Origin of the sequence: Streptococcus mitis (assembly GCA_001560895.1) — a bacterium.
Taxonomy (GTDB): domain Bacteria; phylum Bacillota; class Bacilli; order Lactobacillales; family Streptococcaceae; genus Streptococcus; species Streptococcus mitis_Q.
In genome coordinates, this window is sequence record CP014326.1 from 260,001 (window position 1) to 375,343 (window position 115,343).

Here is a 115,343-nt window from a genome sequence, read left to right on the forward strand (position 1 = left end):
TTGGAGATAAACTGGTCACAAGCGGTCAAGTATCCATCCAAGGCTTGTCAGTGACGAGTTCTCAGTTAGACTATATTAGAGGTTATCTGCCTCAAGAAAATGTCATCGTTCAGAAATTAAAGGTCAAAGAGTTGATTGCTTTCTTTCAAAGTATTTATCCAAATCCCTTGAGCAACCAGGAGATCGATCAACTATTGCAGTTTGACAAGCAACAAAAAGAGCAATTTGCAGAAAAATTGTCAGGCGGGCAAAAGCGTCTCTTCTCTTTTGCCTTGACCTTGATTGGCCGACCAAAACTTGTCTTTTTAGATGAGCCAACTGCGGCCATGGATACCTCAACACGCCAACGTTTTTGGGAAATTGTTCAGGATCTAAAAGCGCAGGGAGTTACCATTCTCTATTCGTCCCATTACATCGAAGAGGTAGAGCATACAGCGGACCGAATCTTGGTCTTGAATAAGGGAGACTTGATTCGCGATACAACACCTCTAGCCATGCGTAGTGAGGGAATTGAAAAGCATTTTATCCTTCCTCTGGCATACAAGGAAATTGTTGAGCAGTCTAACTTAGTTGAAAACTGGGTACAAAAACAAGATGCTCTGCAAGTAGTCACACGAGAGGCAAATACTTTTTGGGAACTGTTAGTTCAAGCAGGATGTAGCATACAAGAAATCGAAGTTAATAACCGTAGTTTGCTAGATACCATCTTTGAAGAAACACAGAAGGGAGATGACGAAGATGAAACGATGGATCGCATTAAATAAGATAGAATTTCTATTGACCAAACGGCAACTCGTCTATTATTTATTATCAGTAGGGGTGCCGACAGCTTTCTATTTATTCTTTTCAGGAATGTACCAAGAAACACCAGGTGGACCGGCTAATTTTATGCGCGACTACCTCATCTCCATGACGGCTTTTTCCATGATGTCGACAGCTATGTTTTCATTCCCAGTTGTTTTACATACAGACAAAATCAACAACTGGCAGAAAACATTGCGCCATACTCCGGTAAATATGGTAGAATATTATCTATCAAAGATAACAAGTATGATGGTTGATTATCTGGTCTCAATCTTGGTTGTTTTCTCAGTTGGGCACTTGGTCAGAGGTGTGGATATGCCTTTAGGAAGCTGGATTGGGGCTGCGCTCTTGCTGATAGTAGGAAGTGTAGCTTTTGTAGCGCTTGGCTTGACCTTGACACTTTTGCCTTCTAGTCAGCTGATGTCTGTCGTGGGCAATCTTCTCTATCTAGGCTTGGCTGTTTTAGGCGGACTCTGGATGCCCATCTCTTTATTTCCAGACTGGATGCAAGCAATCGGGAAGTGTCTACCAACTTATCAGTTGATGGAGTTGCTCAAGACCTTCTTAAACGAGGGTAGCATCGATCTATCAACCATAGTTTATCTACTTGTTTTTTCAGCAGTTTTGTTTGGTTTGACCATTTACCTTCAAGGTCATAAGGAGAATGCTTAATGCTTGAAAGACTGAAAAGCATACATTATATGTTTTGGGCCAGTTTAATTTTTATGATTTTCCCCATCCTACCTGTAGTGACTGGATGGCTTTCTGCCTGGCATTTATTGATTGATATTCTATTTATAGTGGCATATTTGGGTGTTTTAACAACTAAGAGCCAGCGCCTGTCTTGGCTATATTGGGGTCTCATGCTGACTTATGTAGTTGGGAATACTGCCTTTGTTGCTGTTAATTATATCTGGTTTTTCTTTTTTCTATCCAATCTCTTAAGTTATCATTTCAGCGTAGGTGGTTTAAAGTCTTTACATGTCTGGACTTTTCTTCTTGCTCAAGTCCTTGTTTTGGGCCAACTTTTGATTTTTCAGAGAATCGAAGTTGAGTTTTTATTCTATCTACTTGTAATTCTTGCTTTTGTCGATTTAATGACTTTTGGCTTGGTTCGGATTCGTATTGTGGAGGATTTGAAAGAAGCTCAGGCTAAGCAAAATGCCCAGATAAATCTATTGCTTGCTGAAAATGAACGTAGTCGTATCGGTCAGGATTTGCATGATAGTCTGGGACACACTTTTGCTATGCTGAGTGTCAAGACAGATTTAGCCTTGCAGTTATTCCAGATGGAGGCTTATCCACAGGTGGAAAAGGAATTAAAAGAAATTCACCAGATCAGCAAGGATTCCATGAATGAAGTGCGAACCATTGTGGAAAATCTTAAGTCTAGAACTTTGACATCCGAACTAGAGACTGTAAAAAAGATGTTAGAAATTGCTGGAATTGAAGTGGAAATAGCTAATCAACTAGATACAGCTAGCTTAACTCAGGAATTGGAGTCAACGGCTTCCATGATTTTGCTTGAATTAGTGACCAACATCATCAAACATGCTAAAGCGTCTAAAGTCTACTTAAAATTAGAACGGACAGAGAAAGAACTCATTCTAACAGTGAGAGATGATGGCTGTGGCTTTACTTCTATAAAGGGGGATGAGCTCCATACAGTTCAAGATCGTGTTCTTCCATTTTCGGGAGAAGTAAAGGTAATTAGTTGGAAACAACCGACAGAAGTTCAGGTTCGACTACCTTATAAGGAGAGAAAATAGATGAAAGTATTAGTCGCAGAAGATCAAAGTATGTTGCGGGATGCCATGTGCCAGTTGCTCACGCTTCAACCGGATGTAGAGTCTGTCTTTCAAGCCAATAATGGGCAAGAAGCAATCCAACTATTAGAAAAGGAGTCTGTAGATATCGCCATCCTTGACGTAGAAATGCCTGTTAAGACAGGTCTTGAAGTCTTGGAGTGGATACGAGCAGAAAAGCTTGAAACAAAGGTGGTTGTAGTGACGACCTTCAAGCGCTCAGGGTATTTTGAACGTGCGGTCAAGGCTGGAGTAGATGCTTATGTATTAAAAGAAAGAAACATTGCAGACCTCATGCAAACCTTGCACACCGTCCTAGAGGGACGCAAGGAGTATTCGCCTGAATTGATGGAAGTGGTGATGACGCATCCCAATCCATTAACGGAGCAAGAAATCTCAGTTTTAAAGGGAGTCGCTCAGGGTTTATCTAATCAAGAAATTGCAGACAAACTTTATCTATCCAACGGAACAGTCCGAAACTATGTCACCAATATTCTTTCGAAACTAGATGCTGGTAATCGAACAGAGGCAGCTAATATCGCGAAAGAATCTGGTTGGTTGTGATACTATCATATCTCGAAAACTATTATGTGCTAAAATTGATGGGATTGAATGGAACAATACTAACTTTAGGAGGGAGGGATTCCTCCTTTTTCTTTTTTTAGGGAGCACTACAAAAGAGCTAAAATTAAGAATAAAAAAGAAAAATATCTTGACAACCAAGGGAAAATTTTGTTACAATAATAGACGGTACTTTTTACTTTTGGTCTCTCAAGAGTGTACAGGGACGTGCTGACAAATGTTGCAAAAGTACACACAGATGATAGCTGTCACCAAGTGTATCATCACCAAAAATAAAAAAACACAGGAGAATGTAGATGCCTACAATTAACCAATTGGTTCGCAAACCGCGTAAATCAAAAGTAGAAAAATCTAAATCACCAGCTTTGAACGTTGGTTACAACAGTCATAAAAAAGTTCAAACAAACGTTTCTTCACCACAAAAACGTGGTGTTGCAACTCGTGTTGGAACAATGACACCTAAAAAACCTAACTCAGCCCTTCGTAAATTCGCTCGTGTACGTTTGAGCAACCTTATCGAAGTTACTGCCTACATCCCAGGTATCGGACACAACTTGCAAGAGCACAGCGTGGTGCTTCTTCGTGGTGGACGTGTAAAAGACCTTCCAGGGGTACGTTACCATATCGTCCGTGGTGCACTTGATACTGCAGGTGTTAACGATCGTAAACAAGGCCGTTCTAAATACGGTACTAAACGTCCAAAAGCATAAGGAAAGGGGATAAAGAGAAATGAGTCGTAAAAATAGAGCTCCAAAACGTGACGTATTGCCAGATCCGCTTTACAATTCACAACTAGTTACTCGTCTTATCAACCGCGTTATGCTTGATGGTAAACGTGGTACAGCTGCTTCAATCGTTTACGGTGCCTTTGAGCAAATCAAAGAAGCTACTGGAAACGATGCACTTGAAGTATTTGAAACCGCTATGGAAAACATCATGCCTGTACTTGAAGTACGTGCACGTCGTGTTGGTGGTTCTAACTACCAAGTCCCAGTTGAAGTTCGTCCAGAACGTCGTACAACACTTGGACTTCGTTGGTTGGTAACAATCGCTCGTCTTCGTGGTGAACACACAATGCAAGACCGTCTTGCAAAAGAAATCTTAGATGCTGCTAACAACACTGGTGCAGCTGTTAAGAAACGTGAAGACACTCACCGTATGGCTGAAGCTAACCGTGCATTCGCACACTTCCGTTGGTAAAATCATGATGCTAGGAACGGTAAGGATGCAAGGTGAAAATAGGAAACTGACGCAGTATTCGACGAATACGAATACAAGGAAGTTTATCTTTTTCACACAGCATCCCGTTCTGGCTCAAATCGGCTAATTAACTTTAGCCCGAGTTCAATTCAACTTGTAAATTTACAAGTTGAAACCAACAATAGCATGAAAACATTGAGAACGGGTAGGTCCTGCCTATCCGTTTTTATTAAAATCGTGTTATAATAGAATAGAAATCAAAAATAAATAGGAGAAACAAACCTCATGGCACGCGAATTTTCACTTGAAAAAACTCGTAATATCGGTATCATGGCTCACGTCGATGCTGGTAAAACAACAACTACTGAGCGTATTCTTTACTACACTGGTAAAATCCACAAAATCGGTGAAACTCACGAAGGTGCGTCACAAATGGACTGGATGGAGCAAGAGCAAGAGCGTGGTATCACTATCACATCTGCTGCGACAACAGCTCAATGGAACAACCACCGCGTAAACATCATCGACACACCAGGACACGTGGACTTCACAATCGAAGTACAACGTTCTCTTCGTGTATTGGATGGTGCGGTTACCGTTCTTGACTCACAATCAGGTGTTGAGCCTCAAACTGAAACAGTTTGGCGTCAAGCAACTGAGTATGGAGTTCCACGTATCGTATTTGCCAACAAAATGGACAAAATCGGTGCTGACTTCCTTTACTCTGTAAGCACACTTCACGATCGTCTGCAAGCAAATGCACACCCAATCCAATTGCCAATCGGTTCTGAAGATGACTTCCGTGGTATCATCGACTTGATCAAGATGAAAGCTGAAATCTATACGAACGACCTTGGTACAGATATCCTTGAAGAAGATATTCCAGCTGAATACCTTGACCAAGCTCAAGAATACCGTGAAAAATTGGTTGAAGCAGTTGCTGAAACTGACGAAGAATTGATGATGAAATACCTCGAAGGTGAAGAAATCACTAACGAAGAATTGAAAGCTGGTATCCGTAAAGCGACTATCAACGTTGAATTCTTCCCAGTATTGTGTGGTTCTGCCTTCAAGAACAAAGGTGTTCAATTGATGCTTGATGCAGTTATTGACTACCTTCCAAGCCCACTTGATATCCCAGCTATCAAAGGTATTAACCCAGATACAGACGCTGAAGAAACTCGTCCAGCATCTGACGAAGAGCCATTTGCAGCTCTTGCCTTCAAGATCATGACAGACCCATTCGTAGGTCGTTTGACATTCTTCCGTGTGTACTCAGGTGTTCTTCAATCAGGTTCTTACGTATTGAACACTTCTAAAGGTAAACGTGAACGTATTGGACGTATCCTTCAAATGCACGCTAACAGTCGTCAAGAAATTGATACTGTTTACTCAGGTGATATCGCTGCTGCCGTTGGTTTGAAAGATACTACAACTGGTGACTCATTGACAGATGAAAAAGCTAAAATCATCCTTGAGTCAATCAACGTTCCAGAACCAGTTATCCAATTGATGGTTGAGCCAAAATCTAAAGCTGACCAAGACAAGATGGGTATCGCCCTTCAAAAATTGGCTGAAGAAGATCCAACATTCCGCGTTGAAACAAACGTTGAAACTGGTGAAACAGTTATCTCAGGTATGGGTGAGCTTCACCTTGACGTCCTTGTTGACCGTATGCGTCGTGAGTTCAAAGTTGAAGCGAACGTAGGTGCTCCTCAAGTATCTTACCGTGAAACATTCCGCGCTTCTACTCAAGCACGTGGATTCTTCAAACGTCAGTCTGGTGGTAAAGGTCAATTCGGTGATGTATGGATTGAATTTACTCCAAACGAAGAAGGTAAAGGATTCGAATTCGAAAACGCAATCGTCGGTGGTGTGGTTCCTCGTGAATTTATCCCAGCGGTTGAAAAAGGTTTGGTAGAATCTATGGCTAATGGTGTTCTTGCAGGTTACCCAATGGTTGACGTTAAAGCTAAGCTTTACGATGGTTCATACCACGATGTCGACTCATCTGAAACTGCCTTCAAGATCGCGGCTTCACTTGCCCTTAAAGAAGCTGCTAAATCAGCACAACCAGCCATCCTTGAGCCAATGATGCTTGTAACAATCACTGTTCCAGAAGAAAACCTTGGTGATGTTATGGGTCACGTAACTGCTCGTCGTGGACGTGTTGATGGTATGGAAGCACACGGTAACAGCCAAATCGTTCGTGCTTATGTTCCACTTGCTGAAATGTTCGGTTATGCAACAGTTCTTCGTTCTGCATCTCAAGGACGTGGTACATTCATGATGGTATTTGACCACTACGAAGATGTACCTAAGTCAGTACAAGAAGAAATCATTAAGAAAAATAAAGGTGAAGACTAATCCGTCCTCACTCTAGAAGGAAGTCACTTAGTGGCTTCCTTTTGTCTTTAGAAAATACCTCTAAATATGGTAAAATAGTAGGAGAATAATGTGAGGAAAATGAATGTCAAATAGTTTTGAAATTTTGATGAATCAATTAGGAATACCGTCAGAGATAAGGCAGCATTCTGCTTTAGCTCAGGCTGATATTGAAGGTGTTGTGGTTCATAAAATCAGTAAGTTATGGGAGTTTCACTTTGTATTTTCTAATATTTTACCTATTGAAATCTTTTTAGAATTAAAGAAAGGGCTGAGTGAGGAATTTTCTAAGACAGGCAATAAAGCTGTTTTCGAAATCAAGACTCTGTCTCAAGAATTTTCCAATCATCTCTTGCAGGCCTATTATAGAGAGGCTTTTTCTGAAGGGCCATGTGCTAGTCAAGGTTTTAAGTCCCTTTATCAAAATTTGCAAGTTCGTGCTGAGGGTAATCAACTCTTTATTGAAGGATCTGAGGCGATTGATAAGGAACACTTTAAGAAAAATCACCTTCCTAATTTAGCCAAACAACTTGAAAAGTTTGGTTTTCCAACTTTCAACTGTCAAGTAGAGAAAAATGATGTGTTGACCCAAGAGCAGGAAGAGGCCTTCCATGCTGAAAATGAGCAGATTGTTCAAGCGGCCAATGAGGAAGCGCTCCGTGCTATGGAACAACTAGAACAGATGGCACCTCCTCCAGCGGAAGAGAAACCATCCTTTGATTTTCAAGCTAAAAAAGCTGCAGCTAAACCGAAGCTGGATAAGGCAGAGATTACTCCTATGATCGAAGTGACGACGGAGGAAAATCGTCTGGTCTTTGAAGGTGTTGTGTTTGATGTGGAGCAAAAAGTGACCAGAACAGGGCGTGTTTTGATCAACTTTAAAATGACAGACTACACTTCCAGTTTTTCTATGCAAAAGTGGGTTAAGAACGAGGAAGAGGCTCAGAAATTTGATCTAATTAAGAAAAATTCTTGGCTCCGAGTTCGTGGGAATGTGGAGATGAATAACTTCACACGCGATTTGACTATGAACGTGCAGGATGTGCAGGAAGTTGTTCACTATGAGCGGAAGGATTTGATGCCAGAAGGTGAGCGTCGGGTTGAGTTTCACGCTCATACTAACATGTCGACTATGGATGCTCTACCCGAGGTAGAAGAGATCGTTGCGACAGCTGCTAAGTGGGGACACAAGGCGGTTGCCATAACGGACCATGGGAATGTCCAGTCTTTCCCACATGGCTATAAGGCGGCTAAGAAAGCGGGAATTCAGCTAATCTATGGAATGGAAGCCAATATCGTGGAGGATCGTGTCCCTATCGTCTACAATGAAGTGGAGATGGACTTGTCCGAAGCAACCTATGTGGTCTTTGACGTGGAAACGACGGGGCTTTCAGCTATCTATAATGACTTGATTCAGGTTGCGGCTTCTAAGATGTACAAGGGGAATGTTATTGCTGAATTTGATGAATTTATCAATCCTGGGCATCCCTTGTCAGCTTTTACTACTGAGTTGACTGGAATTACAGATGATCACGTCAAAAATGCCAAACCACTGGAACAAGTGCTACAGGAATTCCAAGAATTCTGCAAGGATACAGTCTTAGTTGCCCATAATGCTACCTTTGACGTTGGCTTTATGAATGCCAATTATGAGCGTCATGGTCTGCCAAAGATTAGTCAGCCAGTTATTGATACACTTGAGTTTGCTAGAAATCTCTATCCTGAGTATAAACGTCATGGTTTGGGGCCTTTAACTAAGCGTTTTGGTGTGGCTTTGGAACATCACCACATGGCCAACTACGATGCGGAAGCTACTGGTCGTCTGCTCTTTATTTTTATCAAAGAAGTAGCAGAAAAACATGGTGTGACCGATCTAGCTAGACTTAACATTGATTTGATTAGTCCAGATTCTTATAAAAAAGCTCGGATCAAGCATGCGACCATCTATGTCAAGAATCAGGTGGGTCTAAAAAATATCTTTAAGCTGGTTTCTTTATCCAATACCAAGTACTTTGAAGGGGTGCCACGGATTCCGAGAACGGTTTTAGATGCCCATCGGGAAGGTTTGATTTTAGGCTCAGCCTGTTCTGAAGGTGAAGTTTTTGATGCAGTCGTTTCCCAAGGTGTGGATGCGGCGGTTGAGGTGGCCAAGTATTATGACTTTATCGAGGTCATGCCACCAGCTATCTACGCTCCCTTGATTGCTAAGGAGCAGGTCAAGGATATGGAAGAACTACAGACCATTATCAAAAGTTTGATAGAGGTTGGAGATCGTCTTGGTAAGCCTGTTCTGGCTACGGGAAATGTCCACTATATCGAACCTGAAGAAGAGATTTACCGTGAAATTATCGTCCGTAGTTTGGGACAGGGGGCAATGATTAACCGAACTATAGGTCATGGGGAACATGCTCAACCTGCTCCTCTTCCAAAAGCTCATTTTAGAACAACTAATGAGATGTTGGATGAATTTGCCTTCTTGGGAGAGGAATTAGCTCGGAAATTGGTTATTGAAAACACCAATGCCTTGGCAGAAATCTTTGAACCCGTTGAGGTTGTTAAGGGTGACTTATACACGCCTTTCATCGACAAGGCTGAAGAAACAGTTGCTGAGTTGACATATAAGAAAGCTTTTGAGATTTATGGAAATCCGCTGCCAGATATTGTTGATTTGCGGATTGAAAAAGAATTAACTTCTATTCTGGGGAATGGATTTGCTGTGATTTATCTGGCTTCCCAGATGCTGGTACAACGTTCCAATGAACGGGGCTACTTAGTTGGTTCTCGTGGGTCTGTTGGATCTAGTTTCGTTGCGACCATGATTGGGATTACAGAGGTCAATCCTCTTTCTCCTCACTATGTCTGTGGTCAGTGTCAGTACAGTGAATTTATCACCGATGGTTCTTACGGTTCAGGATTTGATATGCCCAATAAGGACTGTCCAAACTGTGGTCATAAACTCAGCAAAAACGGACAGGATATTCCTTTCGAGACCTTCCTTGGTTTTGATGGGGATAAGGTTCCTGATATTGACTTGAACTTCTCGGGAGAAGACCAGCCTAGCGCCCACTTGGATGTGCGTGATATCTTTGGTGAGGAATATGCCTTCCGTGCAGGAACGGTTGGTACGGTGGCTGCCAAGACTGCCTATGGCTTTGTCAAGGGTTACGAGCGAGATTATGGGAAGTTTTATCGTGATGCAGAGGTGGAACGTCTTGCTCAAGGCGCTGCCGGTGTCAAGCGTACAACAGGACAACACCCCGGGGGAATCGTTGTTATTCCTAACTACATGGATGTCTATGATTTTACGCCTGTCCAGTATCCAGCAGATGACGTGACGGCTGAATGGCAAACGACCCACTTTAACTTCCACGATATCGATGAGAACGTCCTCAAACTCGATGTACTGGGACATGATGATCCGACCATGATTCGGAAACTGCAGGACTTGTCTGGGATTGACCCTAATGAAATTCCTATGGATGACGAAGGTGTGATGGCCCTCTTTTCAGGGACTGACGTGCTTGGGGTAACACCTGAGCAAATAGGAACGCCGACGGGTATGCTGGGGATTCCAGAGTTTGGGACCAACTTTGTACGTGGAATGGTAGACGAGACCCATCCGACAACTTTTGCAGAGTTGCTTCAGCTCTCAGGTCTATCCCATGGTACCGACGTTTGGCTGGGCAATGCCCAAGATCTGATTAAGCAAGGAATAGCAGACCTATCGACTGTTATCGGTTGTCGGGACGACATCATGGTTTACCTCATGCATGCTGGTCTCGAACCTAAGATGGCCTTTACTATCATGGAGCGAGTACGTAAGGGCTTGTGGCTGAAGATTTCAGAAGAGGAACGCAATGGCTACATCGAAGCCATGAAGGCTAATAAGGTGCCAGAGTGGTATATCGAGTCCTGTGGGAAAATTAAGTACATGTTCCCTAAAGCCCATGCGGCAGCCTACGTTATGATGGCCTTGCGTGTAGCTTACTTCAAGGTTCACCATCCTATTTATTACTACTGTGCTTACTTCTCAATCCGTGCTAAGGCATTTGATATTAAGACCATGGGGGCGGGCTTGGATGCTATCAAGCGCAGAATGGAAGAAATATCTGAAAAACGGAAGAACAATGAGGCCTCTAATGTGGAAATTGACCTCTATACAACTCTTGAGATTGTCAATGAAATGTGGGAACGTGGTTTCAAGTTTGGGAAGTTAGACCTCTACCGTAGTGATGCGACTGAATTCATCATTGACGGAGATACACTGATTCCACCATTTGTCGCTATGGATGGTCTGGGAGAGAACGTTGCCAAGCAGTTAGTGCGAGCGCGTGAAGAGGGAGAATTCCTCTCTAAAACAGAACTTCGTAAGCGTGGCGGGCTCTCATCAACCTTGGTTGAAAAGATGGATGAGATGGGGATTCTCGGCAATATGCCAGAGGATAACCAGTTGAGTTTGTTTGATGAGTTGTTTTAAGGTCTTGGAGGGAAAAAGACGAAACTCAGAATTTTTGCGGAAGACAAGCCGGCTGAGAAGGTGTTTGAGTATCAATTGGAACTTGCTGACCAGACAATGCTTCTATCGACAGTACTATTGCACTAGCAGGACTACTTTCTGCTTTGAAAGAAAAATAAAAATAGAAAAGAGAAAATAACATGGTTTTACCAAATTTTAAAGAAAATCTAGAAAAATATGCGAAATTGTTGGTTGCGAACGGAATTAACGTGCAACCTGGTCACACTTTGGCTCTCTCTATCGATGTGGAACAACGTGAGTTGGCTCACTTAATCGTCAAAGAAGCTTATGCTTTGGGTGCGCATGAGGTTATCGTTCAGTGGACAGATGATGTCATCAACCGTGAGAAATTCCTCCACGCACCGATGGAGCGTCTGGACAATGTGCCAGAATACAAGATTGCTGAGATGAACTATCTTTTAGAGAACAAAGCTAGCCGTCTTGGGGTTCGTTCATCTGATCCAGGTGCCTTGAACGGAGTGGATGCTGACAAGCTCTCAGCTTCTGCCAAAGCTATGGGACTTGCCATGAAGCCAATGCGTATCGCGACTCAATCTAATAAGGTTAGCTGGACTGTAGCAGCCGCTGCTGGACTTGAGTGGGCTAAGAAAGTCTTTCCAAATGCTGCGAGCGATGAAGAAGCAGTCGATCTCCTTTGGGACCAAATTTTCAAAACTTGCCGTGTCTATGAAGAAGATCCTGTTAAGGCTTGGGAAGAGCATGCAGCTATCCTCAAGAGCAAGGCAGATATGCTTAATAAAGAACAATTTTCAGCCCTTCACTACACAGCGCCAGGGACAGATTTGACCCTTGGTTTGCCGAAGAACCACGTTTGGGAATCAGCTGGTGCTATCAATGCACAGGGAGAAGGATTCTTGCCAAATATGCCGACAGAGGAAGTTTTCACAGCGCCTGATTTCCGTCGCGCAGATGGTTATGTCACTTCTACAAAACCGCTTAGCTATAATGGAAATATCATTGAAGGAATTAAAGTAACCTTTAAGGATGGGCAAATCGTAGATATCACTGCTGAGAAGGGTGATCAGGTTATGAAAGACCTCGTCTTTGAAAATGCAGGTGCGCGTGCCTTGGGTGAATGTGCCTTGGTACCAGATCCAAGCCCAATTTCTCAGTCAGGGATTACCTTCTTCAACACCCTTTTCGATGAAAATGCGTCAAATCACTTGGCTATCGGTGCAGCCTATGCGACTAGCGTCGTTGGTGGAGCGGAGATGAGCGAAGAGGAGCTTGAAGCTGCGGGGCTTAACCGTTCAGATGTTCACGTAGACTTTATGATTGGTTCTAACCAAATGGATATCGATGGTATCCGTGAGGATGGGACACGTGTACCACTCTTCCGTAACGGAGATTGGGCAAATTAAGGAGATAATATGTTAGGAAGTATGTTCGTTGGTCTCCTAGTGGGATTTTTAGCAGGTACTCTGACCAATCGTGGAGAGCGAATGGGATGTTTTGGAAAAATGTTTCTCGGCTGGATTGGTGCCTTTATAGGCCACTTGCTTTTTGGGACTTGGGGACCGATAATAGCAGGAACTGCCATTATTCCGGCAGTACTAGGTTCCATGATTGTCTTAGCGATTTTCTGGAGACGAGGAAGTTAATTTCTTAAATCTGATACTCAATGAAAATCAAAGAGCAAACTAGGAAACTAGCCGCAGGTTGCTTAAAGCACTGCTTTGAGGTTGTAGATAGAACTGACGAAGTCAGCTCAAAACACTGTTTTGAGGTTGTAGATAGAACTGACGAAGTCAGTAACATATATACGGCAAGGCGACGTTGACGCGGTTTGAAGAGATTTTTGAAGAGTATGAAACGAAAAGGAGGTTGGTCATTGTACCAGCCTCCTTTTGAGTATGATATAATAGTTCTATGAGATTAGATAAATTTTTAGTTGCCTGCGCTGTGGGGAGCCGGACTGAGGTCAAAAACTTGCTCAAGGCTGGGCGCGTGACGGTAAATGGTAAAAAAGAGAAATCAGCTAAATTGCAGATTGATGAAGAAAGAGATGACATTCGCTTTGATGGGCAAGTGTTGGAGTATGAAGAGTTTGTCTACTACATGATGAACAAGCCCCAAGGAGTTATCTCAGCGACTGAGGATCCTAAGCACAGAACCGTTCTGGACTTGCTGGATGATATTGCTCGGAGCAAGGAAGTTTTCCCAGTAGGACGCTTGGATATTGACACGCATGGTCTTTTGCTCTTGACTAATGACGGCCAGCTGGCCCATGCTCTTCTTTCACCTAAGCGTCATGTGGACAAGACATATCTGGCTCAGGTCAAGGGAATGATGGCCCAAGAAGATGTGGAGATATTTGCTGAGGGTATTCCTCTCAAAGACTTTACCTGTCAGCCCGCTAGACTGGAGATTCTTTCCACAGATGCAGAAAAGAATCAAAGCCAAATCCGTGTGACCATTGCAGAAGGGAAGTTTCATCAGGTCAAGCGTATGGTGGCCTACTGTGGCAAGGAAGTAGTAGACTTGCAACGTTTGACTATGGGAACGCTAGTATTGGATGAGAACTTAGAACGAGGGGAATGGCGTCGCTTGATCAAGGAGGAATTGGAAAATCTTCTTGCTAGTATTGATTAATTTGGTTTATATTCGAAAAAGGTGAGGGAGAATGTCCTTGCCTTTTATGTTTTTCAGTTGCTTACTTTGTGAAAAGAGTTATAATAGACTGTAGAATAAAAGGAGGAATCTATGAACGCGATTCAAGAATCATTTACAGATAAACTATTTGCCAATTATGAAGCAAATGTCAAATACCAAGCGATTGAAAATGCTGCCAGCCACAACGGAATTTTTGCAGCTCTAGAACGTCGTCAGAGCCATGTAGACAATACCCCTGTTTTCTCATTGGATTTGACCAAGGACAAGGTAACCAACCAGAAGGCTTCTGGTCGTTGCTGGATGTTTGCGGCCCTCAACACCTTCCGCCACAAACTCATCTCGCAATACAAATTGGAGAACTTTGAGTTATCACAAGCCCACACTTTCTTCTGGGACAAGTATGAGAAATCAAACTGGTTTTTGGAGCAAGTCATTGCGACTGCAGACCAAGACTTGACGAGCCGTAAGGTTAAATTCCTACTTCAAACTCCACAACAAGATGGCGGTCAATGGGATATGGTCGTTTCTCTCTTTGAGAAATACGGTGTCGTGCCTAAGTCAGTTTACCCTGAGTCTGTTTCATCTAGCAGTAGTCGTGAGTTAAATGCCATCCTTAACAAATTGCTTCGCCAAGATGCTCAAATCTTGCGTGACTTACTAGCTTCTGGCGCAGACCAAGCGACTGTTCAAGCTAAGAAAGAAGACCTCTTGCAAGAGATCTTTAACTTCCTTGCCATGTCACTAGGTCTCCCACCACGTAAATTTGACTTTGCTTATCGCGATAAGGATAATAATTATCAAAGTGAAAAGGGTATTACACCACAAGAGTTTTACAAGAAATATGTCAATCTTCCGCTAGAAGACTATGTTTCTGTTATCAACGCCCCAACTACTGACAAACCTTACGGCCAATCTTACACAGTTGAGATGTTGGGCAATGTGGTTGGTAGCCGTGAGGTTCGTTACATCAACGTGCCTATGGAACGCTTGAAAGAATTGGCGATTGCTCAAATGCAAGCAGGTGAGACTGTTTGGTTTGGATCAGATGTCGGCCAACTCAGCAACCGTAAAGCAGGAATCCTTGCGACAGATGTTTATGACTTTGAATCAAGCATGGATATTAAACTCACTCAAGACAAGGCTGGACGTTTGGACTACAGCGAAAGCTTGATGACCCATGCTATGGTTTTGACAGGTGTTGATTTGGACGAAAATGGCAAATCAATCAAGTGGAAGGTTGAAAACTCATGGGGAGACAAGGTTGGTACAGATGGTTACTTTGTTGCCTCAGACGCTTGGATGGACGAATACACTTACCAAATCGTTGTTCGCAAAGAATTGTTAACAACCGAAGAACAAGCTGCCTATGAAGCAGAACCAATTGTGCTTGCACCATGGGATCCAATGGGAGCCTTGGCAGAATAATACTCTTCGAAAATCTCTTCAAACCACGTCAGCTTCGCCTTGCCGTAGGTATATGTTACTGACTTCGTCAGTTTTATCTGCAACCTCAAAACAGTGTTTTGAGCTGACTTCGTCAGTTCTATTTACAACCTCAAAGCAGTGCTTTGAGCAATCTGCGGCTAGCCTCCTAGTTTGCTCTTTGATTTTCATTGAGTATAAAAACATAGAAAAAAGGAATCAGGTTTAGAACCTGATTCCTTTTAAGTTACTTGATTACATGATGTGAAGAACATGTGCTACAATACCCACTGCGAAGAGTGCAAGGATAATAGTGATTGGAGATACTTTTTTCTTAAGTAAGTACATGCAAAGGAAAGTAAGGAGTAGTCCTGATAGTCCAGGAATCAACATATCCAAGTTTTGTTGGAAAGTAGTAACTTTTTCAGGTGTTTGAGACAATCCTTGTCCTACTTGTGCGAATGCTTCTTGAATACCTTTAGATCCTTCTGGCAATTTATCCCAATGGATATAAGCTTTTTCATCTAGTTGAACTTTGGCAACATCGAAAGCAAATTTAATATTTACCCAACGTTGAACAAGGACAGCAAGAATGAACATACCAAGGATAGAAGCTCCTTTAGTGATGTCTTGAAGGATACCGCCAGACATGTCTTTAGTGATTTCTGATCCAGCCTTGTATCCAATCTCTTGTGTATACCACAAGAATGACATACGAATCAAGTTCCAAAGAACGAAGAAGAGGATTGGACCTAAGATATTACCAGTAAGGGCAAGTGAAGCACCGAGTGATCCAAGGATTGGGCGTACTGTAAACCAGAATACTGGGTCACCGATACCAGCAAGAGGTCCCATCATACCGATTTTAACACCTTGGATAGCAGCGTCATCAATTTCAACACCGTTAGCACGTTCTTCTTCAAGTGCAAGAGTAACCCCCATGATTGGAGCGGCTACGTATGGGTGAGTGTTGAAGAACTCAAGATGGCGTTCAAGAGCAGCGATTTGATCTTCTTTTTTAGTGTAGAGTTTTTTAAGAGCTGGAATTAATGAGTAAGCCCAACCCAAGTTTTGCATACGTTCATAGTTCCAAGAACCTTGTAAGAAAGTTGAACGCCACCAAACTTTTTTACGATCTGATTTAGTTAATTGAAGTTTTTCAGTCATGATGTTTTCAGTCCTTTCTTATCTTAGTAGTCTTCTAGGATATCGCCGATTGGGTCGTTAGAAGTTGCGGCTCCTCCGCCACCATTTCCACCAGTTTTAGAAAGGTGAAGGTAGATAAGAGCGATAGCAACACCGATAGCACCAAATCCGATTAGAGTAATATCTGACACGGCAGCAAGCACAAAACCTATAGCGAAGAATGGCCATACTTCACGAGTTGCCATCATGTTGATAACCATAGCGTAACCAACGGCAACAACCATACCACCACCGATAGCCATACCATCTTTGAGCCAATCAGGCATAGCATTTAGAATGCTTTGTACTGTTTCAGTTGGTACCATTAGAAGGAGTGCTGCAGGGACTGCAATACGAAGACCTTGAAGAAGAAGTGCGACAAAGTGAGCACGTTCAACTGCTTTGAAGTCACCTTTTTTAGCAGAAGCATCAGCAGTGTGAACCAATCCGACAGAGAGTGTACGGACAATCATAGTCAAGAATAGACCAGCAACTGCAAGAGGGATAGCAACCGCTTGGGCAACACCGATACCTGTCTTAGTAAAGTCGCCACCAAGAACCATGATAATGGCAGCAGCAACAGAAGCAAGAGCAGCGTCAGGAGCTACGGCAGCTCCGATGTTAGCCCAACCAAGGGCGATCATTTGAAGAGAACCACCAAGGATAATCCCTGCTTCAAGGTTACCAGTAACAAGACCGATAAGGGTACAAGCTACGATTGGTTGATGGAATTGGAACTGGTCGAGGATACCTTCAAGACCTGCTAGGAAGGCTACAACGACTACTAAAACCATAGAAATAATAGACATCTTTAAAATCCTTTCATAAAATCGATTATTGCACGTTTGCTTTGTTGATCAAGTCAAACAAATCTTTTTTCGTGTCGTTTGGTACTTTACGTACATCAAATTCAACACCAAGGTCACGCATTTTTTCAAATGTAGCAACGTCTTCTTTATCCATAGACAAAACGTTGTTAACCATTGTTTTACCAGTTGAGTGAGCCATTGATCCAACATTAAGAGTTTTGATTGGCACGCCACCTTCGATTGCACGAAGGGCATCTTGAGGTGTTTCAAACAAGATAAGGGCATGTGTTTCTCCGAAGCGAGGATCTTTTGCAACGTCGATTAGTTTTTGGATAGGAACAACGTTTGCTTTCACTTTACCTGGAGCTGCTTGTTTAATCAATTCTTTACGTAATTCGTCTTTAGCTACGTTATCTGAAGCAACGATGATACGGTCTGCTTTTGAATCTGGAGTCCAAGCAGTTGCAACCTGACCGTGAAGTAAACGAGTGTCTAGACGGGCAAGGTTGATTTTGAGTTTACCGTCTCCGATGACAGTTCCTTCTGGAATAGCAGCTTGGGCAACTGGAGCAGCTGTAGCGCTTGCTACCTCCTCAACTGGGTTTAGCTCTTCTGGAAGAGCCTTGATGCCATCTTTGGCTTCTTTGATAATATTCGCAGCGACCTTTTCCACACCTGCAGTAGCATCCATCAGGCGCTCTGTGTAGGCTTGAATTAACATCGGTAAGTTAAGTCCTGTGATGATGGCAAACTTACGATCAGGATTTTCTCCCATCACGCGGCTAGCTTGGTTAAATGGAGATCCACTCCAAAGGTCAGCCAAAACTAGAACCTCATCTTCTGCGTCAAATGCAGCAACAGCGTTATTAAACTTAGCGTATAGATCATCAGGGCCTTCATTTGACATAAAGGTTACAACTTGAACCTTTTCTTGTTCACCAAAGATCATAGTTCCTGACTGATGAATACCCGCAGCAAATTCGCCGTGGCTCGCAATAATGATTCCGATACTCATTATTGTCATTCCTCCTTTTTTGTTTTAGTTTTCGTTTAAGAAAACTTTAAGACTGTTTAAGTATAAACCGTTTTCATATAAAAAGCAACTATTTAACATAAAAAAGGAAAAAGGTTTTCTTTTTAAATGTTGATATATTAAGTTTTTGAGAATTTTTTTTGAATCCCTATTTTAAAATTTAATATAAAAAAGTTGGAAGCGCATTCCAACTTTTAAAATAGGTTTCTATTAAATTATCAGTGTGGCAAACACCACAGTATTCAATTTCTACAAGTGCTTCCCCAGTTTCAAGTGGACGGAGTACTTTTTCTTCAACAGCAACACCAGTGCTTTCTGGATTAACAACAACAGCTTTCATAGCTATCCTCCTTGATATTGACCGAGAACAGGGATAACGGGACTGGATTGATTTTGTGTCAACAGAGTCGAGTATGACGAGCTCTCTTGTATTTATATGTGAATTATATCACAAAAGAAAGCCTTTTCCAAGGTTTTGGAGGTAAAAAATAGAACAATCGATTAACTGGTTGATGAGACTGTGAAAAGAACACAAAGACCAGCTTGCAAGCTGGTCATACTCTTCGAAAATCTATTCAAACCACGTCAGCTTCGCCTTGCCGTATATATATGTTACTGACTTCGTCAGTTCTATCTGCAACCTCAAAACAGTGTTTTGAGCTGACTTCGTCAGTTTCATCTACAACCTCAAAGCAGTGCTTTGAGCAACCTACGGCTAGCTTCCTAGTTTGCTCTTTGATTTTCATTGAGTATCAGTATAGGTTATAAGAATAAATCTTGCAGGGTTTTGGCAACCCCATCTTGGTCATTTGTCAGGGAAATTTGCTCATCTGCATAAGGGAGTAAGTCTGGATTGGCATTTTTCATGGCATAGCCCTTACCAGCAAAAGCTAGCATTTCGGTATCATTGTGTTCATCTCCAAAGGCAATCAAATCCTTTTTGTCACGGTTCATTACCTTGAGCAAGTAGTCCAAAGCAAAGGCCTTATTAACCCCTTTGGGTGTACACTCAAGGATATTGAGCGGACCTCCCCAGGTATTAATAGAAAGTTGATGCTGGTAGAAGGCGTTCATTTCTTTTGCCAAGGCATATTTGTCACTGGCTCTGGTCTGCAACAGGATACAGTTAGGATCCTTGGTTACCAACTCAGGCTGAAATCGATCTTCAGGCTGGAAAGCTTCTACACCAAATAGTTTGGGATTGGCAATTTCTTCATTAGGATTTGTAATGTAGAATTTTTTACGATATTCTCCAGCGATAAAATCGGCTTGAATGTCCTCTGAACGTTGAACCATATCTAGCAGATATTTTTTGTCTACCGTCAAACACTTTTCAAAGTTCCAAACTTGGTCTGGTAAATGAGTAAGGGAGCCGTTGAAATTAATCATAGGAGTGTCTAAGCCTAGTTCACGGTAGAAATCTTTTGACATGCGGTAAGGGCGACCTGTCGTAATAATAACCTGATGCCCTTTTTCAGTAACTTTTTTAATAGTTTCTTTGGTGAAGTCAGAAATCTGACTGTCTGAGTTGAGTAGGGTTCCATCCAGGTCAACTGCAATAATTTTCTTCGTCATATGGACCTTTCTAGTGTCTTTCCAGATAATACTCTTCGAACATCTCTTCAAACCAAGTCGGTTTCCATTTGCAACCTCAAAACACTGTTTTGAAAAGCCTGCAGCTAGTTTCCTAGTTTGCTCTTTGATTTTCATTGAGTATAAGATGTCTTCTATTATAACAAAAAGCAGACAGAAAAGCAGATTCCAAACAAAAATTGGAATTCCATCAATTTCTTAAATAAATTAAACAAAGATATTGAAAAAGTGAATGATAAATGATATAATACAGATATTGTTCGTAAAAATTAAAAGGAGATTGATAATGGACAAATTATTTAAACTAAAAGAGAACGGTACAGACGTTCGTACAGAGGTTCTCGCTGGTTTAACAACTTTCTTTGCAATGAGTTATATTCTCTTTGTAAACCCACAAATTCTTTCGCAAACAGGAATGCCTGCTCAGGGTGTATTCCTCGCAACAATTATCGGTGCAGTTGCTGGTACCCTGATGATGGCCTTCTACGCCAACTTACCTTATGCTCAAGCACCAGGTATGGGTCTTAACGCCTTCTTTACATTTACAGTTGTATTCGGGCTTGGTTATTCATGGCAAGAAGCCTTGGCTATGGTCTTCATCTGTGGAATTATCTCATTGATTATTACCTTGACAAATGTTCGTAAAATGATCATTGAATCGATTCCAAATGCCCTTCGCTCAGCTATTTCAGCTGGTATCGGTGTTTTTCTTGCCTACGTGGGAATTAAGAATGCTGGACTTTTGAAATTTACGATTGATCCAGGAAACTATACTGTTGTAGGAGAAGGGGCTGACAAAGCTCAAGCAACGATTGCAGCAAACTCTTCAGCAGTTCCAGGATTGGTCAGCTTTAATAATCCAGCTGTTTTGGTGGCTCTTGCAGGACTTGTCATTACTATCTTCTTTGTTATCAAAGGGATTAAAGGGGGAATTATTCTCTCTATCTTGACAACAACTGTTCTTGCTATTGCAGTTGGTTTGGTAGATTTGTCTAGTATCGATTTTGCTAACAACCATGTTGGTGCAGCCTTTGAAGACTTGAAGACAGTCTTTGGTGCGGCTCTTGGTTCAGAAGGTTTGGGAGCTTTGATTTCAGATACAGCTCGCTTGCCTGAAACTCTGATGGCTATTCTTGCCTTCTCGTTGACAGATATTTTTGATACAATTGGTACTTTGATCGGTACTGGTGAAAAAGTTGGTATCGTAGCGACAAATGGTGAAAATCACCAATCAGCTAAGTTGGACAAGGCTCTTTACTCTGACTTGATTGGTACTTCAATTGGTGCCATCGCTGGTACTTCGAACGTAACGACTTATGTTGAGTCTGCTGCTGGTATCGGTGCAGGTGGACGTACTGGTTTGACAGCCTTGGTCGTGGCAATCTGTTTTGCGATCTCAAGCTTCTTTAGCCCACTTCTAGCGATTGTACCAACAGCCGCTACAGCTCCAATCTTGATTATCGTTGGAATTATGATGTTGGCTAGCTTGAAAAATATCCATTGGGATGATATGGCTGAAGCGGTTCCTGCCTTCTTCACATCTATCTTTATGGGATTCAGCTACTCTATCACTCAAGGGATTGCAGTTGGTTTCTTGACTTACACTTTGACTAAGCTTGTCAAAGGTCAAGCTAAAGATGTTCATGTAATGATTTGGATTTTGGATGCCTTGTTTATCCTTAACTACATCAGCATGGCCTTATAATAGGATAACCCAGGGGGACTTTCCCCCTTTTTTAATACAAAGGAGATAGGTGATGAAAGAGAAAAGTATCTGGAAAGAATTATTGAATCGTGCAGGTTGGCTGTTAATCTTTCTGCTAGCGACAATTTTATATCAGATTCCTATAGGGGTTACTGCTATTTTAACTTTAAATGCAGTACCATTGTTACAGTCAGGACTGATGGTTGCTGGTATTTCGATTGTGGTTTTGGGACTATTTATTTTTGGAGCTCGTAAAACGCAATTAGCTAGTTTTAATTTTTCTTTTTTTAAAGCTAAGGATCTGGCACGTTTGGGCTTGAGTTATTTAGTTATTTTAGGGTCAAATATACTAGGTTCTATCTTGCTACAACTGTCAAATGAGACGACAACAGCTAACCAGTCTCAGATTAACGATATGGTTCAGAATAGTTCGTTGATTTCTAGCTTTTTCTTGCTGGCCTTGCTGGCTCCGATTTGTGAGGAAATCTTGTGCCGTGGGATTGTCCCTAAAAAGATTTTCCGAGGCAAGGAGAACTTGGGATTTATAGTAGGTACGATTGTGTTTGCTTTATTGCACCAACCAAGTAATTTACCTTCTTTATTGATTTATGGAGGTATGTCAATCGTTCTATCTTGGACAGCTTACAAGACACAACGTTTGGAAATGTCTATCTTGCTTCACATGATTGTTAATGGGGTAGCCTTCTGTTTATTGGCACTTGTGGTGATTTTGAGTCGGACATTAGGGATTTCTGTTTAAGATTTTTGACAATTGCTTACTTGTTTCTACTGGGAAAAAGATGAATGCAATCGTGTCCATCTTTTTCTTTTTATGGTAAAATAGAGAAATAATATGGTGAAAAGCCTTGAGGGAGTGACCGATATGTCAAGTAAAACCAATCATGCAAAGACAGCTATTTGCGGAATTATCAATGTAACCCCAGACTCCTTTTCGGATGGTGGTCAATTTTTTGCTCTTGAGCAGGCGCTCCAGCAGGCTCGTAAATTGATAGCAGAAGGGGCTAGTATGCTAGATATCGGCGGAGAATCGACTCGGCCGCGGCCGGGAAGTAGTTATGTTGAGATAGAAGAGGAAATCCAGCGTGTTGTTCCAGTGATCAAAGCTATTCGCAAGGAAAGTGATGTCCTCATCTCTATTGATACTTGGAAGAGTCAAGTAGCAGAAGCTGCTTTGGCTGCTGGTGCCAATCTAGTCAATGATATCACTGGTCTTATGGGTGATGAGAAAATGGCCCATGAGGTTGCTAAGGCTGGTGCGAAAGTAGTCATTATGTTTAATCCAGTCATGGCACGACCTCAGCACCCTAGCTCGCTCATCTTCCCTCATTTTGGCTTTGGTCAAGCTTTTACAGAAAAAGAGTTAGCTGACTTTGAAAAATTGCCAATCGAAGAGTTGATGGAGACTTTTTTTGAACGAGCACTAGCGAGAGCAGAGGAAGCTGGGATTGCTCAAGAAAACATCCTGCTGGATTCAGGAATTGGCTTTGGTCTGACCAAGAAAGAAAATCTGCTTCTTTTACGGGATCTGGATAAACTACATCAGAAAGGCTATCCAATCTTTCTCGGAGTGTCGCGCAAGCGGTTTGTCATCAATATTCTTGAAGAAAATGGTTTTGAAGTCAATCCTGAGACAGAACTTGGTTTCCGCAATCGAGATACGGCTTCGGCTCATGTAACTAGTATTGCTGCAAGACAGGGGGTAGAAGTGGTACGAGTGCATGACGTAGCTAGTCACAAGATGGCGGTTGAAATTGCCTCCGCTATTCGTCTGGCTGATGAAGCGGAAAATTTAGATTTAAAACAATATAAATAAGATGAAAGAAATTGAAAACAATCAGTGGATTACTAATTATCGGACGGACCAACCGCATTTTGGCTTGGAACGCATGGTGGAACTGTTAGCTTTGCGAGGCAATCCCCATCTCAAACTCAAGGTCATCCATATCGGAGGGACCAATGGCAAGGGTTCGACCATTGCTTTTTTGAAAAATATGCTAGAAAAGATGGGGCTGAGAGTTGGCGTGTTTAGCTCGCCCTATCTCATTCATTACACAGATCAGATTAGCATCAATAGGGAATCTATCCCAGAGGCTAGACTAGAAGCCCTCATGGCAGACTATCAGTCTTTGCTGGAAGGGGAAGCGGCCGCTAATTTACAGGGCACAACCGAGTTTGAGATTATCACAGCCATAGCCTATGACTACTTTGCCTCAGAGCAAGTAGATGTGGCTATTATGGAAGTCGGCATGGGTGGACTTTTAGATAGTACCAATGTCTGTCAGCCCATTTTAACAGGAATTACGACTATTGGACTGGACCATGTAGCCCTACTTGGTGACACCCTGGAAGCCATAGCAGAGCAGAAAGCTGGTATTATCAAACAAGGTATTCCCTTGGTGACAGGTCGTATCGCTCCAGAAGCTTTGGCTATGATTGACCGCATTGCGGAAGGGAAAGATGCGTCGAGACTTGCCTACGGGGCAAATTATCATGTCAGTCATCAAAAGAGTGTGATGACAGGGGAAGTCTTTGATTATACTAGCTCTCTCAGACAAGGTCGCTTCCAGACTGGCCTGCTTGGTTTGCACCAGATAGAGAATGCTGGGATGGCCATAGCTTTACTTGATACTTTTTGTCAAGAGGATGGTCGAGAACTAGCAAGTAATGACTTGCTTGCTCAGGCCTTGGAAGAAACAAGTTGGCCGGGGCGCTTGGAAGTTGTGTCTAGAGACCCCTTGATGATTTTGGATGGGGCCCATAACCCTCATGCCATCAAGGCTTTATTGGCAACCTTGCAAGAACGCTTTGCAGATTATCACAAGGAAATCCTCTTTACTTGTATCAAAACCAAGGCCTTGGAGGATATGTTGGACTTGCTGGGGACCATGTCAGATACTGAGCTTACCCTGACACATTTTGACGATAGTCGGGCGACTGATGGAAGCGTGCTGGAAGAGGCAGCTAAGTCTAGAAATCTCAGCTACAGAGATTGGCAGGATTTTCTAGAGCAGAAATTGATATATAAAAAAGAAGAGAAAAAAACAGTTAGGATTGTCACAGGTTCCTTGTATTTCTTGAGCCAAGTGAGAGCCTATCTGATGGAGAGGAAGAACGAAAATGGATACACAAAAGATTGAAACAGCTGTAAAAATGATTATCGAGGCTGTAGGAGAGGACGCTAATCGCGAGGGTTTGCAGGAGACACCTGCTCGTGTCGCTCGTATGTACCAAGAGATTTTTTCAGGTCTTGGTCAAACAGCGGAGGAACATTTGTCAAAATCCTTTGAGATTATCGACGATAATATGGTGGTAGAAAAGGATATCTTTTTCCATACTATGTGTGAGCACCACTTCTTGCCATTTTATGGTAAAGCGCATATTGCCTACATTCCAGATGGCCGTGTGGCAGGTTTGTCTAAGCTAGCCCGTACGGTTGAAGTTTATTCGAAAAAGCCACAAATTCAAGAACGTTTGAATATCGAAGTGGCCGATGCCTTGATGGACTATCTAGGTGCTAAAGGAGCCTTTGTTGTCATTGAGGCGGAACATATGTGTATGAGCATGCGTGGTGTCAGAAAACCAGGTACTGCAACCTTGACGACAGTAGCTAGGGGTCTATTTGAAACAGATAAGGACCTCCGAGATCAGGCTTATCGTTTAATGGGACTGTAAAAAAGAATCCGCTTTGGGCGGATTTTTCTAGAAAGGACTAGTTATGGATCAACTGCAGATTAAGGATTTGGAAATTTTTGCCTATCATGGTCTTTTTCCCAGTGAGAAGGAATTGGGGCAGAAATTTGTCGTTTCAGCCATCCTATCCTATGATATGACCAAGGCGGCGATAGACTTGGATTTAACGGCCTCTGTCCATTACGGAGAATTGTGTCAGCAGTGGACGACTTGGTTTCAGGAAACAACTGAGGACTTGATTGAAACGGTAGCCTACAAACTGGTAGAACGTACTTTTGAGGCTTATCCTCTGGTTCAAGAGATTGAACTTGAACTCAAAAAACCTTGGGCACCGGTTCATTTGCCACTAGATACTTGTTCGGTGACTATTCATCGTCGTAAGCAACGGGCCTTTATCGCCCTAGGGAGCAATATGGGGGATAAGCAAGCGAACTTGGAGCAAGCCATTGACAAACTGCGAGCTCGTGGCATCCATATTCTCAAAGAATCCAGTGTCTTAGCGACGGAGCCTTGGGGTGGAGTGGAGCAGGATAGCTTTGCCAATCAAGTGGTTGAGGTGGAAACCTGGCTACCAGCACCAGTCTTGTTAGAAACCTTGTTGGCTATTGAGGCAGAGCTGGGACGGGTGAGAGAAATCCATTGGGGACCTCGTTTGATTGATTTGGACTTGCTCTTTGTGGAGGACCAGGTCATTTATACAGACGACCTCATCTTGCCCCATCCTTACATAGCAGAACGCCTTTTTGTTCTTGAGTCTCTACAAGAAATTGCGCCTCATTTTATCCATCCGACATTAAAGCAACCTATTCGCAACTTGTATGATGCTTTGAAAAAATAGAAAAACTCTAGTTTTCAGTCATGTAACTGAAGGCTAGAGTTTTTAAAATAGGTCATTTTCTTCTGGGAGAAGGATAGTTTCTCTACCATCCATGTCTAAAACCAGTACTCTTGGCGGATAAAGAGGGTCAAAAGGATGGTTAAAGTCAAAATCAATGGCTGTAGGGAGGTGTTGGCTTGAAAAGTGGAAGGTAATTTTTCCTTGGTTATTGAGCAATTGAAACTCGAGTTCTTCTTCCAATTCAAAGACATTTTTTAAGAAATGGTCGATGATATACCAAAAAGAATCAATGACATCATCAGGCAAGCTGGTAACAATGCCAAAACTAGCCGATCGCATCTGGGTATTGGTAAAAGCCATATCTCTGCCCCCTTTCTTTTCCCTTATCATACAGCAAATAGGATTAAAAATCAAGAAAAGGCGATTTTTTCTTCATAAACATAGTTTTCTATGAAATTTTTTTCAAACAATCTTCAAAAAATGCTTGAAAGTGTTTACAAATAGTGATAAAATGGAATAAGTAGAATCATGAAAACGAAATTTTCATACCGTCTCTTTTTTGGAGTCTCGTGAGGTATGATATAGAAAGGAAATGGAATGAATACAGACGATACAGTAACGATTTATGATGTCGCCCGTGAAGCAGGGGTTTCAATGGCGACGGTTAGCCGTGTAGTCAATGGCAATAAGAATGTAAAAGAGAACACCCGTAAAAAAGTGCTTGAGGTAATTGATCGTTTGGATTACCGTCCAAATGCCGTGGCGCGTGGTCTTGCAAGCAAAAAGACAACCACTGTCGGTGTTGTGATCCCAAATATTACCAATGGCTACTTCTCAACGCTTGCTAAAGGGATTGATGATATCGCTGAAATGTACAAGTACAATATCGTCCTTGCTAATAGTGATGAGGATGATGATAAGGAAGTTTCAGTTGTCAATACACTGTTTTCTAAGCAAGTGGATGGTATCATCTTTATGGGTTACCACTTGACTGAAAAAATTCGTTCAGAGTTTTCTAGATCTCGGACACCGGTTGTTCTTGCGGGAACAGTGGATGTAGAACACCAACTTCCGAGTGTTAATATTGACTACAAACAAGCTACGATTGACGCAGTGACCTACCTTGCTAAAGAAAACGAACGCATTGCTTTTGTTAGCGGTCCACTAGTAGATGACATCAATGGTAAGGTTCGTTTGGTTGGCTACAAGGAAGCCTTGAAAAAAGCAGGTATTTCTTATAGCGAAGGATTGGTATTTGAGTCTAAATACACTTATGAAGATGGCTATGCCTTGGCAGAGCGTTTAATTTCATCAAACGCAACTGCAGCAGTTGTAACCGGTGATGAATTGGCTGCAGGTGTCTTGAATGGTTTGGCTGACCACGGTGTATCAGTACCGGAAGAGTTTGAAATCATTACTAGTGATGATTCACAAATCTCACGTTTTACCCGTCCAAACTTGACAACTATTGCCCAACCTCTTTATGACCTTGGTGCTATTAGTATGCGTATGTTGACTAAGATTATGCACAAGGAAGAGTTGGAAGAACGTGAAGTTCTCTTGCCTCATGGTTTGACAGAACGTCGTTCAACACGAAAACGGAAATAGAAAAAATCAGGGAATCGTGAAGATTTCCTGATTTTGTTTTCTAGAGAAGGAGTTATACGCAATGAAAATCAAAGAGCAAACCAGGAAGCTAGCCGCAGGTTACTCCAAGCACTGCTTTGAGGTTGTAGATAGAACTGACACAGTTAGTAACCATACATACTGTAAGGCGACGCTGACATGGTTTGAAGAGATTTTCGCAGAGTATTAGCCTTCCATATAGTCTTTTAAGGCTTGCCCTGTTAATCCGGCATTGAGGGCGATGAGGAGTTTCAAGCGGGCTTTTTGGGCATTGAGTTCTTTAACAAAGAAAACGCCTGCCTTTTGCAACTGTACGCCTCCGCCTTGGTAGGCATAAACAGGTTCTGCAATACCGTTAAAGCATCGTGAAACCAGGGCTACTGGGATTCCTCTCTGCAGAAGGCTTTCTAATTTTTGAGCCGTTTCTTTGGGAATATTACCAGCTCCGAAGGCTTGGATAATCAAACCGTCCAATTCTTCCAAATCCAGCATATCAATCAGCTCATCTGTCATACCAGCATAAGCCGAGATGATAGGGACTAAGCCTTGTATGTGATCAAGGTCAAAGCGAACACGGGGTTCAGCTGTTTTAAAGTAGAGTATTTCCTGTTTCATAATCAGACCAAGTGGCCCGTGAGTAGGAGTCTGGAAGGTGCTGACGTTGGTCGTATGTGTTTTAGTAACATATTTGGCAGCGTGGATTTCATCGTTCATAACGACCAAAACACCTTTGTCAGCAGCCCTGTCATCGCTAGCCACCCTTAAAGCACTCAGATAATTATAAACACCGTCACTACCGAGTTCGTTGGAGCTGCGCATGGCCCCTGTTAGTACGATAGGCATGTGGGGAACTTCCATGGTGTCAAGGAAATAGGCTGTTTCCTCTAAAGTATCGGTCCCGTGTGTGATCACCACCCCATCGTAGTTAGCAACTTCCTCTTTGATTTTTTTGTAGAGGGCCAGCATATGCTTGGGTTTGATATGGGGGCTTGGCAGGTTAAAAAAGTCTAAGGCGTGGACTTGGATTCCTTCGAGGGGATTGGTGACATGGTTCATGGGATTATCTGAACTAGTCACAACAGCGCCAGAAGCATCGGCCTGCATGGAAATAGTCCCACCCGTATGTAAAACAAGGATTTTCTTAGGCATGATTTACTCACTCTTTCTGAAATGTGGTATAATCATTGTATCACAAAAGGGGAGATTGGGATAGGATGGAAGTCAAAGCTGTTTTTTTTGATATCGATGGAACCTTGGTCAACGATCGCAAGAGTGTTTTGAAATCCACTAAGGACGCGATTAAAATCGTCAAAGAACAAGGGGTACTTGTCGGCGTAGCGACAGGTCGAGGACCTTTTTTTGTTAAGGAATTGATGGACGATTTGGATCTGGACTTTGCGGTAACCTATAATGGACAGTATATCTTTACTAAAGAAAGAGTCTTATTTACGAGCCCAATTTCCAAGTTACATTTGCGCCAGTTAATTAGCTATGCTAAAAAAGAGGGCAAGGAGATTGCCCTAGGGACCAAGGATGCCATGCTGGGGTCTAAAATCATGTCTTTTGGTCTGGGAACTTTTTCTCAACGAATCAGTCGCTTCGTTCCCTCGGTTTTAACTCGGACAGTGAGTCATTCCTTTAATCGTATGGTCAGCAAGGTTGTTCCCCAAAAGGAAGAAGACCTGCTTCACCTGATGAATCAACCTATCTACCAAGTTTTGATGTTGATGACACCAGAAGAATCTGAGAAGGCGGCAGCAGATTTTCAAGACTTGAAATTGACACGTAGCAATCCATTTGCAGCGGATGTCATTAATCAAGGTAATTCTAAATTGGAAGGCATTCGCCGAGTTGGAAAAGAATATGGCTTTGACCTCAACCAAGTCATGGCCTTTGGTGACTCGGATAACGACCTTGAAATGCTGGCTGGTGTCGGTATGTCCGTTGCTATGGGAAATGGTAGTAGCAGTGTTAAGGAAGTGGCCAAGCATATCACAGCCAGCAATCAGCAGGATGGGATCCACAAGGCCTTGGAACATTTTGGTGTTTTGTCTTCAGAAAAAGTCTTTGTCAGCCGTGACTATCATTTCAATAAGGTCAAGACCTTCCACCACATGATGGATGAACGGACCCAAGAAGAGCCTCGAGCTTGGGATTTAGAAGGTGCAACCCATAGGGCTGGCTTTAAGATAGAAGAATTGGTGGAGTTTGTTCGGGCTGCTAGTCCTTCTGAAGAGGACTTTGGTCAAGCTCTATCGCAACTTCATCAGGCCCTTGATAAGGCAGCAGATAAGGTAGCCAAGAAGACACCTGCTCAGCAAGATTTGGTAGGGCAGGTGGATGCCTTGATTGACACGCTTTACTTTACTTATGGCAGTTTTGTCTTGATGGGGGTGGACCCAGAACGTATTTTTGACATTGTCCATCAGGCTAATATGGGGAAAATTTTCCCAGATGGTAAGGCTCATTTCGATCCAGTGACCCACAAAATCTTAAAACCAGATGATTGGGAAGAAAAATATGCTCCAGAACCTGCTATTAAAAAGGAACTGCAGCGCCAACTCAAGGCTTATGAACGCCATAAAGAGAGAAATAATACTCAATGAAAATCAAAGAGCAAACTAGGAAACTAGCCGCAGGCTGCTCAAAGCACTGCTTTGAGGTTGCAGATGAAACTGACGAAGTCAGTAACATATATACGGCAAGGCGACGTTGACGTGGTTTGAAGAGATTTTCGAAGAGTATAAATAGTAAACAAAAAGGAGCTCTGGGCTCCTTTTCTTCATGATTATAAGGTTTTTTCTTGTTCTCTCACAACCAGCAAATCGACCTTAGCATGGCGGAGAATGTATTCAGATGAAGATCCGACCAAGAGGCGTTCAAAGGCGTTGAGACCGGTTGCGCCAACGAGGATGAGGTCCACTTCCTCAGCATCTGGAATAGTACGTGCCAAGAGGGTCTTTGGATTTCCCATTTCAATGACGATATGAACATCTGTCACACCAGCATCTTTCGCACGTTTTTCGTACTCTTTCATCAGACTTTCAGCGTCGACTTGGAGTTCTTCGTAAACTTCAGCATCAAAGGTGGATACGCTTTGGAGTGCGCGTGTGTCAATGACATGAGCGATGGTGAGTTTAGCGTCGTTTCGTAGAGCAGAATGAACTCCCTTGACAAAAGCCAAGTCCGCTTCCTTAGAACCATCGATTGCGACCATAATATTTTGGTAACGTTGTGCCATAATGAAACCTCCTGAAATTTTCTTACTATAATTGTAAACCTTTTCACTATAGAAGTAAAGCAAAAAAAGTATTTTTCAAAAGAATGTTAGCACTTAAAAACTATATAAATATATGATGAAATAAAAGAAAGGATAGTAGGCAAGAAGTGAAGGGAGGAAGAATGATGAAAAACTCTTTTCAAGAAACAAAAAAAATCAAATTTCCTTTATTATGGAATCATCCTAGCTTCAGTCTTGATAGAAGTGATTATGATATGACAATTAGAGAAGCTAATTCCGCTTCTCTATCCAGGTTTTATTGGCTTTTTAGTCTTTCACCTACTCTACCATCTGATATTATTCCTAGTTGCAAAAAGAAGTGGTCGCTGGGATTACTTGATGATATGGGGGCTTTTCCTCATGTTCAATCTTCTCTATGACTCCTTTCTAGGCTTGCTTTTTCTAGGTTTATCTTTTGGTATGTGATGTTTTTTGGCAAAACACCTGCTATCTCTCCTGTCTTGACTTCGCTTTTAGTGAGGCTTTTCTTCCATCTGAATCTAGTAACACATTTCAGTAAACTTGTCGCATTCTCTTTCTAGTGGTATAATGTTACTATCCTGATGAATTGAGGAAACAAGATGAAAGAATATAACAAGTCTAGTAAGTTAGAGCATGTTGCTTATGATATCCGTGGTCCTGTTTTGGAAGAAGCCATGCGAATGCGAGCAAACGGAGAAAAGATTTTACGTCTGAATACAGGAAATCCAGCAGAGTTTGGCTTTACAGCGCCAGATGAGGTCATTCATGACTTGATTATGAATGCGCGTGATAGTGAAGGGTATTCTGACTCTAAAGGGATTTTTTCAGCCCGTAAGGCCATCATGCAGTATTGCCAATTAAAGAAATTCCCAAACGTAGATATTGATGATATTTACCTTGGAAATGGTGTCAGTGAGCTGATTGTTATGTCCATGCAGGGGCTTTTGGATAATGGAGACGAGGTCTTGGTGCCTATGCCAGACTATCCTCTTTGGACAGCTGCTGTCAGCCTAGCTGGGGGAAATGCTGTTCACTACATCTGTGATGAAGCTGCAGAATGGTACCCAGATATTGACGATATCAAGTCAAAAATCACTTCCAATACCAAGGCAATCGTCCTTATCAATCCAAATAACCCAACTGGAGCCCTTTATCCTAAAGAACTCTTGCTGGAGATTATTGAGATTGCCCGTCAAAACGATTTGATTATCTTTGCGGATGAAATTTACGATCGTATGGTAATGGATGGACATGTGCATACGCCTGTGGCAAGCTTGGCACCAGATGTCTTCTGTGTCAGCATGAACGGTTTGTCAAAATCGCACCGTATCGCTGGTTTCCGTGTGGGTTGGATGGTCTTGTCTGGACCTAAGACTCATGTCAAGGGCTATATCGAAGGGCTCAATATGTTGTCCAATATGCGCCTTTGCTCTAACGTTTTGGCCCAACAAGTCGTACAAACTTCTTTGGGAGGCCACCAATCAGTCGATGAATTACTTCTTCCTGGTGGACGAATCTACGAGCAAAGAAATTTCATCTACAATGCTATTCAAGATATTCCAGGTTTGTCTGCCGTTAAACCCAAGGCTGGACTCTATATCTTCCCTAAAATCGACCGCGATATGTACCGCATTGATGATGATGAACAGTTTGTCCTTGATTTCTTGAAGCAGGAAAAGGTTCTCTTGGTTCATGGTCGTGGTTTTAACTGGAAGGAACCAGACCACTTCCGTATCGTTTACCTTCCTCGTGTTGATGAGCTGGCCCAAATCCAAGAAAAGATGACTCGTTTCTTGAAACAGTATCGTAGATAGGGCTTACATCAGAAAAAGCGTTAAAAAGCTGGAAACATTTGCCTAGAGCTATTGACAAAAGTGAAAGAATCAGATAGAATAGTAAAGTATGTTTAGTAACTGATCACTTTATAGCCGGCTAAACGAATACAAAATCTATGAGGAGGTATTCATCGTGAAACGTACTTATCAACCAAGTAAACTTCGTCGTGCGCGCAAACACGGATTCCGTAACCGTATGTCAACTAAAAACGGTCGTCGCGTATTGGCAGCTCGTCGTCGTAAAGGACGCAAAGTTTTGGCTGCATAATCCAAACGAACTATATCAAAAATCAGTAGGAACTCGAGTCTACTGATTTTTATTTTTGTAAAAATGTTCAAAAGGCTTTATATTTTTGCTCAAATGGTGTATAATATTTCACATACTGTAAAAAATGGAGAATAATCATGAAGAAATCAAAAGTTATGCTGTTTGGAGCTATGGCTTTGACAGCAGGTCTAGCTCTAGCAGCGTGTGGATCATCTCAATCAAGTAATGCTGACAAGACTTACTCTTATATCTTTGTCAATAACCCAGATACCTTGGATTATATTACCTCTACCCGAGACTCTACATCTAGTATCACAACCAACTTGATTGATGGTTTGTTGGAAAACGACCAGTATGGCAATCTCATTCCATCTATGGCTGAGTCATGGACTGTGTCAAAAGATGGTTTAACATACACTTATAAGATCCGTCAGGGGGCAAAATGGTACACTTCTGAAGGAGAAGAGTATGCGGATGTAACGGCTCATGACTTTGTGACTGGTCTTAAGTATGCTGCTGATAAAAAGGCTGAAAACTTGTACTTGGTACAAGACTCTATCAAGGGTCTAGCAGACTATGTTGAAGGGAAATCATCTGATTTTGGAACTGTTGGTGTAAAGGCAGTGGATGATTACACTCTCCAATATACCCTCAACCAACCTGAAACTTATTGGAACTCTAAAACAACAGCAAGTATTCTTAGTCCTGTGAATGAAGCCTTCTTGAAGTCTAAGGGAGATGACTTTGGAAGTGTGACACCATCAAGTATCTTGTCAAATGGTCCTTACTTGTTTAAGTCCTTCACATCAAAATCTTTGATTGAGTTTGACAAAAATCCTAATTACTGGGATAAGGACAATGTGAAAATCGAGAAAGTGAAACTCTCTTTCTTTGACGGATCTGACCAAGACAGCATTGCAAGAGGATTCTTGGAAGGCAACTATACAGATGGTCGTATTTTCCCAACAAGTTCAGTCTTTGCTGAACTCAAGAAGGGAAATGAAGACAAGATTACCTATACACCACAAAACTCAGTTACTTTCTATTATCTTTTCAACGTGAATCGTCAAAGCTACAAGCAGACTATGAAACAGTCTGACAAGGAAAAGACAGATTCACGTGTAGCTATGCAAAATAAGGATTTCCGTCAGGCTATCAACTTTGCCTTTGACCGTCATGCTTATGCAGCACAGACAAATGGTGAAGATGGAGCAGACCGTATCTTGCGTAACACGATTACACCAAGTAACTTTGTCCAAGTTGGCGATAAGAACTTCGGTGATATTGTCAATGAAAAAATTGTCAACTATGGTAAAGATTGGGCAAATATCAACCTAAATGATGGTAAGCAAGCCTTCTTGAACCCTGACAAGGCCAAAGAGAAATTTGCCAAGGCCAAAGAAAGTCTGCAAGCTCAAGGAGTAACCTTCCCAATTCATTTGGATATGCCAGTTGACCAGACTGCTAAGTTGGATGTGCAACAGGCCGGATCTTTCAAACAAACAGTGGAAGAAACTCTTGGTAAGGAGAATGTAGTCATCGATGTTATCCAACTTTCTCCAGATGAAAAAGACCAGGCAACCTACTTTGCAGATACAGCAGAACAAAAAGACTACGACATCGACATCTCAGGATGGGGTGGAGACTACTCAGATCCTAAGACTTACCTAGCGATCCTAGATCCAGAGACAGGTTCTCAGTTGAAAAATATGGGCTTGTCTGAAGGAAAAGACAAGGAAGTTAAGGATAAGATTGGTCTTTCTGACTACAAGAAACTCTTGGATGAGGCCGACGCTGAAATCACAGATACTCAAGCCCGCTATGAAAAATATGCTGAAGCCCAAGCTTGGTTGACAGATAGCGCCTTGTTCCTACCAGTTCAAAGTGGTGGAGCCAACCCAATCTTCCGTAAGACTGTACCGTTTACAGGCCCATTCTCATTTGTGGGCCATAAGGGAAATGCAGACAACTATAAATATGTTGAATTGCAAAAAGAGCCAGTAACTGCTAAACAGTACCAAGAACTCTATGAAAAATGGTTAAAAGAAAAAGCTGAGTCAAATAAAAAAGCTCAAGAAGATTTAGCTAACCACATTCAATGATATTCCTAGTCACGCTTTTCAGTTAATACTCTTCGAAAATCTCTTCAAACCACGTCAGCGTTGCCTTACCGTAGGTATAGTTACTGACTTCGCCAGTTCTATCTGCAACCTCAAAGCAGTGCTTTGAGCAGCCTGCGGCTAGCTTCCTAGTTTGCTCTTTGATTTTCATTGAGTATAAGCATAGTGGATGGATTCAGAAAAAGGCCTTACCAGAGCTTCTTGGTTCTGGTAGGGCCTTTTCTTTATTCTTTTAAGTGATAAGAGTAGCTAGCTACAACGACGTCTTGGTGCCAACGGAGGGCGTATTTGAGTTTGAGACTCATTTGATTGTGCAGGATATTTTGCCAAGGTTTATTAGGGATAAACTGGGGAACGAGGACAGTGACTGTATAGTTCTTTTTCTGGGCATCCTCGGAAATACGTTTGACATACTTGACAGTAGGCGTGATGATGTCACGGTAGCTGGTCTTGATATTTTTCAGAGTAATGGTTGGGAAGTAATCGGCAAATTCTTGGAGAATTTCTTGGTCTTTTTCTGCTGTTTCCTTGGTGGATATATGCATGGCTAAGACTTCGTCACCGATACTTTGAGCGTAGTTAATGGCTCCAACGCTGACTCGGGTGACATTTCCTACTAGGACCAGAACCAGATTGCCGTCGTAAGTACGTTTTTCGATTCCTTCATAGAGACGCAGTTGTTGGGCCGCTTTTTGGTAATGACTGTGAATGGCCAAGAAGAGTAGGGTGAGTGCGAGAATAATCGGGAAGAAAGGCCAGATATCACTGAGACGGAAAAAGAGCAGGATCAGCACGATAGCGTAGCAAATGATAGCTCCGAGGATATTGGCAAGGGCAGGTTTTAAGAAATTTGCCCCCTTTTCTTTTTTCCAATGACGAATCATCCCAGTCTGAGAAAGGGCAAAGGGCACGAAGACACCGATAGTATAAAGAGGAATCAAACGTTCGGTATTGCCATTAAAAATGAGAAGAAGAATCATAGCCCCAAATGCAAGAGTTAAAATTCCATTGGAGTAGCCTAGGCGGTCTCCTTTTTCCATAAAGAGGTGAGGCATGTATTTGTTTTTAGCCATATTGTAAGCCAGCATAGGGAAGGCTGAAAAGCCAGTATTTGCTGCTACGGCCAAAATCAAGGCTGTGGAGAATTGGAAGGTATAATAGCCAAGGTGACCTAAGAAGGAATTTCCAAGGATGCCTTGAGCCATCTGTGAAAGGATGGTTTCTCCGTGTTGAGGCAGAATCCCCATCCAGTAGTTTAGGAAGGTGATACCAGCAAAAAGAAAACCTAAAATCAGTGACATGATGGTCAAGGTCTGAGCAGCATTCTTTTCTTTTGGAGCCTTGAAGAAGGGAACGGCGTTTGAAATAGCTTCAACCCCTGTTAGAGAGGCAGAACCACTGGTAAAGGCTCTTAGAATGAGAACGATAGACAGACTCGGTACAGCATGGCCGATAGGTGAAGTCGCCTGATAGCTAAGAGTACCTATCATTAGTTGAAAGATTCCATAGAGCAAGAGAAAGACAGTACTGATGATAAAGAGATAGACAGGAATCATCAGTGAACTGGCAGATTCTTTCAACCCCCGTAAGTTCAAGAGCATGAGCAAGCAAACTAGAAAAATAGAGATGTGGAGGTTGTAAGGGTGAAGGGCAGGGAGGGCTGCTGTGATAGCGTCAGCTCCAGATGATACAGATACCGCCACAGTCAGCATGTAGTCAACCAGCAGACTACCTCCAGCAATCAAGCCTAGCTCGGGCGATAGATTTTCTCGAGTAACCATATAGGCCCCTCCTCCTTGAGGATAGGCGTGGATGATTTGACGGTAGGAAACAGTCAGACTGGCCAGGAGTAGGAGGACAAAAAGGCCGATAGGGAGGCTCCACCATATAGCAAGTGGAGAGAGGCTAGCCAAGACGAGGACTACTTGCTCAGGTCCATAGGCAAGCGTATTATAGAGATTCTACGAAAAGAATTAAAAAATTTATAATCTCTTCCGAATTCTGTTGAAATTTCTCCTAATAGATAAGGAGGTGTAATTTTAAACGTTGTTATCTGTAATCGTCACAGTGTTTATTTGCTTAAAAGTAGACGATTTACTTTTAAGTTTAGAAAGAAGGTATTGAATTATGGCACTTAAGAACTTAACTTATTTTACAGAGTTTAATACGTCACTTTTCCTTTCTCGCAAAGAACTACGTTTTGTGTCCGCAACAAGGTGGATAGAAAAAAGTGAAACTGGTTCGGAAACGGAGAAAGGTGTAAAAGTTTGCGTGCTGGTCTTTGCGGATGAAAGTGACTATCCCAACGAAAAAAATAATACTGGGGAGCAGCTCACTGTAAAAGTTCCATTTGCATCTATGAAGGATTATGATACGTTTCAACCAATGCTGACATCTGTAGAAATTGTAGACATTGAGAAAGCAATTGTATACGGAGAATATCGTAACCAACTTAGTTTGACTGCAAAAGTCATTGAAGTTGTAGCACTTTAAAGGAGGCAAATATGCCATCGATTATCGAAGAATTACCTATGAAGATTTTTGAAGGTGCTAAGGAAGTTTATCATCTTTTTAGTAGAAAACTTGAGGAGTACCAGATGAAAGTCCAGATAGAAGAAAATCAAAAAAACTGGAATAGATTTCTAGCTTCTACGCAAAATGTATTGGTAGAATTAGTGAAAGAAAATATTCAGGAAAATCAGTTTGCATATAAGCTATCTCCGATTTATGAAGAGCAGGAAGTTGATCAAGCTGATGGGAGTAAGTCAATTCAGAGAGTGCATGTAGCAGATGAAAGAGTTCCTTTATGTGCAATTGATAACCATGGGATTCGAGAATTTGAAGCTAGGTGTGTAGTTTTCCGGTTTCAAGTTTTTGGAGAGCTACCCCCAGAAGTTCTATTACGAATACAGGATACTTGGATTTTTTATTTGCACAAATATGCTCTTCATGGTCTCGCTGATCTATATGTAAAGCATGGGTTACGCTATCTAGTATTCATCATATGTAATGAATCAGATAAACGAACGATTAAAGGGGCGTTGTTCAAGTTGAAACATCCGTGGTCTTAGATGGTTAAATTCTTTATGCCGTGAAAGTTTATTGGCTATAGGTTAAGATAGATTAGACTGGTTGGGGCGGTGCGGTCGAACTTTGTTCGCCGCGCCGACACAATCAGTTTTATAATCTTAGGGTCCCTATTGTCAATAAATCATGGAATAAATCTGAATTTAATCATCGATAGTGCGATGCCTTAACTTGATAAGCGTCAAACAAAAGCACGATAAGTATAAATATATATGTATAAAATAGATTCAACTAAACTTGTTAAAAGTTACTTGTATGGTGATACGATAGAAATGACAACTGCGAATGGACAACAGGAGCAGACCATCAAGGTAATATCTGGAAAACGTTATGTAAATCTGGAGACGGGAGAAATTCATGACATGGATACTTCCAGTAGTACACGACTCGATAATTTGAAGTCTACTAAACAGACTATGAAAAAACTACGCCGTCTAGTAGCTCACAATTTTACGGGAGGTATCAACCAGTTATGGATAACGTTGACTTATCGAGACCATGTTACCGAAACAGCAATAGTTTACATGGATTTCAAAGCGTTCATTCGACGCATTCGTAATCAGTTTGGAAATGTTGATTATATTACGGTCATTGAACCGCAAGCTAGTGGAAGGTGGCATTTGCATGTGTTATTAAAGAACGATTCTGAACTAACAATTCCTAACAATGACCTTGCTAAGATGTGGGGGAAAGGTTTTACAAAGACCAAGAGGTTAAAGAGAGCTGATAAGGTTGGGAATTATTTGATTGCTTATTTATCTAATTTGCAGATAGGTGATGAGGGTTCACAAAACAAAGCAATTATAAAAGGTGCTCGCCTACATATGTATCCCAAGGGTATCAGAATTTATCTAACTAGCAGAGGAATTGAAAAGCCTTTGGAAATTACAACAACAAAGGGTGAGATTATGGAAACTTATAAAATTAACAGTCCTCCGACATTTTCACGTACCACTAAACATGAAACTCCTCATGGTGTGAAAGAATATACTACCGAGTTTTACGATAACATAAAAAGCTTGTCAGACACTTTTGGCGGAGCAACTGACAAGCTAAGTAGGTAATAAAAGAAAATGTCTTTTACCATCCCTATTATATCAAAAATAGGAGAAATTTATGGAAAATATATATATAAGCAAGAAAGGGATTACGGAATTATTTGATGTTCCGTTAAAAACCTTAAACAATGATCTAACAGAAATGCGAAGAAATGAAAAATTCCAAGGATACATTTTGAAGCCTTCTCATAAGAGAGTATATATAAATGTTGAAGGTTATAAGGAATTTCTGCTTTATAAACAAAAGAAATATGAGGAAGCTATGTAGTTATGTTATAATTAAGCTATGCTACATAGCTTTCCTTTGCTTTAAAAGTACAAGGAGAAGAAATGTTTTTTAAAAAATTGGATAATGGTAAATACCGTTATTATGAGAAATTCTATCATGAACGAGAGGGAAAGTGGAAGCAAGTCTCTGTGACTCTAAAATCAAAATCTAGAATTTCTCAAGCAGAAGCAAAACGTCGTTTGGCGCTAAAAATCGAAAAACTTCTAACCGCCCCTACAAAAGAGGAAGTTGAAAAGAAACAGCTAGAAGAAATGATTTTTAGTCAACTATTGGAAGAATGGAAAACGATTCGTTCCAGTGAGATAAAATCTTCTAGTTATAGAAGTGAGATGAAAAGTTTAGAGCTTTTCATGGGAGCAGTAGGAAATTTGAGAATATCAGATTACACCACTCAGATAGTTCAAACATATCTAATGAATTTGAATGTTCAAAATTCAACAAGAAAAAATCGAAAAATATACTTGAATGCTATCTTTGATTATGCTGTAAAGGTCGGATATATTTCTGACTCACCAGTTAAAGGGGTGGTAATTCCGAAGCAGAAAGCGGACTATGAGAAGTTGCAAAAAGCAAAGGATAATTTCATTAGTAGAGAGGAACTAGGACAGGTTTTATCGTATTGTGAAAGTCACAATAAAGATAAGCGTTATGCTTTGGCAATGGAATTTATCTTTTTAACTGGTCTTCGTTTTGCAGAGTTTATAGGGGTTCGCTATCAAGATGTAAACTTCAAAGCGAATCTTTTAACAATTGATCATACAATAGATTATGTTGCTCATGGATATGATGAGAGAATCTTACAGACAACGAAAACAGTAGGTTCTGTCAGGACGATAGTACTAAGTGAACGTTGCTTGGATATTATCGAGTACTTTCGTAGTAACTGTTTTGATGAGGAATTCATCTTTGTGACTGAGCAAGGTAACATTATGAGACAGCCTTTGTTATATAGATTTATCAAAAGTATTTGTGAAGTAGTGTTGGGTGGGCACAGATCCTATAATATTCACATGCTTAGACATTCGCATATTAGTTTATTGGCTGAACTAGGGATACCCATAAAGGCTATTATGGAGCGAGTTGGACATAGAGATGAATCTATCACTTTAAGGATCTATAGTCATGTAACAAAAAATATACAAGATGAATTGAGAGAGAAACTTAATCAAATTCATCTGTAGATGCTAACCATAGAACTAACCAAGTACTAACCAAAGTGAATAGAAACTAGGGGAAATATAGGGAAGTATAGAAGAGAGAAAGTCTTTTCTTTTGGTAGCTAAGGAACATTGAGGAAAGAGAAGGAAATATAGTTTGGATATTTTTGATACACATACACACTTGAATGTAGAAGAATTTGCGGGTCGTGAGGCAGAAGAAATTGCCTTGGCTGCTGAGATGGGTGTGACACAGATGAATATTGTTGGTTTTGATAAACCGACGATTGAGCGTGCTTTGGAGTTAGTAGATGAGTATGACCAGCTCTATGCGACAATCGGTTGGCATCCGACAGAAGCAGGGATTTACACGGAGGAGATTGAAGCCTATTTGCTTGATAAGCTCAAGCATCCCAAGGTTGTGGCTTTAGGTGAAATTGGATTGGACTACCATTGGATGACAGCTCCAAAAGAGGTTCAGGAGCAGGTTTTTCGCCGTCAGATTCAGCTATCTAAGGGCTTGGATTTGCCTTTTGTTGTCCATACCCGTGATGCGCTGGAAGATACCTATGAGATTATCAAGAGCGAGGGAGTTGGACCTCGAGGTGGCATTATGCATTCTTTCTCAGGAACTCTTGAGTGGGCAGAGAAGTTTGTCGAGCTTGGTATGACCATTTCCTTCTCAGGAGTGGTGACTTTTAAGAAGGCAACTGACATCCAAGAGGCTGCTAGAGAACTTCCTCTGGACAAGATTTTGGTGGAGACGGATGCGCCCTACCTAGCTCCTGTTCCTAAACGGGGTCGTGAAAATAAAACAGCCTATACTCGCTATGTAGTGGACTTTATCGCTGACTTGCGTGGCATGACGACAGAAGAGCTAGCAGCAGCAACGACTGCAAATGCAGAGCGAATTTTTGGATTGGACAGCAAGTAATGAAAGAAAAAATTTCTCAAGTCATCGTGGTTGAAGGTCGCGATGATACGGCCAATCTCAAACGTTATTTCGAGGTAGAGACCTATGAGACTAGAGGTTCTGCCATTAATGAGCAGGATCTAGAGCGAATTCAGCGTCTACACCAACGTCATGGAGTCATTGTCTTTACAGACCCAGATTTTAATGGGGAGCGGATTCGTCGTATGATTATGACGACCATTCCAACAGTTCAGCATGCCTTTCTCAAACGAGATGAAGCTGTTCCCAAGTCCAAGACCAAGGGCTGTTCTCTTGGAATTGAGCATGCCAGCTATGAAGACCTGAAAACGGCTCTAGCTCAGATTACAGAACAATTTGAACATGAGAGTCAGTTTGATATCAGTCGTAGCGACTTGATTCGCCTTGGTTTTTTAGCAGGAGCAGATAGTCGTAAGCGACGAGAATATCTAGGAGAGACTCTCCGAATTGGCTATTCCAACGGCAAGCAACTCCTCAAACGCCTAGAGTTGTTTGGAGTCACCTTAGCAGAAGTGGAAGAAGCTATGAAATCTTATGAGAACAGCTAAGTAGACCCCAAAATACAAGGGGAATGTGTTACAATAGTAGTAACAGATAATAGAAAAGAGAATAGATGAGAATTGCAGATTATAGCGTGACCAAGGCAGTGCTGGAGCGTCACGGTTTTACCTTTAAAAAGTCCTTCGGGCAAAATTTCTTGACGGATACCAATATCCTTCAAAAAATCGTGGATACGGCTGAAATTGATGACCAAGTCAATGTTATAGAAATCGGGCCAGGGATTGGCGCCTTGACAGAATTTTTGGCTGAGCGTGCAGCTCAAGTCATGGCCTTTGAGATTGACCACCGTTTGGTACCGATTTTGGCAGATACTCTTCGTGATTTTGATAATGTGACAGTGGTCAACGAGGACATTCTCAAAGTGGATTTAGCGCAACATATCCAGAATTTCAAAAATCCTGAATTGCCGATCAAGGTAGTAGCCAACTTGCCTTACTACATCACGACGCCTATTCTCATGCACTTGATCGAGAGTGGCATTCCTTTTAGTGAGTTTGTGGTCATGATGCAAAAAGAAGTGGCGGATCGGATCTCAGCACAGCCCAATACCAAGGCTTATGGTAGCTTGTCGATTGCGGTGCAGTATTACATGACTGCCAAGGTTGCCTTTATCGTTCCTCGTACGGTCTTTGTGCCAGCGCCAAATGTGGACTCAGCCATTTTAAAAATGGTGCGTCGTCCAGAGCCAGCTGTAGCAGTAGAAGACGAGAACTTCTTCTTTAAGGTTTCCAAGGCTAGTTTTACCCATCGCCGCAAGACCTTGTGGAACAACTTGACAGGTTACTTTGGCAAAACTGAAGAAGTTAAGGATAAATTGACCAAGGCCTTGGATCAAGCGGGCTTGTCACCAAGTGTGCGTGGGGAAGCCCTCAGCTTGGCAGAATTTGCCAGTCTAGCAGACGCACTTAAAGGGCAAGGATTCTAAGATGCAGGGACAAATCATTAAAGCCTTGGCTGGGTTCTACTATGTAGAGAGTGATGGCCAGGTTTATCAAACACGCGCGCGTGGGAATTTCCGTAAAAAAGGCCATACACCCTACGTTGGGGACTGGGTAGACTTTTCTGCCGAGGAAAATTCAGAAGGTTATATCCTTAAGATTCACGAACGGAAAAACAGTCTGGTTCGTCCGCCTATTGTCAATATCGATCAAGCTGTGGTGATTATGTCGGTCAAGGAACCTGATTTTAACAGCAATTTGCTGGATCGTTTCTTGGTTCTTCTGGAGCACAAGGGTATCCATCCCATCGTTTATATTTCCAAAATGGACTTGTTGGAAGATAGAGGAGAACTGGATTTTTACCAACAAACCTATGGAGCTATTGGCTACGATTTTGTGACGAGTAAAGAGGAACTCCTGCCTTTGTTAACAGGCAAAGTGACGGTCTTTATGGGACAGACAGGTGTTGGGAAATCAACCCTTCTCAATAAAATCGCACCGGACCTCAATCTCGAAACAGGAGAAATCTCAGACAGTCTAGGTCGTGGCCGTCATACCACTCGAGCTGTTAGTTTTTACAACCTCAATGGGGGTAAAATCGCAGATACACCAGGCTTTTCATCACTGGATTATGAAGTATCAGCGGCTGAAGACCTCAATCAGGCCTTTCCAGAGCTTGCTTCTGTCAGTCGCGACTGTAAGTTCCGTAGCTGTACCCATACCCATGAGCCGTCTTGTGCTGTCAAGCCAGCTGTAGAAGAGGGGACCATTGCGTCTTTCCGTTTTGACAACTACCTGCAATTTCTTAGCGAAATTGAAAATCGCAGAGAAACCTACAAAAAAGTCAGCAAAAAAATTCCAAAATAAGGAGAAACCTATGTCGCAATACAAGATTGCTCCGTCAATTCTGGCAGCAGATTATGCCAACTTTGAACGTGAAATCAAACGCCTAGAAGCAACTGGGGCAGAGTATGCCCATATCGATATTATGGACGGTCACTTTGTGCCACAAATCAGTTTTGGTGCAGGTGTGGTTGAAGCACTTCGTCCACATAGTAAGATGGTCTTTGACTGTCACTTGATGGTGGCGAATCCAGAGCATCATCTAGAAGACTTTGCTCGTGCAGGAGCAGATATCATCAGTATCCATGTAGAAGCAACGCCTCATATTCATGGTGCTCTCCAAAAGATTCGTTCGTTCGGTGTCAAACCTTCGGTTGTCATCAATCCTGGTACGCCTGTTGAAGCCATTAAGCACGTCCTTCATCTAGTTGACCAAGTCTTAGTCATGACAGTGAACCCTGGCTTCGGTGGGCAAGCTTTTCTACCTGAAACCATGGATAAGATTCGTGAGTTGGTTGCCCTTCGTGATGAAAAAGGCTTGAACTTTGAAATCGAAGTGGATGGTGGGATTGATGACCAAACTATTGCTCAAGCCAAAGAAGCTGGTGCGACTGTTTTTGTAGCAGGTTCTTATGTCTTTAAGGGAGATGTCAATGAGCGAGTACAAACTCTCAGAAAAGAACTGGACTAGGGTTGCCGTTTTTGCAGGCGGAGACCGAGGACACTACAGGACAGATTTTGATTGCTTTGTCGGTGTGGATCGGGGCTCGCTCTGGGTCTTGGAGGAAAAACTTCCTCTCGCCCTAGCAGTTGGGGATTTTGATTCTGTAACGGAAGAAGAGCGACAGGTGATTCAAAAACGTGCTCAGCATTTTGTTCAAGCGCGACCAGAAAAAGATGATACGGATTTGGAATTGGCTCTCTTAACCATCTTTGAACAAAATCCTCAGGCCCAGGTTACTATTTTCGGTGCTTTGGGTGGCCGTATTGACCATATGTTGGCCAATGTCTTTCTGCCTAGCAATCCCAAGTTGGCACCTTATATGCGCCAGATAGCGATTGAGGATGGGCAAAACTTGATTGCCTATTGTCCAGAAGGAACCAGTCAGCTTGAACCGCGTTCAGACTACGACTATCTAGCCTTTATGCCAGTTCGGGATAGCCAGCTGACCATTCTTGGTGCCAAGTATGAGTTGACAGAGGAAAATTTTTTCTTTAAAAAAGTGTACGCTTCTAACGAATATATAGATAGGGAAGTTTCGGTGACTTGCCCAGATGGCTATGTGGTTGTCTTGCATAGCAAGGACAGGAGGTAAGATGGAAAGTTTACTTGTTCTATTATTAATTGCCAACCTAGCTGGTCTCTTTCTGATTTGGCAGAGGCAGGATAAGCAGGAGAAACACCTAAGTAAGAGCTTGGAGGAACAGGCAGATCATTTATCAGATCAGTTGGATTATCGTTTTGAACAAGCCAGACAAGCCAATCAGTTAGATCAAAAAGATTTGGAAGTGGCTGTCAGTGACCGCTTGCAAGAAGTGCGAATGGAATTGCACCAAGGCCTGACTCAGGTCCGTCAAGAAATGACAGATAGTCTCCTCCAAACCAGAGACAAGACCGATCAACGCCTGCAAGCCTTGCAGGAATCAAACGAGCAACGTTTGGAACAAATGCGCCAAACGGTCGAGGAAAAGTTAGAAAAGACCTTGCAGACGCGCTTGCAAGCTTCCTTCGAGACAGTTTCCAAGCAATTGGAGTCGGTCAATCGTGGTCTGGGAGAAATGCAGACAGTTGCCCGTGATGTCGGTGCTCTTAATAAGGTTCTCTCTGGAACCAAGACGCGAGGGATTCTGGGCGAATTGCAACTGGGGCAGATTATTGAAGACATCATGACCCCTGCCCAGTATGAACGAGAATTTGCAACGGTTGAAAATTCTAGTGAGCGAGTAGAGTATGCCATCAAGTTACCTGGCCAAGGCGATCAAGAATATGTCTACTTACCGATTGACTCCAAGTTTCCACTGGCGGATTATTACCGCTTAGAAGAAGCTTATGAAGCAGGCGATAAGGATGAAATCGAACGTTGTCGTAAGTCGCTTTTAGCAAGCGTCAAGCGCTTTGCCAAGGATATCAGGAACAAGTACATAGCACCACCTCGGACAACCAATTTTGGAGTCTTGTTTGTTCCGACAGAGGGACTCTACTCAGAAATCGTCCGCAATCCGATCTTCTTTGATGATTTGAGGCGGGAGGAGCAGATTATTGTCGCTGGACCTAGTACCCTGTCAGCCCTGCTTAATTCCCTATCAGTTGGCTTCAAAACCCTCAATATCCAAAAGAGTGCCGACCATATCAGTAAGACCCTTGCTAGTGTCAAGACCGAGTTTGGCAAGTTTGGTGGCATTCTGGTCAAGGCACAAAAACATCTTCAACATGCCTCTGGCAATATTGATGAATTATTAAACCGTCGCACTACAGCTATCGAGCGAACGCTCCGTCACATTGAGTTATCAGAAGGTGAGCCTGCGCTTGATCTACTCCATTTCCAAGAAGATGAGGAAGAATATGAAGATTAGTCACATGAAAAAAGATGAGCTGTTTGAAGGCTTTTACCTAATCAAGTCAGCTGATTTGAGACAGACACGAGCTGGGAAAAACTACCTGGCCTTTACCTTCCAAGATGATAGTGGCGAGATTGAAGGGAAACTCTGGGATGCCCAACCTCATAACGTTGAGGCCTTTACCGCAGGTAAGGTTGTTCACATGAAAGGGCGCCGAGAAGTTTATAACAACACCCCTCAGGTCAATCAAATCACCCTACGCTTGCCTCAACCTGGCGAACCCAATGATCCAGCTGATTTCAAGGTCAAGTCGCCAGTTGATGTCAAGGAAATCCGTGACTATATGGCGCAAATGATTTTTAAAATTGAAAATCCTGTTTGGCAACGGATTGTCCGAAAGCTCTACACCAAGTATGATAAGGAATTTTACTCCTATCCAGCTGCCAAGACCAACCATCATGCCTTTGAAACGGGTTTAGCCTATCATACGGCGACCATGGTGCGCTTGGCCGATGCCATTAGCGAGATTTATCCTCAGCTCAATAAGAGCCTGCTCTATGCGGGGATTATGTTGCATGACTTGGCCAAAGTCATTGAGTTGACGGGACCAGACCAGACTGAGTATACAGTGCGAGGCAATCTCCTTGGACATATCGCTCTGATTGATAGTGAAATTACCAAGACAGTGATGGAACTCGGCATCGATGACACCAAGGAAGAAGTCGTTCTGCTTCGCCATGTTATTCTCAGCCATCACGGCTTACTAGAATATGGAAGTCCGGTTCGTCCACGTATCATGGAGGCGGAGATTATTCATATGATTGATAATCTGGATGCTAGCATGATGATGATGTCAACAGCTCTGGCTTTGGTGGATAAGGGAGAGATGACCAATAAAATCTTCGCTATGGACAATCGTTCCTTCTATAAACCAGATTTAGATTAATGATTTAAGAAAAATGAGCATTTTTTAGGATAAGAATGTTCGTTTTTTTATGTGAATATGGTATAATGGATAAAATATCAAAATTAAATGAAATGGGAAATAGAAATGAAATTAAGAAGAAGTGATCGGATGGTTGTCATTTCCAACTATTTGATTAATAATCCTTATAAACTAACTAGTCTCAATACTTTTGCTGAAAAGTATGAATCTGCTAAATCATCCATCTCAGAAGATATCGTGATTATCAAACGTGCCTTTGAGGAAATCGAAATCGGCCACATCCAGACAGTTACTGGGGCTGGTGGAGGTGTCATCTTCACACCATCAATCTCAAGCCACGATGCCAAGGAAATGGTTGAGGACTTGCGTGCTAAGTTATCAGAAAGTGACCGTATCTTGCCTGGTGGCTATATCTACTTGTCAGATTTGCTTAGCACACCAGCTATCTTGAAAAATATTGGACGCATTATTGCCAAGAGCTTTATGGACCAAAAAATTGACGCGGTTATGACAGTAGCGACCAAGGGTGTGCCACTTGCAAATGCAGTTGCCAATGTCCTCAATGTTCCTTTTGTCATTGTGCGCCGTGACTTGAAAATTACCGAAGGTTCAACTGTCAGCGTCAACTATGTATCAGGTTCAAGTGGAGACCGTATTGAGAAAATGTTCCTTTCAAAACGCAGTCTCAAGGCAGGCAGCCGTGTCTTGATTGTGGATGACTTCTTGAAAGGCGGAGGGACGGTCAACGGGATGATCAGTCTTTTGCGTGAGTTTGATTCAGAATTAGCTGGTGTAGCCGTCTTTGCAGATAATGCCCAAGAAGAACGTGAAAAGCAATTTGACTACAAGTCACTCTTGAAGGTAACCAATATTGATGTCAAGAACCAAGCCATCGATGTTGAGGTTGGTAATATCTTTGACGAAGATAAATAAGAGATAGAACTAAAGGTTGGAACGATTGTCCCAGCCTTTCTTTGCAAATAGAATAGAAGGAAGCTTATGAAAACACCATTTATCAATAAAGAAGACTTAGAAGCGATTGTTGCCGAGTTCCCAACTCCCTTTCACTTGTATGATGAGAAGGGAATTCGTGAGAAGGCAAGAGCCGTCAATCAAGCCTTTTCGTGGAACAAGGGCTTTAAGGAATATTTTGCAGTTAAGGCTACTCCAACCCCAGCTATTTTGAAAATTCTCCAAGAGGAAGGTTGTGGTGTGGATTGCTCTAGCTATGTAGAGCTTTTGATGAGTCATAAACTGAATTTCCCTGGTTCTGAGATCATGTTCTCTTCAAACAACACGCCAGACAAGGAATATGCCTATGCGCGTGAATTAGGTGCGACCATTAACTTGGATGCCTTTGAAGATATTGAACATCTGGAGCGTGCAGCAGGCATTCCAGGAATCATCTCTTGTCGTTACAATCCAGGCGGTGTTTTTGAATTAGGGACAGACATTATGGACAATCCTGGAGAAGCTAAGTTTGGAATGACTAAGGCGCAGCTCTTTGAAGCCTTTGCCATCTTGAAGGAAAAAGGAGCCAAGACGTTTGGGATTCACTCCTTCCTAGCATCCAATACGGTGACCCATCTCTATTATCCAGAGTTGGCGCGTCAGCTCTTTGAATTGGCTGTTGAAATCAAGGAAAAGTTGGGCATTTCTCTAGACTTTATCAATCTTTCTGGCGGTATTGGTGTCAATTATCGTCCAGACCAGGAACCAAATGATATCGCCTTGATTGGTGAGGGAGTTCGTAAGGTATATGAAGAAGTCCTTACGCCAGCAGGTCTTGGTCAGATTAAGATTTTCACCGAATTGGGTCGTTTTATGTTGGCACCTCACGGTGCTTTGGTTACAAGAGTGACTCATAAGAAGAAAACTTACCGTACCTATCTAGGTGTGGATGCATCAGCAGTCAATCTCATGCGTCCAGCCATGTACGGAGCCTACCACCATATCACCAATCTGACTCACCCAGATGGACCATCTGAATTGGTAGATGTGGTCGGTTCACTCTGTGAAAACAATGATAAATTTGCAGTGAATCGCGAGTTACCTCATACAGAAATCGGTGATTTGCTGGTAATTCATGATACAGGTGCCCACGGTTTTTCAATGGGCTACCAGTACAATGCCAAACTTCGTTCTGCGGAAATCCTCTATACCGAAGAAGGTAAAGCCCGTCAAATCCGCCGTGCAGAGCGCCCTGAGGACTACTTTGCAACCTTGTATGGCTTTGATTTTGAAGAATAAAATGATAAGTCATTGAAAATGAAATTGAAAAACAGATTGCTTTCTAAAAAATAGGCAAAAATCTTGTTTTTCCTTCAAGTCGTGATATAATAAAACTATAAAACGTTTTCAAGGAAGGTAACGATATGTCTGAAGAAACAATTGATTATGGACAAGTGACAGGAATGGTGCATTCGACAGAAAGCTTTGGGTCAGTAGATGGGCCTGGTATTCGCTTTATTGTCTTTTTGCAGGGCTGTCACATGCGTTGCCAGTATTGCCACAATCCGGACACTTGGGCTATGGAGTCCAATAAATCACGTGAACGGACGGTAGATGATGTCTTGACAGAGGCCTTGCGCTACCGCGGTTTCTGGGGAAATAAGGGTGGGATTACAGTCAGTGGAGGAGAAGCCCTCTTGCAGATTGATTTCTTGATTGCCCTCTTTACCAAGGCCAAGGAACAAGGTATCCACTGTACCTTGGATACCTGTGCCCTTCCTTTCCGTAATAAACCACGTTACCTTGAGAAGTTTGACAAACTCATGGCTGTCACTGACTTGGTTCTCTTGGATATCAAGGAAATCAACGAAGAACAGCACAAAATTGTCACTAGCCAAACCAATAAAAACATCCTGGCCTGTGCCCAGTATCTATCAGATATTGGAAAACCTGTCTGGATTCGCCACGTGCTAGTTCCAGGATTGACAGACAGAGATGATGACTTGATTGAACTTGGGAAATTCGTCAAGACCCTTAAAAATGTGGATAAGTTTGAAATTCTGCCTTATCATACTATGGGAGAATTCAAGTGGCGTGAACTGGGAATTCCATATTCACTTGAAGGAGTCAAACCACCAACAGCAGATCGCGTGAAAAACGCTAAAAAGCTCATGGATACCGAAAGTTATCAAGACTATATGAAACGTGTACATGGATAATAAAGAAGCCTGATGGAAACATCGGGCTTTTGATATTACAAAAAGACTTAGCAAACAAGCTAAGCCTTTTTCTTCTTATCTCGAACGTTGTTTTCCAGCGTTGCGATTTTTGTGTTTTTTCTTGCTTGTGATAGCAGTTGGTTGTTCAGGGGTAACGTCTTTTCGTCCACTTGGTGTAGAGAAAGTACGTGCTTTTGGTGGGTTCTTGGCTAGTTCTTCACGGACTTTTTTGCGAAGTTTTGGACGAACGATATAGTTTACGATAAACTGTTGGAGAATCATCATGAAACCACCGACAACCCAGTAAAGTGTGACACTAGCTGGTGAGAAGAGGGAGAAGACGACGATCATGAGTGGGCTCATGTAAATCATTTTCTTGATTTGTTCTCTTTGCATTTCATCTTCTACTCCATGAAGTGAAAGGAGCGATTGAAGATAGTAAAGGACACCAGCACAGGCAACCAAAATCATACTTGGAGAACCTAGAGGAATGCCTAGGTAGCTTGCTTGAGCAACCCCTTCAGTATGTTGGGCAGCAAAGTAGATAGCAGAGAAGAAAGGCATTTGAAGGAGGATAGGGAAACATCCTACACCACCAAACATGCTGATGCCGTGCTCTTTTTGAGCGGCAAAGAGGGCTTGTTGAGCTTCGAGTTTTTCTTCTTGAGTCGTTGCTTCTTTGAGACGAGTTTGATGTGGCTCAAGGACGTGCTTGAGAGCGTTCATCTTTTCAGAGTGAAGCGTTGCCTTCCATGATTGGTAGATACCAAGTGGCAAGATAATCAAGCGCACGATAATGGTTACGATGATGATAGCGACACCGAAGCCTAGACCTTTATCAGTAGCGAAATACTTGATAGCTTCAGCCATAGGAGCTCCGATAGTATTCCAAATAAATCCTGTTGGCTGGCCTGTGGCTTTATCGACATTGACACAGCCAGTTAAGACTAGCAACATAGCTATTCCCATAGCTGAGAGTGCAAAACGTTTAATAGATTTCACTGTTTTTATTCCTTCTTAAAAAATTATACCTTTCTATTCTACTGTTTTTTTACAAAATATACAATAGTTCTAGAGACCTAATTTGCGATTTTAAAGTCAGGGTAAGGAGGAAAGTTGCTCAGTTTGACATCTAAGTAGCTGACTTTTGAAAAAGGTGTGGGTCCTTTGCGGATTTCTTGGATAAATTTTGCCATGATAGCAGATGAGTCTGCTTGGGCTAAGATTTCCACTGTGCCATCGTCGTTATTCCATACCCGACCTGTGATGCCACCAATTTCAAGCGCTAGGCTGTAAACACCCCAACGAAAGCCGACTCCCTGCACCCTACCTTGGGCAATCATTCTAACCTTTTGCATACCAAACCCCTTTGATTGTGTTATAATATTTCTATGACTATTATAACCTCAAAAGCCAATTCTGTGGTAAAAAATGCCAAGAAATTACACCAAAAAAAATACCGCAAGTCTGCCTATTTGATTGAAGGCTGGCACTTGTTTGAAGAAGCTGTTCAAGCTGGAGTGACGATTGAGAAAATCTTTGCCCTAGAAAATTACCGAGATCAGTTAGCTGCTTTTCCGCAAACTGTCTGGGTTTCAGAGGATATTTTGCTAGATTTGGCGGATTCTCAGACTCCACAGGGAATTGTTGCCGTGGTTCAAAAAGAAGAAGTAGGACAAGTTGATTTTAGTCAGGGCAAGTTCTTATTTTTGGAAGATGTGCAAGATCCTGGTAATGTGGGAACTATCATTCGGACTGCGGATGCAGCAGGTTTTACTGGAGTGATTGTTTCAGAAAAGTCGGCAGATATCTACAGTCTCAAGACCTTACGTTCCATGCAAGGCAGTCATTTCCATCTGCCCATTTACCGGATGTCTAGTCAAGCGATTCTCGAGGAAGCTAAAGAGGCAGGTATCCCAGTGCTGGCAACAACCCTATCTAAAGATTCTGTTGACTACAGAGAACTGCCTCTTATAGAAAATTGTGTACTAGTTATGGGGAATGAGGGTCAAGGAATTAGTCCCTTCATGGCTGAAAGTGCAGATCAATTGGTCCATATTAGCATGAAGGGGCAGGCGGAGAGTTTGAATGTTGCCGTTGCAGCCGGTATTTTAATTTTCCATTTAAGCTAATTTTAACTTTCTTTGTTATAATCAAGGAAAGATGTTCATAGAAAAGGAGAAAAGATGAATCACACTATTATTCATGACCGCGCAGGTCTCAATCAATTTTACGCTAAAGTTTATGCCTTTGTTGGTCTAGGAATCGGACTATCCGCTTTGGTATCAGGTCTTATGTTGACGGTCTTTCAGTCTCAGCTGGTTTACTTTTTGATGCAGGGGCGTCTCTGGTTGACCATTGCAACTTTTGCAGAGTTGGCCTTGGTTTTCGTTGCCAGTAACATGGCCTTAAAGAATAGTCCAGCGGCTCTTCCAGTATTTTTACTTTACTCAGTATTAAACGGCTTTACCCTGAGTTTTGTGGTGGCCTTCTATACTCCGGGTACAGTTTTATCTGCATTTGTATCAAGCGCCCTTCTCTTCTTTGTTATGGCGGCAGTCGGTATGTTCACCAAGAAAGATTTGAGTGGGCTTGGTCGAGCGATGATGGCAGCTCTAATCGGTTTGTTGATTGCCATGGTAGTTAATATTTTCTTAGCTAGTGGCTTCTTTGATTATATGATTAGCGTAGCCATGGTTTTGGTCTTCTCAGGGTTGATTGCTTGGGACAACCAAAGAATTCGTCTCGCATATGAACAATCACAAGGTCGTGTGGCGACAGGTTGGGTTGTGTCAATGGCTCTCAGTATCTATCTTGATTTTATCAATCTTTTCCTAAGCATTTTACGTATCTTTGGCCGCAATGATTAAAAGGTCTATGAAATCAGTGTTTTGAGTGACACTGATTTTTTTAAAATTTCTCTTTTCTTTTCTTGGAAATAGGTGTATAATGCTTTTAATTAATTTTTGAGGAGTAGTTTATGAAGAAAAGTTTTATCCATCAACAAGAAGAAATTTCTTTTGTCAAAAACACTTTTACCCAGTATTTGAAAGATAAGCTAGAAGTTGTCGAAGTGCAAGGTCCTATCTTGAGTAAGGTCGGTGATGGGATGCAGGACAACTTATCAGGTGTGGAGAATGCCGTATCGGTCAAGGTTCTCCAAATCCCTGATGCTACTTATGAAGTGGTGCACTCACTTGCTAAATGGAAACGCCATACCTTGGCCCGCTTTGGTTTCGGTGAGGGTGAAGGTCTCTTTGTTCACATGAAGGCCCTTCGTCCAGACGAAGACTCGCTGGATGCTACCCACTCTGTTTATGTTGATCAGTGGGACTGGGAAAAGGTCATTCCAAATGGCCAACGTAACATTGCTTACCTAAAAGAAACTGTTGAGAAGATTTACAAGGCTATTCGCCTGACTGAGCTAGCTGTTGAAGCTCGCTATGACATCGAGTCTATCTTGCCAAAACAAATCACTTTCATCCATACAGAAGAGTTGGTAGAACGCTACCCAGACTTGACTCCAAAAGAACGTGAAAATGCTATCTGTAAAGAATTTGGTGCTGTTTTCTTGATTGGTATCGGTGGTGAATTACCAGACGGTAAACCGCACGATGGACGTGCACCAGACTACGATGACTGGACAAGTGAGTCTGAAAATGGCTACAAGGGTCTAAATGGTGATATTCTGGTTTGGAATGAATCTCTAGGTGGAGCCTTTGAGTTGTCTTCTATGGGGATTCGTGTAGATGAAGAAACCCTTCGTCGTCAGGTAGAAATCACCGGTGACGAAGACCGCTTGGAATTGGAATGGCACAAGGCATTGTTGAATGGCCTATTCCCATTGACAATCGGTGGAGGAATTGGACAATCTCGTATGGCCATGTTCTTACTTCGCAAGAAACATATCGGAGAAGTGCAAACAAGTGTTTGGCCTCAAGAAGTCCGCGATACTTACGAAAATATTTTGTAGAGAATCGAACCGCAAGGTTCGGTTTTCTTTCTCTTTTCGCTCATAATTTGGTATAATAAACGGTATGAAAATCGTATCAGGAATCTATGGGGGACGTCCCCTCAAGACACTAGAAGGCAAGACGACAAGACCTACTTCGGATAAGGTTAGGGGAGCCATTTTTAACATGATTGGTCCCTATTTTGAAGGGGGACGAGTCTTGGACCTTTATGCAGGTAGTGGTGGTTTATCTATCGAAGCAGTATCGCGTGGCATGTCCAGTGCTGTTTTGGTGGAGCGAGACCGTAAGGCTCAGACCATCGTGGCTGAAAATATCCAGATGACCAAGGAAATTGGAAAATTTCAACTCCTCAAGATGGATGCAGAAAGAGCATTGGAACAGGTATCTGGGGAATTTGACCTCATTTTCTTAGACCCTCCTTATGCCAAGGAACAAATCGTAGCAGATATTGAAAAAATGGCTGAAAGAGCGCTTTTTTCTGAAGATGTCATGGTCGTGTGTGAGACAGATAGAATGGTAGAACTTCCAGAAGAAATTGCTTGTCTTGGAATCTGGAAAGAAAAAATTTATGGAATTAGTAAGGTGACAGTCTATGTCAGATAAGATTGGATTATTCACAGGCTCATTTGATCCTATGACAAATGGGCATCTGGATATCATTGAACGGGCGAGCAGACTCTTTGATAAGCTCTATGTCGGTATTTTTTTTAATCCCCACAAACAAGGATTTCTCCCTATCGAAAGTCGTAAACGGGGACTAGAAACGGCTTTGAAACATTTGGAAAATGTTGAAGTTGTGTCTTCTCATGATGAATTGGTGGTTGATGTCGCAAAAAGACTGGGGGCTACTTGTCTAGTGCGTGGTTTGAGGAATGCAGCGGATTTGCAATATGAAGCCAGTTTTGATTACTACAACCATCAGCTGTCTCCTAATATAGAGACCATTTATTTACATAGTCGACCTGAACATCTCTATCTCAGTTCATCAGGCGTTAGAGAGATTTTGAAGTTTGGTCAGGATATTGCCTGCTATGTTCCCGAGAGTATTTTGGAGGAAATAAGAAATGAAAAAAAAGATTAGATGGCCCTTATACGTCATTGCGGCCTTGATTGTGACTTTCTTGGCATTTGTAGTGCCCTTGCCCTATTATATAGAGGTTCCAGGTGGTTCGGAAGATATTCGCCAAGTCCTTAAAGTAAATGACACAGAAGATAAGGAAGCTGGTGCCTATCACTTCGTTACGGTCGGTGTTCAGCATGCTACTTTAGCTCATATGATTTATGCTTGGTTGACGCCTTTTACAGATATTCGCAGTGCTCAGGAGACTACAGGTGGTTCTTCCGATGTTGAATTTATGCGAATTAATCAATTCTACATGCAGACATCGCAAAATATGGCCAAGTATCAAGGGCTAAAAACAGCTGGTAAGGATATTGAACTCAAATACCTTGGTGTTTATGTTTTGACTGTGACGGATAATTCGACCTTTAAAGGGATTCTCAACATCTCTGATACGGTCACAGCAGTCAATGATCAGACCTTTGATAGTTCCAAAGATTTGATTGATTACGTCAATTCTCAAAAATTAGGGGACTCAGTTAAAGTGACCTATGAAGAGGATGGGCAAACCAAGTCTGCAGAAGGTAAGATTATCACCTTGGAAAATGGCAAAAATGGGATTGGAATCGGATTGATTGACCGTACAGAAGTGACCAGTGATGTCCCAATTCGCTTTTCAACAGCCGGTATCGGCGGACCAAGTGCTGGTCTCATGTTTAGTCTGGCCATCTATACCCAAATAGCTGACCCTGGCCTTCGTAATGGCCGCATTGTTGCCGGTACAGGAACCATTGACCGCGATGGGAATGTGGGGGATATTGGAGGTATCGATAAGAAAGTTGTAGCTTCGGCTAGAGAAGGTGCTGCTATTTTCTTTGCCCCTGATAACCCTGTTAGCGAAGAAGAACAAAAAGCACATCCAGATGCGAAAAACAATTATCAGACAGCCCTAGAAGCAGCCAAAACAATCAAGACAGATATGAAAATTGTTCCCGTTAAAACCCTACAAGATGCAATTGATTACTTGAAAAACAATCCCTAATTTTAAGTGAAGTTTCCAAACTAGCGCACAAACAGAGAAGATGGTATAATAGTCAAATGGTTCAATTATTATTCACTCTAAGCAGTCACATGCTCTTTATTTATGTGAGTTTTTACCTTTTAAAGGATCTTGTTAGATGGGAAAAAGTTTTAAAAGTGACAGCTGAGAATACAAGAAAAGTCCGTTTATTGATAGCTCTTTTCAGCATCGTAATGGGCTACATCATGAGTTCATTCTTTATCAGCCTATATCAGTTGTGGCAAGAAGCGCTTAGAGGATTATTATAAAATCAAATGTAAAGGAAAGAAGTATGGAAAAAATTGTGGTTCAAGGTGGCGATAATCGTCTGGTAGGAAGTGTTACGATCGAAGGAGCAAAGAATGCAGTCTTGCCCTTGTTGGCAGCGACTATTCTAGCAAGTGAAGGAAAGACCGTCTTGCAGAATGTTCCTATCTTGTCAGATGTTTTCACTATGAATCAGGTGGTTCGTGGTTTGAATGCCAAGGTAGATTTTGATGAGGAGGCTCATCTTGTCGAGGTGGATGCGACTGGTGATATCACTGAGGAAGCTCCTTACAAGTATGTCAGCAAGATGCGCGCCTCCATCGTTGTCTTGGGACCAATTCTTGCTCGTGTAGGTCATGCTAAGGTATCCATGCCAGGTGGTTGTACCATTGGTAGCCGTCCTATTGATCTTCATTTGAAAGGTCTAGAAGCTATGGGGGCTAAGATTAGTCAGACAGCTGGTTATATCGAAGCCAAGGCTGATCGCTTACATGGGGCTCATATCTACATGGACTTCCCAAGTGTTGGCGCTACGCAGAACTTGATGATGGCAGCGACTCTGGCTGATGGTGTGACAGTGATTGAGAATGCTGCGCGTGAGCCTGAGATTGTTGACCTAGCCATTCTCCTTAATGAAATGGGAGCCAAGGTTAAGGGTGCTGGTACAGAGACTATTACCATTACTGGTGTTGAGAAACTTCATGGTACGACTCACAATGTAGTCCAAGACCGTATCGAAGCAGGAACCTTTATGGTGGCTGCTGCCATGACCGGTGGTGATGTCTTGATTAAAGACGCTGTCTGGGAGCACAACCGTCCCTTGATTGCCAAGTTACTTGAAATGGGTGTTGAAGTAATTGAAGAAGACGAAGGAATTCGTGTTCGTTCTCAACTAGAAAATCTAAAAGCTGTTCATGTGAAAACCTTGCCCCACCCAGGATTTCCAACAGATATGCAGGCTCAATTTACAGCCTTGATGACCGTCGCAAAAGGGGAGTCAACTATGGTGGAGACAGTTTTCGAAAATCGTTTCCAACATCTAGAAGAGATGCGCCGCATGGGCTTGCACTCTGAGATTATCCGTGATACAGCTCGTATTGTTGGTGAACAGCCTTTGCAGGGAGCAGAAGTTCTTTCAACTGACCTTCGTGCCAGCGCAGCCTTGATTTTGACAGGTTTGGTAGCACAAGGAGAAACTGTAGTTGGTAAATTGGTTCACTTGGATAGAGGTTACTACCGTTTCCATGAGAAATTGGCGCAGCTAGGTGCTAAGATTAAGCGGATTGAGGCAAGTGATGAAGATGAATAAGAAATCAAGCTACGTAGTCAAGCGTTTACTTTTAGTCATCCTGGTACTGATTTTAGGTACTCTGGCCCTAGGAATTGGCTTAATGGTAGGTTATGGAATCTTGGGCAAGGGTCAAGATCCATGGGCTATCCTGTCTCCAGCCAAATGGCAGGAATTGATTCATAAATTTACAGGAAATTAGGCTGGAGAACCAGTCTTTTTCTAGAGATAAGGAGAAAAATGGATAGAAAAACAAGACAGACATTGATCGGGCTGCTAGTGTTATTGCTTTTATCTGTGGGAAGCTATTATATTAAGCAGATGCAGTCGACAGCGAATAGTCCCAAAACCAAGCTTAGTCAGAAAAAACAAGCGTCTGAGGCTCCTAGTCAAGAATTGGCAGAAAGTGTCTTAACAGATGCAGTCAAGAGTCAAATAAAAGGGAGTCTGGAGTGGAATGGCTCAGGTGCTTTTATCGTCAATGGTAATAAAACAAATCTAGATGCCAAGGTTTCAAGTAAGCCCTACGCTGATAATAAAACAAAGACAGTGGGCAAGGAAACCGTGCCAACCGTAGCAAATGCTCTCTTGTCTAAGGCAACTCGCCAGTACAAGAATCGTGAAGAAACGGGGAATGGTTCGACTTCATGGACTCCTCCAGGCTGGCATCAGGTTAAGAATCTAAAGGGTACTTATACCCATGCGGTCGATAGAGGTCACTTGTTAGGCTATGCCTTAATCGGTGGCTTGGATGGTTTTGATGCCTCGACAAGCAATCCTAAAAACATTGCTGTTCAGACAGCCTGGGCCAATCAGGCACAGGCCGAGGATTCGACTGGTCAAAACTACTATGAAAGCATGGTACGTAAGGCCTTGGACCAAAACAAGCGTGTCCGTTACCGTGTAACTCTTTATTATTCTTCAAACGAGGATTTAGTTCCTTCAGCTTCACAGATTGAAGCCAAGTCTTCAGACGGAGAATTGGAATTTAATGTCCTAGTTCCCAATGTTCAAAAGGGACTTCAACTGGATTACCGAACTGGAGAAGTCACTGTTACTCAGTAAAAGATAACATAAACTCCTATGTCACTTGTAGATATAGGAGTTCTTTCTTACTAGTTTAAGCAGGGCTAGAATAGATACTAAGAAAAAAATAATATGTACTGGAGTAGATTTTGTGATATAATAAAGGATAAGATACTATTTTAGGAGAAGAACTATGGAAGACCCAAGTAGTCAGAATTTGTTGCTACAATTTGTTTTATTGTTTATCTTGACGGTGTTAAATGCCTTTTTCTCAGCCACAGAAATGGCCATGGTTTCTCTTAACCGTGCGCGGGTTGAACAAAAGGCAGAAGAAGGAGATAGACGCTATATCCGTCTGCTGAAGGTACTAGAAAATCCTAACCACTTTTTATCAACCATTCAAGTAGGGATTACCCTGATTACGATCTTATCTGGGGCGAGTTTGGCAGAGACTCTGGGACGAGAAATTGCATCTTGGCTTGGAAATGGTGAAACAGCTTATGCTATTGCAAGTTTTCTATCTTTAGCATTTTTGACTTATATTTCCATCGTTTTTGGGGAATTGTATCCTAAGAGAATCGCTCTTAATCTAAAAGATGCCTTAGCGATTCGTACAGCGCCAGTTATTATTGGGCTGGGAAAACTAGTTAATCCCTTTGTTTGGCTCTTGTCTGCGTCTACTAACCTTTTGAGTCGCTTGACTCCTGTGGCCTTTGACGATGCTGATGAAAAAATGACCCGTGATGAAATTGCCTACATGCTGACAAATAGTGAAGAAACACTAGATGCTGACGAAATTGAGATGTTACAGGGGATTTTTTCACTGGATGAACTGATGGCCAGAGAAGTTATGGTTCCTCGAACGGATGCCTTCATGGTTGATATTAAGGATGATAGTCAAATCATTATCCAAAGTATTTTAAAACAAAATTATTCTCGTATCCCTGTCTATGATGGAGACAAGGATAACGTGATTGGGATTATTCATACCAAGAGTCTTCTTAAGGCAGCCTTTGTAGACGGTTTTGACAATATTGTTTGGAAGAGAATTTTACAAGATCCACTCTTTGTTCCTGAAACTATTTTTGTGGATGACTTGCTAAAAGAATTGCGCAATACCCAAAGACAAATGGCAATTTTGCTAGATGAATACGGTGGTATGGCTGGTTTAGTGACCCTTGAAGACCTCTTAGAGGAAATCGTTGGGGAAATTGATGACGAAACAGATAAGGCTGAAATCGAAGTTCATCAAATAGGAGAAGATACCTATATCGTTCAAGGTGCCATGAATCTCAATGATTTTAATAGCTACTTTGATGTTGAGCTGGAAAGTGATGACGTTGATACCATCGCTGGTTATTATTTGACAGGAATTGGGAGTATTCCAACGACTGAGAAACTTAGCTATGAATTGGTCAGCCAAAACAAACAGCTTATCCTAACCAATGATAAGGTGAAAAATGGACGTGTTACCAAGGTAAAAGTCCAGATCACAGAACTTGAAATAGAAGAAGAAACAGAGTAAACTAGAGGCTTTTGTCACCATGTGTGATGAAGCTTTTTTCAGTTGATTTCAAACGAGAATTGTGCCCTCGAAAAGCTCAGCCCCAAAATGTTTGTAAATTATATGTATTTATCAAAAAAAGCCCTTCAAACGGGGCTTTCTGTTCATTTGCAACCTGATAAATCAAGTTATAGAAGGCGGTAGACGGATTTGAACCGACGATCAAGCTTTTGCAGAGCCGTGCCTTACCACTTGGCTATACCGCCTTAACGTTTATTATTATACCTTGAAAATGATTTTCAGTCAATAGCTTTTTCAGATTTTTTGTGTTAATAAGCCTAAATATTCTGAAAATTCGTTTACTTTTATTGAAATATCTTAAAATATATGGTATAATCAATAATAACCTATACTTTATAAGAGGAGTAAATAAATGAAAAAAAGTCAAGTGCTTGCTGTAGCGGGAGCTACCTTATTAGCGTCAGGAGTTCTAGCTGCGTGTTCAAACACTAGTTCAAATAATGCTAAACTAGCAAAAGATTACCAATATGTTTATCAAACAGATCCAGAAACTTTGGATTATATCGTCAGCAATATCGATTCAACATCATTCGTCACAACAAATGCTGTAGATGGTTTGTTGGCTAATGATAAATATGGTAACCTGGTTCCTTCTATTGCTGAATCATGGACAGTTTCAAAAGATGGTTTGACTTATACCTATAAAATCCGTAAGGATGCTAAATGGGTGACAGCAGAGGGAGAAGAGTACGCTCCTGTCACTGCTAAAGACTTCGTTACTGGTTTGAAGCATGCTGTAGATGGAAAATCAAAAGGACTTTCAATCGTTAGCTCTTCTATTAAAGGATTAGAAGCCTATATCAAGGGTGAAACAAGCGATTTTTCAACCGTTGGAGTAAAAGCACTTGATGATCAAACACTAGAATATACCTTGAACCAGCCAGAAACTTTCTGGAATGACAAAACAACTAGTGGTGTCATGATGCCGGTTAATGAAGAATTCTTAACTTCAAAAGGGGAAGGTTTTGGTGCCCCAACAGATGCTAACTCTATTCTTTATAACGGTCCATTTGTCTTAAAATCTGTAACTCCAAAATCATCTATCGAGATGGCTAAAAATGATGCTTACTGGGACAAAGAAAATGTAAAAATTGAGAACGTTAAGTTCACTTTCTGGGATGGTAAGGACCAAGATGTGATTGCCAAAGGTTTTGCCGATGGTCAATATAGCAAGGCGCGTATCTTCCCTACAAGTTCTACATATGAAAAATATGCAGCTGACTTCAAAGATAACATTTACTTTAATGAACCAGGTGCGGGTGTTGCAACTGTCAGCTTGAACTATGGCCGTACAACCTATAGCCACACTGCCAAAACAAGTGATGCCCAAAAGACATCTACTCAGAAAGCATTGCTAAACAAGGAATTCCGTCAAGCCTTGAACTTTGCGGTCGATCGCAATTCTTACTCAGCTCAAACAAATGGTACTGATGGAGCTGCAGTAGCTATCCGTAATACATTCGCACCATATAATCTCCAAGTTGGTAAGAAAACATTTGGTGAATTGGTACAAGATAGCTTGGCTAAGACAAATTCTTCTACTTGGTCAAACGTGTCTCTAGCAGATTCTCAAAATGGACTTTACAATGAAGAAAAAGCTAAAGAAGTCTTTGCTAAAGCAAAATCAAGCCTACAAGCTGAAGGTGTTGAATTCCCAATCCACTTGGATGCCTTGGTTATCCAAGAATCAACAGCGGTTGTAAACCGTGTTCAATCATTGAAACAATCAATTGAAAAGGTATTGGGTTCAGATAATGTTGTTGTAGACTTACAACAAATGACTCAAGCAGAAGCCTTACCAATTTCATTTAGCGCTCCAACAGCTAAAGAACAAGACTGGGATATCCATACCTTGCTAGGATGGAACCCTGACTATCAAGATCCTTCTACTTTCTTGGATCAATTCGTCATTAAGGGAGGAAACACTCGTCTTTACCTTGGTATCGACCAGAGCACTGATGCATCAGTAGTGAGCAAACTTGGTTTAGCTGACTATGGAAAATTACTTGATGACGCAAACAGCGAAAACCAAGATGTTCAAAAACGTTATGAAAAATACGCAGTAGCACAAGCTTGGTTGACTGACAATGCTTTGACAATTCCAGTAATGGCTTCTCCTAAAGAAACAGCCGTTTCATATGTTTCAAAAGTTCTACCATTTAGCTCTTCATATTCTGTAGCTGGCCTTAAGGGTGAGAATGCAGGATACTTGAAGTACACTGAAGTTGGTGAAAAAGCAATCACCAAAGAAGAGTACGAAAAAGCTCGTGAAAAATGGTTGAAAGAAAAGACTGAGTCAAACGAGAAAGCTCAAAAAGAATTGGCAAGTCATGTGAAGTAAATAATTTTCAATAGAACTTTCTCTCCATGAGGAGAAGGTTCTTTTGGGATTTTTAAAGGAAATGATATGAAAAAATATATTTTTATGCGTGTTTTGCGGTCATTGGTTTCTATTTTCTTAGTAACAACCTTGACTTACACGATTATCTATACAATGGTTCCTCGAAAATTGATTTTCAAACAGGATACCAACTATAACAAGATTGCGACAACTGCTGATAAACGTGATAACTATGAGAATACCGTTTATGAGCGTATGGGCTATATCGAGTACTACGATACCAAAGAGTTGCAAGAAAAAGCTAGCCAGATGGATGCTTCTGTAACAGTTGAAGCTAATGATACCAACAAGGCTATCTATGAAAAATACATCAAACAAATCGGTCATGGTTGGACCTTGGGAGAATTTACTGAAAGTGGTCAATTCTACGCTACTCGTGAAATCCCCATTTTTGAACGTGTTTTCAAATTCTATGCTAACTTGATTGACATTGACCATACTAATAAAATTCAAGACCCTGAAAACCCAGACTTGAAACGTTACCTTCGTTTCGAAAACGATCCAGCTATCGGATGGTCATTGGTTGGTTCAGGTACCAAACATAAATATCTCTTGTACTTTAACAGTCAGTTCCCATTTGTGCATCAAAACTTTGTGAACATCAATTTAGGTGACTCTTATCCAACCTATGCTAATAGCCCTGTTTTACAGGTTATTACTCAGGGACAAGGACAAACAAAAACGGCTCAAGTTCAGTTCCCAACAGGTAAGAAAACTTCTTCTGTAAATATTTACTCAAGAACCTACAAATCACCTAGTCAGGCTGATTCTCGTGAAGTAGCCAACTACGGAAAAGATGATCCTTATACAGCCACTGAAAGTAACTACCAATATCCGTCTATGATTGCCAGCTCTGCTGTCGTTGGATTGATTGGTTTGGTGATTTCTTATGCGATTGCCGTGCCACTTGGTTCAGCTATGGCTCGCTTCAAGAATACTTGGATTGATAGCTTCTCAACAGGGGCTTTGACCTTCTTGATGGCTCTTCCAACAATTGCTTTGGTTTATATCGTTCGTTTGGCTGGATCTTCAATCGGCTTGCCAGATTCATTCCCTATCTTGGGTGCTGGAGATTGGCGTTCATATGTTTTACCAGCAGTTATCCTTGGTTTATTGGGTGCTCCTGGTACAGCTATTTGGATTCGTCGTTACATGATTGACTTGCAGTCGCAAGACTTTGTACGTTTTGCTCGTGCAAAAGGTTTGTCTGAAAAAGAAATTTCAAACAAACACATCTTTAAAAATGCCATGGTTCCGCTGGTTTCAGGAATTCCTGGTGCCGTTATCGGGGTTATCGGTGGTGCAACTCTTACTGAAACAGTCTTCGCCTTCCCAGGTATGGGTAAAATGTTGATTGACTCTGTAAAAGCATCTAATAACTCTATGGTCGTTGGTCTTGTCTTCATCTTTACATGTATTTCTATCTTCTCACTTCTTTTAGGAGATATTTGGATGACCATTATTGACCCACGTATTAAATTGACTGAGAAAGGAGGCAAATAATGTCTACAATCGATAAAGAAAAATTTCAGTTCGTAAAACGTGACGATTTTGCCTCTGAAGCCATTGATGCACCAGCATATTCTTACTGGGGCTCAGTGTTTAGACAATTTATGAAGAAGAAATCAACTGTAGTCATGTTGGGAATCTTGGTAGCTATCATTTTGATGAGTTTCATCTACCCAATGTTTTCTAAGTTTGATTTCAATGATGTCAGCAAGGTAAACGACTTTAGTGCTCGTTATATCAAGCCAAATGCGGAGCATTGGTTCGGTACAGACAGTAACGGTAAATCTCTCTTTGACGGTGTCTGGTTCGGAGCTCGTAACTCTATCCTCATTTCTGTGATTGCGACAGTGATTAACTTGGTTATCGGTGTCTTTGTTGGTGGTATTTGGGGTATTTCAAAATCAGTTGACCGTGTCATGATGGAAGTTTACAACGTCATCTCAAACATCCCATCTCTTTTGATTGTCATTGTCTTGACTTACTCAATCGGAGCTGGATTCTGGAATCTGATTTTTGCCATGAGTGTGACAACATGGATCGGAATTGCCTTCATGATCCGTGTGCAAATCTTGCGTTATCGTGATTTGGAATACAACTTGGCGTCACGTACTTTGGGAACACCAACCTTGAAGATTGTTGCCAAAAACATCATGCCACAATTGGTATCTGTTATTGTGACAACGATGACCCAAATGCTTCCAAGCTTTATCTCATACGAAGCCTTCTTGTCTTTCTTCGGTCTTGGTTTACCGATTACCGTGCCAAGTTTGGGTCGTTTGATTTCGGATTATTCACAAAACGTAACAACTAATGCTTACTTGTTCTGGATTCCATTGACAACTCTTGTCTTGGTATCCTTGTCCCTTTTCGTAGTTGGTCAAAACTTAGCGGATGCTAGTGATCCACGTACACATAGATAGGAGTAGAAATGACAAAAGAAAAAAATGTAATTTTGACTGCTCGCGATATTGTCGTGGAATTTGACGTTCGTGACAAAGTATTGACAGCCATTCGCGGCGTTTCTCTTGAACTAGTTGAAGGAGAAGTGTTGGCCTTGGTAGGTGAGTCAGGATCAGGTAAATCTGTTTTGACAAAGACCTTCACAGGTATGCTCGAAGAAAATGGTCGTATTGCTCAAGGTAGCATTGACTACCGTGGTCAAGATTTGACAGCCTTGTCTTCTCACAAGGATTGGGAACAAATTCGTGGTGCTAAGATTGCGACTATCTTCCAAGATCCAATGACTAGTTTGGACCCAATTAAAACAATTGGTAGTCAGATTACAGAAGTTATTGTAAAACACCAAGGAAAAACAGCCAAGGAAGCAAAAGAATTGGCCATTGACTACATGAATAAGGTTGGGATTCCAGACGCAGATAGACGTTTTGATGAATACCCATTCCAATATTCTGGAGGAATGCGTCAACGTATCGTTATTGCTATTGCCCTTGCCTGCCGACCTGATGTCTTGATTTGTGATGAGCCGACAACTGCCTTGGATGTGACCATTCAAGCACAGATTATTGATTTGCTCAAATCATTACAAAACGAGTATCACTTCACAACAATCTTTATCACCCACGATCTTGGTGTGGTAGCAAGTATTGCGGATAAGGTAGCGGTTATGTATGCAGGAGAAATCGTTGAATATGGAACTGTTGAGGAAGTCTTCTATGACCCTCGCCATCCATATACATGGAGTCTCTTGTCTAGCTTGCCTCAGCTTGCTGATGATAAAGGGGATCTTTACTCAATCCCAGGAACACCTCCGTCACTTTATACTGATCTGAAAGGGGATGCCTTTGCCTTGCGTTCAGACTACGCAATGCAAATTGACTTCGAACAAAAAGCCCCTCAATTCTCAGTATCGGAGACACATTGGGCTAAAACTTGGCTTCTTCATGAGGATGCTCCAAAAGTAGAAAAACCAGCTGTGATTGCAAATCTCCACGATAAGATCCGTGAAAAAATGGGATTTGCCCATCTGGCAGACTAGGAGGAAGGAAATGTCTGAAAAATTAGTAGAAATCAAAGATTTAGAAATTTCCTTCGGTGAAGGAAGTAAGAAGTTTGTCGCAGTTAAAAATGCTAACTTCTTTATCAACAAGGGAGAAACCTTCTCACTTGTTGGTGAGTCAGGTAGTGGGAAAACAACTATTGGTCGTGCCATCATTGGTCTAAATGACACAAGTAATGGTGATATCATTTTTGATGGCCAAAAGATTAATGGTAAGAAATCGCGTGAACAAGCTGCGGAATTGATTCGTCGTATCCAGATGATTTTCCAAGACCCTGCAGCAAGTTTGAATGAACGTGCGACTGTTGATTATATTATTTCTGAAGGTCTTTACAATCACCGTCTGTTTAAGGATGAAGAAGAACGTAAAGAGAAAGTTAAAAATATCATCCGTGAAGTTGGGCTTCTTGCTGAGCACTTGACTCGTTATCCTCATGAATTTTCAGGTGGTCAACGTCAACGTATCGGTATTGCCCGTGCCTTGGTCATGCAACCAGATTTTGTTATTGCAGATGAGCCAATTTCAGCCTTGGACGTTTCTGTACGTGCCCAAGTCTTGAACTTGCTCAAAAAATTCCAAAAAGAACTTGGTTTGACCTATCTCTTCATCGCCCATGACTTGTCGGTCGTTCGCTTTATTTCAGATCGTATCGCAGTTATTTACAAGGGTGTTATTGTAGAGGTTGCAGAAACAGAAGAATTGTTTAACAATCCAATTCACCCATATACTCAAGCTTTACTTTCAGCGGTACCAATCCCAGATCCAATCTTGGAACGTAAGAAGGTCTTGAAGGTTTACGACCCAAGTCAACACGACTATGAGGCTGATAAGCCATCTATGGTAGAAATCCGTCCAGGTCACTATGTTTGGGCGAACCAAGCCGAATTGGCACGTTATCAACAAGGACTAAACTAAGAATGGTTTTATAATTTCCATGTCAATTTTTATGGAAATTATAAACCTTTTTTGTTGGACTAATTTGAAAAACTTTGAAAGTAGTTTGAAAGAATTTTCGAAAAAATTTAAAAAATTCTTGACAGCTGATGAAAAAGGTAGTAAGATAGGAAACATCAAAAAAGAAAGCAGAAAAAGAAATGAATAAAAGACAAGCTGTAACAATGAATCAAAACTTTTACTTTAGCTACTTTAGATAGTGTTTGTAGACATGTCACAATGGATGCAAACAGTTCAAGCAATTTGTTTGTATCTATGTGGCTAAGATTTTTGATTGTGGTCCATGTAGATGAATATCTAAATGGACTAGCTAAGTTGTAACTTGTTAGATTATTTCAAGCATCCGTTTAGGTATTATCTAGGCGGTTTTTTGTTTTATACTCTTCGAAAATCTCTTCAAACCACGTCAACGTCGCCTTGCCGTACTCAAGTACAGCCTGCGGCTAGTTTCCTAGTTTGCTCTTTGATTTTCATTGAGTATTATCTTTTCTGAGAAGGAGTTTCATTATGAAAGTTGTTCGAAAATTACTAGCCCCCCTCTTGGTAGTGGGGATCCTCTTGACCTCTCTGATCAGTTTGCATCAGTTGAAGGCAGATAAGAAAAAAGATGTTTTTCGTATCGGTATTTCGCAGTTTATTACCCACCAGTCCTTAGACGCTACTAGAGAAGGTTTTGTGGATGAGCTGGCCAAGCAAGGCTATATTGAAGGGAAAAATATCGAGATTGATTTGCAAAATGCACAGGGAGAACAAAGAAATCTAAAAACCATTTCCCAGCAACTAGCAGAATCTAGTGATGTCGTTCTAGCCATCGCAACGCCTTCTGCTCAGAGCTTGGCTAATACAACACAAACGACACCGGTTATCTTTTCAGCTGTAACAGACCCTGTTAGTGCTAAATTGGTTGAGTCAAGAGAACACCCTGGGGGAAATGTGACGGGGACAAGCGACCAATCATCAGATGCCATTTCAACCCAAATCAATTTGATAAAAAAAGTGTTGCCAAAGGCTAAAACGATTGGAATCCTCTATACTCAGAGCGAGCCAAATTCAGTTGTCCAAAAGGATGAAGCTAAGCGCCTTCTGGAAGAAAAAGGCTTTACCGTTGTTGAAAAAACAATCTTGGACAGTAACAACGTCAAGGCGGCAGCAGAGAGCTTGATGGCAGAAGTGGATATGGTTTTTGTACCAACGGACAATATCATTTCGTCAACCATGGAAACAGTCAAGCAGGTTTCTATTAAACACAAGGTTCCAGTATTTGGTGGTTCAACAGAAATGATTGCTGTTGGTGGCTTGTATAACTACGGTACCAATTATGAAGAACTGGGACGGCAGACAGCCCGCATGTTGATTCGTGTTTTAAAAGGTGAAAAGCCAGAAAATATAGCAGTTGAGTTGCCTGAAAAATTGGAATTGCATACCAATAAAGAAATGGCAGATGCACTAGGAATTGATATCAGTAAGTTAGAAAGCAAGGAATAGGGAGGTTTAAGATGAGTTTTGTATTATCTAGTTTATCAGAAGGTTTGTTGTGGTCGATTATGGCCATTGGGGTCTACTTGACTTTCCGTATTTTGGATATTGCGGATATGACTGCTGAAGGAGCCTTTCCTTTGGGGGCAGCTGTCGTCGTATCACAGATACAGGCAGGGACAAATCCTTGGATTGCGACCTTACTTGCCTTGCTAGCAGGTATGATTGCTGGTCTTGTGTCAGGAATGCTCCACACCAAGATGAAAATTCCGGCTCTCTTGACAGGGATTGTGACCTTGACAGGGCTCTATTCAATCAATATTAAAATCATGGGAAGTGTGCCCAATCTTTCCTTGGGAGATTCTTCAACTGTCTTTAAGCAATTAGCGATCTTAGGGCTGACAAGTGAAGAAGCTGTTTTCTCATTCAGCTTGGCCTGTCTCTTACTTGTTTGCTTGGTCTTGACTCTTTTGATGAAAACGGAGATTGGCTTGGTCTTGCGTTCGACTGGGGACAATATTCCTATGAGTGAGGCTAATGGGGTCAATGTAGACACCATGAAGATTGTTGGTTACATGATTTCAAACGGTTTGATTGCCCTATGTGGTTCCTTATTTGCTCAGAATGATGGATTTTCAGATGTAACTTCTGGGACAGGAACCATCGTTGTTGGTTTGAGTGCAGTCATTATTGCAGAAGTTTTGATACACGACTTGACCATTGGAGGTCGCTTGTTATCTATCGGAATCGGTGCCATTGTTTACCGTTTGATTATTTTAAATATCTATGAAATTCCAAATCTAGATCAAAATCTGGTTCGTCTCTTTAATGCAATCTTGCTAGCCTTGGTTTTATTTGCACCAGAATTGCAAAAGAGATTAAAGATTCGTGGTTTGAAACTGAGAAATGAATAGGAGGAGAAAGTTATGGCAAGTTTGTTAACACTTGAAAATATTCACAAAACATTTGAAGCAGGGACGGTCAATGAAAACCATGTCCTCAAAGGATTAGATTTAGAGGTTGAAGAGGGAGATTTTATCTCTGTGATTGGTGGAAATGGCGCAGGCAAATCCACTTTGATGAATATCTTGGCTGGCAATCTATCGGTGGACGAAGGGGATCTTTTGTTGGAAGGGAAATCCATTAAAAATCTGAGTGTACGCAAGAGAGCCAAGGATATTGCTCGTGTTTTTCAAGATCCGAAGATGGGAACAGCTTCTCGTTTGACGATTGAGGAGAATATGGCTATTGCCTTGAGACGTGGGCAAAAGAGAGGACTTGGTTGGGGTGTGAAGGAGAAGGACAGAATTCAGTTTCAAGAGGCCTTGAAAGAGTTGAATATTGGTCTTGAAAATCGCTTGAAAGTGGATACTCAATACCTTTCAGGAGGACAAAGACAGGCCTTGACCCTAGTCATGGCAGCTCTGGTGAAACCTAAACTTTTGCTTTTGGATGAACACACTGCGGCACTTGACCCTAAAACGAGTCAAATGGTGATGGATTTGACGCAAAAGATTGTGGAAGACCATCAGTTGACGACTTTGATGATTACCCACGATATGAACCATGCGATTGAGTATGGTAATCGTCTCATTATGCTCTATCAGGGTAAGATAGTGGTGGATGTTAAGGGAGAGGAGAAAAAGCATCTGACGGTTGAAAATCTCATGCATCTCTTCCAGAAAAATAGTGGCCAAAGCCTAGTCAGTGATGAGTTGGTTTTGGGATAAAGAAAAAGGCTGAGATCCAGTGTCTCAGTCTTTTAGTAGTATGAATGGATAGGCAGAAATATGAAATTGATACTCTTCTAAAATCTCTTCAAACCAGGTCAGCCTTATCTGCAACCTCAAAGCGGTGCTTTGAGCAACCTGCGGCTAGTTTCCTAGTTTGATCTTTGATTTTCATTGAGTATAATCTATCAGATGGTAATTAGATATACGATATTAAAACCAGTCCTCAAGACAAAAGGACTGGTTTGTAGTTAAGAATATTATCTTAAAAGATATCAGTTAAATGGTAGATGAAATGGTGTATAACATACTTGAGTTGAACTTGAATAGAATGGGCCCTCTAAGTAATTCTTAAAAATTTATAGATCTAATCTATCTTATTTTTTAATAAGAAAATGGATGTTAAGACTACACTCAGTCCTGCTAAGAAGAGGAGTGGATTTGAGGATTCACCAGTTTCTGGAAGTTGTTCTTTGTGATGAGTATTTTCCAGTTGAGTAGGACTATCGGTGGTTGAAGCCTGCCCAAAGTTTAGTGAGGTTGTTGCAACTGTTTTGTTTATTGAGGTTTCCGGAGTATTGACATTTTGATAGACTACCGCATATGTACTAAAGAGACTAGTAGTAAATTCTGCCATACCATCACGAATAGTGAAAGAAAGTGATTTCAATTCTTTTGTCGGAGTTAGGTAATAAATATTTTCTACATCAGCTGTAATTGGTAATCTAACTAAAACAGCTCCCTGTGGTTGTATATTATGGTTGTTTGAATTTTTAAATTGAATATCATAAGCATCGTATATCTTACCAAAGAGTTCTTGAGCCAACACGTGTTTACTAGAGAGATGAGAAATTCCTTCTAAGTCAGTTGCTCTACCAATAATCTCAACACCAGTCTTTGCATCCTTCAAGACACGAAGTTTATACTCAGAAATACTGCCAGTAGATGTTTTTTCTTGCCTAGCTCCTTTACCAGGTTCACTATAATTAGGACTGTCTATGGTAGGAGCTTTCTGTTCTCTTCCTGTCTCTATAGGTTTGGTATATTCAGGTCTTTCCGCAGTAGGCGCTTCCTGTTCCCCAGTTGTTCCGATAGGTTTGGTGTATTCAGGTATTTCCACGAAAGGTGCTTCCTGCTCTCCCGCAGTGCCGATAGGTTCAGTGAATTCAGGAATTACAACAGAAGGCGCTTCTTGATCTCCAGCAGTGCCTATAGGATCTGTGTACTCAGGAATGGTTCCAACTGGAGCAGGCTCATCCCCTTTGCTTGTAAGGATTTTTTCTTCAACTGGAGCAGTTTCGTCCTTAGGAAAGACAGCTACAACAGGACTAGTCGTTGTTGTACCTTGGATGGCATAAGCTTCTATCGGCTTGCCAGCTTTACGGTCCGTAGTTTCAGGAATATCTAGTTGGACCTTATTATTCTTGATGGTTAATACTGTTTGTTCACCTGATGTGACAAGATGATCATCATCGACTTTTCTAAGTAGAAGAGGATCTTTGATACCAGGGAAGGTCACAGCGACTGCATCCCAATTGCCAGTTGGTAGGGTTAGGGTAACAGTCTTATCTTTGGACTTAACGGAATCAAGACTTGGACTATCGAGAGACACAGAAGGTGCCTTTAAGATATCAAAGGAATCAAGAGAAATTTTCTTTCGTCCTTGTGGAGAATTTGGATCCACTTTCAAAGTAAGAACGTGATCACCATCAGCTAGATTTGTGAATTTGCCAATTAATGCACCTTTTTCAGTTGCTCCTGAAGTGTAGAAATCAAGGGCTGGCATTTCTTTACCATCAAGTGTGACAAGCGCCTTGCCAAGGGCAGATGTTTTCAGTCCATAGATTCGGATACCTGTTCCAGAGAATGGAATGGTTGCAGTGGCTTCAGAAGCGAGGCTATCATCAGCGTTGATGTCAGCGTATTTTTCTGTAGAAGCATAGAGTTCTGCATCGCTCCAATCCTTAAACATGGAACCATACTGGATACGAGGGTCACGGTCGTCAATCTTCTCAACACTTGCTCCTTGACCTGGGAAGACTTTGAAGTAATCGAGAGAAATTTTTGCACGCTCGTTGGCACGTCCTTTGTGCTCGCGCTTAACAGTGATGGTCATCAAATGAGGACCTGAGGATAGATTTGTGTAACGTCCTATCAATACACCTTTTTCGGTTGCTCCGGCTGTATAGAAGTCAAGTTCTCCAACAGACTTGCCATCAATTTTAACGTCAGCAAGTCCCAATTGAGATGACTTGAGTCCGTAGATTTCAATACCAGGGCCATTGAATGGAATGGTTGCAGTCGCATCTTTATCAGAATAATTTCCATTTGAGATATCGGCGTATTTCTCTGTGCCGCTAAATAGTTCTGAGTCAGCCCAGTTTCCATAAGCTGAGCCGTACTGGATGCTCTTGTCACGGTCATCCATCAACTCACTGAAGGCATCGATAGAAGCAGCATCTGAAACTGGTGTTGTACGATTCCCTAGCATAGCCTTAACGGTATAAGTATAGGCATGGCTAGAATCAATCGAGCGATCGATAAAGTGAGTTTGGTTGGTGATAAATTCACGAACGCTAGGAGTTTGACTGTTTTCATCCTTGCTTTCTCGTCGGATGACATAATGACTTGCTCCTTCAACTGTGTTAAAGTCAAGTTCAGCTGTGACGGAATCTTTTCGAAGGGCTGATAAGCGAGTCACTCGTCCAGGGAAGTTTTCAAAGGTAATGACATCACCTTTTTGAGTCGCAAGTTGGATACGGTTATCTTTGAGGCGACTAGCTTGAACTTCCTTGCCATTAATCTTGATAATACTAGCTTCGATATTTGGATAGTCTACGACTAAGTCTCCACCCACATTAGAAAGGAAAGATAGCGTTTCAAGATTTTTCTCTTTCCATTTCATGCTGACTTCAAAGTTACCACGAGCGACTAAGCCTGAGACTTGCCCGTCTTTCCAGGCATCTGGGAGGGCTGGTAATGGGGCAATGTAGCCTGTGTGAGACTGAAGGAGCATTTCTGCCATACCGCTGGTTGCACCAAAGTTTCCATCAATTTGGAAAGGCGCGTGCGTATCCCAGAGATTTTCTAGGGTTGAGGATCTGAGCTGTTCTGCCAACAAACGGTGGGCACGATTTCCATCTAAGAGACGGGCCCAGAGGTTGATTTTATTGGCCTTAGACCAACCAGTTCCACCATCTCCACGGTGGTTTAGGGTTGCGCGTGCAGCTTCTAGATATTCAGGCTGATCCTTGCCAAATAGAGTACCTGGGAAGAGACCAACTAGATGGGAAACGTGGCGGTGGTGGTTTTCAATGCCTTCGTTGGTGAATTGTGGGCTGTCTTCTTCGTACCATTCCTTGATACGGCCGTCTTGGTTGATATGAAGTGGTTTGAGCTTATCAAATTTAGCCTTCACTTCTGTCACCAAATCTTGGTCGACCTTCAGATGATTGGCTGCTTCCATATAGTCGTGGAATAGCTGCCAAACTAGAGATTGGTCAAAGGTATTCCCAATCGTGATGGTTCCATGCTCTGGTGAGTAGGATGGAGAAGATACCCAACGGTCACTTGCTTGGTCATAATGCAGGAAGGAATTCCAGAACTTGGCTGTTTCCTTGAGCATTGGATAAATCTTTTCTTTAAGATAAGTTTCATCCTTGGTGAATTTGTAGTAGTCATAGACGTTCTGCATCATCCAAGCATTGGCAGCAGGAGACCAACCCCAATAGTAGTTCCAACCAGGAGTAGTCCAGCCAAATGGTGTCGCCTGAGTATGAACCAACCAACCGTTTTCTTGACCTTCTTTGGATTCGATACCTGCGTATTCTTTAGCAGCGATACGACCATAATAGCGCATGTCATCGATATAATTGATCATTGGCTTAGCCGTTTCTGCGAGATTGCTCATGTAGGCAGGCCAATAGTTCATCTGTAGGTTGACATTGAGGTGGTAGTCTGAGTTCCAAGGTGGATTGTCTACAGCATTCCAGACTCCTTGCAAGTTGGCAGGGAGGGCATCTGTTCGGTTACGAGACGAACTGATGAGGAGATAACGTCCGTATTGGAAGAAGAGTTCTTCTAACTTTTGGCCTTTTGTTGGATTATAGGTTTGAAGAGCTTCTTTTGTAGTTTGATTAGACTTGCTACCGCCGAGGTTTAATTGAACACGGTTGAAAAGGCTTTGGTAATCCTTGATGTGATCATTTTTCAGAGTCTCATAGTCTTTGGTTTTAGCAGCTTCAACGATAGATTTGACAGTTTTTTCTACATCAATATCCTTGCGGTAATTGGTTTTCGGATTTTGAGCAAAATTAGTCTTGGCACTGAGTAAAAGCGTAGCGTAGCTGGCCCCTGTGACCGTTAAACTATCATCATGGACAGTAACTTTTCCGTCCGTTTTAAGTCCTAGATAGGATGCAAACTGGAGTCCATTATCTTTGACTGTACCTTTTAGTAGGATACCATTTGGGTCTGTCGTAACATGGCCATTCTTGTAGTGAGAATATTCCGATGAGTAGTCTCCGTTGGCAATCAAATCTTCTGTTAAGGTATTCCAAAGGGTAAAATCAAGCGTCTTATCTCCCTTTTTAGTCAAGTGGGTCACGGTGACATCATCAGGATAGCTGGAGAAGGTTTCACGTTTGAAGGTTGTTCCATCTTGGGTATAGGAGGTAGTTGTGATAGCTTCAGAAATATCTAAGCCACGATGATAGTGAGTAACATTTTCCAAGCCCTTCTTCTGGTTATTAAAGACCATAAAGATATCACCGAAGGCTAGGTAGCGACCGTATTGGGCATTGTTTGGCCCAACCAAATTTCTCTCTGCTAGTTGTTTGGCTTTTTGACGGTCACCGTCTTCTAAGGCTTTACGGATTTCTGCTAAGACTTTGTAACGGTCCTTGTAGTTTCCACCGTTGTAGTCTTGACTATCTGGCTGTGGGCCTCCAGACCAAAGTGTTTTTTCGTTGTACTGGATTCTTTCTTCACCGATGAGTCCGAAAACCTTGGCACCCATTTCCCCATTTCCGACTGGGAGGGCTTGTTTTTCCCAACCGTCATAGGAAGGAGCAGTTGGTTGGTTGTAATGTAGTTCGTAATGTTCTTGTTTGTTCACAGGAAGTTCTGGTTTCTCGCTCTCCTTATTTTCAGCAGGGGCGGTAGCTGTCGTTGTATCCGACTGACTACTTGTTTGAGGTAATTCTGGTTCTGCGATGGTTTGCTTCTCAGATGATTCAGCTATAGGCTGAGTCTCTGTGTTAGAAGCAAGAACTTCCTCAACTTTCGTATCCGGTTTAGCAGAGGTTTCAGTAATTGTTGCCTCACTTTCCGGAATCTCGACACCATCAGCAGCCACATCCTGTGCTGCTAAAAAAACAGCTCCTAGTAAAACAGAGGCAGCTCCGACACTTAGTTTTCGGATGCTATACTTGCAGGATTTTTCCCAATATCTCTTATCCACAAAATTCTCCTTTCTCATGTCTGTAAGCGCATACATTTTCTTTTTAAAAAATAAGTCTTGCAGAAATTTGTGCAATGTAATTTGAATAATTTTAATATAACAAATAAATAGAACTATTGCAAGGGCTTTCAAGAAAAATGGACTTATTTTACTAAGTATGAAGTATTTGCTAATTACTTAGGAAATCACAGTAGATGTAAGCGTAAAACAAACTAGTCAGGGTGCCTAGTTTGTGGTATAATGAAAGAGACTCAAAAAGAAACAGGAGAAAAATGATGGATTTACTATTAGCAATTGTATTGATTGTGCTAGCTTTTCTAGGAGGAGCTCTTGGAGGAATGTACTTGGTTCGTAAGCAAATCGAAAAAGAATTTGCCGACAACCCACGTTTGAATGCTGAAGCAGTTCGTACTCTTTTGAGTGCAAATGGTCAAAAACCAAGCGAAGCTAAGGTACAACAAGTTTACCACCAAATCATCCGCCAACAAAAAGCAGCCCTTGCTAACAATAAAAAGAAAAAATAAATAAGGAAAAGTCTGGGATGAAAATTCCAGACTTCTCACTATGTTGGCTATGGTTTAGGGATGAGACTTTTTCCTTGCATTCTATTGATATTTGATTATGATTAAGAGAGATAGTTGTTGATTAGGCTGTCATTCAGTTCTTAAAGATAAATAATCATAATGAACTATCAATCAGAAAAAAGACTAGAAAGAAGACTGTATGGATAATCGACCAATTGGTTTTTTGGATTCGGGTGTCGGGGGCTTGACCGTTGTGCGCGAGCTCATGCGCCAGCTTCCCCATGAAGAAATCGTCTATATTGGAGATTCTGCACGGGCGCCTTACGGGCCCCGTCCTGCTGAGCAAATTCGTGAATATACTTGGCAGTTGGTCAACTTTCTCTTGACCAAGGATGTCAAGATGATTGTCATTGCTTGTAACACTGCGACTGCGGTCGTCTGGGAAGAAATCAAGGCTCAACTAGATATTCCCGTCCTAGGTGTGATTTTGCCAGGAGCTTCAGCAGCCATCAAGTCCAGCCAAGGTGGGAAAATCGGAGTGATTGGAACCCCCATGACGGTCCAATCTGACATCTATCGTCAGAAAATTCATGATCTGGATCCGGACTTACAGGTGGAGAGTTTGGCCTGTCCCAAGTTTGCTCCCTTGGTGGAGTCTGGGGCCCTGTCAACCAGTGTCACCAAGAAAGTAGTCTATGAAACCCTGCGTCCCTTGGTCGGCAAGGTGGATAGCCTGATTTTGGGTTGTACCCATTATCCGCTTCTCAGACCTATTATTCAAAATGTTATGGGGCCCAAGGTTCAACTTATCGATAGTGGGGCAGAGTGCGTACGGGACATTTCAGTCTTACTCAATTATTTTGAAATCAATCGTGGTCGTGATGCCGGACCACTCCATCACCGTTTTTACACAACAGCCAGCAGCCAAAGTTTTGCACAAATTGGTGAAGAATGGCTGGAAAAAGAGATTTATGTGGAGCATGTAGAATTATGACAAATAAAATTTATGAATATAAAGATGACCAGGACTGGTATGTCGGCTCATATAGTATTTTTGGTGGTGTCCGGACATTGACTGATGAAGACTTGGATTTTCCTCTATTTGAGTTTGCCCAAAGATTTCGAGATGAGGAACAAGGTTTTCCTATTTCTGTGATTGTTTTACGCTATGGTTCTCTCTACCGTTTATTGTCTTTTGTGGTAGATATCCTCAACCAAGAAATGGGGCGAAATCTGGAAGTCATCCAACGTCAGGGAGCTTTTCTCTTGATTGAAAATGGGCAACTCCTGCATGTAGCATTGCCTAAAGAAGGGGTCAATGTTCATGATTTCTTTGAAACAAGCAAGGTCAGAGAAACCTTATTGATTGCGACTCGAAACGAAGGCAAGACCAAAGAGTTCCGAGCTATCTTTGACAAGCTAGGCTACGATGTGGAAAATCTCAATGACTACCCTGACCTGCCTGAAGTAGCAGAAACAGGCATGACCTTTGAAGAAAATGCCCGCCTCAAGGCAGAAACCATTTCTCAATTAACGGGCAAGATGGTTCTGGCAGATGATTCTGGACTCAAGGTCGATGTCCTTGGTGGATTGCCAGGTGTCTGGTCAGCTCGTTTCGCAGGTGTGGGAGCAACTGACCGTGAAAACAATGCTAAACTCTTGCACGAATTGGCCATGGTCTTTGAACTCAAGGACCGCTCAGCTCAATTCCACACAACCTTAGTCGTAGCCAGCCCAAACAAGGAAAGTTTGGTTGTTGAAGCAGACTGGCCTGGCTACATTAACTTTGAACCTAAGGGTGAAAATGGCTTTGGCTATGATCCTCTATTCCTCGTGGGAGAGACAGGCAAATCCTCAGCTGAATTAACCCTTGAAGAAAAAAATAGTCAATCTCACCGCGCCTTAGCCGTTAAGAAACTTTTGGAGGTATTTCCATCATGGCAAAGCAAACCATCATTGTAATGAGCGATTCTCATGGCGATAGCTTGATTGTGGAAGAAATCCGTGATCGCTATGTAGGCAAAGTTGACGCCGTTTTTCATAATGGCGATTCTGAACTGCGTCCTGATTCTCCACTTTGGGAGGGGATCCGCGTTGTTAAAGGGAATATGGATTTCTACGCCGGCTACCCAGAACGTTTGGCGACTGAGCTTGGTTCGACCAAGATTATCCAAACCCATGGTCACCTGTTTGACATTAATTTCAACTTTCAAAAGTTGGACTACTGGGCTCAGGAGGAAGAGGCCGATATCTGTCTCTACGGTCACTTGCATGTGCCAAGTGCTTGGATGGAAGGCAAGACCCTCTTTCTAAATCCAGGCTCTATCAGTCAACCACGTGGGACTATCAGAGAATGTCTCTATGCTCGTGTGGAGATTGATGACAGTTATTTTAAAGTGGACTTTTTGACACGAGATCATGAGGTGTATCCGGGCTTATCCAAGGAGTTTAGCCGATGATTGCCAAGGAGTTTGAGACTTTCTTGTTGGGGCAGGAGGAAACTTTTTTGACTCCTGCTGAAAATCTAGCCGTGTTGATTGATACCCACAATGCGGATCATGCGACCCTCTTGCTCAGTCAGATGACTTATACCCGTGTTCCTGTTGTAACAGATGAAAAACAGTTTGTTGGGACGATTGGGCTCAGAGATATTATGGCTTATCAGATGGAGCATGATCTGAGTCAAGAAATCATGGCGGATACGGACATTGTTCATATGACCAAAACGGACGTAGCGATTGTTTCGCCTGATTTCACCATCACGGAGGTCTTGCACAAGTTGGTAGATGAGTCCTTCTTGCCGGTTGTGGATGCGTCTGGTATTTTCCAAGGAATTATCACGCGCAGGTCCATCCTCAAGGCAGTCAATGCCCTCTTGCATGACTTTAGTAAGGAATATGAGATTCGATGCAAATGAGAGATAGGATTTCAGCCTTTTTAGAGGAAAAGCAGGGCTTGTCTGTCAACTCAAAGCAGTCCTATAAGTATGATCTGGAGCAACTTTTAGATATTGTGGGCAAGCAGATTTCTGAGACCAGTCTCAAGATTTACCAAGCCCAGCTAGCCAATCTAAAAATTAGCGCCCAGAAGCGAAAGATTTCGGCCTGTAACCAATTTCTCTACTTTCTCTATCAAAAAGGAGAAGTGGACAGCTTTTACCGTCTGGAATTAGCCAAACAAGCTGAAAAGAGGACCGAGAAGCCAGAACTGTTAGACCTAGACTCTTTTTGGCAGGAAAGCGACTATCCAGAGGGCCGCTTGCTAGCGCTCTTAATCCTAGAAATGGGGTTCTTGCCGAGTGAGATTTTAGCTCTCAAGGTTGAGGATATCAATCTGGATTTTCAGGTGTTGCGAATCAAGAAGGTTTCCCAACAGAGGATTGTCACTATTCCCACGACCTTGCTTTCAGAATTGGAACCCTTGATGGGCCAGACCTATCTTTTTGAAAGGGCAGGGAAAGCCTATTCTCGTCAGTGGGCCTTTCGTCAGTTAGAAGCTTTTGTCAAGGAGAAAGGTTTCTCAACCTTATCCGCTCAAGCCTTGCGGGAACAGTTCATTCTAAGACAAATAGAAAACAAGGTCGATTTGTACGAAATTGCAAAAAAATTAGGATTAAAAACAGTCCTGACCTTAGAAAAATATAGATAATGGATATTAAATTAAAAGATTTTGAAGGGCCCCTGGACTTGCTCTTGCACCTGGTTTCTAAGTACCAGATGGATATCTACGATGTGCCTATTACGGAAGTTATCGAACAGTATTTAGCCTATGTCTCAACCCTTCAGGCCATGCGTCTGGAAGTGACGGGGGAGTACATGGTTATGGCCAGTCAGCTCATGCTGATCAAGAGCCGCAAACTACTTCCAAAGGTAGCAGAAGTGACAGATTTGGAAGATGATCTGGAGCAGGATCTTCTCTCTCAAATCGAAGAATACCGCAAGTTCAAGCTCTTGGGTGAACACTTGGAAGCCAAGCACCAAGAACGTGCCCAGTATTATTCCAAAGCGCCGACAGAGTTGATTTACGAAGATGCGGAGCTCGTGCATGACAAGACGACCATTGACCTCTTTTTAGCTTTTTCAAATATCCTAGCCAAGAAAAAAGAGGAGTTTGCACAAAATCACACGACTATCTTGCGAGATGAGTATAAGATTGAGGACATGATGCTTATCGTGAAAGAGTCCTTGACTGGACGAAATCAATTGCGCTTGCAGGATTTGTTCAAGGAAGCCCAGAATGTCCAAGAGGTCATCACCCTCTTTTTGGCAACCTTGGAGTTAATCAAAACTCAGGAGTTAACTCTAGTGCAGAATGAGAGTTTTGGGGATATCTATCTCATGGAAAAGAAGGAAGAAAGTCAAGTGGCCCAAAGCTAGACTTGAGAGAGGAAAGATGAGTACTGTAGCAAAAATAGAAGCGCTCTTGTTTGTAGCGGGTGAAGATGGGATTAGAGTCCGCCAGTTAGCTGAACTCCTCTCTCTGCCACCAACAGGCATCCAGCAGAGTTTAGAAAAATTAGTCCAGAAGTATGAAAAGGATCCAGATTCCAGTTTGGCTCTGATTGAGACAGGTGGTGCTTATAGATTGGTGACCAAGCCTCAATTTGCAGAGATTTTGAAGGAATACTCTAAGGCACCTATCAACCAGAGTTTATCTCGGGCTGCCCTTGAGACCTTGTCCATCATTGCCTATAAGCAGCCCATTACGCGGATCGAAATTGATGCCATCCGTGGGGTCAACTCGAGTGGGGCATTGGCAAAGTTGCAGGCTTTTGACCTGATAAAGGAAGACGGGAAAAAAGAAGTGTTGGGGCGCCCTAACCTCTATGTGACTACGGATTATTTCCTAGATTACATGGGGATAAATCATTTAGAAGAATTACCAGTGATTGATGAGCTTGAGATTCAAGCCCAAGAAAGCCAATTATTTGGTGAAAGGATAGAAGAAGATGAGAATCAATAAGTATATTGCCCACGCAGGTGTGGCCAGTAGGAGAAAAGCAGAAGAGCTGATCAAGCAAGGCTTGGTGACGGTGAATGGCCAAGTAGTGCGTGAATTAGCAACGACCATCAAGTCAGGCGACAAGGTCGAAGTGGAAGGTCAACCTATCTACAACGAAGAAAAGGTTTATTATCTGCTTAACAAACCACGAGGTGTCATTTCCAGTGTGACAGATGACAAGGGCCGCAAGACTGTTGTTGACCTCTTGCCCAACGTGAAGGAGCGTATCTACCCTGTAGGTCGTTTGGACTGGGACACATCAGGTGTCTTGATTTTGACTAATGACGGGGATTTTACGGATGAGATGATTCACCCTCGTAATGAGATTGACAAGGTCTATGTCGCGCGTGTTAAAGGTGTGGCCAATAAGGATAATCTCCGCCCCTTGACCCGTGGACTTGAGATTGATGGCAAGAAAACCAAGCCAGCTGTCTATGAGATTCTCAAAGTGGATCCAGTCAAAAACCGCTCTGTGGTACAGTTGACTATCCACGAAGGGCGTAACCATCAGGTTAAAAAGATGTTTGAAGCTGTCGGTCTCCAAGTAGACAAGTTGTCTCGGACCCGTTTTGGACATCTAGACTTGACAGGACTCCGTTCGGGAGAATCCCGTCGTCTTAATAAAAAAGAAATCAGCCAACTACACACCATGGCTGTAACCAAGAAATAATGAAACGAATTTTAATAGCGCCTGTGCGCTTTTACCAACGGTTTATCTCACCAGCCTTTCCACCCTCTTGTCGCTTTGAGCCGACTTGTTCCAACTACATGATTCAGGCTATTGAAAAACATGGCTTCAAGGGTGTTTTGATGGGCTTGGCTCGGATTTTACGTTGCCATCCCTGGTCGAAAACAGGCAAGGATCCCGTCCCAGACCATTTTACTTTGAAAAGAAATTCAAAGTAAGATTGTATTCTAATGTATAAAACACAGATAGATGATACTTGGTATTTACTAAGTGCCATCTATCTGTGTTTTTATTTATTATTGATGTTTCTGTTTTCCTATTCTAAAATGTTTTTTCCTTCTTTAACACGCCAATGATAATCCGATAAAATAATATCTTCGAGGGAGTAGCTAGCTTGCCAGTCAAGATATTGTTTAGCTTTTGATGCATCTGCTAGGACGCTGGCTGGGTCACCAGCGCGTCGAGCAACAATTTCGTGTGGGATTTTTTGATCCAGTAATTCTTCAGCAGTTTTAAAGATTTCTTTGACGGTATAGCCTTTTTCAGTTCCTAAGTTAAAGATTTGAGAAGAACTGTCTTCTTGAAAGAGGTAGTTCATTCCTTTAACATGAGCCTGTGCAAGATCCAAGACATGAATGTAATCTCGAATACATGAACCGTCACGTGTATCGTAGTCATCTCCAAATATTTTCAGGCTATCATTTTGTCCCAATGCGGTCTTGTTGATATTGGGAATGATATGAGTTGGATTTTTTACACGGAGACCATTTGAAGCATCCATTTCAGCTCCAGCAACATTAAAGTAGCGGAAAATAACATATTTCCAATCGTAGCGATTAGCCATCCAGTAAATCATTCTTTCACCCATCAGTTTTGTTTCTGCATAAGGGTTGACAGGGTCGAGCAGGGTATCTTCAGTAGCTGGCTTATCAATACAGTTATTACCATAGAGAGAAGCAGTCGAAGAGAACATGATTTTTTGAATACCAACTTCAGACAAGACTTTGAGAACTTGGTTCATACCAGCAACATTGGCAGTGAAGTATTTGCTTGGATTTTCAATACTTTCGCTCACAACAATCTCACCCGCACAATGGAGAACAGCGTCAATCTTGTTTTCTTCCAAATAAGTTTTTAAGGAGCTAGCATCATAAACATCCAGTTGTTTAAAGCTAGCACGACTATCTACAGCCGAACGATTTCCTGTAGAGAGATTATCTAAGACATGCACCTGGTATCCAGCATTTAAAAGAGCTTTAACGGTATGGGAGCCAATGTAGCCAGCTCCACCTGTAACAAGAATTATTTTGGTCATGATTTTTTCCTTTTTCTAGTTTTGTACTATTTTAAAGAAATAAGAAGGCAAAGTCAACTGTTTTCTGTAAATTTCATGAAAAAACTAAACAAGTATAGCATTGGATTGTTTTTTTGTTTGGAAATTAATAGTTTGGTTGATCTTGGAATAGTTCTTAGATTTCACATCACATGCAAGAAAATACAAGCTTTTTCTAAGATACAGTAAGACTAAGATACTAATTTAGAAATCCACCTTCCCGCTATCCTTCTCCTATAAAAAGTGGTAAAATGGATGAAAGAAAGAAGGAACTGAAATGACAACATTATTTTCAAAAATCAAAGAAGTAACAGAACTTGCTGCGATCTCAGGTCATGAAGCACCTGTCCGTGCTTATCTTCGTGAAAAGTTGACACCGCACGTGGATGAAGTGGTGACAGATGGCTTGGGTGGTATTTTCGGAATTAAACATTCAGAAGCTGCGGATGCGCCGCGCGTCTTGGTCGCTTCTCACATGGATGAAGTTGGTTTTATGGTCAGCGATATTAAGCCAGATGGTACCTTCCGTGTGGTTGAAATTGGTGGTTGGAACCCCATGGTAGTCAGCAGCCAACGTTTCAAACTCTTTACTCGTGACGGTCGTGAAATTCCAGTAATCTCAGGATCAGTACCTCCACATTTGACTCGTGGTAAGGGTGGACCAACCATGCCAGCTATTGCAGATATCGTCTTTGATGGCGGTTTTGCGGACAAGGCTGAGGCAGAAAGTTTTGGAATCCGTCCTGGTGACACCATCGTACCAGATAGTTCTGCAATCTTGACAGCCAATGAAAAAAATATCATTTCAAAAGCTTGGGATAACCGTTACGGGGTTCTCATGGTGAGCGAGTTGGCAGAAGCTCTGTCAGGTCAAAAACTCGGAAATGAACTCTATCTTGGCTCTAACGTCCAAGAAGAGGTTGGTCTCCGTGGTGCTCATACTTCCACAACTAAATTTGATCCAGAAGTTTTCCTAGCAGTTGACTGTTCACCTGCTGGTGATGTTTATGGCGGTCAAGGCAAGATTGGGGATGGAACCTTGATTCGTTTCTACGATCCAGGACACTTGCTTCTCCCAGGAATGAAGGATTTCCTTTTGACAACGGCTGAGGAAGCTGGTATCAAGTACCAATACTACTGTGGTAAAGGCGGAACAGACGCTGGCGCAGCTCATCTGAAAAATGGTGGTGTCCCATCTACAACAATCGGTGTTTGCGCTCGTTATATCCATTCTCACCAAACCCTCTATGCAATGGATGACTTCTTAGAAGCTCAAGCTTTCTTGCAAGCCTTGGTGAAAAAATTGGATCGTTCAACAGTTGATTTGATTAAAAATTATTAAACCATAAGGGAGGTGGTAGGGATGGTAGAACCAAACCTAGAAAGCCTTATAAAAGATCTTTACAATCATGCTCGACATGATTTGAGTGAAGATTTAGTTGCTGCTCTCCTAGAGACTGCCAAAAAACTGCCTAGTACAAATGAGCAATTGTTAGCAGTTCGTCTCTCAGGACTGGTCAATCATGAATTGCTCCTAAATCCCAAACATCCGGCACCTGAGTTGCTCAACTTGGCTCGCTTTATCAAGAGAGAAGAAGCCAAGTACAGAGGAACTGCAGCTTCTGCGCTTATGTATGGGGAACTCTTTAAAATGCTTTGATTCCATTGTGGATCAAAGCATTTTTTATATGGTAGAAAAGCAATTCTTGGTTAGGAAAAGAAAAAAGCCATCCCATTTATACTCGTCGAAAATCAAATTCAAACCACGTCAACGTCGCCTTGCCGTACTCAAGTACAGCCTGTGGCTAGTTTCCTAGTTTGCTCTTTGATTTTCATTGAGTATTAGGATAGCTTCTTGGTTCTTAGATTTGTTCAGCGATGACCTTTTCAGCTAGATTCATAGCATGGTCTGATACACGAGTGTAGTGGGAAACAATATCGATAAAGTTGACCCCAGCTTGTGTTGAACACTCGCCCTTGTTGAGGCGTTTGATGTGGGTCTTTCTGAGAACACGTTCCATATTGTTGATTTCTTTATGGCGTTCAATCAGACTTTGAGCTTTTTCAATATCATTGTTTTCCACGCTATCAAGGGCATCCTTGATAAAGCCAGTGGTTTTTTGATAGATATCAGCCAATTCCTGCAAAGCAGCTTCAGAGAACTCAACGTTTTTACGTTGAAGGTAGTCGGTCAGATTGATTAGGGCTTCTGCGTGATCCCCAATCCGTTCCAAATCACGGGATGAATCCAGGATGTTTGTGAGCACTTCACTTTCTTTCTGGCTAAGGGCTTCACTTGAAAGAGTAATCAGGTAACGAGTCAATTTTTCATCAATGGTATTGATGGCTTCTTCTGTCTTGTGTCCTTTTTCAGCAACCTTTTCATTGAGGTCAATGATGTAGTTGTATGAAAGGTCAAAGGCTTTAGAAGCATAATTTCCCAAGTGAAGGAGTTCTTTTTTGGCATTTCCGAGAGCGATTGATGGAGCTTGTTTAATCAAATGCTCATCAAGATAAAGTGGCTCGTACTTGACAACTTCATCTTCACCAGGGATGAGCTTGGTTACAAAGTAAGCCAAGGCTCCGATGAATGGAAATTGTACAATGGTGTTACTTACGTTAAAGGCACCGTGAGAGAAGGCGATGGTCATCTCAGGTGAGAGGTGAAGGAGTGCTTGGAAGTACTCAATCATAGACGTAAATGGACCTAATAAGATTAAGCAAAGAACAGTCCCTAAAACGTTAAAGGTAACGTGGGTTGCAGCAACGCGTTTCGCAGAGACATTGGCTCCAGCTGCCGCGATGATAACGGTTAGAGTTGTCCCGATATTATCCCCGAAGAGAACTGGTAGAGAACCTTTAAGGTCAAGGAATCCACCTGCATAGAGACCTTGCAAAATCCCGATTGTCGCAGAAGAAGCTTGGATAAGAACGGTAATCACTGCACCGGCAAAAACTCCCAACACAGGATTTTGTCCCAAGGTTACCATATATTCCTTGAATTGTGGTAAATCTTTAAGCGGACTCATACCGGCACTGATGAGGTTGAGGGCATAGAAGATTCCCCCTACACCAAACAGGATGCGCCCGATATTGTTTGCTGTTCTATTTTTGGTAAAGAAGAGGAACATGGTTCCAAGGAAAATCAGGGGTAAAGCATACTCGCCAAGCTTGAAACCGATGATAAAGGAAGTAACAGTGGTTCCTATGTTGGCTCCCATGATAATTCCGATAGCCTGTCTAAGAGTTAGAAGACTAGCGCTGACCAGTCCAACCGTGATAACTGTAACCCCTGTACTTGACTGAATCAGGGCAGTTACGACAATCCCGACTAGAACACCTAAAAAGGGATTGCTAGTGTACTTGTCAATGTAAAAGCGAAGGCGATCTCCAGCAGCTTGTTGCAAACCGTCTCCCATGGTCTTGATACTATATAAAAATAGTCCTAGACCACCTAAAAAGTGAAATAAAATTTCCTGCCAATTGATGGACATTTCTTTTTCCTCCGAAAAATAATAACGGAATTTCTCCTATTCTATTTTAAAGGATAAAAGTAAATCTAACAAGTATTAAGCTAAGATTTTAGAAAGAAAATTCGTGAGAATGGATCTTAATTATATTAATTTTACCAATTTCTAACCTAGATATAGGCATTTCCTTTTATATATTGACATTTAAAAGAAATATCTTAAAATGAGGGAGGAATTATCTTGGTCCCTGTGATTGGGATAAAAATTTTATAAAGAAAGTTAAGCGCTTTCTTTTGTGCAACAAAATCAATCTTTTAGGAGGAGAAAATGAAGAATCCATTTTTTGAAAGACGTTGTCGTTACAGTATTCGTAAGTTATCAGTAGGAGCCTGCTCGCTGATGATTGGTGCTGTTTTATTTGCTGGTCCAGCCTTGGCTGAAGAAACTGCAGTTCCTGAAAATAGCGGAGCTAATACAGCGCTTGTTTCAGGAGAGAGTGGGCATCCAACTAGTGAAGCCGACAAGCAGAATGAAGGGGAACGTACTGGAGAAAACAAGCTAGAAAAGGCAGAAGGAGCAGAGACAGCATCTGAAACTGCTTCGCCAGCAAGCAATGAAGCTGCAACTACTGAAACCGCAGAAGCAGTAAGTATAGCTAAACCAGAGGAAAAAGCAAGTGAGGTGGCTGCAGAAACACCATCTGCCACATCAAAACCAAAGTCTGACAAGGAAACGGAAGCAAAGCCTGAAGCAACTAGCCAAGGAGATGAGTCTAAGCCAGCAGCAGAAGCTAATAAGACTGAAAAAGAAGTCCAGCCAGATGTCCCTAAAAATACAGAAAAAACATTAAAACCAAAGGAAATCAAATTTAATTCTTGGGAAGATTTGTTGAAATGGGAACCAGGAGCTCGTGAAGATGATGCTATTAACCGCGGGTCTGTCGCTCTCGCTTCACGTCGGACAGGTCATTTAGTCAATGAAAAAGCTAGCAAGGAAGCAAAAGTTCAAGCCCTATCCAACACCAATTCTAAAGCAAAAGACCACGCTTCTGTTGGTGGAGAAGAGTTCAAAGCTTATGCTTTTGACTATTGGCAATATCTAGATTCAATGGTCTTCTGGGAAGGTCTCGTACCAACTCCTGACATTATTGATGCAGGTCACCGTAACGGGGTTCCTGTATATGGTACACTTTTCTTCAACTGGTCTAATAGTATTGCAGATCAAGAAAGATTTGCTGAAGCTTTGAAGCAAGACCCAGATGGTAGCTTCCCAATTGCCCGTAAATTGGTGGATATGGCCAAGTATTATGGCTATGATGGCTATTTCATCAACCAAGAAACGACTGGGAATTTGGTTGAACCTCTTGGAGAAAAGATGCGCCAGTTTATGCTCTATACCAAGGAGTATGCTGCTAAGGTAAACCATCCAATCAAGTATTCTTGGTACGATGCTATGACCTATAACTATGGACGCTACCACCAAGATGGTTTGGGAGAATACAACTACCAATTCATGCAACCTGAAGGGGATAAGGTTCCAGCAGATAACTTCTTTGCTAACTTTAACTGGGATAAGGCTAAAAATGATTACACTATTGCAACTGCCAACTGGATTGGCCGTAATCCTTATGACGTATTTGCAGGTTTGGAATTGCAACAGGGTGGTTCCTACAAGACCAAGGTCAAATGGAATGACATTTTAGATGACAATGGGAAATTGCGACTTTCTCTTGGTTTGTTCGCCCCAGATACCATTACAAGTTTAGGAAAAACTGGTGAAGATTACCATAAGAATGAAGATATCTTCTTTACAGGTTATCAAGGAGACCCTACTGGTCAAAAACCAGCTGACAAAGATTGGTATGGTATTGCTAACCTAGTTGCGGACCGCACGCCAGCAGTAGGTCATACTTTTACTACTTCCTTTAATACAGGTCATGGGAGAAAATGGTTCGTAGATGGTAAGGTTTCTAAGGATTCTGAGTGGAATTACCGTTCAGTATCAGGTGTTCTTCCAACATGGCGCTGGTGGCAAAAATCAACTGGTGATAAGTTGAAAGCAAGCTATGATTTTGAAGATGCTTATAATGGTGGAACGTCTCTCAAATTTGCAGGGGATATTTCAGGTGCGACCAAGCAAGATGTGAATCTGTACTCTACTCGTTTGAAGGTGACAGATACAACTAAATTGCATGTTGCCCACAAAGGAGGCAAGGGTACCAAGGTTTATGTAGAATTTGCAACTAAGAAAGATTATACCTACGGTGATGAAGCTGCCCGTAAAGAATTGACAGTTTCAGATAACTGGACTACCGATGATTTTGATTTGAGTGCCTTGGCAGGTAAAACAATTTACGGTATTAAACTCTATTTTGAAAATGACAAAGACTTAAAAGGTTATCAATTTAACTTGGGGCAATTGACCATCAGCAATCATCAAGATGCTCCTCAGGCCCCAACCACAGTAGCTGTAGCCAAACAAGTCCTTAAAAATGCCCAAGAAGCGGAAGCAGTTGTGCAATTTAAAGGCAACAAGGATGCAGATTTCTATGAAGTTTACGAAAAAAATGGAGACAGCTGGAAATTACTAACTGGCTCATCTTCTACAACTATTTATCTACCAAAAGTTAGCCGCTCAGCAAGTGCTCAGGGTACAACTCAAGAACTGAAGGTTGTAGCAGTTGGTAAAAATGGGGTTCGTTCAGAAGCCGCCACCACAACCTTTGATTGGGGTATGACTGTCAAAGATACCAGTCTACCAAAACCACTAGCTGAAAATATCGTTCCAGGTGCAACAGTTATTGATAGTACTTTCCCTAAGACTGAAGGTGGAGAAGGTATTGAAGGTATGTTGAATGGTACCATTACCAGTCTGTCTGACAAGTGGTCTTCTGGACAATTAAGTGGTAGTGTGGATATTCGTTTGACCCAGCCACGTACAGTTGTTAGATGGGTGATGGACCATGCTGGAGCTGGTGGAGAATCTGTAAACGACGGTTTGATGAATACTAAAGACTTTGATCTTTATTATAAAGATGCGGATGGTCAATGGAAGTTAGCTAAGGAAGTTCGTGGCAATAAAGCCCATGTTACAGATATTACCCTTGATAAACCAATCACAGCTCAAGATTGGCGCTTGAATGTTGTCACTTCTGACAATGGAACTCCATGGAAGGCTATTCGTATCTATAACTGGAAAATGTATGAAAAGCTTGATACTGAAAGTATCAATATTCCAATGGCCAAGGCTGCGGCCCGTTCTCTAGGCAATAACAAGGTACAAGTTGGCTTTGCAGATGTACCAGCTGGAGCAACCATTACCGTTTATGATAATCCAAATTCTCAAGCTCCGCTTGCAACCTTGAAGAGCGAAGTTGGAGGAGACCTAGCAAGTGCACCATTGGATTTGACAAATCAATCTGGTCTTCTTTACTATCGTACCCAGTTGCCAGGCAAGGAAATTAGTAATGTCCTAGCAGTTTCCGTTCCAAAAGATGACAGAAGAATCAAGTCAGTCAGCCTAGAAACAGGACCTAAGAAAACAAGCTACACCGAAGGGGAGGATTTGGACCTTAGAGGAGGTGTTCTTCGAGTTCAGTATGAAGGTGGAGCTGAGGACGAACTTATTCGCCTAACTCACGCAGGTGTATCAGTATCAGGCTTCGATATGCATCATAAGGGAGAACAAAATCTTACTTTACAATATTTGGGGCAACCGGTACATGCTAATTTATCAGTGACTGTTACGAGTCAAGATGAAGCAAGTCCGAAAACTATTTTGGGAATTGAAGTAAGTCAGGAGCCGAAAAAAGATTACCTAGTTGGTGATAACTTAGACTTGTCTGAAGGACGCTTTGCAGTGGCTTATAGCAATGACACCATGGAAGAACATTCCTTTACTGATGAGGGAGTTGAAATTTCTGGTTACGATGCTCAAAAGACTGGTCGTCAAACCTTGACGCTTCGTTACCAAGGTCATGAAGTCAACTTTGATGTTTTGGTATCTCCAAAAGCAGCACTAAACGATGAGTACCTCAAACAAGAAATTACTGCTGTCCAAGGTCGTCAGTCAACGGTTGCTTACACCTTCTCTAGTGAAGACAAACAAGCGACGCTAGTAGAGAAGCTCAATGGAGCGAAAGCTGTTGCAGAAAATCATGGTGCCAGTCAGGAAGATGTTAATCAGGCTTTGAATGAATTGAAACAAGCAGGCGCAAACTTGGATGGCAATCAGCGTTACGAGGCTGCTAGGAAAGAATTAGAAGGCTTACTCGAATCCATCCGCGAAAAATATCCTAAATCAGAACTAATTGCGCAAGCAGAGGCTTTGTTGGTATCACAAGCACCAACTCCACAAGCTTTTGCGGACATGAAAGAACAGCTGAATAAGAAACTAGCTCCTGCAGCAGAAAGCCATCACGTTGGTAGCCAGGATCCAAATGAAGTAGCCCCAACAGTTGAAGCCCTCTCTGGACTAGTTGTGGAAATTGAAACAATTGCCTTCGAACACCAAGAACGTCTAACTCCAAATCTCCCAGTTGGTCAACGTCAACTTGTTCAAGCAGGGGTTGAGGGACAAATTCGTCGCTTGATTGAAGTAGATAGTCAAGGTAATCGTACTCTTCGCGCTACAGAAGTTTTGAAAGAAGCAAGTCCTGAAATCGTGGAAGTAGGTACTGGTCTCATCCCTGCCAATCCAGCGCCACAAACCACAGTCCTTCCAAAACCTACCAATCAACCGGCGTCTGACCAACAAAAGGCTCCTAAGTTGGAAGTCCAAGAGGAAAAGGTTGCCTTTGATCGTCAAGAACATGAAAATGCTGAGTTGCTAGTTGGGGAACAACGAGTCATCATACAGGGACGAGATGGTCTGTTAAGACATGTCTTTGAAGTTGATGAAAACGGTCAGCGTCGCCTTCGTTCAACAGAAGTCATCCAAGAGGCGATTCCAGAAATTGTTGAAATTGGTACAAAAGTACAAACAGAACCAGCAGCAGTGGTTACACAGGAAAAACCAGTCCAAAATACAGCAATTAAATCAGAAGAAGCAAGCACCCAATTGCCAAATACAGGTACTGCTGATGCCAATGAAGCCCTAATAGCAGGATTGACCAGTCTTGGTCTTGCTAGTTTAGCATTGACATTGAAACAGAAAAAAGAAGAGGAAGATTAAATATCGAAAAATCTTGTGAAATCTTTCCTTATATTTCCAAAGTGTGATATAATAGTTTCGAATAAAATAAATAAAGGGGTTTTTGTAACATGGCAAAACTTACTGTTAAAGACGTTGACTTGAAAGGTAAAAAAGTCCTCGTTCGTGTGGACTTCAACGTACCATTGAAAGATGGCGTAATCACTAACGACAACCGTATCACAGCAGCTCTTCCAACTATTAAGTACATCATCGAACAAGGTGGACGTGCAATTCTTTTCTCTCACCTTGGACGTGTGAAAGAAGAAGCTGATAAAGCTGGAAAATCACTTGCTCCTGTAGCAGCTGACTTGGCTGCTAAATTGGGTCAAGATGTTGTTTTCCCAGGTGTCACTCGTGGTGCTGAATTGGAAGCAGCTATCAACGCTCTTGAAGATGGACAAGTTCTTTTGGTTGAAAACACTCGTTACGAAGATGTTGATGGCAAGAAAGAATCTAAAAACGATCCTGAACTTGGTAAATACTGGGCATCACTTGGAGATGGTATTTTCGTAAACGATGCATTCGGTACAGCTCACCGTGCACACGCATCTAACGTTGGTATCTCAGCAAACGTTGAAAAAGCAGTTGCTGGTTTCCTTCTTGAAAACGAAATTGCCTACATCCAAGAAGCAGTTGAAGCTCCAGAACGTCCATTCGTGGCTATCCTTGGTGGTTCAAAAGTTTCAGACAAAATCGGTGTTATCGAAAACTTGCTTGAAAAAGCTGATAAAGTCCTTATCGGTGGTGGTATGACTTACACATTCTACAAAGCACAAGGTATCGAAATCGGTAACTCACTTGTAGAAGAAGACAAATTGGATGTTGCGAAAGCTCTTCTTGAAAAAGCAAACGGTAAATTGATCTTGCCAGTTGACTCAAAAGAAGCTAACGCATTTGCTGGTTACACTGAAGTACGTGACACTGAAGGTGAAGCAGTTTCTGAAGGCTTCCTTGGTCTTGACATCGGTCCAAAATCTATCGCTAAATTTGACGAAGCTTTGACTGGTGCCAAAACAGTTGTATGGAACGGACCTATGGGTGTGTTTGAAAACCCAGACTTCCAAGCTGGAACAATCGGTGTGATGGACGCTATCGTGAAACAACCAGGCGTTAAATCAATCATCGGTGGTGGTGACTCAGCTGCCGCAGCGATTAACCTTGGCCGTGCAGACAAGTTCTCATGGATCTCTACTGGTGGTGGAGCATCAATGGAACTTCTTGAAGGTAAAGTTCTTCCAGGTCTTGCAGCCTTGACAGAAAAATAAGATTTCATAAATGAATCAAAGAAGAGAGGGATGAAAGTTCCTCTTTTCTTTTGCTTGAAATAAAAACGCTTCCTCTCAACTATTACTCATAAAAATCACCGATTTATGATAAAATGGAAATAGAAAGTTGAGATTATGAGTTATTTTAAAAAATATAAATTCGATAAATCCCAGTTCAAACTTGGTATGCGAACTTTTAAAACAGGTATTGCTGTTTTTCTAGTTCTCTTAATTTTTGGCTTTTTTGGCTGGAAAGGTCTTCAAATCGGTGCTTTGACAGCCGTTTTTAGCTTGAGGGAGAGTTTTGATAAGAGTGTTCATTTTGGGACTTCGCGCATTCTAGGAAATAGTATCGGTGGCTTCTATGCTCTGGTCTTCTTCCTATTAAATGGCTTTTTCCATGAAGCTTTTTGGGTAACTTTAGTAGTTGTTCCAATCTGCACCATGTTAACCATTATGACAAATGTGGCCATGAATAACAAAGCGGGCGTTATTGGCGGTGTAGCGGCCATGTTAATCATTACCCTATCGATTCCGAGCGGAGAGACAATTTTGTACGTATTTGCTCGTGTATCGGAAACTTTCATGGGAGTTTTTGTTGCAATTCTCGTAAATTACGATATTGATCGCATTCGGCTCTTTTTAGAGAAAAAAGAAAAATAATGTTACATTTTATAACATTATCAATTGACGTTTGTCTTTTTTTAGACTATAATAGACAGAAAGAAGGAAATTGTAAATGAAGGAAAAAGAATTTCGCCGAAACATGGCTGTTTTTCCTATTGGCAGTGTTATGAAGTTGACAGATCTATCGGCACGTCAGATTCGTTATTATGAAGATCAAGAGTTGATTAAACCTGATCGAAATGAAGGGAACCGTCGCATGTATTCCTTGAATGACATGGATCGTCTGCTTGAAATCAAAGATTATATCTCAGAAGGTTATAATATCGCTGCCATTAAGAAAAAATATGCTGAACGTGAAGCGAAGTCCAAGAAAGTGGTGAGTCAGACTGAGGTGCGTCGTGCACTTCACAATGAACTTCTCCAACAGGGACGTTTTGCTTCAGTACGATCACCTTTTGGTCGCGGTTAGGCAACCGCAAGTAGTCATAGATTAAGGAGAAAACTCATGCCAATCACAGCTGCAGATATTCGTCGTGAAGTCAAGGAAAAAAATGTTACCTTTATCCGTCTCATGTTCTCAGATATTTTGGGAACGATGAAAAACGTCGAAATTCCTGCTACAGATGAACAATTAGATAAGGTCTTGTCAAATAAGGCTATGTTTGATGGATCTTCTATTGAAGGTTTTGTACGTATCAATGAGTCAGATATGTACTTGTACCCAGACTTGGATACATGGACAGTCTTCCCGTGGGGAGATGAAAATGGAAGTGTTGCAGGTTTAATCTGTGATGTCTATACAACAGAAGGTGAACCATTTGCAGGTGACCCTCGTGGCAATTTGAAACGAGCTCTTCGTCACATGGAAGAAGTAGGATTCAAATCTTTCAACCTTGGACCAGAGCCAGAATTCTTCTTATTTAAACTAGATGAAAATGGTGACCCAACACTTGAAGTAAATGACAAGGGTGGCTACTTTGATTTGGCGCCTACGGACCTTGCGGACAACACACGTCGTGAGATTGTCAATGTCTTGACTAAAATGGGATTTGAAGTAGAAGCGAGTCACCACGAGGTTGCGGTTGGACAGCATGAAATTGACTTCAAGTACGATGAAGTTCTCCGTGCTTGTGATAAGATTCAAATCTTTAAACTTGTTGTTAAAACCATTGCTCGCAAACATGGTCTTTACGCAACCTTTATGGCCAAACCAAAATTTGGTATTGCTGGGTCAGGTATGCACTGTAATATGTCCCTGTTTGATGCAGAAGGAAACAATGCCTTCTTTGATCCAAATGATCCAAAAGGAATGCAGTTGTCAGAAACGGCCTATCATTTCCTTGGCGGTTTGATCAAGCATGCTTACAACTATACTGCCATCATGAATCCAACCGTTAACTCATACAAACGTTTGGTTCCAGGTTATGAAGCGCCTGTTTACATTGCTTGGGCTGGTCGTAACCGTTCGCCACTTGTGCGCGTACCTGCTTCACGTGGCATGGGAACTCGTCTTGAGTTACGTTCAGTGGATCCGATGGCAAACCCATACATCGCTATGGCGGTTCTTTTGGAAGTTGGTTTGCATGGTATTGAAAACAAAATCGAAGCACCAGCTCCTATCGAAGAAAATATCTACATTATGACAGCAGAAGAGCGTAAGGAAGCTGGCATTACAGACCTTCCATCAACCCTTCACAACGCTTTGAAGGCTTTGACTGAAGATGAAGTTGTCAGAGCGGCTCTTGGAGAACATATCTATACTAGTTTCCTTGAAGCCAAACGAATCGAATGGGCAAGTTATGCAACCTTCGTTTCACAATGGGAAATTGATAACTATTTAGATTTATATTAATGGTACAGAAAGGTTGTCCGTTTGGGCAACCTTTTTATGTTGTTCTAAAGACTGGAGTACTTACATTTAGTCTTTTGTAGATTACTAATATTCTTCGAAAATCTCTTCAAACCACGTCAGCGTTATCTGCAACCTCAAAGCTATACTTTGAGCAGCTTGCGGCTAGCTTCCTAGTTTGCTCTTTGATTTTCATTGAGCATAAGTTTATTATAGTAGATTGGAAGATAATGAATTGAGTCTAGGATTGTCCAAAATAATTCCTAACAATGTTTTAGAAGTCGTGTTATACTATTGCGACTTAAATATGATATAGTGTTTTCATATTGCTCATACTCTTCTATTTTCATTGAGTATCAGCTATAAAGATCGATTACAATATGTCTTTTATGCGCTTCAGTTAGATGAGTGTAATAGATGAGAAGTTTTTTTATTTTTTCTTGAATTGAGGTTTTATCGTCTATAGTATGCTGTAATCTACATGAATATAAGGTGTGTTTGTCATAAATTGATTTGATGCATTTGATGTTTTTATATTAAATTTTCTGATATTTCTTTAATAAGGATAATTGCTATTTTTGTAAAAATCAAGCTACTAAAATTTTATAGTTTAGTCCTAATTAGTAAATATACAAATTCATACATAGAGGGTAGTTCCACCTCTTGCATATATATATATATATATATATATATATATGCAAGAGGTGGAACTTATTTTATCCATACAGGAATCAATAGTTTAAAGATTTTTTGTCATGTATTAATCGCTCTTTTTTCAACGAAAATCTTACTATTCTAGGAACTGCTTCGTTATAAAAATACTCTATAGTTGTTAATTATTTATTACAGATATCGTTTTACTATATCAACTTATTGTGATAAACTATATATAGTTATGTCATTTTAAAAATAGAAAGGAAAAATTTATGTTTGGACATAAGAATAATAGGAATGGTGAAAAAGTTTTTCGCTATTCGATTAGAAAGTACCATTTTGGTGCTGCTAGTGTAGCTATAGCTGCCCTCTTGTTTTTTGCAAATGGAGTAGCTAGAGCAGATAGTCTATCTGTATCCCCTGATACAGCAACGACTGAGAAGACCCTAAATGATGAGGGTAGGAGTAGGGCTAAGGAAGAACCCTTGCCAGATAGTCAAGAGCTTGCTGAAAGGAATTTGGAAGAAAAAACTACAAAAGTTGTTGATAAATCAGCCCTTCTTCAAGTGATGGATGAGCTTAAAGATATTGTAGTTAAGGTAAAAGAAAGTAAACTTGCTCCATTGTCTAATCAGCTTCTTCAGCTTACTGATGAAAGCAAACGTTTGCTTTCTGATAAGGATGCTAAATCAGAGGATATTGATCAACATATTCTAAAAATTAGAAAGCTGATAGAAACATTAAAAGAGCAAGAAAGTAGTGCTAGTCAACCTGAGCGGAAAGAAGAGAGTAAGGTGCCTTCTGCTGAAGCGGTAGACGAGACTGCTAATCAGGCTGAAAGTAGCAATGCTAAGGATTCTTTACTAGAAGATAAGAGCACGAATGAGGCTGCTACTGAAGTTCGTAAAGAAGAAACTTCTAGAGATAGCTCAAAACCTACTGTGACAGCTTCCGATAGAAGCTTAAACAAGGTAGATAAGGAAGCTAATAGTCTAGAACTGCCAAACAAAGATAATAAACTGTTGCCGATAGATACGAAAAGTAATCTTGTAGATGAGGCGACAGAGGATGTTCTTGATAAGAAGAAAAAAGGTTATTCTGGGTTTAGAATAGCTCATTATGCAGCTCGATCAATTGATCGAGCTGTAGCTGGAAATCTCGACTCAGGTACTATCAGTGGTGATGGAGTTAAACAGTTTGAAAATCTTCATTATGACATTGATGGTGATCGTACTATTTGGAGAGTGGCTGTCCGTCCGGCTCATAAGAATCATGCTTGGGCTGGTATTGCAGTTACATCAGATGATACTATTGAAAATATTCGTGTAGTAGAAAGAGGTGGAGCTGGTGGTAGTGTACTAGAAGAGAGAGAAATTTCCAGAGGACGCCCTGCTAGTACGCCTTTCTCTAATTATAAGATGTTTATTGGTCACTACAGACTTATTGGTGGAGCTGTGCCAGATAGAATAGTCTATGAAGTAACTACTAGAGGAACACATCACAATCTTTTTGCTCGCTTTGCGACCGCTATTGTACAGAATACTCTTGAAAATTCTGGCTTAAGTGGTAAGGCGGCGATTACAAGTCGAAATTCAGACTTCCCTGCTGTAGGTATCCATGTCAATGCAGTAGGCGCTCCTACTGTTAACCACAACTATACTCGAACCAACGACACTGTACGTATGCAGACTGTACCGTCAACAGATAATCAATTATCAGGGACTGGGAAACCAGGAGCGACTATTTCTGTTAAGAAAAATGGAAATACTTTTAAGAAGACAAAAGTTGATGGAAGTGGTCATTGGGTTGTTTCACTAGATGCTGGTTTAAATAGTAATCTATCAGATACTGGAGAACAACTTGTACCGAAAGATAAGATAACAGTAACTCAAAGTGTTGATGGCAAAGAGAGTGAAGCAACGAATGTGGATGTTTCATTAGGACGTTCATGGATTGATCATTCACCGGGACATCCTGTAGGTGAGGTTACATCTAATCAACGTAATATTAAATTATTTGTACCACATGATGCAGGGATGGCGTATTTGAAGTATAGAGATACGAATAATCAAGAGCATCAAGTTGCAATTAGACGTACTACGATTAATCAACAATGGCAATCTCTTCAAAGTAATCTAGCAACTGTTACTTCAGTAGATAATACAAGTAATAAGTTCTATTCTATCATCAATTTACGATTGAATAGTGATATGAAAGTAGGATCTCAAACGTCTGTTATTTCAAATATGAAAGAAGGCGGTTACGGAAGTCTTGAGGGATGGAAACCTGTCAATGTAGTAGAGGCTCCATTAACATCTGGTGCTCACATCGAGAGTGACTTAACAGGGAAAGCAAGTATACCTGCAGACGTCAGAGTAAAAGCACCAGTAGGTTCAACAGTAAAACTTTACGATAATAATGATGTACTGATAGGAGAAGCTCAAGCTGGAAATGATGGCTATGCAATGGTACATCCTCGAAATAGTTTACCTGAAGGGCAAATTAGAGCGACTTCAACACCTGTTGGAGGTAAAGAATCAGCAAAAAGTGACCCTGTGAATGTTACGAGAACTCAAATAGGTCATGGAGGAGCGAAACAAGTTTCTTCCGAAGGTAAAGCAAGAGCTACTATCGGAGTGGATAAAGAATGGGTTACAGCATATCGTGGAGATCATGTCGAAGTTAATGTTTCTACTTATGCAAAATATCTAGAAAAATTTTTGCCAAATCCAAATACTAGAGGCCATGTCAAAGGATTAGAAGAATCAGGCGGTTTCTTAGTAACAGCTCAATCCACCCCTGAAACGGCTCGTACGGGAAAAACTAGTGGAACGATTGCAATGGATCAGCCCCTAGGACCAACGGTTCTTAATTATTATGTTGTAAGCAAGACAACAACAGCTAATTATGGACGCCATAATGCTGGTTCAAGTACAAATGTTAGCACAACCATTAACGTCCTTGAAGTAGCGAAAAAATATGATATTTCTATTGACAAAAAAATTACAGTAGACAATCCAAATGCTGTAAGTACTCCAGAAAAAGAGAAAATCATTGCGGCGATTAAAGAGAAAAACAATAGAACATATACAGATGCAGCGTACAGAGCATTATTAGATCAGGCTACTTATTCAGTAGATGAAAAAGGGAATGTTACCATCACTTATCCCGATAATTCAGTAGATAAAGTAGCTTCATCATATACGATTCAAAAACGTCCAGTAATAGAAACATCCTTAGTAGATAAGGCGGATACTCAAACACCTATAACTGTATCAGCAGACCCAGGATCTAAGGTAAAACTTTACGATCACTCAAGCCATGAATTGGGAGAAGGTACGGCAAATGAAAGTGGTCGAGTTACTATTAATCCTACAAGACCGATTCCAAATGGAAATGTAACAGCAAAAGCAACTGATAATCGTGATAATACAACAGATGCAAGTGCTCCAAAACAAGCAACAGTACCTGCACCGCAAGCTTTGACTATTCAGCAACCTAGTCATGGATCAACAAGTGTAACTATTACTCCACAAGGCAGAACAGATATTATCTCTGCGGTTATTCAAGGGAAAAAAGTTAAAATTGAAAAGGAAGGCTCTGGACGTTATAAGACGTTAGAAAATGCAGCGAATGTACGAATTTCACCAAATGCAAATGGAAGTGTAACCTTTGAATTACCTTCAGGTACAAGCTTTGAAACCCTAGATAGAATTCAAGCTACTGCAGAAAATAAAGATATTACGGTAGCTTCAGGAATAAGGTCATCTCAAGAGGTTAGTCAATATGTACTAGCAAATAAAGGAGAGAAAGTACCTGTAAAAGATATTAATCGTTTAACTTCAGAAGATAAAGAGAGAGTTAAAACAGCCTATGAAAAAGCAAATCCAGGTATCAATAAGTCAGAAGTAACTGTAGGAAGTAACGGAGATATTACTTACAATCACCAAGGTAGAGGATCTGTGCAAAAAGGTGTTGCAAAAACATCTGATAATGTTGTTCTAGATAATGTAGCTCCAGGTAAACCAACGATTCCAACTAACTTGACGGATAAAGCTGGAACTAGAACTCAAATTGAAGTAGATACAGAACCAGGTGCATCTGTTGTTGTATATGATCATGGCGGTCAAGAACTAGGACGAGGTGTAGCGAACGCAAATGGTAAAGCGGTTATCAATCCGACTAAGGAAATTCCTAAAGGTAATGTTACAGCTAAAGCAACAGATGAAGCAGGAAATATCTCACAACCAAGTGATGCTAAAGTTGCTACTTTCCAAGATTTCACACCAAAAGTTCCTTCTAAGACACCTGTTACAAAAGTAACGTCTTTAACACCGGATGAGGTTAATCAGGTTAAGAAAAAAGTTTCAGATGCTAACCCTGGTAAAGAAGTGCAAGTATCAAGTAATGGTACTGCTACTGTAACTGATCCTAAATCAAGGATATCTCATCAAATATCTGGAGATAAGTTAGTTGAATCAAACGATAAGATTAGACCAACAGTTGAAATTCCTTATGACAATCCAGCTAGACAAGAGATTTATGTTTATTCTGGGGAAACAAATAACATTACAATCAAAGTAAAAGATAACTCAGGAAAAATATCTAAATCATATCTTGCATTTGCAGCTAATGATAGAAGAGGATTAGGAACAGAGGATAATAGCTATTTAGGTGGAGGAAATAGTAGTGGATTATACCTGACAGCGACTAAAATCCACACAGATACACCAACTTCAGAAAACCAACCAGCAACAATTACAGTAAGTGGAAATCTTAATAATCAGCCATTTACAGGTGAAAAATCAATTACTCGCTATGTATTTGCTGAAGATCCAAGTGGAAATACAAACTATGATCACGTAGGTCATGCGGATGATACTGGCGCACTAGGACGCGTTAAATTTGTGTGGAAATCACAGACATCGAAATATGATGCACAAGCTCCAGGAACACCAGTTCTATTAGATAATGCAGATGCTGCAAAAATTCAAGAAGCAGTAAAACAAGCAAATCCAACATTTAGTGATAAGATTAAATCTGTAACAGTAAGTGGAAATAATGTTATAGTAACTTATAATGACAATAGTACAGATACACTAGAGGGTTCAAGAGTATACAAAGTACGAGATTCAAAACCAACACCACCAACAGCAACAGCACCAAGTGATGGAACAGTTACAGTAACACCAACAGGTGATGCTGATAAAATAATTGTTAATTACACAGATGAACAACAAAACTCTAAAGTAGTAACAGTAGTTAAATCTGAAAATGGAACATGGTCATCACCAGATAAGCCAGCCGGAGTAACTGTTGATCCAAGAACAGGAACGTTGTTAATTCCAGCTGAAGGTGTTAAAGATAGAAGTCAGGTAACAGCAACAGCTACGAAAGGTGATAGTAGACCATCAGATCCAAAAATAGTTACAGCGCAGCCTAAAGATTTCACCCCAGTGAAACCAGACGAGAAAGTTCCAGTTAAAGACAAAGCGCACTTAACTCCAGAAGAGAAAAAACAAGTGGAAGACAAAGTCAAAGCGAAGAACCCAGGTAAGGAAGTCACTGTAGGCGAAGACGGCACTGCAACGTTGAAAGATCCAACAACCGGCATCAGTCACCAAATTCCAGGAAGTGACTTGGTCAACCAAGATTTCACCCCAGTGAAACCAGACGAGAAAGTTCCAGTTAAAGACAAAGCGCACTTAACTCCAGAAGAGAAAAAACAAGTGGAAGACAAAGTCAAAGCGAAGAACCCAGGTAAGGAAGTCACTGTAGGCGAAGACGGCACCGCAACGTTGAAAGATCCAACAACCGGCATCAGTCACCAAATTCCAGGAAGTGACTTGGTCAACCAAGGATTCACCCCAGTGAAACCAGACGAGAAAGTTCCAGTTAAAGACAAAGCGCACTTAACTCCAGAAGAGAAAAAACAAGTGGAAGACAAAGTCAAAGCGAAGAACCCAGGTAAGGAAGTCACTGTAGGCGAAGACGGCACCGCAACGTTGAAAGATCCAACAACCGGCATCAGTCACCAAATTCCAGGAAGTGACTTGGTCAACCAAGATTTCACCCCAGTGAAACCAGACGAGAAAGTTCCAGTTAAAGACAAAGCGCACTTAACTCCAGAAGAGAAAAAACAAGTGGAAGATAAAGTCAAAGCGAAGAACCCAGGTAAGGAAGTCACTGTAGGCGAAGACGGCACCGCAACGTTGAAAGATCCAACAACCGGCATCAGTCACCAAATTCCAGGAAGTGACTTGGTCAACCAAGATTTCACCCCAGTGAAACCAGACGAGAAAGTTCCAGTTAAAGACAAAGCGCACTTAACTCCAGAAGAGAAAAAACAAGTGGAAGACAAAGTCAAAGCGAAGAACCCAGGTAAGGAAGTCACTGTAGGCGAAGACGGCACCGCAACGTTGAAAGATCCAACAACCGGCATCAGTCACCAAATTCCAGGAAGTGACTTGGTCAACCAAGATTTCACCCCAGTGAAACCAGACGAGAAAGTTCCAGTTAAAGACAAAGCGCACTTAACTCCAGAAGAGAAAAAACAAGTGGAAGACAAAGTCAAAGCGAAGAACCCAGGTAAGGAAGTCACTGTAGGCGAAGACGGCACCGCAACGTTGAAAGATCCAACAACCGGCATCAGTCACCAAATTCCAGGAAGTGACTTGGTCAACCAAGGATTCACCCCAGTGAAACCAGACGAGAAAGTTCCAGTTAAAGACAAAGCGCACTTAACTCCAGAAGAGAAAAAACAAGTGGAAGACAAAGTCAAAGCGAAGAACCCAGGTAAGGAAGTCACTGTAGGCGAAGACGGCACCGCAACGTTGAAAGATCCAACAACCGGCATCAGTCACCAAATTCCAGGAAGTGACTTGGTCAACCAAGGATTCACCCCAGTGAAACCAGACGAGAAAGTTCCAGTTAAAGACAAAGCGCACTTAACTCCAGAAGAGAAAAAACAAGTGGAAGACAAAGTCAAAGCGAAGAACCCAGGTAAGGAAGTCACTGTAGGCGAAGACGGCACCGCAACGTTGAAAGATCCAACAACCGGCATCAGTCACCAAATTCCAGGAAGTGACTTGGTCAACCAAGATTTCACCCCAGTGAAACCAGACGAGAAAGTTCCAGTTAAAGACAAAGCGCACTTAACTCCAGAAGAGAAAAAACAAGTGGAAGATAAAGTCAAAGCGAAGAACCCAGGTAAGGAAGTCACTGTAGGCGAAGACGGCACCGCAACGTTGAAAGATCCAACAACCGGCATCAGTCACCAAATTCCAGGAAGTGACTTGGTCAACCAAGATTTCACCCCAGTGAAACCAGACGAGAAAGTTCCAGTTAAAGACAAAGCGCACTTAACTCCAGAAGAGAAAAAACAAGTGGAAGACAAAGTCAAAGCGAAGAACCCAGGTAAGGAAGTCACTGTAGGCGAAGACGGCACCGCAACGTTGAAAGATCCAACAACCGGCATCAGTCACCAAATTCCAGGAAGTGACTTGGTCAACCAAGATTTCACCCCAGTGAAACCAGACGAGAAAGTTCCAGTTAAAGACAAAGCGCACTTAACTCCAGAAGAGAAAAAACAAGTGGAAGACAAAGTCAAAGCGAAGAACCCAGGTAAGGAAGTCACTGTAGGCGAAGACGGCACCGCAACGTTGAAAGATCCAACAACCGGCATCAGTCACCAAATTCCAGGAAGTGACTTGGTCAACCAAGATTTCACCCCAGTGAAACCAGACGAGAAAGTTCCAGTTAAAGACAAAGCGCACTTAACTCCAGAAGAGAAAAAACAAGTGGAAGACAAAGTCAAAGCGAAGAACCCAGGTAAGGAAGTCACTGTAGGCGAAGACGGCACTGCAACGTTGAAAGATCCAACAACCGGCATCAGTCACCAAATTCCAGGAAGTGACTTGGTCAACCAAGATTTCACCCCAGTGAAACCAGACGAGAAAGTTCCAGTTAAAGACAAAGCGCACTTAACTCCAGAAGAGAAAAAACAAGTGGAAGACAAAGTCAAAGCGAAGAACCCAGGTAAGGAAGTCACTGTAGGCGAAGACGGCACTGCAACGTTGAAAGATCCAACAACCGGCATCAGTCACCAAATTCCAGGAAGTGACTTGGTCAACCAAGGATTCACCCCAGTGAAACCAGACGAGAAAGTTCCAGTTAAAGACAAAGCGCACTTAACTCCAGAAGAGAAAAAACAAGTGGAAGACAAAGTCAAAGCGAAGAACCCAGGTAAGGAAGTCACTGTAGGCGAAGACGGCACTGCAACGTTGAAAGATCCAACAACCGGCATCAGTCACCAAATTCCAGGAAGTGACTTGGTCAACCAAGATTTCACCCCAGTGAAACCAGACGAGAAAGTTCCAGTTAAAGACAAAGCGCACTTAACTCCAGAAGAGAAAAAACAAGTGGAAGACAAAGTCAAAGCGAAGAACCCAGGTAAGGAAGTCACTGTAGGCGAAGACGGCACCGCAACGTTGAAAGATCCAACAACCGGCATCAGTCACCAAATTCCAGGAAGTGACTTGGTCAACCAAGGATTCACCCCAGTGAAACCAGACGAGAAAGTTCCAGTTAAAGACAAAGCGCACTTAACTCCAGAAGAGAAAAAACAAGTGGAAGACAAAGTCAAAGCGAAGAACCCAGGTAAGGAAGTCACTGTAGGCGAAGACGGCACCGCAACGTTGAAAGATCCAACAACCGGCATCAGTCACCAAATTCCAGGAAGTGACTTGGTCAACCAAGATTTCACCCCAGTGAAACCAGACGAGAAAGTTCCAGTTAAAGACAAAGCGCACTTAACTCCAGAAGAGAAAAAACAAGTGGAAGACAAAGTCAAAGCGAAGAACCCAGGTAAGGAAGTCACTGTAGGCGAAGACGGCACTGCAACGTTGAAAGATCCAACAACCGGCATCAGTCACCAAATTCCAGGAAGTGACTTGGTCAACCAAGATTTCACCCCAGTGAAACCAGACGAGAAAGTTCCAGTTAAAGACAAAGCGCACTTAACTCCAGAAGAGAAAAAACAAGTGGAAGACAAAGTCAAAGCGAAGAACCCAGGTAAGGAAGTCACTGTAGGCGAAGACGGCACCGCAACGTTGAAAGATCCAACAACCGGCATCAGTCACCAAATTCCAGGAAGTGACTTGGTCAACCAAGGATTCACCCCAGTGAAACCAGACGAGAAAGTTCCAGTTAAAGACAAAGCGCACTTAACTCCAGAAGAGAAAAAACAAGTGGAAGACAAAGTCAAAGCGAAGAACCCAGGTAAGGAAGTCACTGTAGGCGAAGACGGCACTGCAACGTTGAAAGATCCAACAACCGGCATCAGTCACCAAATTCCAGGAAGTGACTTGGTCAACCAAGATTTCACCCCAGTGAAACCAGACGAGAAAGTTCCAGTTAAAGACAAAGCGCACTTAACTCCAGAAGAGAAAAAACAAGTGGAAGACAAAGTCAAAGCGAAGAACCCAGGTAAGGAAGTCACTGTAGGCGAAGACGGCACTGCAACGTTGAAAGATCCAACAACCGGCATCAGTCACCAAATTCCAGGAAGTGACTTGGTCAACCAAGATTTCACCCCAGTGAAACCAGACGAGAAAGTTCCAGTTAAAGACAAAGCGCACTTAACTCCAGAAGAGAAAAAACAAGTGGAAGACAAAGTCAAAGCGAAGAACCCAGGTAAGGAAGTCACTGTAGGCGAAGACGGCACCGCAACGTTGAAAGATCCAACAACCGGCATCAGTCACCAAATTCCAGGAAGTGACTTGGTCAACCAAGGATTCACCCCAGTGAAACCAGACGAGAAAGTTCCAGTTAAAGACAAAGCGCACTTAACTCCAGAAGAGAAAAAACAAGTGGAAGACAAAGTCAAAGCGAAGAACCCAGGTAAGGAAGTCACTGTAGGCGAAGACGGCACCGCAACGTTGAAAGATCCAACAACCGGCATCAGTCACCAAATTCCAGGAAGTGACTTGGTCAACCAAGATTTCACCCCAGTGAAACCAGACGAGAAAGTTCCAGTTAAAGACAAAGCGCACTTAACTCCAGAAGAGAAAAAACAAGTGGAAGATAAAGTCAAAGCGAAGAACCCAGGTAAGGAAGTCACTGTAGGCGAAGACGGCACCGCAACGTTGAAAGATCCAACAACCGGCATCAGTCACCAAATTCCAGGAAGTGACTTGGTCAACCAAGATTTCACCCCAGTGAAACCAGACGAGAAAGTTCCAGTTAAAGACAAAGCGCACTTAACTCCAGAAGAGAAAAAACAAGTGGAAGACAAAGTCAAAGCGAAGAACCCAGGTAAGGAAGTCACTGTAGGCGAAGACGGCACCGCAACGTTGAAAGATCCAACAACCGGCATCAGTCACCAAATTCCAGGAAGTGACTTGGTCAACCAAGATTTCACCCCAGTGAAACCAGACGAGAAAGTTCCAGTTAAAGACAAAGCGCACTTAACTCCAGAAGAGAAAAAACAAGTGGAAGACAAAGTCAAAGCGAAGAACCCAGGTAAGGAAGTCACTGTAGGCGAAGACGGCACCGCAACGTTGAAAGATCCAACAACCGGCATCAGTCACCAAATTCCAGGAAGTGACTTGGTCAACCAAGATTTCACCCCAGTGAAACCAGACGAGAAAGTTCCAGTTAAAGACAAAGCGCACTTAACTCCAGAAGAGAAAAAACAAGTGGAAGACAAAGTCAAAGCGAAGAACCCAGGTAAGGAAGTCACTGTAGGCGAAGACGGCACTGCAACGTTGAAAGATCCAACAACCGGCATCAGTCACCAAATTCCAGGAAGTGACTTGGTCAACCAAGATTTCACCCCAGTGAAACCAGACGAGAAAGTTCCAGTTAAAGACAAAGCGCACTTAACTCCAGAAGAGAAAAAACAAGTGGAAGACAAAGTCAAAGCGAAGAACCCAGGTAAGGAAGTCACTGTAGGCGAAGACGGCACTGCAACGTTGAAAGATCCAACAACCGGCATCAGTCACCAAATTCCAGGAAGTGACTTGGTCAACCAAGGATTCACCCCAGTGAAACCAGACGAGAAAGTTCCAGTTAAAGACAAAGCGCACTTAACTCCAGAAGAGAAAAAACAAGTGGAAGACAAAGTCAAAGCGAAGAACCCAGGTAAGGAAGTCACTGTAGGCGAAGACGGCACTGCAACGTTGAAAGATCCAACAACCGGCATCAGTCACCAAATTCCAGGAAGTGACTTGGTCAACCAAGATTTCACCCCAGTGAAACCAGACGAGAAAGTTCCAGTTAAAGACAAAGCGCACTTAACTCCAGAAGAGAAAAAACAAGTGGAAGACAAAGTCAAAGCGAAGAACCCAGGTAAGGAAGTCACTGTAGGCGAAGACGGCACCGCAACGTTGAAAGATCCAACAACCGGCATCAGTCACCAAATTCCAGGAAGTGACTTGGTCAACCAAGGATTCACCCCAGTGAAACCAGACGAGAAAGTTCCAGTTAAAGACAAAGCGCACTTAACTCCAGAAGAGAAAAAACAAGTGGAAGACAAAGTCAAAGCGAAGAACCCAGGTAAGGAAGTCACTGTAGGCGAAGACGGCACCGCAACGTTGAAAGATCCAACAACCGGCATCAGTCACCAAATTCCAGGAAGTGACTTGGTCAACCAAGATTTCACCCCAGTGAAACCAGACGAGAAAGTTCCAGTTAAAGACAAAGCGCACTTAACTCCAGAAGAGAAAAAACAAGTGGAAGACAAAGTCAAAGCGAAGAACCCAGGTAAGGAAGTCACTGTAGGCGAAGACGGCACTGCAACGTTGAAAGATCCAACAACCGGCATCAGTCACCAAATTCCAGGAAGTGACTTGGTCAACCAAGATTTCACCCCAGTGAAACCAGACGAGAAAGTTCCAGTTAAAGACAAAGCGCACTTAACTCCAGAAGAGAAAAAACAAGTGGAAGACAAAGTCAAAGCGAAGAACCCAGGTAAGGAAGTCACTGTAGGCGAAGACGGCACCGCAACGTTGAAAGATCCAACAACCGGCATCAGTCACCAAATTCCAGGAAGTGACTTGGTCAACCAAGACTCTGGTGTAAACGGTATTCCAGAAGTATCTCCAAGTCAACCAGCCTACACCGATCCAGTAGGAACAAGTAGTACAGATGGCGAAGGCAACCTAATTACCCCACCGACTGTAGAAGTGCCAGCGTATACCGATCCAGTAGGTACAAGTAGTACAGATGGCGAAGGCAACCTAATTACCCCACCAAGTGTCGAAGTTCCAGCCTATACCGATCCAGTGGGCACAAGTAGTACGGATGGTGAAGGTAACTTGATTACGCCACCAAGTGTCGAAGTTCCAGCCTACACCGATCCAGTAGGTACAAGTAGTACAGATGGCGAAGGCAACGTAATCACACCACCGACTGTAGAAGTGCCAGCGTATACCGATCCAGTAGGCACAAGTAGTACGGATGGCGAAGGCAATGTCATTACTCCACCGACTGTAGAAGTTCCAGCCTACACAGGCAGTGTTAACGGCATTCCAGAAGTTACCCCAGCTCAACCAGACTATGAAGGTAGTGTAAATAGTATTCCAGAAGAAATACCAGCTCAGCCAGATTACGACGGTAGTGCTAATGAAATGTCAGAGGGAACGCCAACATCTGAAACTACAATAAATAAAGATCGACAACTTCCAAATACAGGAACAGAGAAATCAAATACATCACTTGTTGTAGCTCTCTTAGCAGCTATGACTGGTGGACTTCTCATTTCACGAAAACGGAAGGAAGAAGAGTGACGATTTATAGATTGTACAGTCAATAACAAGTGATTTGTATAAAATCAGTAAAATGAGTTGATATACAAGTAACTGTGTTTACATCAGAAAGCAACGTGTTTAGCGTTGCTTTTTGATTCTTTGTCATGAAGCTAGAATAGTGCAATGCGAATTCTAAGGCGTTGTTAGAAATTGATCTACAGTAAATTGAAACAAGAATAAGACAAAAGAGCCTCAAAAAAAGTATTGCAACTTGGTAATACCTTTTTGAGGTGCTTTTTGATATGGGCCCATGTTTTCTCAATAGGATTGTACTCAGGTGAGTAGGGAGGAAATGGTAAAAGTTTATGCTCGAATTCTTCACATAAGAGCTCTAGCTTATCCATTTTTTCTTTCTTTTTATATCGAACTAAATAGGAGGTGGCTATAAATGGAATTAACGGATAAGATCCGTCGTGTTTATCTTCCTATGACGGAAACGGGTTTTTATATCTTGTTCTGTCTGCAGCAGGAGAATAATGGATATGGTATTACACAAAAGGTCAAGGAGATGACAGATTCGCAAGTTTTAATTAGTCCTGGGACTATGTATGGTACCTTGTCAAAAATGGAAAAGGGTGGCTTGATTGCCTTTGTCCGAGAAGAGGAGAAACGGAAAATCTATCAGATCACAGACTTGGGGCGAAAAGTCTTAGATATTGAATTGAAGCGTATTGAACGGCTCTCCAGAAATAGTCGGGAGGAAGGATGATGGAAAAGAAAATTGTTTACCGAATTTTTACAATTGCGGATTATGAGAGGGAGGCTCTATACTTTAGAGAAATGCATGCTAAGGGCTGGAAACTTAGGAAAGTAAGCTATTCTATCTTATTGTTTGTAGTTAAGTATACCTTTGAAAAATGTCAGCCTGAGCAAGTATCTTATCAGTTGGATTTTTACCCAATGGAAAAATCAGAGAGAACCTCCTATTTACAACTATTTAAAGATTGTGGCTGGGAGCATATTACAGACTTTAATAGTTTTTCCTATTTTAGAAAAGCACATTCTGAAATTGAATCGGATGCAGAATTTGAAATTTATAACGATGCTACTAACAAGTTGGATATGGTTAATCGCATTTTAAGACTGCGACTAGTACCGAGTTTGCTTTTGCTAGCCATACATATATCATTATTACTTAAATTGCTCAATAGAAGTAATGCGTATGGTCTATGGGGTTTACTTGCGGTCGGGCTAGATATTTTCTTGTCTTTAATCCTTTTGTTAGTAGTTTCTTATATTGGTTGGAAGTTATGGCATAAAAAGAAGGAATTATCAGACTTATGATAGGGTAGGTATGCTCAAAATTGGAGGGGAAGTCATGATAAATAAAAAGCAATTTCGGATTTTCACCATTCTTGATTTGGACAAGGAAGAAGAATATTTACATGAGATGCATTTGAAAGGTTGGAGGTATAAAACTAGTCGTTTTGGTTTGTTCTATTTTGACCAATGTCAATCAGACGATGTCATCTACCGTATCTATGATTCTAGATTTCTTAAAAAGTATCAGCATGAATTGCAAGATTTTAGAAATAGCGGTTGGGAATTGATAGAAACAGGTTTTTGTTCAATTCTTCGTAAACCAGCTTCTGATATACTTACAGAGGATCAAGTTTATATGAGTAAGAGCCTCGGATGGGAAGTTATGCGATCTAGACTTCGTTCCTGTACAGCTACTTTCTTAGGCGGTCTTGTTATTTGTCTGAGTTTATTTAAAGAAGAGCTTTCTATGTCTTTCTTCATTATTTTTCTTTTATATACCTTTCTGATTTCTTATCTAATCCATGGTTTTTTCAGACTTAAAAAGAAATACAAAATGAATGGAAGGTAAGGTTCTAGGTCTTCAGACTGATTTTTAGCACTCTTGGTAAAAGAGTGCTAATTTTTTGAGTTTTTATCTTGACATTCTCTTCTAAGGGTGTATAATAGAATCATGAGTTAGCACTTGAACGTGTCGAGTGCTAATTGATCAGACAGAGAGGAGTGATGAGATGGTTACAGAGCGTCAGCAGGATATTTTAAATCTGATTATTGACATCTTTACCAAAACGCACGAACCTGTCGGATCCAAAGCCTTGCAAGAGTCTATTAACTCTAGCAGTGCAACTATTCGTAATGACATGGCGGCTTTAGAAAAGCAAGGTTTGCTTGAGAAGGCTCATACTTCAAGCGGTCGCATGCCAAGTGTTGCTGGTTTTCAGTACTATGTGAAACACTCACTGGATTTTGACCGACTGGCTGAAAATGAGGTTTATGAGATTGTCAAAGCCTTTGATCAGGAATTCTTCAAATTGGAGGATATTCTGCAAGAAGCTGCTAATCTACTAGCAGACTTGAGTGGCTGTACGGTAGTAGCACTGGATGTTGAGCCGAGCAGACAACGATTGACAGCCTTTGATATCGTGGTTTTAGGGCAACATACAGCCTTGGCAGTATTTACCTTAGACGAGTCTCGAACGGTTACCAGTCAGTTTCTGATTCCAAGGAACTTCTTGCAGGAAGATTTGCTGAAACTGAAGGCAATCATTCAGGAACGTTTCCTCGGTCACACCGTTCTAGATATTCACTACAAAATTCGGACGGAGATTCCGCAGATTATCCAGCGTTACTTTACAACAACGGATAATGTGATTGATCTCTTTGAACACATCTTTAAGGAAATGTTCAACGAAAATATTGTGGTGGCGGGTAAGGTCAATCTCTTGAATTTTGCCAATCTGGCAGCCTACCAGTTCTTTGATCAACCACAAAAGGTGGCCTTGGAGATTCGTGAAGGGCTGCATGAAGATCAGATGCAAAATGTCCGTGTTGCGGACAGTCAAGAGTCCTGTCTAGCAGATCTGGCGGTGATTAGTAGCAAGTTCCTCATTCCTTATCGGGGAGTTGGAATTCTAGCCATTATCGGTCCAGTTAATCTGGATTACCAACAGCTAATCAACCAAGTCAATGTGGTCAACCGTGTTTTGACCATGAAGTTGACAGATTTTTACCGCTATCTCAGCAGTAATCATTACGAAGTACATTAAGATTGAAATCATTAAAGGAGGCGAAAATGGCCCAAGATATAAAAAATGAAGAAGTAGAAGAAGTTCAAGAAGAGGAAGTTGTGGAAACAGCTGAAGAAACAGCTCCTGAGAAGTCTGAATTGGACTTGGCAAATGAACGTGCGGATGAGTTCGAAAATAAATACCTTCGTGCTCATGCAGAAATGCAAAATATCCAACGCCGTGCCAATGAAGAGCGTCAAAACTTGCAACGTTACCGTAGCCAAGACTTGGCAAAAGCAATTCTCCCTTCTTTGGACAACCTAGAGCGTGCCCTTGCAGTTGAAGGTTTGACAGACGATGTCAAAAAAGGATTGGAGATGGTGCAAGAGAGCTTGATTCACGCTTTGAAAGAAGAAGGAATCGAAGAAATCGCAGCTGACGGCGAATTTGACCATAACTACCATATGGCCATCCAAACTCTCCCAGCAGACGATGAACACCCAGCAGATACCATCGCCCAAGTTTTCCAAAAAGGCTACAAACTCCATGACCGCATCCTACGCCCAGCCATGGTAGTGGTTTATAACTAGGATACAAAGCCCGTAAAAAGCTCACAGTAAAAATAGGAGATTGACGAAGTGTTCGATGAACACAAGGAAATCTATCTTTTTTACCCAGAGCTTAGGGCGTGTTCGATTAGGCAATTCTGACGGTTGCTGAAGTAACTCGTCAGAAAACGGCAATCGCTATGACGTTTGCCTAGCCTCCTTACTAACTCGTCGTCGAAATAAAATCGATTTCGACTCCTCGTGTCGTAACATAAATACATTGAAAACTTGTCCGAAACGACACTAAACTATGAAAGAAAGATAAAAAGCAAGCCGGAGGCTTGCAAGGAAGATATTGCCCGCCGTGGTGAAAGTTTCAGTAGCTTTTGCTACTGAAACAGGGGATTTTTGAGACAATAGGCTCAAAAATAAGTGATGAAATCCCGTAGGGAGTTGCTCACGTCCCCACCACTTAAGGGGAATATCAAAAAAATCAAAATTAGAATTAAAATAACAAGGAGAAAAACACATGTCTAAAATTATCGGTATTGACTTAGGTACAACAAACTCAGCAGTTGCAGTTCTTGAAGGAACAGAAAGCAAAATCATCGCAAACCCAGAAGGAAACCGTACAACTCCATCTGTAGTTTCATTCAAAAATGGTGAAATCATCGTTGGTGATGCTGCAAAACGTCAAGCAGTTACAAACCCAGATACAGTTATCTCTATCAAATCTAAGATGGGTACTTCTGAAAAAGTTTCTGCTAACGGAAAAGAATACACTCCACAAGAAATCTCAGCTATGATTCTTCAATACTTGAAAGGTTATGCTGAAGACTACCTTGGTGAAAAAGTGACTAAAGCAGTTATCACAGTTCCAGCTTACTTTAACGATGCTCAACGTCAAGCAACTAAAGACGCTGGTAAAATCGCTGGTCTTGAAGTAGAACGTATTGTCAACGAACCAACTGCTGCGGCCCTTGCTTACGGTTTGGACAAGACTGATAAAGAAGAAAAAATCTTGGTATTTGACCTTGGTGGTGGTACATTCGACGTATCTATTCTTGAATTGGGTGACGGTGTCTTCGACGTATTGTCAACTGCAGGGGACAACAAACTTGGTGGTGACGACTTTGACCAAAAAATCATTGACCACTTGGTAGCAGAATTCAAAAAAGAAAACGGTATTGACTTGTCTACTGACAAGATGGCAATGCAACGTTTGAAAGATGCGGCTGAAAAAGCTAAGAAAGACCTTTCTGGTGTAACTTCAACACAAATCAGCTTGCCGTTTATCACTGCTGGTGAAGCTGGACCTCTTCACTTGGAAATGACCTTGACTCGTGCGAAATTTGACGATTTGACTCGTGACCTTGTAGAACGTACAAAAGTTCCAGTTCGTCAAGCCCTTTCAGATGCAGGTTTGAGCTTGTCAGAAATCGACGAAGTTATCCTTGTTGGTGGTTCAACTCGTATCCCTGCCGTTGTTGAAGCTGTTAAGGCTGAAACTGGTAAAGAACCAAACAAATCAGTAAACCCTGATGAAGTTGTTGCTATGGGTGCTGCCATCCAAGGTGGTGTGATTACTGGTGATGTTAAAGATGTTGTCCTTCTTGACGTAACACCATTGTCACTTGGTATCGAAACAATGGGTGGAGTATTTACAAAACTTATCGATCGCAACACTACTATT

The 115,343-nt window shown here is 41.8% G+C and carries 98 protein-coding genes, 1 tRNA gene and 4 pseudogenes (2 of these 103 cut by a window edge); 86 read left to right on the top strand and 17 right to left on the bottom strand.

Features of this window, described 5'->3' with window-relative positions; genetic code table 11:
- The 14 genes and pseudogenes from AXK38_01460 to AXK38_01525 form a co-directional block, all read left to right on the top strand.
- Positions 1-764, top strand: the 3' portion of a protein-coding gene (locus tag AXK38_01460) for a multidrug ABC transporter ATP-binding protein (protein AMH88024.1). Its footprint begins 148 nt before the window's first position; the window shows 764 of its 912 coding nt (coding positions 149-912); the start codon falls outside the window, past its left edge; it ends in the stop codon at positions 762-764.
- Positions 739-1,476 (top strand): multidrug ABC transporter permease, encoded by a 738-nt coding sequence (locus tag AXK38_01465; GenBank protein ID AMH88025.1) that lies wholly within the window; start codon positions 739-741, stop codon positions 1,474-1,476. The genes AXK38_01460 and AXK38_01465 overlap by 26 nt, the downstream gene beginning before the upstream one ends.
- Positions 1,476-2,573: a histidine kinase gene (locus AXK38_01470; protein ID AMH88026.1), complete on the top strand. Its 1,098-nt coding sequence runs from the start codon at positions 1,476-1,478 to the stop codon at positions 2,571-2,573. The genes AXK38_01465 and AXK38_01470 overlap by 1 nt, the downstream gene beginning before the upstream one ends.
- On the top strand, positions 2,574-3,173 hold the full coding sequence (locus tag AXK38_01475; GenBank protein ID AMH88027.1) for a two-component system response regulator: 600 nt from the start codon (positions 2,574-2,576) through the stop codon (positions 3,171-3,173).
- 314 nt (positions 3,174-3,487) lie between these two features.
- Positions 3,488-3,901, top strand: a complete 414-nt coding sequence (locus AXK38_01480) for a 30S ribosomal protein S12 (protein ID AMH88028.1) — start codon at positions 3,488-3,490, stop codon at positions 3,899-3,901.
- A 19-nt stretch (positions 3,902-3,920) separates the two neighbouring features.
- Positions 3,921-4,391, top strand: coding sequence for a 30S ribosomal protein S7 (locus AXK38_01485; GenBank protein AMH88029.1), 471 nt, complete (start codon positions 3,921-3,923; stop codon positions 4,389-4,391).
- A gap of 285 nt (positions 4,392-4,676) precedes the next feature.
- The gene (fusA, locus tag AXK38_01490) at positions 4,677-6,758 is read left to right on the top strand and encodes an elongation factor G (GenBank protein AMH88030.1); all 2,082 of its coding nucleotides are present in this window, start codon (positions 4,677-4,679) and stop codon (positions 6,756-6,758) included.
- A 103-nt stretch (positions 6,759-6,861) separates the two neighbouring features.
- Positions 6,862-11,253 carry a DNA polymerase III subunit alpha gene (gene polC / locus AXK38_01495; protein ID AMH88031.1) on the top strand — a complete coding sequence of 1,464 codons (4,392 nt, stop codon included), beginning with the start codon at positions 6,862-6,864 and terminating at the stop codon, positions 11,251-11,253.
- A gap of 30 nt (positions 11,254-11,283) precedes the next feature.
- Positions 11,284-11,411: pseudogene (locus tag AXK38_01500) on the top strand (hypothetical protein).
- A gap of 21 nt (positions 11,412-11,432) precedes the next feature.
- On the top strand, positions 11,433-12,674 hold the full coding sequence (locus AXK38_01505; GenBank protein AMH88032.1) for a peptidase M29: 1,242 nt from the start codon (positions 11,433-11,435) through the stop codon (positions 12,672-12,674).
- Between the two features lie 9 nt (positions 12,675-12,683).
- Complete coding sequence (locus AXK38_01510) at positions 12,684-12,914, top strand: hypothetical protein (GenBank protein AMH88033.1); 231 nt, start codon at positions 12,684-12,686, stop codon at positions 12,912-12,914.
- 268 nt (positions 12,915-13,182) lie between these two features.
- Complete coding sequence (locus AXK38_01515; protein ID AMH88034.1) at positions 13,183-13,905, top strand: 16S rRNA pseudouridine(516) synthase; 723 nt, start codon at positions 13,183-13,185, stop codon at positions 13,903-13,905.
- Positions 13,905-14,048, top strand: a complete 144-nt coding sequence (locus AXK38_01520; GenBank protein AMH89596.1) for a hypothetical protein — start codon at positions 13,905-13,907, stop codon at positions 14,046-14,048. Before AXK38_01515 ends, AXK38_01520 begins: the two co-directional genes overlap by 1 nt.
- On the top strand, positions 14,017-15,351 hold the full coding sequence (locus tag AXK38_01525) for an aminopeptidase (protein AMH88035.1): 1,335 nt from the start codon (positions 14,017-14,019) through the stop codon (positions 15,349-15,351). Before AXK38_01520 ends, AXK38_01525 begins: the two co-directional genes overlap by 32 nt.
- Here AXK38_01525 and AXK38_01530 read toward each other — a convergent pair.
- The 6 genes and pseudogenes from AXK38_01530 to AXK38_01555 form a co-directional block, all read right to left on the bottom strand.
- Positions 15,291-15,540: pseudogene (locus AXK38_01530) on the bottom strand (hypothetical protein). The gene AXK38_01525 and the pseudogene AXK38_01530 overlap by 61 nt on opposite strands.
- Positions 15,541-15,603: 63 nt before the next feature.
- The gene (locus AXK38_01535) at positions 15,604-16,515 is read right to left on the bottom strand and encodes a PTS mannose family transporter subunit IID (protein ID AMH88036.1); all 912 of its coding nucleotides are present in this window, start codon (positions 16,513-16,515) and stop codon (positions 15,604-15,606) included.
- A gap of 23 nt (positions 16,516-16,538) precedes the next feature.
- Positions 16,539-17,342, bottom strand: a complete 804-nt coding sequence (locus AXK38_01540; protein ID AMH88037.1) for a PTS mannose/fructose/sorbose transporter subunit IIC — start codon at positions 17,340-17,342, stop codon at positions 16,539-16,541.
- Positions 17,343-17,367: 25 nt separating this feature from the next.
- Complete coding sequence (locus AXK38_01545) at positions 17,368-18,357, bottom strand: PTS mannose transporter subunit EIIAB (GenBank protein AMH88038.1); 990 nt, start codon at positions 18,355-18,357, stop codon at positions 17,368-17,370.
- A gap of 178 nt (positions 18,358-18,535) precedes the next feature.
- Complete coding sequence (locus AXK38_01550) at positions 18,536-18,715, bottom strand: hypothetical protein (protein ID AMH88039.1); 180 nt, start codon at positions 18,713-18,715, stop codon at positions 18,536-18,538.
- A 422-nt stretch (positions 18,716-19,137) separates the two neighbouring features.
- On the bottom strand, positions 19,138-19,950 hold the full coding sequence (locus tag AXK38_01555; GenBank protein ID AMH89597.1) for an HAD family hydrolase: 813 nt from the start codon (positions 19,948-19,950) through the stop codon (positions 19,138-19,140).
- Between the two features lie 304 nt (positions 19,951-20,254).
- Here AXK38_01555 and AXK38_01560 point away from each other — a divergent pair, with 304 nt between their 5' ends.
- The 6 genes from AXK38_01560 to AXK38_01585 all read left to right on the top strand — a co-directional run bounded on the left by AXK38_01560 (position 20,255) and on the right by AXK38_01585 (position 26,222).
- Positions 20,255-21,673, top strand: a complete 1,419-nt coding sequence (locus AXK38_01560; GenBank protein ID AMH88040.1) for a guanine permease — start codon at positions 20,255-20,257, stop codon at positions 21,671-21,673.
- 52 nt (positions 21,674-21,725) lie between these two features.
- Entirely contained in the window at positions 21,726-22,433 is a 708-nt protein-coding gene (locus AXK38_01565; protein ID AMH88041.1) for a CAAX protease, read from the top strand.
- 93 nt (positions 22,434-22,526) lie between these two features.
- Positions 22,527-23,507, top strand: a complete 981-nt coding sequence (locus AXK38_01570) for a dihydropteroate synthase (protein ID AMH88042.1) — start codon at positions 22,527-22,529, stop codon at positions 23,505-23,507.
- 1 nt (position 23,508) lies between these two features.
- Complete coding sequence (locus AXK38_01575) at positions 23,509-24,831, top strand: dihydrofolate synthase (GenBank protein ID AMH88043.1); 1,323 nt, start codon at positions 23,509-23,511, stop codon at positions 24,829-24,831.
- Complete coding sequence (locus tag AXK38_01580; GenBank protein ID AMH88044.1) at positions 24,812-25,366, top strand: GTP cyclohydrolase I; 555 nt, start codon at positions 24,812-24,814, stop codon at positions 25,364-25,366. Before AXK38_01575 ends, AXK38_01580 begins: the two co-directional genes overlap by 20 nt.
- Positions 25,367-25,409: 43 nt before the next feature.
- Positions 25,410-26,222 carry a 2-amino-4-hydroxy-6-hydroxymethyldihydropteridine pyrophosphokinase gene (locus AXK38_01585; protein AMH88045.1) on the top strand — a complete coding sequence of 271 codons (813 nt, stop codon included), beginning with the start codon at positions 25,410-25,412 and terminating at the stop codon, positions 26,220-26,222.
- Between the two features lie 42 nt (positions 26,223-26,264).
- Here the strand turns inward: AXK38_01585 and AXK38_01590 are convergent, their stop codons facing one another.
- Complete coding sequence (locus tag AXK38_01590) at positions 26,265-26,582, bottom strand: GTP cyclohydrolase (protein AMH88046.1); 318 nt, start codon at positions 26,580-26,582, stop codon at positions 26,265-26,267.
- Positions 26,583-26,819: 237 nt separating this feature from the next.
- Between AXK38_01590 and AXK38_01595 the strand changes: the two genes are divergently transcribed.
- Positions 26,820-27,830, top strand: a complete 1,011-nt coding sequence (locus AXK38_01595; GenBank protein ID AMH88047.1) for a catabolite control protein A — start codon at positions 26,820-26,822, stop codon at positions 27,828-27,830.
- A gap of 61 nt (positions 27,831-27,891) precedes the next feature.
- Positions 27,892-28,038 carry a hypothetical protein gene (locus AXK38_01600; GenBank protein AMH88048.1) on the top strand — a complete coding sequence of 49 codons (147 nt, stop codon included), beginning with the start codon at positions 27,892-27,894 and terminating at the stop codon, positions 28,036-28,038.
- Here AXK38_01600 and AXK38_01605 read toward each other — a convergent pair.
- Entirely contained in the window at positions 28,035-28,997 is a 963-nt protein-coding gene (locus tag AXK38_01605; protein AMH88049.1) for an L-asparaginase, read from the bottom strand. The genes AXK38_01600 and AXK38_01605 overlap by 4 nt on opposite strands.
- A gap of 65 nt (positions 28,998-29,062) precedes the next feature.
- Here AXK38_01605 and AXK38_01610 point away from each other — a divergent pair, with 65 nt between their 5' ends.
- Positions 29,063-30,454, top strand: a complete 1,392-nt coding sequence (locus AXK38_01610) for an alanine aminotransferase (GenBank protein AMH88050.1) — start codon at positions 29,063-29,065, stop codon at positions 30,452-30,454.
- Between the two features lie 182 nt (positions 30,455-30,636).
- Here AXK38_01610 and AXK38_01615 read toward each other — a convergent pair whose 3' ends face one another.
- Positions 30,637-31,089 carry a universal stress protein UspA gene (locus AXK38_01615; GenBank protein ID AMH88051.1) on the bottom strand — a complete coding sequence of 151 codons (453 nt, stop codon included), beginning with the start codon at positions 31,087-31,089 and terminating at the stop codon, positions 30,637-30,639.
- A 164-nt stretch (positions 31,090-31,253) separates the two neighbouring features.
- On the opposite strand from AXK38_01615, the pseudogene AXK38_01620 reads away from it, so the two are divergent.
- The 4 genes and pseudogenes from AXK38_01620 to AXK38_01635 all read left to right on the top strand — a co-directional run bounded on the left by AXK38_01620 (position 31,254) and on the right by AXK38_01635 (position 35,315).
- A pseudogene (locus AXK38_01620) lies at positions 31,254-31,554 on the top strand (hypothetical protein).
- 155 nt (positions 31,555-31,709) lie between these two features.
- On the top strand, positions 31,710-32,924 hold the full coding sequence (locus AXK38_01625; protein AMH88052.1) for an aminotransferase: 1,215 nt from the start codon (positions 31,710-31,712) through the stop codon (positions 32,922-32,924).
- A gap of 154 nt (positions 32,925-33,078) precedes the next feature.
- Complete coding sequence (locus AXK38_01630; GenBank protein AMH88053.1) at positions 33,079-33,213, top strand: 50S ribosomal protein L34; 135 nt, start codon at positions 33,079-33,081, stop codon at positions 33,211-33,213.
- Positions 33,214-33,350: 137 nt separating this feature from the next.
- Positions 33,351-35,315, top strand: a complete 1,965-nt coding sequence (locus AXK38_01635; protein ID AMH88054.1) for a peptide ABC transporter ATP-binding protein — start codon at positions 33,351-33,353, stop codon at positions 35,313-35,315.
- Positions 35,316-35,557: 242 nt separating this feature from the next.
- Here AXK38_01635 and AXK38_01640 read toward each other — a convergent pair whose 3' ends face one another.
- Positions 35,558-37,246 (bottom strand): amino acid permease, encoded by a 1,689-nt coding sequence (locus tag AXK38_01640; protein ID AMH88055.1) that lies wholly within the window; start codon positions 37,244-37,246, stop codon positions 35,558-35,560.
- A 214-nt stretch (positions 37,247-37,460) separates the two neighbouring features.
- Between AXK38_01640 and AXK38_01645 the strand changes: the two genes are divergently transcribed.
- The 16 genes from AXK38_01645 to pflA all read left to right on the top strand — a co-directional run bounded on the left by AXK38_01645 (position 37,461) and on the right by pflA (position 50,893).
- Positions 37,461-37,826 carry a hypothetical protein gene (locus AXK38_01645; protein ID AMH88056.1) on the top strand — a complete coding sequence of 122 codons (366 nt, stop codon included), beginning with the start codon at positions 37,461-37,463 and terminating at the stop codon, positions 37,824-37,826.
- 11 nt (positions 37,827-37,837) lie between these two features.
- On the top strand, positions 37,838-38,404 hold the full coding sequence (locus AXK38_01650) for a hypothetical protein (protein AMH88057.1): 567 nt from the start codon (positions 37,838-37,840) through the stop codon (positions 38,402-38,404).
- 228 nt (positions 38,405-38,632) lie between these two features.
- On the top strand, positions 38,633-39,484 hold the full coding sequence (locus AXK38_01655; GenBank protein AMH88058.1) for a replicative protein: 852 nt from the start codon (positions 38,633-38,635) through the stop codon (positions 39,482-39,484).
- A gap of 52 nt (positions 39,485-39,536) precedes the next feature.
- Positions 39,537-39,746 (top strand): DNA-binding protein, encoded by a 210-nt coding sequence (locus AXK38_01660; GenBank protein AMH88059.1) that lies wholly within the window; start codon positions 39,537-39,539, stop codon positions 39,744-39,746.
- Positions 39,747-39,808: 62 nt separating this feature from the next.
- On the top strand, positions 39,809-40,948 hold the full coding sequence (locus AXK38_01665; GenBank protein ID AMH88060.1) for an integrase: 1,140 nt from the start codon (positions 39,809-39,811) through the stop codon (positions 40,946-40,948).
- Between the two features lie 139 nt (positions 40,949-41,087).
- Complete coding sequence (locus AXK38_01670) at positions 41,088-41,858, top strand: hydrolase TatD (protein ID AMH89598.1); 771 nt, start codon at positions 41,088-41,090, stop codon at positions 41,856-41,858.
- Positions 41,858-42,424 (top strand): DNA primase, encoded by a 567-nt coding sequence (locus AXK38_01675; GenBank protein ID AMH88061.1) that lies wholly within the window; start codon positions 41,858-41,860, stop codon positions 42,422-42,424. The genes AXK38_01670 and AXK38_01675 overlap by 1 nt, the downstream gene beginning before the upstream one ends.
- Positions 42,425-42,489: 65 nt before the next feature.
- Entirely contained in the window at positions 42,490-43,362 is an 873-nt protein-coding gene (locus AXK38_01680; protein AMH88062.1) for a 16S rRNA methyltransferase, read from the top strand.
- Position 43,363: 1 nt separating this feature from the next.
- The gene (locus AXK38_01685; GenBank protein ID AMH88063.1) at positions 43,364-44,242 is read left to right on the top strand and encodes a ribosome biogenesis GTPase RsgA; all 879 of its coding nucleotides are present in this window, start codon (positions 43,364-43,366) and stop codon (positions 44,240-44,242) included.
- 10 nt (positions 44,243-44,252) lie between these two features.
- A complete protein-coding gene (locus AXK38_01690; protein AMH88064.1) occupies positions 44,253-44,909 on the top strand; it encodes a ribulose phosphate epimerase in 657 nt (218 codons plus the stop codon).
- Positions 44,872-45,534 (top strand): thiamine pyrophosphokinase, encoded by a 663-nt coding sequence (locus AXK38_01695; protein ID AMH88065.1) that lies wholly within the window; start codon positions 44,872-44,874, stop codon positions 45,532-45,534. Before AXK38_01690 ends, AXK38_01695 begins: the two co-directional genes overlap by 38 nt.
- Before the next feature lies 1 nt (position 45,535).
- Positions 45,536-46,792: a recombinase RmuC gene (locus AXK38_01700; protein ID AMH88066.1), complete on the top strand. Its 1,257-nt coding sequence runs from the start codon at positions 45,536-45,538 to the stop codon at positions 46,790-46,792.
- Positions 46,782-47,723 (top strand): 3'-5' exonuclease, encoded by a 942-nt coding sequence (locus tag AXK38_01705; protein AMH88067.1) that lies wholly within the window; start codon positions 46,782-46,784, stop codon positions 47,721-47,723. The genes AXK38_01700 and AXK38_01705 overlap by 11 nt, the downstream gene beginning before the upstream one ends.
- Before the next feature lie 105 nt (positions 47,724-47,828).
- On the top strand, positions 47,829-48,656 hold the full coding sequence (locus AXK38_01710; protein ID AMH88068.1) for a transcriptional regulator: 828 nt from the start codon (positions 47,829-47,831) through the stop codon (positions 48,654-48,656).
- 66 nt (positions 48,657-48,722) lie between these two features.
- A complete protein-coding gene (locus AXK38_01715; protein AMH88069.1) occupies positions 48,723-49,973 on the top strand; it encodes a diaminopimelate decarboxylase in 1,251 nt (416 codons plus the stop codon).
- A 125-nt stretch (positions 49,974-50,098) separates the two neighbouring features.
- A complete protein-coding gene (gene pflA / locus AXK38_01720) occupies positions 50,099-50,893 on the top strand; it encodes a pyruvate formate lyase-activating enzyme 1 (GenBank protein ID AMH88070.1) in 795 nt (264 codons plus the stop codon).
- A 75-nt stretch (positions 50,894-50,968) separates the two neighbouring features.
- Here the strand turns inward: pflA and AXK38_01725 are convergent, their stop codons facing one another.
- Entirely contained in the window at positions 50,969-51,895 is a 927-nt protein-coding gene (locus tag AXK38_01725) for a hypothetical protein (protein ID AMH88071.1), read from the bottom strand.
- Positions 51,896-51,972: 77 nt separating this feature from the next.
- On the bottom strand, positions 51,973-52,251 hold the full coding sequence (locus AXK38_01730; GenBank protein AMH88072.1) for an acylphosphatase: 279 nt from the start codon (positions 52,249-52,251) through the stop codon (positions 51,973-51,975).
- Between the two features lie 33 nt (positions 52,252-52,284).
- On the opposite strand from AXK38_01730, the gene AXK38_01735 reads away from it, so the two are divergent.
- The 11 genes from AXK38_01735 (at position 52,285) to AXK38_01785 (ending at position 61,093) form a co-directional block, all read left to right on the top strand.
- Positions 52,285-53,025, top strand: coding sequence for an RNA methyltransferase (locus tag AXK38_01735; GenBank protein AMH88073.1), 741 nt, complete (start codon positions 52,285-52,287; stop codon positions 53,023-53,025).
- 54 nt (positions 53,026-53,079) lie between these two features.
- Positions 53,080-53,763: a hypothetical protein gene (locus tag AXK38_01740; protein AMH88074.1), complete on the top strand. Its 684-nt coding sequence runs from the start codon at positions 53,080-53,082 to the stop codon at positions 53,761-53,763.
- 110 nt (positions 53,764-53,873) lie between these two features.
- A complete protein-coding gene (locus AXK38_01745; protein ID AMH88075.1) occupies positions 53,874-54,866 on the top strand; it encodes an asparagine synthetase A in 993 nt (330 codons plus the stop codon).
- 64 nt (positions 54,867-54,930) lie between these two features.
- Entirely contained in the window at positions 54,931-55,470 is a 540-nt protein-coding gene (locus AXK38_01750) for a 16S rRNA (guanine(966)-N(2))-methyltransferase RsmD (protein AMH88076.1), read from the top strand.
- Complete coding sequence (locus AXK38_01755) at positions 55,460-55,948, top strand: phosphopantetheine adenylyltransferase (GenBank protein AMH88077.1); 489 nt, start codon at positions 55,460-55,462, stop codon at positions 55,946-55,948. Before AXK38_01750 ends, AXK38_01755 begins: the two co-directional genes overlap by 11 nt.
- Positions 55,932-56,969 (top strand): peptidase S16, encoded by a 1,038-nt coding sequence (locus AXK38_01760; GenBank protein ID AMH88078.1) that lies wholly within the window; start codon positions 55,932-55,934, stop codon positions 56,967-56,969. Before AXK38_01755 ends, AXK38_01760 begins: the two co-directional genes overlap by 17 nt.
- Positions 56,970-57,058: 89 nt before the next feature.
- A complete protein-coding gene (locus AXK38_01765) occupies positions 57,059-57,256 on the top strand; it encodes a phosphopantetheine adenylyltransferase (protein ID AMH89600.1) in 198 nt (65 codons plus the stop codon).
- A gap of 23 nt (positions 57,257-57,279) precedes the next feature.
- Positions 57,280-58,563 carry a UDP-N-acetylglucosamine 1-carboxyvinyltransferase gene (locus tag AXK38_01770; GenBank protein AMH88079.1) on the top strand — a complete coding sequence of 428 codons (1,284 nt, stop codon included), beginning with the start codon at positions 57,280-57,282 and terminating at the stop codon, positions 58,561-58,563.
- Positions 58,556-58,744: a DNA-directed RNA polymerase subunit beta gene (locus AXK38_01775; GenBank protein ID AMH89599.1), complete on the top strand. Its 189-nt coding sequence runs from the start codon at positions 58,556-58,558 to the stop codon at positions 58,742-58,744. The genes AXK38_01770 and AXK38_01775 overlap by 8 nt, the downstream gene beginning before the upstream one ends.
- Positions 58,745-58,782: 38 nt before the next feature.
- A complete protein-coding gene (locus AXK38_01780) occupies positions 58,783-59,607 on the top strand; it encodes a DNA-entry nuclease (GenBank protein ID AMH88080.1) in 825 nt (274 codons plus the stop codon).
- Positions 59,608-59,761: 154 nt separating this feature from the next.
- Positions 59,762-61,093 (top strand): hemolysin, encoded by a 1,332-nt coding sequence (locus tag AXK38_01785; protein AMH88081.1) that lies wholly within the window; start codon positions 59,762-59,764, stop codon positions 61,091-61,093.
- 174 nt (positions 61,094-61,267) lie between these two features.
- Here AXK38_01785 and AXK38_01790 read toward each other — a convergent pair.
- Positions 61,268-61,338 (bottom strand) — tRNA-Cys (locus AXK38_01790).
- Between the two features lie 167 nt (positions 61,339-61,505).
- On the opposite strand from AXK38_01790, the gene AXK38_01795 reads away from it, so the two are divergent.
- The 8 genes from AXK38_01795 to AXK38_01830 all read left to right on the top strand — a co-directional run bounded on the left by AXK38_01795 (position 61,506) and on the right by AXK38_01830 (position 71,241).
- Positions 61,506-63,494 (top strand): peptide ABC transporter ATP-binding protein, encoded by a 1,989-nt coding sequence (locus AXK38_01795; GenBank protein ID AMH88082.1) that lies wholly within the window; start codon positions 61,506-61,508, stop codon positions 63,492-63,494.
- A 66-nt stretch (positions 63,495-63,560) separates the two neighbouring features.
- Positions 63,561-65,057 (top strand): peptide ABC transporter permease, encoded by a 1,497-nt coding sequence (locus AXK38_01800; GenBank protein ID AMH88083.1) that lies wholly within the window; start codon positions 63,561-63,563, stop codon positions 65,055-65,057.
- Positions 65,057-65,983 carry a peptide ABC transporter permease gene (locus tag AXK38_01805; GenBank protein ID AMH88084.1) on the top strand — a complete coding sequence of 309 codons (927 nt, stop codon included), beginning with the start codon at positions 65,057-65,059 and terminating at the stop codon, positions 65,981-65,983. Before AXK38_01800 ends, AXK38_01805 begins: the two co-directional genes overlap by 1 nt.
- Before the next feature lie 8 nt (positions 65,984-65,991).
- On the top strand, positions 65,992-67,059 hold the full coding sequence (locus AXK38_01810; protein AMH88085.1) for an oligopeptide transport ATP-binding protein AmiE: 1,068 nt from the start codon (positions 65,992-65,994) through the stop codon (positions 67,057-67,059).
- A gap of 10 nt (positions 67,060-67,069) precedes the next feature.
- On the top strand, positions 67,070-67,996 hold the full coding sequence (locus AXK38_01815; GenBank protein ID AMH88086.1) for a peptide ABC transporter ATP-binding protein: 927 nt from the start codon (positions 67,070-67,072) through the stop codon (positions 67,994-67,996).
- 546 nt (positions 67,997-68,542) lie between these two features.
- Entirely contained in the window at positions 68,543-69,520 is a 978-nt protein-coding gene (locus tag AXK38_01820) for an ABC transporter substrate-binding protein (protein ID AMH88087.1), read from the top strand.
- Positions 69,521-69,531: 11 nt separating this feature from the next.
- On the top strand, positions 69,532-70,425 hold the full coding sequence (locus AXK38_01825; protein AMH88088.1) for an ABC transporter permease: 894 nt from the start codon (positions 69,532-69,534) through the stop codon (positions 70,423-70,425).
- A 12-nt stretch (positions 70,426-70,437) separates the two neighbouring features.
- Complete coding sequence (locus tag AXK38_01830; GenBank protein ID AMH88089.1) at positions 70,438-71,241, top strand: ABC transporter ATP-binding protein; 804 nt, start codon at positions 70,438-70,440, stop codon at positions 71,239-71,241.
- Between the two features lie 367 nt (positions 71,242-71,608).
- Here AXK38_01830 and AXK38_01835 read toward each other — a convergent pair whose 3' ends face one another.
- Entirely contained in the window at positions 71,609-76,792 is a 5,184-nt protein-coding gene (locus tag AXK38_01835) for an alpha-L-fucosidase (protein ID AMH89601.1), read from the bottom strand.
- Positions 76,793-76,977: 185 nt separating this feature from the next.
- On the opposite strand from AXK38_01835, the gene AXK38_01840 reads away from it, so the two are divergent.
- The 10 genes from AXK38_01840 to AXK38_01885 all read left to right on the top strand — a co-directional run bounded on the left by AXK38_01840 (position 76,978) and on the right by AXK38_01885 (position 83,133).
- Positions 76,978-77,226, top strand: coding sequence for a hypothetical protein (locus tag AXK38_01840; GenBank protein ID AMH88090.1), 249 nt, complete (start codon positions 76,978-76,980; stop codon positions 77,224-77,226).
- A gap of 199 nt (positions 77,227-77,425) precedes the next feature.
- Entirely contained in the window at positions 77,426-78,220 is a 795-nt protein-coding gene (locus AXK38_01845; GenBank protein ID AMH88091.1) for a glutamate racemase, read from the top strand.
- A complete protein-coding gene (locus AXK38_01850; GenBank protein AMH88092.1) occupies positions 78,217-79,188 on the top strand; it encodes a non-canonical purine NTP pyrophosphatase in 972 nt (323 codons plus the stop codon). The genes AXK38_01845 and AXK38_01850 overlap by 4 nt, the downstream gene beginning before the upstream one ends.
- Positions 79,164-79,685, top strand: coding sequence for a metallophosphoesterase (locus AXK38_01855; protein AMH88093.1), 522 nt, complete (start codon positions 79,164-79,166; stop codon positions 79,683-79,685). The genes AXK38_01850 and AXK38_01855 overlap by 25 nt, the downstream gene beginning before the upstream one ends.
- The gene (locus AXK38_01860; GenBank protein AMH88094.1) at positions 79,682-80,143 is read left to right on the top strand and encodes a hypothetical protein; all 462 of its coding nucleotides are present in this window, start codon (positions 79,682-79,684) and stop codon (positions 80,141-80,143) included. The genes AXK38_01855 and AXK38_01860 overlap by 4 nt, the downstream gene beginning before the upstream one ends.
- On the top strand, positions 80,134-80,874 hold the full coding sequence (gene xerD / locus AXK38_01865) for a recombinase XerD (GenBank protein AMH88095.1): 741 nt from the start codon (positions 80,134-80,136) through the stop codon (positions 80,872-80,874). The genes AXK38_01860 and xerD overlap by 10 nt, the downstream gene beginning before the upstream one ends.
- Positions 80,874-81,602, top strand: a complete 729-nt coding sequence (scpA, locus tag AXK38_01870) for a segregation/condensation protein A (GenBank protein AMH88096.1) — start codon at positions 80,874-80,876, stop codon at positions 81,600-81,602. Before xerD ends, scpA begins: the two co-directional genes overlap by 1 nt.
- A 16-nt stretch (positions 81,603-81,618) precedes the next feature.
- Positions 81,619-82,188, top strand: a complete 570-nt coding sequence (gene scpB, locus AXK38_01875) for a segregation/condensation protein B (protein ID AMH88097.1) — start codon at positions 81,619-81,621, stop codon at positions 82,186-82,188.
- Positions 82,175-82,897 (top strand): pseudouridine synthase, encoded by a 723-nt coding sequence (locus tag AXK38_01880; protein AMH88098.1) that lies wholly within the window; start codon positions 82,175-82,177, stop codon positions 82,895-82,897. Before scpB ends, AXK38_01880 begins: the two co-directional genes overlap by 14 nt.
- Positions 82,897-83,133: a membrane protein insertion efficiency factor YidD gene (locus tag AXK38_01885; protein AMH88099.1), complete on the top strand. Its 237-nt coding sequence runs from the start codon at positions 82,897-82,899 to the stop codon at positions 83,131-83,133. Before AXK38_01880 ends, AXK38_01885 begins: the two co-directional genes overlap by 1 nt.
- A gap of 398 nt (positions 83,134-83,531) precedes the next feature.
- On the opposite strand, the pseudogene AXK38_01890 reads toward AXK38_01885, so the two are convergent.
- Positions 83,532-84,230 (bottom strand): annotated as a pseudogene (locus AXK38_01890) (NAD-dependent epimerase).
- A 295-nt stretch (positions 84,231-84,525) separates the two neighbouring features.
- Here AXK38_01890 and AXK38_01895 point away from each other — a divergent pair.
- Positions 84,526-85,590 (top strand): glutamyl aminopeptidase, encoded by a 1,065-nt coding sequence (locus AXK38_01895; protein AMH88100.1) that lies wholly within the window; start codon positions 84,526-84,528, stop codon positions 85,588-85,590.
- Between the two features lie 21 nt (positions 85,591-85,611).
- Positions 85,612-85,908, top strand: a complete 297-nt coding sequence (locus AXK38_01900; protein ID AMH88101.1) for an enterocin immunity protein — start codon at positions 85,612-85,614, stop codon at positions 85,906-85,908.
- Positions 85,909-86,110: 202 nt separating this feature from the next.
- On the opposite strand, the gene AXK38_01905 is transcribed toward AXK38_01900, so the two are convergent.
- Positions 86,111-87,742, bottom strand: a complete 1,632-nt coding sequence (locus AXK38_01905; GenBank protein ID AMH88102.1) for a sodium-dependent phosphate transporter — start codon at positions 87,740-87,742, stop codon at positions 86,111-86,113.
- A gap of 375 nt (positions 87,743-88,117) precedes the next feature.
- On the opposite strand from AXK38_01905, the gene AXK38_01910 reads away from it, so the two are divergent.
- The 6 genes from AXK38_01910 (at position 88,118) to AXK38_01935 (ending at position 110,094) form a co-directional block, all read left to right on the top strand.
- On the top strand, positions 88,118-92,890 hold the full coding sequence (locus AXK38_01910; protein AMH89602.1) for an endo-beta-N-acetylglucosaminidase: 4,773 nt from the start codon (positions 88,118-88,120) through the stop codon (positions 92,888-92,890).
- Positions 92,891-92,979: 89 nt separating this feature from the next.
- The gene (locus AXK38_01915; protein ID AMH88103.1) at positions 92,980-94,176 is read left to right on the top strand and encodes a phosphoglycerate kinase; all 1,197 of its coding nucleotides are present in this window, start codon (positions 92,980-92,982) and stop codon (positions 94,174-94,176) included.
- Positions 94,177-94,311: 135 nt separating this feature from the next.
- Positions 94,312-94,839, top strand: a complete 528-nt coding sequence (locus AXK38_01920) for a hypothetical protein (protein AMH88104.1) — start codon at positions 94,312-94,314, stop codon at positions 94,837-94,839.
- A gap of 76 nt (positions 94,840-94,915) precedes the next feature.
- Positions 94,916-95,272 carry a MerR family transcriptional regulator gene (locus tag AXK38_01925; protein ID AMH88105.1) on the top strand — a complete coding sequence of 119 codons (357 nt, stop codon included), beginning with the start codon at positions 94,916-94,918 and terminating at the stop codon, positions 95,270-95,272.
- 36 nt (positions 95,273-95,308) lie between these two features.
- Positions 95,309-96,655, top strand: a complete 1,347-nt coding sequence (locus AXK38_01930; protein AMH88106.1) for a glutamine synthetase — start codon at positions 95,309-95,311, stop codon at positions 96,653-96,655.
- A 923-nt stretch (positions 96,656-97,578) separates the two neighbouring features.
- A complete protein-coding gene (locus AXK38_01935) occupies positions 97,579-110,094 on the top strand; it encodes a hypothetical protein (protein AMH88107.1) in 12,516 nt (4,171 codons plus the stop codon).
- Positions 110,095-110,270: 176 nt separating this feature from the next.
- Here AXK38_01935 and AXK38_01940 read toward each other — a convergent pair whose 3' ends face one another.
- On the bottom strand, positions 110,271-110,459 hold the full coding sequence (locus tag AXK38_01940) for a transposase (GenBank protein AMH88108.1): 189 nt from the start codon (positions 110,457-110,459) through the stop codon (positions 110,271-110,273).
- Between the two features lie 44 nt (positions 110,460-110,503).
- On the opposite strand from AXK38_01940, the gene AXK38_01945 reads away from it, so the two are divergent.
- The 6 genes from AXK38_01945 to dnaK all read left to right on the top strand — a co-directional run.
- Positions 110,504-110,824 carry a PadR family transcriptional regulator gene (locus AXK38_01945; GenBank protein AMH88109.1) on the top strand — a complete coding sequence of 107 codons (321 nt, stop codon included), beginning with the start codon at positions 110,504-110,506 and terminating at the stop codon, positions 110,822-110,824.
- A complete protein-coding gene (locus AXK38_01950) occupies positions 110,824-111,399 on the top strand; it encodes a hypothetical protein (GenBank protein AMH88110.1) in 576 nt (191 codons plus the stop codon). The genes AXK38_01945 and AXK38_01950 overlap by 1 nt, the downstream gene beginning before the upstream one ends.
- Positions 111,400-111,433: 34 nt before the next feature.
- Positions 111,434-111,946 (top strand): phosphoglycerate kinase, encoded by a 513-nt coding sequence (locus AXK38_01955; GenBank protein AMH89603.1) that lies wholly within the window; start codon positions 111,434-111,436, stop codon positions 111,944-111,946.
- A gap of 160 nt (positions 111,947-112,106) precedes the next feature.
- Positions 112,107-113,141 carry a heat-inducible transcriptional repressor HrcA gene (locus AXK38_01960; GenBank protein ID AMH88111.1) on the top strand — a complete coding sequence of 345 codons (1,035 nt, stop codon included), beginning with the start codon at positions 112,107-112,109 and terminating at the stop codon, positions 113,139-113,141.
- 26 nt (positions 113,142-113,167) lie between these two features.
- Positions 113,168-113,692, top strand: coding sequence for a molecular chaperone GrpE (locus AXK38_01965; protein ID AMH88112.1), 525 nt, complete (start codon positions 113,168-113,170; stop codon positions 113,690-113,692).
- Positions 113,693-114,179: 487 nt separating this feature from the next.
- A protein-coding gene (dnaK, locus tag AXK38_01970) for a molecular chaperone DnaK (protein ID AMH88113.1) crosses the window boundary here: on the top strand, positions 114,180-115,343 show its 5' portion. 660 nt of this gene lie beyond the right edge of the window; 1,164 of the gene's 1,824 nt are visible here — the first part of the coding sequence; its start codon is at positions 114,180-114,182; the stop codon falls past the right edge of the window.

Excerpts from the sequence above, each read along its gene's own strand:
- AXK38_01465 (AMH88025.1), top strand. The coding sequence starts at position 739 with ATGAAACGATGGATCGCATTAAATAAGATAGAATTTCTATTGACCAAA.
- AXK38_01470 (AMH88026.1), top strand. The coding sequence starts at position 1,476 with ATGCTTGAAAGACTGAAAAGCATACATTATATGTTTTGGGCCAGTTTA.
- AXK38_01475 (AMH88027.1), top strand. The coding sequence starts at position 2,574 with ATGAAAGTATTAGTCGCAGAAGATCAAAGTATGTTGCGGGATGCCATG.
- AXK38_01480 (AMH88028.1), top strand. The coding sequence starts at position 3,488 with ATGCCTACAATTAACCAATTGGTTCGCAAACCGCGTAAATCAAAAGTA.
- AXK38_01485 (AMH88029.1), top strand. The coding sequence starts at position 3,921 with ATGAGTCGTAAAAATAGAGCTCCAAAACGTGACGTATTGCCAGATCCG.
- fusA (AMH88030.1), top strand. The coding sequence starts at position 4,677 with ATGGCACGCGAATTTTCACTTGAAAAAACTCGTAATATCGGTATCATG.
- polC (AMH88031.1), top strand. The coding sequence starts at position 6,862 with ATGTCAAATAGTTTTGAAATTTTGATGAATCAATTAGGAATACCGTCA.
- AXK38_01505 (AMH88032.1), top strand. The coding sequence starts at position 11,433 with ATGGTTTTACCAAATTTTAAAGAAAATCTAGAAAAATATGCGAAATTG.
- AXK38_01510 (AMH88033.1), top strand. The coding sequence starts at position 12,684 with ATGTTAGGAAGTATGTTCGTTGGTCTCCTAGTGGGATTTTTAGCAGGT.
- AXK38_01515 (AMH88034.1), top strand. The coding sequence starts at position 13,183 with ATGAGATTAGATAAATTTTTAGTTGCCTGCGCTGTGGGGAGCCGGACT.
- AXK38_01525 (AMH88035.1), top strand. The coding sequence starts at position 14,017 with ATGAACGCGATTCAAGAATCATTTACAGATAAACTATTTGCCAATTAT.
- AXK38_01535 (AMH88036.1), bottom strand. The coding sequence starts at position 16,515 with ATGACTGAAAAACTTCAATTAACTAAATCAGATCGTAAAAAAGTTTGG.
- AXK38_01540 (AMH88037.1), bottom strand. The coding sequence starts at position 17,342 with ATGTCTATTATTTCTATGGTTTTAGTAGTCGTTGTAGCCTTCCTAGCA.
- AXK38_01545 (AMH88038.1), bottom strand. The coding sequence starts at position 18,357 with ATGAGTATCGGAATCATTATTGCGAGCCACGGCGAATTTGCTGCGGGT.
- AXK38_01550 (AMH88039.1), bottom strand. The coding sequence starts at position 18,715 with ATGAAAGCTGTTGTTGTTAATCCAGAAAGCACTGGTGTTGCTGTTGAA.
- AXK38_01555 (AMH89597.1), bottom strand. The coding sequence starts at position 19,950 with ATGACGAAGAAAATTATTGCAGTTGACCTGGATGGAACCCTACTCAAC.
- AXK38_01560 (AMH88040.1), top strand. The coding sequence starts at position 20,255 with ATGGACAAATTATTTAAACTAAAAGAGAACGGTACAGACGTTCGTACA.
- AXK38_01565 (AMH88041.1), top strand. The coding sequence starts at position 21,726 with ATGAAAGAGAAAAGTATCTGGAAAGAATTATTGAATCGTGCAGGTTGG.
- AXK38_01570 (AMH88042.1), top strand. The coding sequence starts at position 22,527 with ATGGTGAAAAGCCTTGAGGGAGTGACCGATATGTCAAGTAAAACCAAT.
- AXK38_01575 (AMH88043.1), top strand. The coding sequence starts at position 23,509 with ATGAAAGAAATTGAAAACAATCAGTGGATTACTAATTATCGGACGGAC.
- AXK38_01580 (AMH88044.1), top strand. The coding sequence starts at position 24,812 with ATGGATACACAAAAGATTGAAACAGCTGTAAAAATGATTATCGAGGCT.
- AXK38_01585 (AMH88045.1), top strand. The coding sequence starts at position 25,410 with ATGGATCAACTGCAGATTAAGGATTTGGAAATTTTTGCCTATCATGGT.
- AXK38_01590 (AMH88046.1), bottom strand. The coding sequence starts at position 26,582 with ATGGCTTTTACCAATACCCAGATGCGATCGGCTAGTTTTGGCATTGTT.
- AXK38_01595 (AMH88047.1), top strand. The coding sequence starts at position 26,820 with ATGAATACAGACGATACAGTAACGATTTATGATGTCGCCCGTGAAGCA.
- AXK38_01600 (AMH88048.1), top strand. The coding sequence starts at position 27,892 with ATGAAAATCAAAGAGCAAACCAGGAAGCTAGCCGCAGGTTACTCCAAG.
- AXK38_01605 (AMH88049.1), bottom strand. The coding sequence starts at position 28,997 with ATGCCTAAGAAAATCCTTGTTTTACATACGGGTGGGACTATTTCCATG.
- AXK38_01610 (AMH88050.1), top strand. The coding sequence starts at position 29,063 with ATGGAAGTCAAAGCTGTTTTTTTTGATATCGATGGAACCTTGGTCAAC.
- AXK38_01615 (AMH88051.1), bottom strand. The coding sequence starts at position 31,089 with ATGGCACAACGTTACCAAAATATTATGGTCGCAATCGATGGTTCTAAG.
- AXK38_01625 (AMH88052.1), top strand. The coding sequence starts at position 31,710 with ATGAAAGAATATAACAAGTCTAGTAAGTTAGAGCATGTTGCTTATGAT.
- AXK38_01635 (AMH88054.1), top strand. The coding sequence starts at position 33,351 with ATGAAGAAATCAAAAGTTATGCTGTTTGGAGCTATGGCTTTGACAGCA.
- AXK38_01645 (AMH88056.1), top strand. The coding sequence starts at position 37,461 with ATGGCACTTAAGAACTTAACTTATTTTACAGAGTTTAATACGTCACTT.
- AXK38_01650 (AMH88057.1), top strand. The coding sequence starts at position 37,838 with ATGCCATCGATTATCGAAGAATTACCTATGAAGATTTTTGAAGGTGCT.
- AXK38_01655 (AMH88058.1), top strand. The coding sequence starts at position 38,633 with ATGTATAAAATAGATTCAACTAAACTTGTTAAAAGTTACTTGTATGGT.
- AXK38_01660 (AMH88059.1), top strand. The coding sequence starts at position 39,537 with ATGGAAAATATATATATAAGCAAGAAAGGGATTACGGAATTATTTGAT.
- AXK38_01665 (AMH88060.1), top strand. The coding sequence starts at position 39,809 with ATGTTTTTTAAAAAATTGGATAATGGTAAATACCGTTATTATGAGAAA.
- AXK38_01675 (AMH88061.1), top strand. The coding sequence starts at position 41,858 with ATGAAAGAAAAAATTTCTCAAGTCATCGTGGTTGAAGGTCGCGATGAT.
- AXK38_01680 (AMH88062.1), top strand. The coding sequence starts at position 42,490 with ATGAGAATTGCAGATTATAGCGTGACCAAGGCAGTGCTGGAGCGTCAC.
- AXK38_01685 (AMH88063.1), top strand. The coding sequence starts at position 43,364 with ATGCAGGGACAAATCATTAAAGCCTTGGCTGGGTTCTACTATGTAGAG.
- AXK38_01690 (AMH88064.1), top strand. The coding sequence starts at position 44,253 with ATGTCGCAATACAAGATTGCTCCGTCAATTCTGGCAGCAGATTATGCC.
- AXK38_01695 (AMH88065.1), top strand. The coding sequence starts at position 44,872 with ATGAGCGAGTACAAACTCTCAGAAAAGAACTGGACTAGGGTTGCCGTT.
- AXK38_01700 (AMH88066.1), top strand. The coding sequence starts at position 45,536 with ATGGAAAGTTTACTTGTTCTATTATTAATTGCCAACCTAGCTGGTCTC.
- AXK38_01705 (AMH88067.1), top strand. The coding sequence starts at position 46,782 with ATGAAGATTAGTCACATGAAAAAAGATGAGCTGTTTGAAGGCTTTTAC.
- AXK38_01710 (AMH88068.1), top strand. The coding sequence starts at position 47,829 with ATGAAATTAAGAAGAAGTGATCGGATGGTTGTCATTTCCAACTATTTG.
- AXK38_01715 (AMH88069.1), top strand. The coding sequence starts at position 48,723 with ATGAAAACACCATTTATCAATAAAGAAGACTTAGAAGCGATTGTTGCC.
- pflA (AMH88070.1), top strand. The coding sequence starts at position 50,099 with ATGTCTGAAGAAACAATTGATTATGGACAAGTGACAGGAATGGTGCAT.
- AXK38_01730 (AMH88072.1), bottom strand. The coding sequence starts at position 52,251 with ATGCAAAAGGTTAGAATGATTGCCCAAGGTAGGGTGCAGGGAGTCGGC.
- AXK38_01735 (AMH88073.1), top strand. The coding sequence starts at position 52,285 with ATGACTATTATAACCTCAAAAGCCAATTCTGTGGTAAAAAATGCCAAG.
- AXK38_01740 (AMH88074.1), top strand. The coding sequence starts at position 53,080 with ATGAATCACACTATTATTCATGACCGCGCAGGTCTCAATCAATTTTAC.
- AXK38_01745 (AMH88075.1), top strand. The coding sequence starts at position 53,874 with ATGAAGAAAAGTTTTATCCATCAACAAGAAGAAATTTCTTTTGTCAAA.
- AXK38_01750 (AMH88076.1), top strand. The coding sequence starts at position 54,931 with ATGAAAATCGTATCAGGAATCTATGGGGGACGTCCCCTCAAGACACTA.
- AXK38_01755 (AMH88077.1), top strand. The coding sequence starts at position 55,460 with ATGTCAGATAAGATTGGATTATTCACAGGCTCATTTGATCCTATGACA.
- AXK38_01760 (AMH88078.1), top strand. The coding sequence starts at position 55,932 with ATGAAAAAAAAGATTAGATGGCCCTTATACGTCATTGCGGCCTTGATT.
- AXK38_01765 (AMH89600.1), top strand. The coding sequence starts at position 57,059 with ATGCTCTTTATTTATGTGAGTTTTTACCTTTTAAAGGATCTTGTTAGA.
- AXK38_01770 (AMH88079.1), top strand. The coding sequence starts at position 57,280 with ATGGAAAAAATTGTGGTTCAAGGTGGCGATAATCGTCTGGTAGGAAGT.
- AXK38_01775 (AMH89599.1), top strand. The coding sequence starts at position 58,556 with ATGAATAAGAAATCAAGCTACGTAGTCAAGCGTTTACTTTTAGTCATC.
- AXK38_01780 (AMH88080.1), top strand. The coding sequence starts at position 58,783 with ATGGATAGAAAAACAAGACAGACATTGATCGGGCTGCTAGTGTTATTG.
- AXK38_01785 (AMH88081.1), top strand. The coding sequence starts at position 59,762 with ATGGAAGACCCAAGTAGTCAGAATTTGTTGCTACAATTTGTTTTATTG.
- AXK38_01795 (AMH88082.1), top strand. The coding sequence starts at position 61,506 with ATGAAAAAAAGTCAAGTGCTTGCTGTAGCGGGAGCTACCTTATTAGCG.
- AXK38_01800 (AMH88083.1), top strand. The coding sequence starts at position 63,561 with ATGAAAAAATATATTTTTATGCGTGTTTTGCGGTCATTGGTTTCTATT.
- AXK38_01805 (AMH88084.1), top strand. The coding sequence starts at position 65,057 with ATGTCTACAATCGATAAAGAAAAATTTCAGTTCGTAAAACGTGACGAT.
- AXK38_01810 (AMH88085.1), top strand. The coding sequence starts at position 65,992 with ATGACAAAAGAAAAAAATGTAATTTTGACTGCTCGCGATATTGTCGTG.
- AXK38_01815 (AMH88086.1), top strand. The coding sequence starts at position 67,070 with ATGTCTGAAAAATTAGTAGAAATCAAAGATTTAGAAATTTCCTTCGGT.
- AXK38_01820 (AMH88087.1), top strand. The coding sequence starts at position 68,543 with ATGAAAGTTGTTCGAAAATTACTAGCCCCCCTCTTGGTAGTGGGGATC.
- AXK38_01825 (AMH88088.1), top strand. The coding sequence starts at position 69,532 with ATGAGTTTTGTATTATCTAGTTTATCAGAAGGTTTGTTGTGGTCGATT.
- AXK38_01830 (AMH88089.1), top strand. The coding sequence starts at position 70,438 with ATGGCAAGTTTGTTAACACTTGAAAATATTCACAAAACATTTGAAGCA.
- AXK38_01840 (AMH88090.1), top strand. The coding sequence starts at position 76,978 with ATGGATTTACTATTAGCAATTGTATTGATTGTGCTAGCTTTTCTAGGA.
- AXK38_01845 (AMH88091.1), top strand. The coding sequence starts at position 77,426 with ATGGATAATCGACCAATTGGTTTTTTGGATTCGGGTGTCGGGGGCTTG.
- AXK38_01850 (AMH88092.1), top strand. The coding sequence starts at position 78,217 with ATGACAAATAAAATTTATGAATATAAAGATGACCAGGACTGGTATGTC.
- AXK38_01855 (AMH88093.1), top strand. The coding sequence starts at position 79,164 with ATGGCAAAGCAAACCATCATTGTAATGAGCGATTCTCATGGCGATAGC.
- AXK38_01860 (AMH88094.1), top strand. The coding sequence starts at position 79,682 with ATGATTGCCAAGGAGTTTGAGACTTTCTTGTTGGGGCAGGAGGAAACT.
- xerD (AMH88095.1), top strand. The coding sequence starts at position 80,134 with ATGCAAATGAGAGATAGGATTTCAGCCTTTTTAGAGGAAAAGCAGGGC.
- scpA (AMH88096.1), top strand. The coding sequence starts at position 80,874 with ATGGATATTAAATTAAAAGATTTTGAAGGGCCCCTGGACTTGCTCTTG.
- scpB (AMH88097.1), top strand. The coding sequence starts at position 81,619 with ATGAGTACTGTAGCAAAAATAGAAGCGCTCTTGTTTGTAGCGGGTGAA.
- AXK38_01880 (AMH88098.1), top strand. The coding sequence starts at position 82,175 with ATGAGAATCAATAAGTATATTGCCCACGCAGGTGTGGCCAGTAGGAGA.
- AXK38_01885 (AMH88099.1), top strand. The coding sequence starts at position 82,897 with ATGAAACGAATTTTAATAGCGCCTGTGCGCTTTTACCAACGGTTTATC.
- AXK38_01895 (AMH88100.1), top strand. The coding sequence starts at position 84,526 with ATGACAACATTATTTTCAAAAATCAAAGAAGTAACAGAACTTGCTGCG.
- AXK38_01900 (AMH88101.1), top strand. The coding sequence starts at position 85,612 with ATGGTAGAACCAAACCTAGAAAGCCTTATAAAAGATCTTTACAATCAT.
- AXK38_01905 (AMH88102.1), bottom strand. The coding sequence starts at position 87,742 with ATGTCCATCAATTGGCAGGAAATTTTATTTCACTTTTTAGGTGGTCTA.
- AXK38_01910 (AMH89602.1), top strand. The coding sequence starts at position 88,118 with ATGATTGGTGCTGTTTTATTTGCTGGTCCAGCCTTGGCTGAAGAAACT.
- AXK38_01915 (AMH88103.1), top strand. The coding sequence starts at position 92,980 with ATGGCAAAACTTACTGTTAAAGACGTTGACTTGAAAGGTAAAAAAGTC.
- AXK38_01920 (AMH88104.1), top strand. The coding sequence starts at position 94,312 with ATGAGTTATTTTAAAAAATATAAATTCGATAAATCCCAGTTCAAACTT.
- AXK38_01925 (AMH88105.1), top strand. The coding sequence starts at position 94,916 with ATGAAGGAAAAAGAATTTCGCCGAAACATGGCTGTTTTTCCTATTGGC.
- AXK38_01930 (AMH88106.1), top strand. The coding sequence starts at position 95,309 with ATGCCAATCACAGCTGCAGATATTCGTCGTGAAGTCAAGGAAAAAAAT.
- AXK38_01935 (AMH88107.1), top strand. The coding sequence starts at position 97,579 with ATGTTTGGACATAAGAATAATAGGAATGGTGAAAAAGTTTTTCGCTAT.
- AXK38_01940 (AMH88108.1), bottom strand. The coding sequence starts at position 110,459 with ATGGATAAGCTAGAGCTCTTATGTGAAGAATTCGAGCATAAACTTTTA.
- AXK38_01945 (AMH88109.1), top strand. The coding sequence starts at position 110,504 with ATGGAATTAACGGATAAGATCCGTCGTGTTTATCTTCCTATGACGGAA.
- AXK38_01950 (AMH88110.1), top strand. The coding sequence starts at position 110,824 with ATGGAAAAGAAAATTGTTTACCGAATTTTTACAATTGCGGATTATGAG.
- AXK38_01955 (AMH89603.1), top strand. The coding sequence starts at position 111,434 with ATGATAAATAAAAAGCAATTTCGGATTTTCACCATTCTTGATTTGGAC.
- AXK38_01960 (AMH88111.1), top strand. The coding sequence starts at position 112,107 with ATGGTTACAGAGCGTCAGCAGGATATTTTAAATCTGATTATTGACATC.
- AXK38_01965 (AMH88112.1), top strand. The coding sequence starts at position 113,168 with ATGGCCCAAGATATAAAAAATGAAGAAGTAGAAGAAGTTCAAGAAGAG.